Genomic DNA, 113,209 nt, shown 5'->3' with positions numbered 1-113,209 from the left:
CGAAGCGGACCGGGTCGGCGGGGAGCAGGGGCCGGTAGGCGTCCCAGAGCAGGAGCCGCGCCAGATGCGTCGTGGGGACCCCGGGCGGGAGGCGGGCCAGCTCGCCCCTCAGCCCGGCCGGGAACGCGTCCACGATCACCTCGTCGGGCCGCAGGGCCGCGAGGTCGGCGGTCTCCACGACGCGCCAGCCGCCCGCCACGCGCGGGTCGGCCGCGAACGGCGACCCGGTCACGACGGTGACCGGCCCTTCCCGGCGCAGGGTGTGCAGGACGGCCCGGAGCCGCGTCAGATGCCCCAGCCCGTCACCGGCCGCGTAGCAGACGATCACCGGGTCTCGTCGAGGACGGCCAGGTAGCCGGCGGTCTCGGCGGCCGGGGTGAAGTCGCGGCGGATCCGCTCCGCGCCCGCCGCGCCGAGCTTGGCCAGCTCCTCGGCGCCCGCCCGCGCGGCCCGGTCGATCGCCGCCCGGCACGCGTGCGGGTCGCCCGCGGGGAAGGCGAACCCGATCTCGTCGTCGGCCACGTCCGCCAGCCCGCCCGCGTCCGACGCGAGCAGCGGCACGCCGAGCGCCGCCGCCTCCAGCGCCACGTTCGGCATCCCGTCGTAGAACGAGGGGAGCGCGACCAGGTCGCAGCTCGCGTAGACGGCCGGAAGGTCGTAGCGCTCCAGGAAAGGCAGGAACGAGTGCGGGACGTCGCCGTCCGCGAGCCGCTCCCGCACGGACTCCTCGACCTCGCCGACGAGCAGCAGATGGAAGTCGTCGGCGCGGCGCGACGCCGCCAGCGCCTCCAGGAAGAAGCCGACGCCCTTCTTCACCTTGAGCTGGCCGATGAGACCGATCGTCCGGCGGCCGGGGGCGACGTTCTCCTCCCGCCACGCCCTGCCGCGCTCGCGTTCGGACGGCAGCACCCGCCACTGCGCGGTGTCGACGCTGTTGGCGACGAACGCGACCGCCGCGTCCGGGACGAGCGCCCGCACCAGCGGCGCGTGCGAGCGGGCGACGACGCACACGCGGGCCGAGGCGCGCAGCGCGTCGGCCAGCACGCCGCGCCGCCGCATCGAGAAGACGCCGACGTCGATGTCGTTGCCGCGCAGCAGCGTCACGAGCGGCGCGCCGAGCAGCGCGGACAGCACGGGCGCGGCGAGCATCGCGTGCACGCCGCCGAACGCCACCACATGGGTGTAGCCGGTGAGGTTCTCGGCGGTGACGGTCGTCCACAGGCGGCGCAGCGCGTGCTCGGAGTCGTCCCCGAGCGGCGCGGTGATGAGCCGCCCGCCGTTCTCGCGCGCCACGCCCCACGGCCGCGACCGCCGGGTCAGGTGGGCGACGTCGACCTCGGCCCCGGCGCCGCGCAGTCCCCGCACGATCCGGTCGCACGACTGCGCCATGCCGCCCTGGCTCGGCGGGTAGTGCTCGGTGATCCACAGGACGCGCGGCATCAGCTGTCCACGAACCCGGTGTCCTCGTCCGGCCCCCAGTCGCCGCCGTAGGAGTAGTCGTCGCCGGGGTTGAACGCGCCCCGGTCGTACTCGTCGAACGAGGAGTACCAGTAGCCGTCGTTGTAGGCCTGCGAGCTGCTCCGGTAGTACTGGCGCCGGTACCCGCCCGCCCAGGCCGGGTCGTGCGGGTCCTGCGTCCCGTACCCCTGCGCCGCCGCGCACTCGGGGCACAGCGCGTTCGGCCCGGCGTGCGCGCCGCAGACGGGCCTGCCGCACCGCGGGCAGGCCGCCACCGCCGCCTGGCCGCAGCGCCCGAGCACGAAGAAGCCGGTGGTCACGGTGCAGCGGTTCACTTGGTCCTCCTCGCGGCCGTGCCGGGGGGCGTCCACCGGAACGGCTCGGTCGACACCTGCAGGATCCGGTCCACGAGGCCCGTGTTCGTCTGCCCGGGGAACTTCGCGCTCGCGCGGATCACCGGCCGCTTGCCCTGCTTGACCTGCACCTTCACCCAGCCGGGCGGCGGGGAGGGCGGCTGCTGGACGACCGCGTCCTTCGCCAGCCGCCGGGTGACGCGCACGAACTGCACCGTCTTCGTCTTGTGCTTCATCTTGATCTTCCCACGCACGTTCCGCTTGTTGTAGCTGCGGTTGCGCACCCGGTCGGTGACCGTCACCTCGACGACGCTGCCGTCGCGCAGCTCGGCCCGCATCCGCAGCCACGGGTCGAGCGCGTACCACTGCTTGAGCATCGAGATCGGGGGCCGCGAGGGCAGGTCCTGCTTGGGGCCGTTCTTCTCCGGGACCCGCGACCCGCGCATGTCCGCGGCCACCGACAGCACCCCGTCGGGCGGCATGTCGGCCGCCAGCACCCGCAGCAGCGGCACGAGCACGCCGGCGACCCGCTCGTGCAGCCGCCACTTGTTCCGCCGCACGTGCGCGCCGTGCTGCGCGAGGCTCTGGATCACCGGCTCCCAGTCGTCCCGCCGCAGCGAGACGGTGCAGACCTGCTCCAAGGTCAGCGTCTGGTGAAGCGGATGGAACCGCCTGATGGCGGCCTTCTGCTTACGGTAGAACATGACGAACCACCTATCGGCCCGGTGTGAGCGTGCGGTAGACCTCGGCCAGCCGGGCGCGCGAGCGCGTCCAGGTCAGGCCCTCCTCGATGTGCGTCCGGCCCCTCCGCCCCATCGCGGCGGCCTCCTCCGGGTACTCCAGCAGGATCCGGACGGCCCGGGCCAGTTCGGCCGGGCGGTCCGCCGGCACCAGCCGCCCGTGCCGCCCGTCCGCCATCAGCTCGCGGACGGCGGGCAGGTCCGAGGCGACCACCGGGACGCCCGCCGCCATCGACTCGATCACCTTCAGCGGCGCGCAGCCCTGGTCGAGGTTGCGGGCGCAGCCGGTCAGCGGCGCCACCGACACCTCGGCGTGCGCCAGCCACGCGGCGACCTCGTGGTGCGGCAGCGCGAACCGCCAGTCGACCCGCTCGGCGACGCCCAGGCGCTCGGCCAGCCGCCGCACCGGCTTCGCCCGCCGCTCCGGGACGGACGCGCAGACCACCAGCCGCAGGCCCGGCAGGTCGGCGAGCCGCGCGAAGGCGCGCATCAGCACGTCCAGGCCCTGCCAGGGCTGGAGCGCGCCGACGTAGACGAGATACCGCTCGGGCGCGTCGGCGGGACGTTCCGGCCTGTCCACGACGTCGGCGCCGTTGGGGACGAGGTGGATCCGCTCCTCCGGCACCCCCAGGCCCCGGACGGCGTCGCCGATCACCCGCGACGGCACCACGACCGCGTCGCTGCGCTCCAGGCAGTACCGCTCCAGCTCGCGGATCTTGCCGAGCGTGGCGGGTGCGGCCCAGGGCCAGGTGTGGCTCATCTCGATCGACGGCAGCCCGTTGACCTCGTACACGACCTTGTGGCGCCGACCGTCCGCGACCGCGGGCAGCGCGCTCCACGGATCGCGCACGTGGCAGACCTCCAGCGTCTCCCAGTGCGGCCGCAGGTGCGCCGCGACCCAGCCGGAGAACGCCTCGGCCCGGTCGATCAGGTTCGGGACCGCCGCGTCGAACCGCGCGACCTCCCGCGTCCCCTCCCGCTGGTAGCGCGGCAGGTCGCCGCCGCCGATCGCGGCGAGCAGCCCGCCTCCGAACCGCGCGAACAGCTCGTCGGCCATCTGCGCGATGTGCACCGCCGATCCTTTGCTGGACGGGAAGCGGTCGAACGCGACATACGCCGCGCGGTGCCTCATCGGCCCGTGCTCAACAGGTGCGTGCTCAACAGGTGCGTGCTCAACTGGTGCGTGCTCTGCAGGAGCGTGCCTCGTCGGGCCGTCGCTCATCCGACCGCGGCCTCCTCCGGCACGGCCCGCAGCCCGCGGTGCCAGGCGATCTGGTCGGCGAGCCCGTCGGCCAGGCCGGTCGCGGCCGTCCAGCCGAGCAGCTCCCGGGCGCGGGACGTGTCGGCCCAGGTGCGCGCGGCGTCCCCGGCCACGGGCGTCTCGCGCCGGATCTCCGCCGGGACGCCCAGCGCGCCGGTGAGCATCGCGATCGCGTCGTGGACCGCCACGTGCTCGGTGTGCCCCACGTTGACGGCGATGCCGGGCGGCAGGTCCTCGGCCGCCGCCGCCAGCGTGGCCGCGACCACGTCCCGCACGTGCGTGAAGCTCCGGGAGCTGCGCCCGTCCCCGAACACCGGCAGCGGGCGCCCGTCGAGCGCGGCCTCGACGAACCGGTGGAACGCCATGTCGGGCCGCTGCCGGGGCCCGTAGACCGAGAAGTACCTGAGCAGGACCGTCCGCAGCCCGCTCCGGGCGGCCAGCCGGGCGAGCCGCTCGACCTCCGCCTTGCTGACCGCGTACGGGCTGGCCGGCCGCAGCGGATCGTCCTCCCGGTTCGGCCGCCGGCCCGCCGACCCGTACACCGACGAACTGGACGCGACGACCACCTTCGGCCGCAGCCGCGGGGGCCGCCGCGCGCAGGCCGCGAGAAGCCGGCGCGTCGCCGTGACGTTGTCCCGATCGACGACCGCCTTGCCAGGCCCCCACGAGTCGCGCACCCCGGGACGTCCCGCCAGATGCACGACGACGTCCGCGGCCGCGACGGCGTCGAGATCGTCCACCGCCAGGTCGAGTTCGGCGGCGACCACCCCCGGCCCGGCCGCGACCTTCGCCCACGTCCGCCGCGCGACCGCCGGGCTCAGGGAACGCTCGGGCGCGTCGACGGCCAGCACCTCGTGCCCCGCCCCCGAGAACGCGTCGACGGCATGGCTCCCGATGAACCCCGCCGCACCAGTGACCACCACTCGCACCCGGGCACCCTATCCGGCAGGCCCCGAACCGGGACAGGGCTCTCGTCCCTGCTCACACGGGACTTACCGCCGGGACATCCCGGGTTCGGGCGGAGCCGCGGGGCGCGACCGAACGGCATGGCCGATGGAACAACCCCGAGCCTCTCTTGTCACTACTTAGAGTTATCAATTGATTGCGGAGGGGCATGAGGGTGTTGTTCAGTTCGGAAGGCTTTGGGGGGAGACTTCGTGAAACAGTCCCACAGGTTCGCAACCGTGGCGCTCGCGGCCGTCGTCGGCACGGGCCTCGCCGGCGAAGGCGCCGCGATGGCGGCGGTTCCGCCGGAGCCGACGGTCGCGTCGGCGCCCGCCGCGCCCGCCGCCCAGCAGGTCGCCATCTACCAGTACGCCACCGGCGTGGTGATCAGCCGCCACCGGCTGGCGATCCGGACGAGGCCGACCATGCGCTCCAAGCGGGTCGGCTTCCTGAGGCCGGGGCAGCGGTTCAAGATCAAGTGCTGGACGCGCGGCCAGCGGGTCCGGCACACCCGGGTCTGGTACCGCCTGGGCTACAGCAGCCCCAAGAACTACGTCTCCGGCGCCTACGTGAGGGTCATCAAGGGCCGCGTCCGCCACTGCTAGTCGGGCGGGGGCTGGGGACCGCGCGCGGTCCCCAGCCCCCTCACCCTCCGGCCCGGCCCGGCCGGAGGAGCCTGGTAGGGCCTGGTCTCGAAGTGGCCTCGGCCACGCGCGCGAACGCGCGACCTGCCCGGTTCGGCGAAGCCGGAGGCGAGCGGCGCCGGGCAGATCGCGAAGCGATGCCGCGTTCGCCCAGGCCCGGTCACGTAGCGACCCGCCAGGCGAGCGAAGTGGGCCGGGACTTCGAAACACCTCCCGGCCCGCTCAGCGGGGCCGGGCCACCCGCGACTCGTCCCAGACCGGTTCCGCGGACTCGTAGACCGTGCCGTCGGCCCCGAAGACCAGGTGGCGGTCGAAGGCGCGGGCGAACCAGCGGTCGTGGGTCACCGAGACGACCGTCCCCTCGTAGGACTCCAGGCCCTCCTGGAGGGCCTCGGCACTGGCCAGGTCGAGGTTGTCGGTCGGCTCGTCCAGCAGGAGCAGCGTGGCGCCGCCGAGCTCCAGGAGCAGGATCTGGAGCCGGGCCTGCTGGCCCCCGGAGAGCGTCTCGAAGGGCTGCTCGGCGCACACGTTGAGCTCGTAGCGGGTGAGCGCGCTCATCGCGTCGTTGCGCAGCCGCGCGTGCTCGGTCATGACGATCTCGCACGGGGTGCGCCCGGCCAGATCCGGACGGGCGTGGGTCTGCGCGAACAGCCCCGGGACCACGCGCGCGCCCAGCCGGGCCACGCCGGTGTGCGCGACGGGCCGCACCGGCGTCGCGCCGCGCGGCAGCGTCTCGGCGACGGCCGCCAGGAGGCGCAGGAAGTGCGACTTCCCGGAGCCGTTCGAGCCCAGGACGGCGACGCGCTCGCCGTACCAGACCTCGGTGTCGAACGGCTTCATCAGGCCGGTCAGTTCGAGGTTCTCGCAGACCACCGCGCGCTTGCCGGTCCTGCCGCCGCGCAGCCGCATCTTCAGGTTCTGGTCGCGGGGCGGGATCTCGGGCGGCCCGGCCTCCTCGAACTTGCGCAGCCGGGTCTGCGCCGCGCGGTAGCGGGAGGCGAAGCCGTCGTTCACCGTGGCCTTCACCCGCAGGTTGTTGACCAGCTCCTTGAGCTTGGCGTGCTCCTCGTCCCAGCGGCGGCGCAGCTCCTCCAGGCGCTCGTTGCGGTCGCGGCGGGCGGCGGCGTAGGTGGCGAAGCGGCCGCCGTGGATCCACACGCGGGACGCCTCCATGGTGACGATCCGGTCGGCCGAGCGGTCGAGCAGCTCGCGGTCGTGCGACACCAGCAGGACGGTCTTCGGCGTCTCCCGAAGCCGCTCCTCAAGCCACCGCTTGCCCGGGACGTCGAGGTAGTTGTCGGGCTCGTCCAGCAGGAGGACCTCGTCGGGGCCGCGGAGCAGGGCCTCCAGCGCGAGCCGCTTCTGCTCACCGCCCGACAGGGTGCGCACCTCGCGCCACCGGCACGAGTCGTAGGGGACGCCGAGCGCCGCGACGCAGCACGCGTCCCAGAGCACCTCGGCCTCGTAGCCGCCGGCGTCGCCCCAGCCCGCGAGGGCCGTGGCGTAGCGGAGCTGGGTGGGCTCGTCGTCGCGCTCCATCATCGCCAGCTCGGCCGCCTCCACCGCGGCCGCCGCCTCCCGCACCCGGGGCGGGGCCAGCGACAGCAGGAGGTCGTGCACGTTCGAGTCGTCCCGCACGCTGCCGATGAACTGGCGCATGACGCCGACTCCGCCGCTGTGCGCGACCGTTCCGGACTGCGGCGCCAGATCGCCCGCGATCAGCCGCAGAAGCGTCGTCTTCCCCGCGCCGTTCGGGCCCACGAGGGCGGCCGTGACGCCGTCGCCGACCCGGAAGGAGACGTCGTCGAGCAGCATCCGCCCGTCCGGCAGCACATGGCCGACGTGGCCCACCTCGACGTGTCCCATGCCGCCGAGTGTCGAGAATCCCCCGCCGCACCGTCAATCGATTATCAGTGCGGGATACCGGAGATCAGGTCACGGGCGCCCTTACGGAGTAGGTCGCCCGCCACGTACGCGCCCAGATCTTCACCTTTGCCCGGTGCCGACCACTCCTGCGCGTGGACGAACTTCGACCCGTCCCGGGTGAAGACCATACCGCGCAGACTCAGTTGCCCGTCTCGCTCCAACCTCGCGTGCCCCGCGATCGGGCTGTTGCAGTGCCCCTGCAACCCGTGAAGCATCGCGCGTTCCGCGCTCACACACTGCCGCGTCACCTTGTCGTCCAGCAGCCGCACCAGTTCCACCACGTCGGAGTCAGCGCGGCGGCAGTCGACCGCCAGCACCCCCGCGCCGATCGCCGGAAGGATGTCCAGTTCCTCACCAGGCCGCTCGATCCCCAGCCGTGCCAGGCCCGCCCGAGCCAGCACGATGGCGTCGAAGTCCTCCCCGGCGTCCAACCGTCCGAGCCGGGAGTTGACGTTGCCGCGCAGGTACTCCACCCGCAGATCAGAACGGATCTTGCCGAGCTGCGCACGCCGTCGTACGGCGGAGGTTCCCACCCGAGCCCCCGGTCCCAGGTCCGCCAGGCACTGAACCTCGCCCGCCATCGGGAACAGCATCACATCGGCGGTGTCGTCACGCTCGACGTAGGCGGCGAAGACCAGCCCCTCAGGGCGCGGCACGTCCCCCGGAACGTCCTTGAGGCAGTGCACCGCGACATCGACCGCCCCCGTCAGCAGCGCCCGGTCGATCTCCCGCATGAACGCGCCCTTGCCGCCCAGCTCGCCCAGGTCGCCTCGATGGCGGTCCCCGGACGTCTGGATGCCCACCACTTCTACCCGCACATCGACCAGCCCTTCCAACCGGGCCGCGACGCCGCGCGCCTGCATCATCGCCAGCGGAGACGTCCGCGTGCCCAGCCGAAGCGCCCCGCCGCCCCCGCCGCTCCAGGAGAACGTCCGCGACGCCGCAGCCGGCCCGGCCGGGACCAGATCCCCCACGCCCCCACACCCCCGAACTTCGCCATCCTCACCGCCGTACCCCTTACTGGACGCGCCCTATGCCTACACCTGAGCGCGCCGTTCCTCGCGCACGTCCGGGAAGGTGTCCGGAAACATCAGGTGGTCCATCAGCGCGGCCACCTGATCGGCCGCCGTCACCGCGTCGCGGCACCAGGCGAACCGGAGCCATGGGTCGCGGGAGACGTCGAAGTACGCCCACTCGCCGCCGGGTACGGCTCGCGCCGTCGCCGGCATCCACACGTTCTCCCGCCGACCACGGACGAAGAACAGCAGCATGGGCACCGACAGGGCCGAAGACTGGTCCTGGTACAGCTTCAGGCCCCGATACCCCCGGCACTCCGCCGCCACCGCCAGCCGGTCCAGATGCCACACCGCCGTGTCGCATCCCCGTAGGGTCCGCCCCCACGCCCAGACCCGCGCCAGACCCGCGCTCTTCATCGTCATCCGTGCGACTCCGTCCCAGCCCTCCGACTTCCCGCGCGCTTTCAGCACGCGATCACCGACCACACCCACTTGCCCTTCGGAGGCGTCCGGTCGACCCCGCACCGCAGCGATAACGCTTGGACTATCGGCAGGCCCCACCCTCCTGTGCCGTCGTCGTGACCGGGGTTCAGCGCCTCGGCGTCCGGTGAGACGTCCACCGGCTCCAGCGGCCGCACCGTGGGCAGTTCGTCCGAGCAGTCCCACACTCCGAGCCACATCCCGTACGGCTGCAACGTGAACCGCACCCGCATCTCCCGGTAGGCCGCGTACTGCGCGGCGTTGGCGAGCAACTCACCGGCGATCAGGTCCACGTCATCGGCCCGATGTGACAGACCCCAGTCCGCCAGCCGTGACCGCAACAGCGTCCGCACCACGCCTGCCGAGACCGGAGCCGCCAACACCCGCGTGTCCAGTGGAAGGGCCGCCGGCCCCGGCCGAGCTGTCTGATTGACCATACGATCGTCCATCGGGTCCGACCTCCTACGTCGGATCAAGGCCCCGGAGCCGGTGCGCGACCACCGGCCCGGGGCCGTTCGCGTTTCGGCTGCACTACGTACTTGAGAGGTGACAGCCTGTGTCCGTCAGGATGCACCTCTTCCGCGTCTCGTGCAATATGCTCGCGACAAACAATTTGCTTTCTGGGAGCGGATCATGCCGGGATCTCCGACCATGCGACGGCGCCGCCTTGCATCTGAGCTGCGACGCTTGCGAACCGAGGTTGGAAAGATGTCGATCACCGACGCTGCGGCGCGGCTCGGTTGGCAACAGTCCAAGCTGTCCCGGATCGAAACCCGGCAGATCGGCGTGAGCACGACCGACGTTCGCAAGCTGTTGGATCTGTACGGCGTTGACGACCCGCAGCAGGTAGCCGGACTTCTCGACATCGCACGCAAGGCGAAAGAGCGGGGTTGGTGGGAGTCCTACGGCGCGACGCTCCCCACCGAGACGCGGACCATGATCGGTATCGAGACCGAGGCCTCACTCATCTCCACCTACGAACAGGCGCTCGTGCCGGGCCTCCTGCAGACGCCGGACTACGCCCGCGCAGTGATCCGCGCTGCTCGGCCTGGGGACTCGCAGGAGATCATCCAGCAGCGGGTCGAGGTCCGCATCGCCCGTCAGGCGCTGCTCAACGAGCAGCATGGACCGCAACTCTGGGCTGTGATCAACGAGGGAGTGGTCCGCCAGATCGTCGGAAGCCCAGGGATCATGAAGGCGCAACTGGAAAGCCTCACGGAGGAGCGCGACAGGCTGAACGTAGTCGTGCAGGTCCTCCCTTTCGCCGCCGGGGAGCACCCGGCCATGGTCGGATCCTTCTCCCTCTACAGCTTCCCTGCCGAGGGAGAGACCGGAGTGGCCTACATCGAGACGATGAACGGTGCTCTGATCTTGGAGCAGGCGCACGACTTGGAGACTTACGGCGATGCCTTCGACCGCATCCGCGCGATGGCCCTGTCGCCCAGGGATTCCCGAGACCTCATCCGCTCCATCGCGGCAGATACGATCTAGCCCGCGGAAAGGAGCACATATGCGAGCAAACCCTCCGCCGCTGGACTGGCGGAAGAGCAGCCACAGTGGCGGGACTGGAAACTGCGTGGAGCTTGCCGCCCAGCACGGTAGCGGTACCGCCGTCCGAGATTCCAAGGATGCGGAAGGCCCCGTGCTGTCCTTTCGCCCTGCAGAGTGGGCTGCATTCGCCCGCGCGGTCAGAGCGGGCCTATACGACAGTCCTCGTGCCGCATGGCGCAGGAGTTCACGAAGTGGCCAGAACGGCAACTGTGTTGAGGTGTCCCGAGACGCGACGTACGTCGCCTTTCGTGACAGCAAGGCCCCAGACGCAGGGTATCTAACGCTCTCCGCCGAAAGCTTCGCTCAACTCGTCCAGCGCGCGAAGTGCGGCGAGCTGGACATCTGAGACCGCCCACCAGGCGGACCGCTCGTGCTCAGCGCATAAGCCACGATCGCTGATCGCAACATGGCGCAGGGGCTCCCCGTTGCGGCGTCAGACTTCGCCGCCGACCCTGCCGACGTTCGTGGACACCGCTAGTCGGCGACGTGGGCGAGGTCGGGGATGTGCGCGGGGGCGATCCGGGGGCGGGCGGGCGGCTGGAGGAGGAAGAGCTTCTTGTCCAGTCGCTCCATCTCCCCTCCTCGCCCGCAGATGAGCCCAGCGCAGAAGTCCACCAGCTGCCTGGCCATGTCGTCGGTCAGCTGGGTGAGATCCATGAGCACGGGGTCACCCTTGCGGAAGAAGTGCCCGACGTGGAGAACCTCGTTGTAGTCCTTGGGGCGCAGCGTTTTGATCACACCTCAAGTCTGCCTGGGCTTCCGCGTGGCGCAAGGCCGATCCGCCATCTCGCCCGGCTCCGCAGCTGTCGGTTCAACCGGTGAGCAGCGAACGGACGTGCTCCACGACGGAGGCCAGGGCGATCTTGGACGTGTCGCCGGTGGCGCGGGTGGTGACCTCGGCGACGCCCTCGGCGAGGCCGCGGCGGCCCACGGTCACGCGGAAGGGGATGCCGGTCAGCTCGGCGTCGCGGAACTTCACGCCTGCCCGCTCGGCACGGTCGTCGATCACCGCCTCGACGCCCGCCGCGGACAGGCCCGCGTAGACCTCCTCCGCCGCCGCGGCCACGTCGGCGTCGTCGGACTGCGCGATCACGACGGCGGCCTGGAACGGCGCCACCGCCGCCGGCCAGACGATGCCGCGCTCGTCGTTGTGCGTCTCGACGATCGCGGCCATCGCGCGCTCGATCCCGATGCCGTAGCTGCCCATGACCACCGGGACGGACCGGCCCCCGGCGTCCAGCACCTCGACGCCGAGCGCGCGGGAGTAGCGGTCGCCCAGCTTGAAGATGTGCCCGACCTCGATCGCCCGCAGGACCTCCAGCGCCCCGCCGCAGCGGACGCAGGCCTCGCCCTCCGCGACCTCGCGCAGGTCCGCCCAGGCGCCGACCTCGATGTCGCGGCCGACGTCGACGCCGCGCAGGTGGACGTCGTCGGTGTTGGCGCCGGTGAACATGTCGCGGCGGCCCCGCAGCGCCTCGTCCGCGATCACCGGGAGCGTCGCGCCGACCGCGCCGAGGCTGCCGGGCAGCGCGCCGAGGGCCTCCTGGATCTCGCCGGGCTCGGCGGCGCGGATCTCCGTGGCGCCCGTCGCATCCACGAGCTTCTGCTCGTTGAGCGGGTGGTCGCCGCGCAGCAGGACGAGCGTCAGCGCGCCGTCCAGGACGTATACGAGCGTCTTGATCTGCCGGTCGGCGGGCGCGCCGTAGGTCAGGAGGTCCTCGATCGTGCGGACGCCGGGGGTGTCGAAGCGCTCCGGCGCGTCCGGTCCCGGCCCGTCCTGCGCGGTGGGCAGCGCCGACGTCGCCCGCTCGATGTTCGCCGCGTAGCCGCAGGCCGGGCAGCGGACGACGAGGTCCTCGCCGACGTCGGCCGGGCACATGAACTCGGTGGAGTCCGAGCCGCCCATGGTGCCGTTGGACGCCTCGCACGCCAGCGCCGGCAGGCCGAGCCGCTCGAAGATCCGCGTGTAGGCGCCGAGGTAGGCCTCGAACGAGGCGTCCAGCCCGGCCTGGTCGGCGTCGAAGCTGTAGGCGTCCTTCATCGTGAACTCGCGGGTCCGCAGCAGGCCGCCCTTGGGGCGCGGCTCGTCCCGGAACTTCGTCTGGAACTGGTACCACTGCTGCGGCAGCTGCCGGTAGGAGCTCAGCTCGCGGGCCACCGTCGCGAAGATCTCCTCGTGCGTGAGGCCGAGGGCGTGCTCGGCGCCGCGCCGGTCGCGCAGCCGGAACAGCTCCTGGCCTATGAGATCCCAGCGGCCCGACCGCTTCCACGGCTCGGCCGGGTGCATCGCCGGCAGCAGCATCTCCTGCGCGCCGACCGCCGCCATCTCCTCGCGGACGATCTGGATGATCTTCGCTCGCACGCGGACGGCCAGCGGCAGCAGGCAGTAGTGGCCCGCCGTCAGCTGCCGGACGAACCCCGCCCGCAACAGCAGCCGGTGGCTCGGCGCCTCGGCCTCGGCGGGGTCCTCGCGAAGGGTCGGCGCGAACATCTGGGACCAGCGCATCCCGCGAGCGTAACGAAAAGGCCTGGCCAGGCCGACACGATTAACAAGCCCCCTGTCAACGGCCGTGGCAGGCCCTCGGGCCCGGAGCCTGCGCCGCTTCGGCGTCGGTCACGCCTCTACCAGCTTCACAAGGGCTTCCCGCTTGCCTGACGGGGCTTCGCGCAGCACCCGTCGAGCACGTAGGAGCGCGTCCACGTCGGCGGTGGCGGCGGCGACCTCCGCGGCGACGTAGTCGATCCTCCCGAGTCCGGCATCGGCAAGCCAGCGCGACACCTGGGCCCAGGAGTACAGCTTGACGCGGCTGCCGCGATGGACGACCGGAGCGGGGAAGCCTCCTGGGCCGCGTTCACCGGTCGTCCAGTGCCCGACGGCCGGGGCCGACCTGCCGGTCTTTTCGGCTATGTCGTCGATGGTGACCAGGTCCTCCGTGACGCCGGTCACCGACAGTCCACTGCGCTCGCTGTCGTCGATGGCGGAGAGGACCGCCTCGATGGCGTTGCGCGCCTCGCGCGAGAACAGGACGGCGCCGCTCTGCTCGTCGCCGGAGAGCTGGCCGTCGCCGCAGCGCGAGTACAGCCGCTCCGCGGCCTCTTCAAGGTCGCTGATCGGCCCGACCTCGAGCTCGAACCAGTAGGTGCTCATCAGTCCTTCTCTTCCTGCCGTGCGGCCGCCTTGGCGTCGTGCTGCCGCATCCGCCTCCGGATCTTCTGTGCCTCGTGTTCGTCGACGTCGGGAGTTCCGTTGATCGAGAAGGGAGGAGTGCAGCAGCCGGGGCCGCCAGGGCAGGATGCCCTCGCATAAGCGTGAGCCCGTCCGCTGGTGTAGGTGACCTGCCACCCGGCTTCCTCTAACTCCTTGATAGCGGCCCGTGTGTGCTTACCTGGCATGTAGCGACTGTACTACCTGTGTAGGTCTAGAATAACATTCGTGCTGGCGGCCTCCAAGGCGATAGCCGAGCGGTAAGAGAGGCGATCTGGGACGGGCGGATCGCGCGAGCGTGGTTAAGGTGCCCTGACCAACGCGGATGGTCAGTACCCTTGGGGCCGTGAGTCGAGAAGGTGTGACGCCGCAGAGCGAGGATTTCTCCGCCTGGTACAACGAGCTGGTGGTGCAGGCCCAGCTCGTCGACCGCGGACCGGTTCGCGGCACGATGGTCATCCGCCCGTACGGTTACCGGGTGTGGGAGCTGCTCCAGGCCGACCTGGACCGGCGCATCAAGGAGGCCGGGCACGACAACGCCTGCTTCCCGATGCTCATCCCGGAGTCCTACCTCAAGCGCGAGGCCGAGCACGTCGAGGGCTTCTCCCCGGAGCTGGCCGTCGTCACGCACGCCGGCGGCAAGGAGCTGGAGGAGCCGCTGATCATGCGGCCGACCTCCGAGACGGTCATCGGCGAGTACATGGCCAAGTGGATCGACTCGCACCGCGACCTGCCGCTGCTGCTCAACCAGTGGGCGAACGTCGTCCGCTGGGAGATGCGCCCCCGGATGTTCCTGCGGACCACCGAGTTCCTCTGGCAGGAGGGCCACACCGCGCACATCGACGAGGACGACGCGATGCGCGAGACGATGTGGGCGCTCGACGCCTACGCGAGCGTGGCGCGCGAACTCGCGGCGATCCCGGTCGTGGCGGGGGAGAAGACGCCCGGCGAGCGGTTCGCCGGCGCCGTCCGCACCTACACGATCGAGGCCATGATGCGCGACGGCCGGGCCCTGCAGGCCGGCACGTCCCACTACCTCGGCACCAACTTCGCCAAGGCGTTCGAGATCCAGTACCAGGACGAGGAGGGCAAGCTCACCCTCGCCCACACCACGTCCTGGGGGATGAGCACCCGCATGATCGGCGGCGTGATCATGACGCACGGCGACGACAAGGGCCTCGTGCTTCCGCCGCGGCTCGCGCCCTACCAGGTCGTCATCGTGCCGATCGGGCGCAAGGAGCAGGGCGAGCAGGCCGCCGCCGAGGCCCGCCGGCTGGGTACGGCGATCAAGTCGATGGGCATCCGGGTGCACGTCGACGACAACCGGCCGCAGCTGTCGCCCGGCTTCAAGTTCAACGAGTGGGAGATGCGCGGCGTCCCGATCCGCATCGAGCTGGGCAAGCGCGACATCGAGGGCGGCGTCGCCACCGTCGTCCGGCGGCTCCCGACCGTGGAGGGGCAGGGCAAGGAGCAGATCCCGCTCGACAAGGTGCCCGAGGTGCTGCCCGGGATGCTCGCCGACTTCCAGGCGTTCCTGCTCGCCAGGGCCGAGGCGTTCCGCGACGACAACACCGCCGTGGTGGACGACTGGGACGCGTTCGTCGCGCAGGTCGCCACCGGCTGGGCCCGCGCGTTCCACTGCGGCGAGACCGCCTGCGAGGACGACATCAAGGCCGAGACCGCCGCGACGCCGCGCGTGATCCCGGCCGACGCGCCCGAGGAGACCGGCGTCTGCGTGAAGTGCGGCCGCCCGTCCGCCTACGGCAAGCGCGTCATCTTCGGCCGCGCCTACTGAGGACGCATCCGGCCGCCCCTGCCGCGGCCGCACCCGGGCGGGTCCGTCGTGGACGGGCCCGCCCGCGGTGGGTCAGGCGTCCTGCGATGCGCGGCGCTCCGCGCGCCGCCGGGTCAGGTACGGCTGGACGAACCACGCCCACCCGCACAAGATCACGGCGACCGCGACCGTGGCGGCGGTGGCGGCCGCCTTGTCCGACAGGGCCTGGACGACGAGCGTGGTCGCCGCGGTCATCGAGACGCCGAGCGCGAAGGCGCCGGCGATCCCGAACCGGTTGGCGCGCCGGATCAGCAGCGCCTTCTGCCCCAGTTGGAACAGGATCCGATGCTGGAAGACAGGGGCGATGAAGCAGACCGACGCGACCCCCGCCCCGAACAGCGCGACGTAGAACAGCGCCTTCCCCAGGTCGCCGACCTTCGTGTCGAAGGTCGCGGAGAACGGGACGGTCAGCAGGAACGCGAACAGCACCTGCACGCCGGTGGTCGCCACCCGGAAGCCCTGGAGGAGCTCCATCAGCTGCCGGTCCAGCCGCTCGTGCTCGGTCTCGTTGCGGGGCTTGTCTGAGGGGTCCACGCTCATGGAGGCCGTTTACCCCGGCAAAACGCCCATCAGTCGCGCGCCTTGAAACGTTCTAGTCGAGCGTGGGCGGTTCGACGCGCAGGGCGAGCATGGACACGTCGTCGCGCAGGTCGCTGTCGCAGTAGTCGAGCAGAGCCCGCTCCACACCCGCGAGCATCTCCTCCGGGGGCTTGCCCGCGTGCCCGGCGAGCGCCTCGAGCAGGCGCTCCTGCCCGAACTCCTGCCGCGCCATGTCGCACGCCTCGAGGACCCCGTCCGAATGCAGGATCAGCGTGTCTCCGACGGACAGGTCGATCGTGTCGAGCCCGGCCTCGAAGTCCTCGAACAGGCCGAGCGGGACGCCGCCGCGCGACGCCGACCTGATCACCCCGTCGGCGCGGACCACGATCGCCGGCGGATGGCCCGCGGTGCCGAGCGACACGATGATCCGCTCGGTCTCCAGCGTCAGGCTCGCCATCACGGCGGTGACGAACCGGTCCTCGTCCAGCAGGGCCTCGTTGACGATCCCGAGGACGTCGGCAGGCCGCGCCTTCCACCGCGACGCGAGCCGGACGCAGTGCCGGGCCGTCGCCGTCACTGCCGCCGCGTCCTCGCCCTTGCCGCACACGTCGCCGAGGACCAGCCCCCACCCGTTCTCGGTGCGGAAGACGTCGTAGAAGTCGCCGCCCACCTCCGAGCCGTGCGTGGACGTCAGGTACCGCGCGGCGACGCTCACCCCGGGGATGGACGGGAGCGACTTCGGCAGCAGCCCCGCCTGCAGCGTGTCCGCCACCTCCGCGCGGCGCCGGTAGAGCCGCGCGGCCCGGATCACCAGGGCCAGGTAGCGGCCGAGCCGCTGCACGACGCCGAGGTCCATGAGGTCGAACGGGCCGTACTCGCCGCTGGCCGCCAGCGTGATCGCGCCGATGGCGCGGTCCCCGTCCTCGATGGGGACGCTGAGGACCGAGGTGACCCCGATCTTGCCGCAGACGGGCAGCCCGTCGGGGCACATGCCGAGCACGTCGAGGTTCTCGACGTGCGGGCGGAGCGCGCTCTGCCGGGTGACGAACACGTTGTGGGGGAGGGTGTCCTCGGTGGGGTCGACCTCTTCGAGCATCCGCGCGGCCTCGACGGACCGCTCGTCCTCCGGCCCCATGACGACCTGCCGGCGCAGCGCCGGCGCCGCGCCGCCCTGCGCGGCCGCGGACGGGTTGCCGTTGGCCGGGGCGGTCAGGTCGATGAACGCCCAGTCCGCCAGTTCGGCGGCCAGCAGCCGGGCGCACCTCCGCACGGCCACCGTCTCGTTGAAGACCGGCTCGTCGAGCAGCAGCTCGCTGGCGGTGGCGAGGACGTCCATCCGGTGCACGATCGTGGCCACGGCCTCGTCGTCGCCCGGCCCACCCTCGGCGGCCCGCGCCCGCGGGGCGCCCGCGGCCTGGCCCTTGGACGGCTCGGTCGCGCCGTCGTCGGCGGGCGTGGTCGTCGGCCCGGCGGCCACCACGATCATCGGGTCGGGCTCGCCGCGGATCCACACCCGCGCGAAGGTCAGCACGGCGTCGATCGGGTGGTCGCGGCCGAGGAACCGGACGCCGACCCGTCGGCGCCGTCCCGTCCGGATCGCCGCCGCGAGCTGCGACCGGACGGCCGCCCGGGTCGCCATGTCGCAGAACGCCGTGAACTGCTTGCCCGACACGTATCCCGACGAGGTGCCGAGCAGTGCGGCCGCCTGCCGGTTGACGCGGCGGACGTTCGTCGTCCGGTCGAGCAGGAACAGCGGGACGGGGGCGTCCTGGAAGACCGTGCGCAGCACCCTGCGCTCGTTCTCGGCGGCGGCCGACCCGCCCTGCTCGCCGGTCTGCTCGCCGCCCATCGTGCGCAGCACGGTCAGCGCCAGCTCCAGCTCGACCAGCGCGGCGTCCAGCGTGGCGCGCAGGTCGGGCTCGGGCACGCCGGCGGCCTGGCGCAGCTCGCCGATGCGCCCTTCGAGGTCCGAGATCTCCCGCAGCAGGGACTCGGGCTCGAGCTGGTCGGGCTGATCGTGCATCTGGTCTCCTTTCGTCCGCGTCACCACGGTGGAACCAGGGCGGCTCCCGCCCTTGCCGGGCCGGACGCCGATCTACGGGGCCGCTCTGCGCAGCCTATGCTCCGCCCGCGCACCTAGGGCAGGCCCTGGTGACCGACGATACGCTGCGCGAGAGCGGTGAGCTTAACGTGGCGGGTCTGCGAGATCCGGCGCATCTCGGCGAACGCCTCGTCGGCGTCGCAGCCGAGCGCGTGCATGAGGATCCCCTTCGCCTGGTCGACCACGGCGCGGGCCTCGACGGCGGCCTGGAGCTGGACGGCGGTGCGGTGCACGTCGTCGTACTGCTGGCTGTTCGAGACGGCCGCGGTGCCCTGGGCGACCAGCAGCGACGCGATCGCGTGCCGCCCGTGCCCGAGGGCCTTCGGCGTCACCCCGTAAAGCGTGAGCGTGACCAGGACCCGCGGGCTCAGGTGCGGGGTCGTGGCGAAGCAGCGCACCCCGCGGCGCAGCATGTCCGACATGGCGTCGGGCCAGCGGGTCTCGGCGAGGATGTCGTCGGAGCTGAGCGGCCGCCGGCCGGCCACCACGTCGAAGAGCGGCCCGCGGCCGCGGGTCAGCTGCCGGTCGGTCACCTCGGCGAGGTCGGGATGGCTGGCCGCGGCGGCCAGCGGCTCGGGCCGGCTCTCCTCCGGCGCGTCGGGCGGGCCGGGCGTGGCGGAGCCCGCGTCGCCGCGGGTGCTCGGGAGCGCCCAGCGCACGCTCGCGGCGCCCGCGCACCCGGGCACGGCGCGCGACGCGAGCTCGGTCACCCGGTGCAGGGTGCCCACGTCGGAGGACTCCCCGACCATGCCCAGGCGAGCGATCTCCAGCGCGAGCTGGTCGGTCAGGACCGGTTCGGTGGCCGTCACCCCTCCGAGATTAGCCTGCCCAGAGGGATGCGCAGGCGGGGCCTGCACGGCCGCATGACCCTGGTGTTTCACGGGGGGAGTCCTAGTTGTTCGGCGGCGCCTTGCTGATCTCGGGGAGCGGACCGCCGTCTCCGTTCGCCAGGGCGAGGTCTCCCATGCACACGATGCCGACGGGGTGCTGCTCGGCGTCCACGACAGGGAGGCGCCGGACGGCGTGCTCGCTCATCAGCCGCGCGACCGTGTCGGTGTCGTCCTCGGGATGGACGGTGGTCAGCTCCGCCGTGCACACGTCGCCGAGCGGGGTGAGCGAGGTGTCGCGGCTCTCCGCCACCGCGCGGATCACGATGTCACGGTCGGTCACCAGGCCGCAGAGCCGTCCCGCGTACGTGACCAGCACGTCGCCGATCCCCTCGTCGCGCATGATGCGAGCCGCCTCATAGAGCGTCGCGTCGAGCGGCAACGACTGCGGAGCCGCAGTCATCACGTCGCTGACCCTTGATGGCATGGCACGCACATCCTCCCGATTCGCCAACGGCTCGCGTGGCCGTGTGTGCGCGCCTTACCCAAGGTCGGCAACCCTATTCGGGCGGTTCGCGAAACGGCCGCCCACCTGCGCCGATCAGAACGCGAAGACGGTACCCGTGCGCGACCACATGACGCAGTCGTTGCCGTACTCGGCCCGGAAGCGTGCGGGTCTGCCCTTCCACCGCCCCTCGGCGCGGACGACGACGGGCGAGTGGACGGCGGTGCACATCCGGCCGTCCGGCCGGTGCTCGAACTTCCCGCCGGACCCGTCCAGCTCCAGGCAGGCCCGCGCCGCCTCGGGATGCCCGCCCCCGGGCGGGTCGCAACGGAGCGTGACGGCCCTCGTTCCCGACGTGGCCTCACCCGGATGCGTGACGGAAAGCCGCAGCGACGTCCCGGGCTCGGCGAACGCGGCGGGCTCGGAATGCGCGGCGGGCATCAAGGCGATCACCGCCCCGAGGACGACCCCGGTGACAAGGTTCGACATACGCGACTCCCGACATTCCAAGGGACGTCGCACACGGTATCTGCCCAACGACAGAACGTGCATGAAAAGCGAACAACCTGTGTCCGTGGCGCCACCCGCACCGCCTTCAAGGGCACGGACCTCAGTCACGCCCAACCCCGCAACTACCTCAAGGGCTGCGATCGCGTCCGAAGGCAGGTTCGAGCGTGCGAGAACCTGATCGCGCAGCGAGCCGCCAAGGCGAGTCGGAGCGATGCCAGCGATCGCCGCAGTGCCCGACGATGGAGGGCCGCTAGGCCCGAAGGAGGAGAGCACTGCAATAAGCACAGCAGGGCCGCCAGGCCCGAAGGAGGAGAAAGGCGCCTACTACGCGGCGAGGACGTGCTCTGAGAGGGAGGCGCGGAGCTGCTTGCGGCCGCGGTGGAGGCGGGACATTACGGTGCCGATGGGGGTGCCCATCATGTCGGCGATCTCCTTGTAGGGGTAGCCCTCGACGTCAGCGAGGTAGACGGCGTCCCGGAAGTCCTTGGGGAGGGCGCGCAGGGCGGCGACCACCTCGGAGTCGGGGATGCGGTCGAGGGCCTCGGACTCGGCGGACCGGAAGCCGGACGCGTGCGCCTCGGCCTGCGCGAGCTGCCACTCCTCCAGCTCCTCGGAGCCGGCGCGCTGGGGCTCGCGCTGCTTCTTGCGGTAGGTGTTGATGAAGTTGTTGGTGAGGATGCGGTGCAGCCACGCCTTGAGGTTCGTGCCTTCCTGGAACTGGTGGAAGTTCACGTAGGCCTTGGCCAGGGTCTCCTGGACGAGGTCCTCGGCGTCGGCGCTGTTGCGGGTCATGCGGACGGCGCTCATGTAGAGCGGGTCGGCAAGCGGCAGGACGTCGCGCTCGTAGCGGCGCTCAGTGGCGGTGCCGTCGGCGTCGCGGCCGTTGTCGCCCTTGGCGTTGCGGTGGACGGGCGTGGTGACAGCGGTCATCGTCGCTCCCCGTGGTAGTGCCCCGGTGAAGGGCCGGTTGCATGGCGCGTGGTCGGGGGCACGCGCGGACCGGGCGGACTGACCGCCCCCCGTCAAGTGGTACGTGCCACCGTTCCCGGCGGGTTCGGTGATGCCTCGGCCTCGCATGGAGGGTGGACCGAGGGTTCGGCGCGCTTCGGCGATGCCAGAGCGACCCCGTTCCCGGGACGTCGCGGGCGTGCCCTTCGGGCGCTTCCCATCCGCCGGTGGGTCTTCCTGCCATGTAAGACGCATGGAACGGGCCAAAAGGTTGCCATGTCTGACGTGGCGTCCATCACACCGGGCGGCGAGTTGGACGAAGCGGTCTGATCACCCGGTATAGAGCCGGACCCGTCGGTCCTGGGCGCACCGCGCGGGGCGCGCAGCCGTCCGCTGGGTAAAAGCGGCCTCTAGGGCGATGGTTCGTCATGCCTGCTTCCGGTCAGGAGGCGGCGAGGTGGCCCGCCAGGACGGCCTCGACCAGCGCGGCGGCGAACTCCTCCGGAGCGGCCGGGAGCCCGGCGCCCGCCGCGACCGTCTCCGGGCCCGCCAGCCGGGTCAGGAAGGCGTGCTGCTGGCAGCCTCCCAGCAGCGCCGCGGCGATGAACGGGAGAGGCGCGCCGTCCGCCAGCCGCCCGGCCTTCCGCTCGGCCTCCAGGTACCCGATGAGGGCGGCGTGGCCCATCACCGGACCCGCCGTCGGCCCGCCGGGCGGCCCCGCCGGAGGACCGCCGGGCGCTCCGGGAGGCGGCGGCTCGCCGTTCCGGGGGGCCCTGGTCCGGGCCCGCGCCTTGGCGGCGGCCTCCTGCTGCGCCTTCACGGGGCCGTTGTCCCGCAGCCAGGCGATCAGCTCCGGATCGGCCAGGACGGGCCCGGTCATCGGCAGCAGCTCGCCGTAGAAGCGGACCATCTCGGTCGCCAGGCGGGTGAGGTTCTCCTCCACCGTGTCCTGCCCGACGGACCCGAGCAGCCCCGCCATCGCGGCGCGCGCCGTCCCGGTCACCTCGGCCAGGGCCGCCGCGAACAGCGCCGTCTTGTTCGCGAAGTGGTTGTAGAGGCTGCCCTCGGACACGCCCGCGGTCCGCGCGATCTCCTTGGTCGTCGCGGCCGTGATGCCGCGCGCCTGGATCACCGTGACCGCCGCCGCCAGGATCCGCTCCCGCATCGGCTCCGTCCGTGCCGCCAACCGCGTCCCACCTCGCCTTCCCGGTGGACGTTAGCACGCCGGCACCGAATGAGTGAGTGCTCACCCGGAGGTTTTCCGCCGTTCCCGAGCGAACCGCCCTCACACCATGTAGCTTCGCCCTTACCGCGTGTTGCCGGGCAGCTTCGAGCGGCGTCCGCTCGGGGGAGGGGGACCGCATGGTGATCGCGGATCTGCTGGGCGTCACGAGGATGACGGCCGTGATGGTGAACGACCGCGGCCGCATCAGCCACTGGGACGATATCGCCGCCGACCTGTTCGGCGCCGCGCGGCCGCAGGCCCTCGGCCGCCCGCCCGGCGATCTCCTCCGGCTGCCCCGCGAGCACCGCGGCGCCTTCGAGCCGGAGGCCTTCGGGCACGTCTGGTGCGGCGCCTGCACCCTGCCCCGCGCCGACAACGGGGAGCCGGCCGAGATCGGCTGGTGGGTCTACCCCATCGACGGGGCCCCGGGCGACCACGGCGTCAGGGTCCTCGCGCTCGCCGCCGACCTGCGCAGCCTGCGCCGCGACGGGATCGGCATCACCGTCGGCGACCTGCTGCTCGCCCCGCCCGCCGGGCCCGGCCCGTCCGACGGCGCCGCCCGCCGCCCGGCCACCGTCCGGCTGCTGCGGGTCGAGCCGACGCTCGCCGGCCCGTCCCCTGACGGGCCCGACCCGTTCGCGGCCCCGTTCGCCGACCGCCTCGCCGAACTGCTGCCCGCGCTCGACCCGGCCGAGTTCGGGACGATCGCCTCGCAGGTGCTCGCCCTCGGCTGCCCGGCGGTGTCGCTGGGCCTGACCCTCCGGCTGCCCCTCGTCCCGCAGACCAGGGCCGCCCCGGCCGCCGCGCCGACCGTCCCGCTGCCCCGGCCGGCGCCGCGCACGCCGGCGGCCCTCCCGCCGCGCGCCCGGCGGGGCTTCCCCCACGCGATGGAGCCGCTCGCCTTCCTCGGCGCGGCCGGCGAGCAGATCGGCAGCTCGCTCGACCACCTGCAGGCAGCCCGGACGCTCGCCGAGGTCCTCGTGCCGCGGCTCGCCGACTTCGCCGCCGTCGAACTGCTCGAAAGCGTCGTCGCCGACTCCGCGCCGCCCGCGGACGAGGTCGACGAGACCACGCCCATGCGGCGCGTCGCCGTCGCGCACAACGACGAGCCCGGACGCTGGGACGACGCCGTCCCCGAGGACGAGCCGCTCTCCCTGCCGTCCTGCACCCCGTTCGTCCAGGCCATGCGCACCGGGCGGCCCGTGCACATCCCGCGCGTCGACGAGGGGCAGGCCGCCCGGCTCGCCGCCGCGTTCGGCGCCGGCGACCCGCGGCCGCTGTTCGCCGGGCGCGCGCTGCTGGTCGTCCCGCTGATCGCGCGGGGCCGGGTGCTCGGCACGTTCATGCTGCTCCGCAAGAAGGACCGGCACGCGTTCGACCAGCTCGACCTCGCCATGGTCGACGAGCTCGCCCGGCGCGCCGCGCTCTGCGTCGACAACGGGCGGCTGTACCGGCGCGAGGTCCAGGTCGCCGAGGAGCTGCAGCGCAGCATGCTCCCCGACGACCCGCCCGACGTCGCCGGGGCGCGCGTCCGCTACCGCTACCGGCCCGCCGGGCAGGCCGCGCAGGTCGGCGGCGACTGGTTCGACGCCATCCCGCTGCCCGGCTGCCGGCTCGGCCTCGTCGTCGGCGACGTGATGGGGCACGGCCTCACCTCCGCCGCGATCATGGGCCAGCTGCGCACCGCCGTCCGCACCCTCGCCGCCGAGGACATGCGGCCCGACCGGGTGCTGCGCCAGCTCGACGGCCTCGCCCGCCGCCTCGGCGAGGACTACCTCGCCACCTGCCTGTTCGCCGTCTACGACCCGGTCGAGCGGCGGTGCACGGTCGCCAACGCCGGGCACGTCCCGCCCGTCCTCGTCGCGGCGGACGGGGAGAGCCGCGTGCTGCCCGTCCCGCCCGGCGTGCCCGTCGGCGTCGGCGGCGAGCCGTTCGAGACGACGGAGTTCAAGGTCGAGGACGGGTCCCAGCTCGTGCTGTGCACCGACGGCCTCCTGGAACGCCGCGACCGCGACATCGACGCGGGCCTGGAGGAGCTGCGCGCCCGGCTGGCCGAGGCGTCCGGAGACCTCGACCGCACCTGCGACGACCTGCTCGACGGCCTCGCCGCCCCCACCCCCGCCGACGACATCGCCATCGTCGCGGTCGGGTTCGACGGCATTCCCCTCGACGACGTCGTCACCTGGGAGCTCGAACCCGTGCCCGGGAGCGTCCCGTGGATCCGCGCGCAGGTCGGCGTCCGGCTCGCCGGCTGGGGCCTGGACGACCTCGCCGACACCGCCCGCCTGCTCGTCAGCGAACTCGTCACCAACGCCCTCGTCCACGGCGCCGGGTCGGTCGGCCTCCGGCTGATCAAGGGACGCACGCTGCTCTGCGAGGTCCACGACGACGGCGCCGACATGCCCCACCTGCGCCACACCGACGCCACCGACGAGTCCGGCCGCGGCCTCCAACTCGTCGGCCACCTCTCCACCCGCTGGGGCACCCACCGCACCGAGGGCGGCAAGGTCGTCTGGTTCGAACAACGAGTCCCACCCCGCTGAAGCCGCCACCCCAAGGGAGCGGGTCGCGGGTTTGGGAGGTAAGTGTCCCGTTCGCGCCAGATACTTTCCAACGTCCGCTTCGTTCTGATCGAAGGTGTCGCCGTTCGTCGAGGCCCACCGGGGGACGATTTGGGTGAGAAGCTGACGCTGCCGGTACCCGAGACGCTCTACGGCACCTATGCCGTGGCGCTCGCCGAGCCGATCCGCGACCCGGCGGCGCTCGCCCTGGAGGAGGTGGCGCGGCGCACCTCGCCGCCCCTGCGCGACCTCGTCCTCGGCATGCTCGGCAGCCCCATGCTCACCCTCGACCAGCGCCCGGCGGAAGACTTCCCGCCGCTGCCCGCCGACTTGCTCGCCGCGTACGGCGGCGCGCCGTCCGAGGTGGATACCGTCGCCGCCGCGGCGCACGTCCTCGCCGTCCGCGCCGCGTACCGGCCGGGGCACCCGCCCGCGCACGAGTGGGCCGCCCGCGCCGTCGCGGGCGCGGTCGGCGCCGCCGCGTCCGCCCCGGTGGTCGACGTCTTCACGCCGCAGGTCCTCACGCGGGACCGGCTGTTCCGCTCCCTTCCGGGGCCGGACGGCACCGTCCGGCTCACCGACTGGATGCTCCTCCCGCACACCACCGGCCGTGACGGCGCGTACATCACCACCAAGGGGCTCGCCAGGTTCGGCCTCCCCGAGCTCCAGACCGAGGACGTCCCGCCGAGCCTCCTCGAACCCTGGGGCCGCCTGCTGAACGGTCTCGCCCACCACGTGCTCGACCTCTGGCTGGACGAGCTCCCCGCCGGCGAGCAGCCCCTCGTCGTCGAGGTCCCCGAGGTCGTCTCCGTGGGCCTGCGGGACATCGCCGCCGCTCAGGGCGCCGACGAGCCCGCGCGGCGCGAGGTGGAGGTGCGGCTGCGCCACGACCCGTCCCCGGACCCCGTCCTCACCGTGCTGCCCGCCGAGGACGGCCCGGACCGCCTCCGATCCCTGTGCACCGCGCTGTTCGGTCCCGGATGAGCTTGCCGATGATCTTGATCTCGGCGCAGGATCGACATCGTGAGATTCGGCCCGCGCGACCGTCGCACCCCTCAGCCCGAAGACCCCGGACCCGAGGAGGCCGGCCCCGAGCCCGCACCCCGTCCAGGCCCCTACCCCGAAGACGTCCACGTGGCGGGCAAGCGGATCGCCCCGGAGCCCGCCCCGGACCCGGCCCCGGAGGAGCCGGCGGAGCCGCCGTCCGACTGGGTCCCCGTCCAGCCGCCGCCGGAACCCGCGAACGAGCCCTGGACCCCCCACGCGCCGGCGGTGCCGCCCCCGGCCCCGCCGCCCGCCGAGACACCGGCGCCCCATGACGACCCGCTGTGGACACCGCGCGACACGCCTCCCGGTTTCGGCCTGGGTGAGACCTCGCCGGGCGAGTCCTGGACGCCCCAGGAGCCCGGGCCCGCCCCCACGGGGCGGCACGCGCGAAGTGACGACGAGCCGTTCCTGCCGGGGAAGGGGCTCTCCGCCGAGCCGCCCTCGGTGACCGCGCCGGACATCCCCGTCCAGCAGTGGGAACCGCCGCAGCGGCCCGGGCCCATGGCCGACCCCGAGCGGCGCAGGGCCCTGGCGGACGCGTTCGTGGCGGAGTTCGCGGGCAGCCCCACGTGGCGGGCGACGCTGGCCGTGCTGGAGAGCGCGTTCCCCGGCCTCGGGATGGCGTCGACGCTCTCCCGCCGCACCGACGAGCTGTGGCAGACCATGGACGCCCTCGACCGGACGGCCGCGGCCAAGCTCGGAGTCCCGGCGTGGTTGGACGACGCCGGCATCGTGCTCGACCTCAGCGCCCGCCTGGGCGTGCGGGCGGTGTGGCCCCCGGCGCCCGGGCTGACGCGCCCGCCGCGCGCCTCCAGGCCGTACGCGGGGGCGTTCGTGATCGACACGCTGGACCCGCTGCGCTACCACCGCGCGGTCGGCGGCCCGCGGGCGCCGCGCGACCTGCCGGGGGAGGGCGCGCTGCCGTCCCCGTCCCCGTCCGAGGACGACGACAGCGGCGTCGTCATCGTCGCGAACCTGACGTCGGCGGGCGTGCGCGTGCTCGACTCGGTGGCGCTCTGGCGCTATGCGGGCCGGGTCGTCACGGGCACGGTGCGCGAGGCGGGCCGCCCCGAGACGCGGATCCGGGCGCGGCGCGCGCTGCGGGCCCTGCGGCGCGTGGTCGTCGTCGACCCGGACCTCGGGCTGGGGCTGTGCCTCCAGATCGACGCGGCGCGGGTCCCGCGGTGCCTGCTGGCGTTCAGGGTGGACCGGACGGACGGGGCGCCCCGGTTCGTCCGCCCCTGATCACTCGTCCGAACGCAGCCAGGTGAGGTCGCGCTGCCGGTCGGCGGGCAGTCCGCGGATGTGCTCGACGAGCCGCCACGGCTCGGTCGGCGGCTCGCCCTCGTCCGGCAGCACGCCGCAGAGCACCGCGCTCTGCGTGCTGACCACGGCGAACGACCCGAACCGCGCGACGCCGCCGCCGCGCAGCGAGGCCAGCTCGGTGAGCAGCACCGTCACCGCGGCGCCGTCCTTCGGGTCGAACAGGCCGCGCACGTAGGAGAACAGGTCCTCGGCCAGGACGTCGGGGCGCCGCCCGGACATCCGGTAGACGGTGCCCCAGTAGGTGCCGGTGGCCTGCGCCGACCGCTGGTCGCGCACCCGGATGCGCAGCCCGCACTCGGCGGCGCACTGCTCGTAGGCCTCCGCGAGCAGCGCCTCGCTCTCGCCCTCCTCGCTCAGCAGCACCCCGGTGACCACGCCCTCTTCCCGGTCGAGCCGGTCGAGCATCTCGCGGTGCAGTTCCTGGACGTCCTGCTCCACCGCGTCGAGCGTCCGCGCCAGCGCGCGGTGCGAGTCGCGGTCGAGGTCGACGCCCGCCAGCTCGTCGGACAGGTCGCCGAACTGCTTCTCCAGCCGCTCCACCCGCCCGTTGACGGACTCCAGCCGCTCCTCGATGTCGGAGGGCGCCTCGGCCTGCGGCGGCGGGATCGGAATGCCGACCGGCTCGGTCGCCTCGTCGACCACCCGTTTGAGCACGTCGTGGTCCCGCGCGAGCTCGGTCAGCTGTTTCCGCAGGTTCCGCAATTCCGCCTGGGCTTGCGGCAACCGCTTGTCGGACGCCAGGTAGAGCTCGCGCCCGGCGATCGCGAGGCAGAGCAGAACCAGGATCACGGTGGTCATGTGACTCCTCGGGAAGCAGGCTGCGCGCTCACGACGATAACCACCCCCGGCCGGATTGGCCGAGTGCGCAGCGGATCCCGTCCGAAACGCCCCTTTTTCCTTTACCCCACCGTCCCCCCGGCTACCCCCCAAGATCACCCGAACAACGCCCAGAACCAAAATCCCGGCCGCCCCCTAGCAAAAGCCGCCACCCCACCTTTCCTCACGCGTACCCACGGGCCGCCAGCGGCGGGAAGCCATCCAAGAAGCCCGGTCGCGCCCCCGCCGGAGGCCACCCCCGCCCACGCCCCGACACCCCCTCACCCCCAACCCGCCCGACCGTCCCCGAACGCGGGACCCGGCACGGCGAGCGACGGCCGGGTAATGCAGCCGCGTCCACCGCGTCGGCCGGGCCTGCTCCGCCGGGTCCGCCGAGCCGACCGGGGTCGGCCGAGTTCGCTGCGCCCGCCTGGTCTGCCGGGGTCCGCCGCGCACGACCTGGCGCTGCCTCACGCTCAAGCAGGCCGGCGGTCGCCGAACGCGGGGCCCGGTATGGCGAGCGGCGGCCGGGTCATGCCGCCGGGTCCGCCGGGTCCGCTGGGTCCATCGGGTCCGCCGGGTTGGGCGGGGGGTCAGCCGAGTTGCTCGGCCAAGGCGACGATGATTCCTTCGGGGCCGCGGAGGTAGCAGAGCCGGTAACTGTCCTCGAACCGTGCCACTTCGCCGAGGAGTTCGGCGCCGTGGGTGCGCAGCCGGGCGATGGTGTCGTCGATGTCGTCGACGGCGAACATGACACGGTGCAGGCCCAGCGTGTTGGGCGGCGGGTTCTGCGCCCCGCCGCCGACCGGCGCGGGGGCGTGGTACTTCGTCAGTTCCAGCTTGCCGTGGCCGTCCGGGATCCGCATCATCGCGATCTCGCTGCGGAGCCCGTCGAGCCCGACGGTGCGGTCCGCCCAAAGGCCTTCGATCGGCGCCTTGACCTCCACTTCCATGCCGAGTTCCACGAAGAACGCGATGGCGGCCTCCAGGTCATCGACGACGATGCCGACGTTGTCCATCCGCTGAATCGCCATAGTGGTTCTCCTTCACCGTCGCGCGGCCAATCCTGGCCGCTGGTGTACCTGGGACGGAGCCGACACCACATTCTCGACACCCGGACCATGGCGAGTTTTGGAGACCCGCCCCTGGCCCCCATCACGCGGGACCAGCCCACACCGCCGCGTCGGAATTGCTCGCGGTCAGCCGAAGAGGCCGCCTAGGAGGCCGCCTAGGATTTCGGCGGCGCCGCCGGCCAGTTCGCCTGCCACGTCGCCCGCGATGTCTCCGGCCACGCCGCCGGCCGCGTCCGCGATCATGTTGCCGGCGACGTTGCCCGCGTACCCGGCGAGGGCGTTGCCGAAGGCGTCCACGGGGGCGCCGGCGACGTAGCCCGCGACGTTCTGCGCGTAGCCGGCCGCGTCCACGGCGCCGAAGGCCATGCCGCCGGCGATCCCGGCCGCGGCGGCGCCGCCGACCAGGCCGGCCGCGGCGGCGCCGTGACCGAGGTGGCGATGCCCGTGGTAGCCGGGCGGAGCGTGATGGACGTGCACCGGCGGCGGCTGCCCGTGGGCCGGGTACGGCGCGGGGCCGGGCGGCGCGGGCGGCGGCGGCCCGCCGTGCGCCGGCGGCGGGTACGGCGCGGGCCCCGGCGGTGCCGGAGGCGGTGCCCCATGGGACGGCGTCCCGTGGGAAGGCATTCCGTGCGGCGGCGCCCCCTGTGACGGCATTCCGTGTGGTGGCGCGGGAGGCGGCGGCGCCCCGTGCGGCGGTGCCCCGTGTGCCGGTGCGCCGTGCGGCGGAGCTCCGGGGGGCGGTGCGCCATGGGGGACCGGAGGTGCGGCGTGGGATGGCATTCCGTGGCCGGGCATTGGGGAATGCGCGGGCGGGGGGAAGCCGTGTCCGGGTGCCGGGGGCATGGCAGACGGGCTCGGTGCGTAACCGGAACCGGCCATCGGTGCCGGTTGCTGCCCGGGCGCCGGTGCCGGAGGCGGGAACTGGGCGTTGCCGTGCGATCCGTATTCGCCTGGCCCGCCGTAGGACGCCGCGGGCTGTGCCGGGGACGGCGGGGGCGGCGGGAACGTCGAGGGCCCGCCGGGCGGCGGCAGCGGTGCCTGCTGCATGGCGCCGCCCTGGGCCGACGAGCCTGGCCGGGACGACCGCGGCAGCGCGGCCGCGGCCTCCAGCCACTGGCTGATCTTGGCGTTCCAGTCGGTCTCGGCCGCCTCGCCGTGCGCCACCTGGAAGACCCCGAACGACTCGTCCTGCGGGGTGTCGCGGTCCTCGGCGCGCAGCACGAAGGCCATGGCGCGCGGGCTGGCGACGAAGCTCAGCCCGACCTTGTCGATCCGTCCCTGGAAGGACTGCGGCGGGTTGAGGTGGATCTCCTGGTGGAACGGCAGCTGCTGGGAGACGCCCCGCAGCTTGGACGACTCGAACGTCACGTTCGTGATCTGGAAGCCGAGCCGGGCGATCGAGGCGAGCACCCACTGCTGGGACTCCAGCGGCTCCACCGAGATCGGGTCGATGTCGCCGGGGTCGGGCTGCCCCGCGACGTCGATCTCGGTGCACATCCCGATGGTGAAGCCGGGAAGCTCGTGGCCGAGGACGGTCGTGAACGGCAGCTCGTACGGCAGCGGGATGGAGAACGCCAGGTCGCGCTGCCCGCCCGCGTCCAGCCGGAACCCCCTGGTGAGGGCGCCCCGGTAGACCTCGGGCCCCGCCGTCTCGCCCCCGTGGTGCTGCATGCGCGGCATCAGCGCCAGCGTCACCTGCCGGATCTCCGCGGGTCCGGCCCCGCCGCGCAGATGCACCTTGCCCGCCACGACCCCGCCGGGCTTGCAGTTCGGCTCAGCCAGGATCGTGTCGACGGACGGCCCGCCGCCCGCCATCTGCCCGTAGGACACCGGCCGTTCCCCTCTCCCGCCCGCGAGGCGACATGCCCCGCGCACACCGCACGCGCGGCCCGGACCGCGCGCACAGCACCTTAGACACCCTCAACCATGCCACCGGTTCACCCGCTCCGGCGCCAACCCGGATTTTCCCGTCCCAACCGCCCATCGGCCCCGAGCGGTGCGCCCGGCGTCTCCGGTGAGGTCGCCGCGCACGTCCTCGCCCTTCGCGGCCCCGGCCCGGGCGCGCAGGGGCAGGCACCCAGCGCGGCCGTCGTGGCCGCCCTCACCACGTGCCGGGCGAGCAGAAAGCCTGGGGTGCCGACGACCTCCAGTACCTCTCCGTCGCCGACGTCCGGTTCCTCCTGGACGACTACGCCGCCAGGAACCTCCATCACCGGCTCCACCGGCCATCTCGGCAAAGTCGTCCTCGACCGCTACCTCACCGCCCGCGCCGACACCCCATCGGCGCGCGCGTGGGGTCAGTCCTCCTTGGGGGTGACGGTCACAGTGGCGTAGCCGAGCTTCTCCAGGGGTTCGCGGATCTGGGCGGCGTCGCCTACGGCGATGACGGTGAGGGCCTCGGGGTCGATGTGCTTGCGGTAGGCGCGGGCCACCCCGTCGGGGGTGGAGGCGCGCACCGCGGCCAGGTAGGCGCTCGGGTAGTCGGCGCCCAGGCCGTTGGCGGACACGTCGGCCAGCTCGGCGGCCACGGCGCGGGCCGTCTCGTACTCGGCCGGGGCGCGGTCGGCGAGGGCGCGGACGGACGAGCCGTGCTCCTCGGCGTCGATGCCGCGGGACACGACGCCGCGCAGCTCCGTCAGCGCGTCGGCGACGGCGTCGGCGGTGACCTCGGTGTGGACGGCGCCCTGGGCGATGAACAGGCCGCAGTGCCGCATCCGGAGCAGGCCGGCGCGCATGCCGTAGGTGTAGCCCTTCTCCTCGCGCAGGACCGCGTTGAGGCGGGACGTGAGCCCGCCGCCGAGGACGTGCGAGGCGACCATCAGGGACGGCCAGTCGTGGTGGGAGCGGTCGGGGACGCCGTGCCCGAAGCTGAGGTAGGTCTGCACGGAGCCGGGCCGGTCGACGACGACGATCCGGGCCGCGGACTCGGGCATGATCCGGTCGGCGGTCGGGAGCGGCCCGCCCGTCCCCGCCCAGCCCTCCAGGGCGGCGGTGAGGGCGCCTTCGGCGTCGGTGCCGGACAGGTCGCCGGCGACGACCGCGGTCGCCTCCGCGGGGACCACGGAACCGTAGAAGTCGCGGACGTGCGAGCCCTGCAGCGCGCCGACCGACTCGCGGCCGCCGCCCGTCGGGCGGGAGGCCCTGGCCTGCGCCGGGAAGATGACCGAGCGCAGTTCGCGCATGGCGCGGGTGCCGGGGTCGGCGTCGTCCTGGGCGATCTCTTCCAGGCGCTCGCGGACGAGGCGGCGCACGTCGGCGTCGTCGAGCGCCGGGCGCCGCACCACCGAGGAGAACAGCTCCAGGGCATCGCCGAGGCGGGAGGTCGGGACGTCGAGGGCGACGCGGAGCGCGGTCAGGTCGGCGTGCGCGTAGAGGCTGGCGCCGAGCCGCTCGAACGCGGCGGTCAGCGCGGTGCCGCCGCCGGGCTCGGTGCCCTCCAGCAGGGCGCGGGAGGCCAGCGTGGCGACGCCGTCCAGGCCGGCCGGCTCGCGGCCCGCTCCCGCGTGCAGGACGAGGCGGACCGCGGCGAGCCGGCGCCCGGGCAGGTCGCAGCGGAGCGTGGCCGGGCCCGCCGGGACGCGGCCCGCCGTGCCGGCCGGGAACGTCCAGGCCGGGACGGGCCCGGGGACGGGACGGGGCTGCAGTGCAAGGCCGCTGCTCACGAGGTGCCTCCGTAGGTCAGGGCGGTGCGGGCGCCCGGGGCCAGCCAGCGGCCGGCCATCTCCTTGATCGCGTCTCCGGTGACCGCGGCGGCGCGGCCGGGGGCGGTGAAGACCCGGGCCGGGTCGCCGAACTGCGTCGCGTTCTGCGACAGCGCGTTGGCGAGGCCCGTCACCGTCTCGGTCTGCTCCAGGAAGCCGCGCTCGGCCTGGGCGGTGGCGCGGGCGGTCTCGTCGTCGTCGGGGCCCTGCGCGGCGAAGCGTTCGAGCTCCTCGTCCAGCACGGCGGCGATCTTCTCGGGCTCGGGGCCGACGGCGTCCACGATCGCCAGGGACGGGCCGGACGCGAGCCGCGTGACCCCGGCCCACACCTCGGTGGCGATCTGGTCGCGCCGCACCATCCGGTCGTAGAGGCGGGAGCCGGAGCCGCCGCCGAGGATCTCGACCGCGAGCTCGGCGGCCTCGATGTCGTCGCCGCCGTCGGTGGGCAGCGTGAACATCGCGAAGTAGGCGGGGGAGGGGACCTCCTCGTCGAGCGACTCGCCGCGGACGCCGCTCAGCGGCCCGAGCTCGCCGGGGCGCGCGGCGGGCCTGGCCGGACCGGCCGGGATGCCGCCGAAGTAACGCTCGACGGCCTCCAGGGTCTTCGCGGGGTCGACGTCGCCCACGACGGACAGGACGGCGTTGCCCGGCGCGTACCAGGTGGCGAAGAAGTCGGTGCAGTCGTCGAGGGTGGTGGCGTCCAGGTCCTCCATGGAGCCGATCGGGGTGTGCGCGTAGGGGTGGCTCTCCGGGAACGTCAGCGCGCACAGCCGCTCGAAGGCCGTTCCGTAGGGCTGGTTGTCGTAGCGCTGGCGCCGCTCGTTCTTCACCACGTCGCGCTGGTTGTCGAGGTTGGCCTGGGTCAGCGCGGCGGGGAGCGTGCCCATGCGGTCGGCCTCCAGCCAGAGCGCGAGCTCCAGGTGGCTGACCGGCACCGTCTCGTAGTAGTTCGTGCGCTCGAAGGACGTGCTGGCGTTGAACGCGGCGCCGGCGCTCTCCAGCAGTGCGGCGTGCTCGCCCTCGGCCACGTTCGCCGAGCCCTGGAACATCAGGTGCTCGAAGAGGTGGGCGAGCCCGGTGCGGCCGGCCCGCTCGTGCCGCGAGCCCACCCCGTACCAGATGTTCACGGCGGCCAGAGGTACGACGTGGTCTTCGCAGACCACCACGCGCAGGCCATTGCCGAGCGTGTGCTCATGCAGCGGCTGTTCTGCCACGGAGGGCTCCCGTCCGTTCGATGGGCCGGACAGCACCGCGCGTCGGGGGGACCCCAGGCGGCGGGCTTGATCTCGGTCTCACCGTACCGGGTGCGCCCGACGCGGGGCGCGCCGACGGAAACTGTGGATAACCGTGCGGAGCTTCAGGACGACGCGGCGGCCTCGTGGGCCGCGATGGCGTCCTCCAGGGAGCGGTGCAGGACGAAGATCTTGGTGAGCTGGGTGACGTGGAAGACGCGCCGCACCCGGTCGTTGACGCCCATGAACGACATCGAGCCGTCCCGCGCGCGGAGCCGGTGGTAGATGCCGACGAGCACACCGAGCCCCGTGGAGTCCAGGAAGGTCACCTCGCCGAGGTCGATGACCAGGTGCGCGCCGCCGTTGTCGATGATGTCGAGCAGGGCCTCGCGCAGCCGGGGGCTGGTGAAGACGTCGATCTCACCGCTGATCTTCACGACCGTGAGGCCCTTCTCGACGCGATGCTCGACGGCGAAGTCCACCGGTGCTCCTCTCTGTCCCGCGTCTTGTCAAGCCCTAGAGAAGTTCTAGGCCCTCGCAGGGGGAACTCAATTGTTACCCCGGTCGCGAGCCGTTACGCCCGCCGATCCGGTCGCGCTCGTCAAGGGGACCGGAAGAGGGCCCAAACGACCTTCCCATGGGGGAGGGCCCGCCACCCCCACCGGACGCTGAACGACTCGACGAGATGCAGGCCGCGGCCGGTCTCGGCGATGTAGTCGGGTTCCTTGCGGCGGGGGGCCGACCGGCTCGCGTCCATGATCCCGCAGAGCAGCCACGGCGCCTCGTGCCCGAGCCGCAGCCGGATGGCGGACGGCGCGGAGCCGAGCGGGTCGGCCGGGTCGTCGTACACGCCCTCGCGGTGCACGTCGTCGCCCGGCCACCCGCCGGCCGTCCCGCCGCTGTGCCGCAGCGCGTTCGTGACGAGTTCGGAGACGACGAGGCCGACGTCGTCGGAGAGCTCGGACAGGCTCCACTCGGCCAGCCTGGAGATGGCGAAGTGCCGGGCCTCGGTGACCGATTCCGGATCAGGCTGCACGGTGAACGAGACCGTGGACCCCCGCAGTTCCGTCAGCGCCGTGACGGCCTTGTCCAGGCGGGGCGGCAGGTCGAAGGACTCCGGGACCTCCGTCGAGCGCCCAGCGTGGGCCTGTGGGTCGTCCGGCCCCGCGAGAGGGCCGAGCTCCCACCGCGTGTCGTCGTGCGCGTGGCGTGACGTCATTCCACCGGACCCCGCAGAGTGATCTCGTTGTGCAGCCGTGGCTCGGAAGTCTCGTGCGTTATCCTGCGCATCGTAGCGTGCGAATGCAAGGCCCAATGCACGTGCATCCGCGTTGTGAGGGTGCGGGGCGACGCGGATGCGCGCGGAAGATCGGAGGTAACCGCAGGACGCTGAGGCCAGTGGCACACTAGGTTCGCTGTCCGCCGAATAGCCGGGAGGTTGGGCGTGACTCCAGAGACGCCGGGAAGCGGGTCGACGGTCCGTCGGATCCTGCTCGGGTCGCAGCTTCGCCGTCTGCGCGAGCAGAAGGGCGTGACCCGTCAGGACGCCGGCTACGTCATCCGTGCGTCGGAGTCGAAGATCAGCCGCCTCGAGCTCGGCAGGGTCAGCTTCAAAGAGCGAGACGTGGACGACCTGCTCACGTTGTACGGCGTCAGCGACAAGACGGAACGCGAGGCGCTGCTACAGCTTGCGCGGGAGGCCAACACCCCCGGTTGGTGGCACCGGTACAACGACGTGTTGCCCGGCTGGTTCCAGACCTATGTGGGCCTGGAGGAGTCGGCGGCGCTGATCCGCACGTATGAACTGCAGTTCGTCCCGGGACTGCTGCAGTCGGAGGGGTACGCGCGTGCGGTGATCCGCCTGGGCAACGCCGGGGCCGCCGAACACGAGATCGACCAGCGAGTGGAACTGCGCCTGCAACGTCAGGAGCGCCTCACGGGCCCGGACGCGCCGCGCCTGTGGGCCGTGGTGGACGAGGGGGCGCTGCGGCGCCCCATCGGCGGACCTGAGGTGATGCGGGGCCAGTTCGAGCACCTCATCGAGATGTCGAAACTGCCCAACGTCACCATCCAGATCATGCCGTTCAGGTTCGGAGGCCACGCGGCCGAGGGGGGCGCCTTCACGATCCTGCGCTTTCCCGAGCAGGATCTGCCGGACGTGGTTTACGTCGAGAACCTCACCGGCGCGATGTACCTGGACAAGCGCGACGATGTCGACACCTATCTCCAGGCGATGGAACGCCTGTGTGTCGACAGTGCGACCCCGGAGCGCACCGTCGAGCTTCTCGGTGATCTTCTCAGAGAGACATGATGCTCCAGACCGATTACGACAACGGGATGCCGGCCGCCGAGCTCCTCGGAGCGCGATGGCTCAAGTCCCGGCGAAGCAACTCCCAGGGGAACTGTGTGGAAATCGCCGAACTGCCCGGTGGGCAGGTCGCGATGCGCAACTCCCGCCATCCCGAGGGCCCGGCCCTCATCTACACCCGCCCCGAGATAGAAGCGTTGATCCTTGGTGCCAAGGACGGCGACTTCGACCATCTCATCGCCTCCCACAACTGAACCGAGAGTGGCCGGGTCGGCACCGGCGCAGCCGACCGTCGACCCGACCGCCCGCACGCTACAGAGGCCACCCAGGCGCGAGGGTGGCCTTGTTCATCTCCGAGGCGAGGGGACCCTGCGGGCCTGAACGTCAGCCGCAGTTGCCGTAGGGAGCGGTACGGCCGTTCCCGCCGAAGCGGACGCAGGTCCCGGGCGCCTTCACGTACACCGGTCCCGCGTACCAGGCGAAGGAGCCGCTGTCGGCGATGACGCCGCCGCCCTTCTTCTGGATCCAGGCGGACACCGGCGACTTGGTGCCGACGTGCGTCGACTTGATGGTGACGGCGCAGTTGTAGGTGGACGAGTTGCTGTACAGCAGGTAGGCGACGCCGCCGGACACGCTCATGGAGCGCAGCACGTAGTACCCGCTTCCCTTGCCGCCGCTGTTGCACGCGGCCTGCGGGGTGTACTTGTTCGGCGGCTCCTTGGTGGGCGTCGAGCCGCCACCGCCGGTGCCCCTCGTGGGGGTCGCGCCACCGGGCTGCCTCGGCGAACCCGGTTTCGTGGACGCGTTCGGGTTCGCAGGGTTGCCGCTCTGGCCGGGCTTCGGCTGCCCGGGTTTCGTCTTCGTCGGGCTCTGGGCGTCACCACCGGCACCGTTCGCGGACCCGGAGTCGCCCTGTGCGCCCTGGTTCCGGTCGGACGCCGATACGGACTGCCCCTTGTCGCCGTCGGGCCTTGTCGTGGCCCATGCGGCGCCGCCCGCGATGACCGCCGCGACCGCCACCGCCGCGGCGATCGGCACGAGGAGCCGTCCGCGCCCCCTGCCGTTCGACCCGGGGCCGCCGGGCGGGCCGGGCGGAACCGGCGGCGGCGTTCCGGGAGCGCCGTGGCCGTTCGACGGCGGTGTCGCCTCGCCGAAGGGATGCGGCTGCGGAGCCGTCCTGTGCCGGACACCGGAGGGGTCCGTGACGTGGTCGGGCGGCAGCAGCGCACCGGCCATGACGGACGGGGCGGCGTGCGGGTCCGTCGAGTTGGGCGGCGCGGACGCGTACTGCGGGCTGGGGATCTCGGCGGGAAGCCCGGGGAAGGCCGGCAGCGGCGGCACGGCGGACCCGGCCGAGGACGTGCCGCTGGCCGCGCCGACCAGCCGCTCCTGGGCCTCGCGGGCGGTCGGCCGCTGCGCGGGCTCCTTGGCCAGGCACGCGAGGACGAGTTCGCGCATCGGGCTCGGCAGGTCGCCCAGATCCGGCTCGCCGGTGAGGATCCGGTGCATGACCGTGGCCATCTCGTCGTTGCCGAACGCGGGACGTCCCGTGGCGGCGAACGCCATCGTCGTTCCCCAGGCGAACATGTCGGCCGCGGGGCCCACCTCGCCGCCGGTGAAGTGCTCAGGGGCCATGTAGGCGGGAGTGCCGACGTTCTGCGTCTCGCCCGCGGCGCCCAGCGCGCGCGCCACGCCGAAGTCGATGACGCGGGGCCCGTCCGGGCCCATCATGACGTTGTGCGGCTTGAAGTCGCGGTGCACGATGCCGGCCTGGTGGATCGCCGTGAGCGCGGTCAGGGTGCTCACCGCGAGCCGCTCCAGGGCGCCGCCCGTCCGCGGGCCCTCCGTCCGCACGACGTGGTGCAGCGACAGGCCGGGCACGTACTCGCTGACGATGTAGGGCTGGTCGCCCGCGACGTCGGCGTCCAGGACCTGCGCGGTGCAGAAGCGCGCGACGCGCTTGGCGACCTCCAGCTCGCGGACGAAGCGCGCGCGGGCGGACTCGTCCCCGGCGAGCCCGCCGTGCAGCAGCTTGATCGCGACGTGGTCGGCGGCGCGGGGCGCGCCCTCCCCGCCCCGCGGACGCCCCAGGAAGACCGCGCCCTGCCCGCCCTCGCCGAGGCGGCCCACGATCTCGTATCCGCCCAGCTCGACCGGGTCTCCCGACCGCAGTGGATGGGCATCCGGCATCGTCCTGTCCGTCACACCACTCGCTCCCCGTTGTCACACCGCGCCCCAGGACCGTTCCGCAAGACTAGGGCCCAACGATGGTATGCGGTCGGCAAAGCGGATGATCTAGCGCCGGTGGTCGCGACCGTATAATTGGACTATAGTCCGGTTGTATTCACGGGGGAGGAGGCGATGATGGACCGTCGCCCGGCCGGTGCGAGGCGCGTCGACCTGGAACTGATGCGGACGCCGCCGCCCAAGGAGCGCGCCGACGCCGCGCGCAACCGCGCGAAGGTGCTGGACGCCGCCGCGGCGCTCTTCGCCCGGCACGGTGTCGAGGCGGTCTCGATGGACGCCGTCGCCGCCGAGGCGGGCGTCGGCAAGGGCACGCTCTTCCGCAGATTCGGCGACAAGGCGGGCCTCGCCGTGGCGCTCCTGAACGAACGCGAGCGCGAGCTCCAGGACGCGATCCTGTCCGGTCCCGCTCCTCTGGGGCCGGGTGAGGGCGGCACGGCCGTAGCGCCGTCCGAGCGTCTGCACGCCTTCGCCGACGCCTACCTGGACTACGCGCTCGACCATCTGGCGCTGGTGCGCATGTCCGAGACCGCTTCGCCGGGGGCCAGGTACCGGATCGGCGCCTACGGCTTCTGGCACCGCCACCTGACGATCCTGCTCGACCAGTGCGGTGACGCCGTCCCGGACGGCGAGGCCGCCGCGCACGCGCTGCTGGCCGTCCTCGGCGCGGAGCACCTGACCGCGATGGTGGAGAGCGTGGGGACGGAGCGCACCCGCGCCACCGTCCACAAGTTCTTCGACATGGCCCGCACCTAGCGGTCGGGCCGGAGAAAGCCGGCCCGACGAACGCGAAGGCCCCCGCGGGTGCGGGGGCCTTCTCATGCCGGACCGGAGGTGCGGCCGGGCGTTCGGGTGTGTCAGGCCGGGTCGGGCGTCCGCCGGCGGCGGGAGTCCACCCGGCCTTCCGCCTTGCCCGGTGGGCCCTCCGGGGCGTGGTTGCGTTCGAGTTGCGCTGCGACCGCGAGGGCGCGCAGAGACGTCGTCTTCACGTGTTTGCGTTCACCGGTGGAACGGGTGCGGGGAATGCTGCTCGGCACGGTTCACCTCCATGGGTCGTGGACATGGGTGCTACCCGGCTGGCGGGATCTCGCACGGTAGTTGCAACCGCAAGATCCTTCCGGCTATTCCGAGTGATCGTTCCGTTTAGCGGTGTCCGGATGCGGCCCCGGCACCCCGGACTCGTGTCACCTACCTAGGTTGTATTCCTAACTAGATTGCCATACGGTTTAGCTCACAGGACAAACCAGTCAGGGGAGACGACCTTGGAGATCCCGTCCGCGGCGGCTCGGCACGGCCGCCAGCCCGCCCGCTCCGGAGGGTGACCGGCGTGCCCGCCGATCGCCGCGCGAGCTGGCTCAAGGGCGTCCTCGACCTGCTGGTCCTCGCGAGCCTCACCGGCGGCGAGAGCTACGGCTACGAGATCGCCAAGACGCTCGCCGGCGCGGGCCTCGGGCAGATCAAGGGCGGCACTCTGTACCCGGTCCTCAACCGCCTGGAAGAGGCCGGGCTGGTGTCCGCGGAGTTCCGCGCCGCCGACCGCGGCCCCGGCCGCCGCTACTACCACCTCACAGACGAAGGCCGCGCGACGCTCGCCGAGCAGAGCGGCCTGTGGCTCGAGTTCGACGAGTCCGTGCGGAAGATGCTCACCCAGGGAGCCGGCCGATGAACAACCCATACTTCGACGAACTGGCGGAACGGCTGCGCGCCCGCGGCCTCCCCGAGGATGAGGTCTCCCGCACCGTCGACGACCTCGCCGCGTTCGTGGCCGAGGCCGGCACCGACCCGGTGCAGGAGTTCGGCACGCCCGAAGAGTTCGCCCCCCAGGTCGCCCCGGACGAGGCGCCGGTCGACGTCCGCGGCGGCCCCGTCCCGCCGGACGAGGGCGAAACGTGGAAGTGGAGGGCCGACGCCTTCCATGAGCGTGAGGTCCTCAACCGCTACGGCGACGAGGGCTGGGAGGTGGAAAGGGTCGACAGCACGGGCCGCTTCGTGAGCCACCGCGCCCCGGACGACCCGCAGCGCTGGGAGTACCACCGCGAGACCGTTCTGCCGGGGCGCCGCAAGGCCGTCGTCGACCGTCTCGCGCCTGACGGCTGGGAGCCCTGCGGCACCTGGATCTGCTTCGAGTACTTCAAGCGGCCCAAGGCGGCCATTCTCGGCCCGGAGGCGGAACTCCGCGAGGTCTCGGTGACGCCGTCCGGCCGCAACTTCTGGAGCAGGCGCTTCTATGTCTTCATCGCCTGCTACGGCGCCTTCCTGGCCGCCGTCTGCGTCGCCTGGATCGTCCTCGCCCCGGACGACTCGCACACCGGCTTCCTCACCGGCTTCCTCGTCGGCGCACTGATCGTCATGGCCCTGGTCGCGGCCCGCGTCTGGCTCGACCGCCGCCGTCGCGCCTCCTGAGGAAGGCCCGCGACGGGGTGCACGCGCCCCGGTGGGCGAAACTTTCCTCCCTTTTCACGAAGCGCATCATCCGTCACTTTGTTCTCCCGAGGCGGCCATCCGAACCGCTCAACTGGGTAGGTATCCCAGGATTCGGCTCGCCCGCGGGTCGCCCCCGCCATGAGCGGCTCAGCGTGGAGTCCAGGAGACCGCCGGGCGCGGCCGGACGCGCCCCGAGCCTCTCCTGGGAGACACACGTGATCAGAAAGCTGCTCGTCGCCAACCGTGGCGAGATCGCCGTCCGCGCCTTCCGCGCGGCCTACGAACTCGGCATCGCCAGCGTCGCCGTGTACGCGCACGAGGACCGCCTGTCCCTGCACCGGCAGAAGGCGGACGAGGCGTACGAGATCGGGGAGCACGGGCACCCCGTCCGCGCCTACCTGGACGTGGACGGGATCGTGGAGACGGCGCTGCGGGTGGGCGCCGACGCCGTCTACCCCGGCTACGGGTTCCTGTCGGAGAGCCCCGAGCTCGCGGCGGCCTGCGAGCGCAACGGGATCAAGTTCGTCGGCCCGCCGTCCCGGGTGCTGAGCCTGGCGGGCAACAAGATCGAGGCGGTCGCGGCGGCGCGGCGCGCGGGCCTGCCGGTGCTGCGCTCGGCGACGCCCGAGCCGGGACGGGAGCTGGAGGCGGCCGACGAGGTCGGGTTCCCGCTGTTCGTCAAGGCCGCGGCGGGCGGCGGCGGGCGCGGGCTGCGCCGCGTCGACCACCGCGAGGAGCTGGAGGCCGCCGTGGACACGGCGCGCCGCGAGGCCGAGAGCGCGTTCGGCGACCCCACGGTGTTCCTGGAGCAGGCGGTGGACCGGCCCCGCCACATCGAGGTGCAGGTCCTCGCGGACGGCGCCGGGCACATCGTCCACCTGCGCGAGCGCGACTGCTCGGTGCAGCGCCGCCACCAGAAGGTCGTCGAGATCGCGCCCGCGCCCAGGCTGGACCCAGAGGTGACGCAGCGGCTCTGCGAGGACGCCGTGAAGTTCGCCCAAGAGATCGGCTACGAGAACGCGGGAACGGTCGAGTTCCTCGTGGACGCCCGCGGCGAGCACGTCTTCATCGAGATGAACCCCCGCATCCAGGTGGAGCACACCGTCACCGAGGAGGTCACGGGCGTCGACCTGGTGCAGAGCCAGCTGCGCATCGCGGGCGGCGAGACGCTCGCCGACCTCGGCATCGCGCAGGACGAGGTCAGCGTGAGCGGGTTCGCCGTGCAGTGCCGCATCACCACCGAGGACCCGGCGAACGGCTTCCGCCCCGACACCGGCAAGATCTCGGCGTACCGGTCGCCGGGCGGCGCCGGGGTGCGGCTCGACACCGGGACGGCCTACGGCGGCGCGATCGTGTCCCCGCACTTCGACTCGCTGCTGGTGAAGCTGACGTGCCGCGGCCGGACGTTCGAGGACGCGGTGCGCCGGGCGCGCCGGGCCGTCGCCGAGTTCCGCATCCGGGGCGTCGCGTCCAACATCCCGTTCCTCCAGGCGCTGCTGGACGAGCCCGACTTCCGCGCGGGCGGCGTCACCACGTCCTACATCGCCGACCACCCCGAGCTGCTCACGGCCCGCTCCAGCGGCGACCGCGCGACGCGGCTCGTCCGGTACCTGGCGGACGTCACGGTCAACAGGCCGCACGGCGACGCGCCCACCGACCTCGACCCGGCGACGAAGCTGCCGCCGCTGGACCTCGACGGCCCGTTCCCGGAGGGTTCGCGCGACCGGCTGCTGGCGCTCGGCGCGCGCGCGTTCGCCGAGCGACTCCGCAACCAGAACGCCCTGGCCGTCACCGACACGACGTTCCGCGACGCGCACCAGTCGCTGCTCGCCACGCGAGTACGCACCTATGACCTGCTGGCGGCCGCGCCCTACCTGGCCCGGATGACGCCGCAGCTCCTCTCCATCGAGGCATGGGGCGGGGCCACGTACGACGTCGCGCTCCGGTTCTTGGGCGAGTCGCCCTGGGACAGGCTGGCCGCGATCCGCGAGGCCGCGCCCAACCTGTGCATCCAGATGCTCCTGCGCGGCCGCAACACGGTCGGCTACACGCCGTACCCCGACTCGGTGGCTCGGGCCTTCGTCAAGGAGGCGGCCAGTACGGGAGTCGACATCTTCCGCGTGTTCGACGCCCTGAACGACGTCGAGCGTATGCGCCCGGCCATCGACGCCGCCCTCCAGACCCACGCGCTGGTGGAGGGCACCCTCTGCTACACCGGCGACCTGTCCTCCCCGGACGAGCGGCTCTACACGCTCGACTACTACCTGCGCCTGGCGGAGGAACTCGTCCAGGCGGGGGTCCACATCCTCTGCATCAAGGACATGGCCGGCCTGCTCCGGGCGCCCGCCGCGCGCACGCTCGTCAAGGCGCTCCGCGAGCGGTTCGACCTGCCGGTCCACCTGCACACCCACGACACCGCCGGCGGGCAGATCGGCACCTACATCGCCGCCATCGAAGCGGGCGTCGACGCCGTGGACGGCGCCGCCGCGCCGCTGTCGGGCACCACGAGCCAGCCGCCGCTCCAGGCGATCGTGGCCGCGACCGACTTCACCGAGCACGCCACCGGGATCGACCTGGACGCGCTGACCGTCATGGAGCCGTACTGGGAGGCCGTCCGGAAGCTCTACGCGCCGTTCGAGATGGGGCTGCCGTCGCCGACCGGGCGCGTCTACCGGCACGAGATCCCGGGCGGGCAGCTGTCCAACCTGCGGCAGCAGGCCGTCGCTCTCGGCCTCGGCGACCGCTTCGAGGAGATCGAGCGCCTCTACGCGGCCGCGGACGCCATCCTCGGACGGCTCGTGAAGGTCACCCCGTCCAGCAAGGTCGTGGGCGACCTGGCCCTGCACCTCGTCGCGGCGGGCGCCGACCCGGACGACTTCGCCGAGAACCCGGACCGCTACGACATCCCCGACAGCGTCATCGGGTTCCTGAACGGCGAACTGGGCGACCCGCCCGGCGGCTGGCCCGAGCCCTTCCGCACCAAGGCCCTCGCAGGACGCCAGTACACGCCCGCACGGGCCGAACTGGACGGCGCCGAAGAGAAGGCATTGGCGGGCCCAGAGGTCCGCGACACGCTCGACCGCCTGCTCTTCCCCGGTCCGGCGAAGGACTACCGCGAAGCCCGCGCCGCCTACGGCGACCTCTCGGTCCTGCCGACCGGCCCGTTCCTCTACGGGCTCCGCGCGGGGCACGAGGTGTCGTTCGACCTCGAACCCGGCGTCCGCGTCCTGGCCGGCCTGGAGGCCGTCGGCGACGTCGACGAGGCGGGCGTCCGGCAGGTCATCTGCACGGTGAACGGCCAGCTCCGGACGCTCTCCGTCCGCGACAAGTCCGTCAAGTCGGACGCGCCGCCGGTCGAGCGCGCCGACCCCGGCGAGCCCGGCCACGTCGCCGCCCCGTTCGACGGCTCGGTGACGCTGCGGGTGGCCAAGGGGGACGAGGTCGCCGCGGGAGACGTGGTCGCCACGATCGAGGCCATGAAGATGGAGGCCGCGATCACCGCCCCGGTCGCGGGCACGGTCGCCCGCCTGGCCGTCCCGGAGGCGACGCCCGTCCAGGCCGGCGACCTCCTCCTGGTCATCCAGGACGGCGCCTAAGGCTCCGCTCGCCCCGGGCGGGTCGCGTAGGCGCCCAGGGACGGTTCCAGCAGGTCGAAGGCGGTCCTCGCGGACTCCGCGAGGGCCGCCTCGATCTCTTCGCGGGTCTCGCCCTCGACGCTGCGGCGCAGGACCTCCTGGAACAGCACGCGGTGGACGCCGATGAACTGCGCGGCGGCGAGGCGGGGGAGGACGTCGTCCGGGGCCGCGCCGGTCTCCTCGGCGAGGACGGCGGCGAGGGCGTCCTCGCGCTCCTCGTGGAACTCGCGGAGCCGCGCCACCAGCGCCGGGCTCTCGGTGATCATGCGGGCGAAGTCGGGGCCGGAGAAGCCGATCACGGCGTCGTGCCGCTCGACGGCCGCCAGGAAGGCGCGGCGCAGCGCGGCCAGCGCCGACTCGCCGGGGGCCCGCTCGGCGACCGTGCGCGCGGGCAGGGCCACGAACACCTCGTGCAGGTCGAGGGCCAGGTCCTCCTTGCGGGGGAAGTAGTTGGTGACCGTCATCTTCGCCACCTGCGCCGCCGCCGCGACGTCGGCGATCGTCACCCGGTCGAAGCCGTGCCGCAGGAACAGCCGGGTCGCCTGGTTCGAGATGTTCTGGCGCGTCTGCTGCTTCTTCATCTCCCGCAGTCCCATGCGGCCATCCTCTCATAGTCCGACCTAAGTTCGTGCTAGGCATATATTTAGGTCGGCTCTAAGTTTGGCCGACGGGCCGGACGGGTACCGAGACCGGGTGACCGTTCCCTCCCGGCCGCCGGACGTAAAGGACACAGCCCTGAACGCCAGCCACGCGCCGAGCGCATCCTCCCGCTCCACCGTGAACCTCGTCGACCCGATGAAGGACTACCTGTCCCGCATCGGGCGCACCGCGCTGCTCACCGCCGAGCAGGAGGTCGACCTGGCCAAGCGCATCGAGGCCGGCCTGTTCGCACGAGAGCGCCTCAGGACCCTGGGCGACGAGCTGAGCCTCCAGGACAAGCAGGACCTGGAGTGGATCGCCGCCGACGGGGCCCGCGCCAAGGAGCACATGGTCGAGGCGAACCTGCGCCTCGTCGTGTCGCTCGCCAAGCGCTACATGGGCCACGGCCTCCCGCTGAACGACCTCGTGCAGGAGGGCAACCTCGGGCTGATCCGCGCCGTGGAGAAGTTCGAGTACCGCCGCGGCCTGAAGTTCTCCACCTACGCCGTCTGGTGGATCAAGCAGGCGATCAGCCGCGCGCTGGCCGACCAGAGCCGCACCATCCGCATCCCCGTGCACGTCGTCGAGGTGCTCAACCGGATGACGCGGGTCCGGCGGCGGATGATGCAGGACCTCGGCCGCGAGCCGACCTCGCACGAGCTGGCCGTCGAGCTGGACGTGACCCCTGAGAAGGTCGAGTGGCTGCGGCGCCAGGCCCGCGAGCCGCTGTCCCTGCACACCCCGCTCGGCGAGGACGGCGACGGCGAGCTCGCCGACGTCATCGAGGACCCCGAGGGCGGAGACCCCGCCGACGTCGTCGCGTCCTCGATGCTGCGCGGGCGGCTCGACGCCGTCCTGGAGACGCTCACCGAGCGCGAGGCCGGGGTCATCTCGCTGCGGTTCGGACTGTCGGGCGGCGAGCCCAAGACCCTGGAGGAGGTCGGCAAGGTCTACGGGGTGACGCGCGAGCGCATCCGGCAGATCGAGTCCAAGGGCATGCACAAGCTGCGCCACCCGTCCCGCCGCGAGACCCTCGCCGACCTGCTGAGCTGACCGCCGGCGCTCTCACGGAGGCGCCGGCTCCGCCGGAGGAGGGCCGCGGCCCTCCTCCGGCGTGCCCGCCCGCGGGCGTCAGGTCGCGGGTCCCGAGCCTCCGGCCAGCCGCCGGGCGAGTTCGTCGCGCTCCCGGGTCAGCTCGGCCACCTCGTGCTGGAGTTCGAAGATGCGCCGGATTGCGGGCAGCGTCATGCCCTCGCCCATCATCGACACGACCTCCTGGATGCGGCCGATCTCGTGGCGGCTGTAGCGGCGCTGGCCGCCGGCGGAGCGCCGGGGGGAGACGACCCTGTGGTCGTCGATGCGGCGCAGGAACGCCTGCTGCACGTCCAGCATCTGCGCGACCTGTCCCACCGTGAACAGCGCGGCGTGCTCGTCGTCGATCGGCAGGTTCATGGGGGGCCTCCTTGTCGCCGATGCCGTCCCGGCGGACGGCCGGGCAGGACGGACGGCCCCGGCCCGCGCGGCGCCTCGATGGCCGCGCGGACCGGGGCCGTCCGGATGCCGCGGGTCAGCTCCTGATCGCCTTCTGGCCGTCGCCGGACTGCTGGACGGCGACCTTGCGCGGCCGCGCCCGCTCCAGAACCGGGATGCGGACGGCGAGGACGCCGTTGTCGTACGCGGCCTCGATCGCCTCCGCGTCCAGGTGCTCCGACAGGTAGACCCGGCGCGTGAAGGAGCCCATGGTGCGCTCGCGGACGAAGACGCGCTCGTCCTCGCCGAACTCCTCCTCGCGGCGCGCGGTCACCGAGAGCACGCCGCGGTCGACCGTGACCTCGATGGAGCCGGGGTCGACCCCCGGCAGGTCGAAGCGCAGAAGGACGTCGTCGGCGCGGCGGATGCCGTCCATCGGCATGCCGGCGCCGCCCTGGCCGGCGGCCTGGCGGACCGCCCGGTCGAACTGGCGCTCGAACTCCTGCACGAACGGGTCGATCGACGTCAGCAACATTGACCATCACCTCCGAAGACCCTCGGCGCCTGGATGCGCGCCGATTACCTGTTCCTCGTACAAGAGGAAATCTGCAACTCCAGGTATAGGTAACTTGGAAGCCGGTGTCAAGACGGTGGTCCGGCGACCGCCGCGCGCCTCCTTGCGCGGGCGGTCGGACGGGGGGGCAGGAGGAGGTGGCGGGACCGACCCGTTTTGGTGGCTCTGGCCCTGGTTTCCACCGTCGGGATGAGAGAGTGGATGATCTAGAAGGGGCCCCTGCGGGGGCGCGGCGGCGCGGAGAGACGGGGACGATGGCCAGAGGGCTGGGACGGCTGGCGGGACGCGGCGTCGCACGGGGCGCGGCCGCGGGCGCGGCACTCGTCCTGATGTTGACGACGGCCCAGGTCGCGGCGACGGCGGCCGGACCGGACGCGGGCCCGGCGGCGGTCGTCGCGGCGCCGCCGTCCACCGTGCCGTTCGATCCCGCCAAGCTGCGGGCCACCCTGGACGCCACGCGCGACGCCGGCATGTACGGGCTGTTCTCCGAGGCCCGCGACGGCCGCACGGAGTGGAAGGGCGCGGCCGGCGTCGCGGACGTCCGCACGGAGCGCCCGGTCACTCCGGACATGCGGCACCGGGTCGGCAGCGTCACCAAGTCGTTCGTCGCCACCGCGATCCTCCAGCAGGTCGAGCGGGGCCGCGTCGACCTCGACGCCCCGATCGCCCGCTACCTGCCCGGCGTCGTCCCGGGGCGCCTCGGCGACCAGACCACGGTGCGGATGCTGCTCGGCCACACCAGCGGGATCGGCGACCACGTCCCCGCGGCGTTCCCCTCCCTGCGTGACCTGTCGCCCGACAGCCTGGACGACGGAAGGTTCCGCCGCGTCAGGCCCGCGCAGCTCATCGCATGGGGGCTGAAGGCGCCGCGCACGGGCGAGCCCGGCGAGCGCTGGTCGTACTCCAACACCAACTACGTCATCGCCGGGGAGCTCCTGGAGAAGGTGACCGGCGCCAAGGCGGAGGAGTACATCACCCGCAACGTCATCCGGAAGGCCGGGCTGAAGCACACCTACTTCCCGTCCACGCCCTGGATCGCGGGGCCGCACTCGCGGATGTACGAGTCGCTGTACCAGCATGTGACGCCGCCGCGCGACTACAGCACCTACGACATGAGCTGGGCCGGGACGGCGGGGGCGCTGGTCTCCACCATGGACGACCTCAACCGCTTCTACCGCCGGCTCCTCACCGGCGGCCTCATCGGGCCCGGCGCCCTGGCGCAGATGCGGCGGACCGTCCCGGTGAAGGACGCGGACGGCAACGTCCTGATGAACTACGGCCTCGGGCTCTACTCGCTCGACCTCCCGTGCGGGACGTTCTGGGGCCACGACGGCGCTGTCTTCGGCGCCGGTACCCAGTCGCTGACGTCCGCCGGCGGCGAGCGGCAGATCTCGGTCGCCATCAACCTCATGAAGTACCAGCAGCTCAGCGCCGGCGGCGCGCCCGTCCCGCACCCGATCGACAACGCGCTGGCCGCGCACGTGGTGGAGGCCCTGTGCGGCAGCCGCCCCGCGACCGCCGCGGCCGGGCCCGCGGCGGAGGTGCGGCTGCTGCCGCTCCAGGCCCTCCGCGCCGCCGGGTGAGGGCGGCCCTCGGGGGAGGTCAGGCGAGGTCGGACGGGTCGGTGTTCGCGCCGCACAGGACGACCACGACGCGCTCCCCGGGCGCCGGGCGGTAGGCGCCGCTCCGGAGCGCGGCCACGGCGGTCGCCGTGCCGTGCTCGACGACCAGCCGGTACTCCTCCCAGACGAACCGGCGCGCCTCGATGATCGCCTCGTCGGTCACGAGGACGGGACGCACCCCGGTGCGGGACGCGACCGCGAACGCGATCTCACCGAGCCGGGTCGCGCCGAGGGAGTCGGCTGCGATCCCCGACACCTCCACGTCGACGGGGCGTCCCGCGTGCAGGGCGCGCTCCAGGGTCGGGATCGTCACGGGCTCGACGCCGATGACGCGCGCCCTGCCCTCGAGGGCGGTGGCGACGCCCGCCATGAGCCCTCCGCCGCCGATCGCGAGCAGGACGGTGTCGACCTCGCCGCCGGTCTGCTCCAGCACCTCCGCGCCGAGCGTGCCCTGGCCCGCGCACACCTCCGGCAGGTCGTAGGCGTGGCAGAACAGCGCGCCGGTGTCGGCGGCGCGCTTGGTCGCGGCCTCCTGCGCCTCGGCGTACCGGGTGCCGACCTGGACGACCGCGGCGCCGAGGGCCCGCAGCCGCGCGACCTTCACCGCGGGCGCCGTCTCCGGCACGTACACCTCGGCCGGGACGCCCGCCCGCGCCGCCGCGTACGCGAAGGCGAGCCCCGCGTTGCCGCCGGAGGCCGCGACGACGCCGGTCTCCGGCAGCCGCCCCTCCTCGCGCGCGGCCAGGATGTGGTTGAACGCGCCGCGCGCCTTGAACGACCCGGTGTGCTGGGTCAGTTCGAGCTTCAGCCACATCCGCCCGGCGGGCGCGAGCGGGTCCGGCTCGACCTCGATCATCGGCGTGCGGCGGACGCGGCCCGCGACACGCCTCGCCGCGGCCTGGACGTCTGAGTGATCGATCACCGGGTTTCCTCTCCGAGGCATCAGCAGCCAACACAAGTTTGGGACATGACAAGCGATCAGACCAGCCGGGCCTCCGACCATCATCCCGGCGAGGGCCCCTGACGGGCGTGCCGCACGCCGGTCAGCCTCCGGTGCGGGGTTGGTCAGCGCTCGCGGCGAGCCTCTTCACCGGCGCGGGAAACACGTCCCGCCGGACAGGGAGGTCCCCATGAAGAACGTCCTCATCTCGGGTGCGAGCATCGCCGGCCCTGCGCTGGCGTACTGGCTGAGGCGGTACGGGTTCGGCGTGACGGTCGTGGAGGTGGCGCCCGGACCGCGTCCTGGCGGGCAGGCGGTCGACGTGCGCGGACCGGCCCTGGAGGTCGCCGAGCGCATGGGCGTCCTCGACCGGATCCGCGAGCGGCGCGTCGAGATGCGCGGCATGTCCATGGTGGACGGGGACGGCGAGGAGCTGTACCGCAGCGAGGAGCACACGATCACCGGCGGCGACCTGGGCAGCCCCGACGTGGAGATCCTGCGCGACGACCTGTCCCGGATCCTGGTGGACGCGGCCGGCGACGGCGTCGAGAGTACCTGTACGGCGACTCGATCGCCGGGCTGGAGCAGGAGGACGGCGGCGTCCGGGTGATCTTCCAGAGCGGGACGATCCGCACGTTCGACCTGGTCGTCGGCGCGGACGGCGCGCACTCCACCACGCGGCGGCTCGTCTTCGGCCCGGAGCGGGACTACCTCACCCACCTCGGCACCTACCTGGCGGTGTGGACCGCCCCGAACTTCCTCGGCCTCGACCGCTGGCAGGTGTTCCACCAGATGCCGGGCAGCAGCTGGGGCGGCGGCGTGATGAGCGTCCGCGGCAACGAGGAGGTCCGCGTCTACCTGGGGTTCGAGTCCGAACGGCCGATCGAGTACGACCACCGCGACAGCGCCGCGCAGAAGAAGATCATGGCGGACGCGCTGGCCGGCGGCGGCTGGGTGCTGCCCGAGCTGCTGGAGGCGATGTGGGACGCCCCGGACTTCCACTTCGACTCGATGGCGCAGATCCGCATGGACTCCTGGTCGAAGGGGCGGGTCGTCCTGCTCGGGGACGCGGGCTACTGCGGGTCGCCGCTGTCGGGGCAGGGCACCAGCATGGCCATGGTCGGCGCGTACGTCCTGGCCGGGGAGCTGAAGGCGGCGGGCGGCGACCACCGCGCCGCGTTCGCGGGCTACGAGAAGGAGCTGCGCGGCTACGTCGCCGCCAACCAGGAGCTGGCGCTGACCAACAAGGCGCGGGTGGAGGCGCAGCGGAACGCCGAGACCGGCGCCGGGGCGGGTGCCGGAACCGAGGCGATCGACTTCCAGGACTTCGGCGAGATCGTCGGCTCGTTCACCGTGCGGGACTACTGAGCGAGGCGGCGCGGTCCAGCAGGACCCTGCGTTCGGGCGCGTTGCGGGTCAGCTCCGCGGCGCGCTCGAACTGGACCCGCGCCTCCTCCAGCCGGCCGAGGCGGGCGAGCAGGTCGCCGCGGACGCTCGGCAGCAGGTGGTAGCCGCGCAGGGCGGGCTCGTCCACGAGCGCGTCGGCGAGCTCCAGGCCCTTCTCGGGGCCGTGCGCCATGCCGACCGCCACGGCCCGGTTCAGCTCCACGACGGGGGACGGGGCGACGCGGGAGAGGATCTCGTAGAGGGAAGCGATCTGCGCCCAGTCCGTCTCCTCGGCGGTGAGGGCCTGCGCGTGGCAGGCGGCGATCGCGGCCTGCAGGACGTAGGGGCCGGGCGGTTCGCCGATCTTCTTCGCGCGCAGCAGCGCCGCGAACCCGCGGTGGATGAGGAGCCGGTCCCACCGGGCGCGGTCCTGCTCCAGCAGCGGGACGGGCTCCCCGGACGGTCCGGTGCGCGCCCGGGTCCGGGACGCCTGGATCTCCATGAGCGCGGCGAGCCCGTGCACCTCGGGCTCGCCGGGGGCCAGCTCCGCGAGGATCCGGCCGAGGCGCAGCGCCTCGCGGCACAGGTCCGTCCGCACCCACGCGTCGCCGGCGCTGGCGGCGTACCCCTCGTTGAAGACGAGGTAGACGACCTCCAGCACGGACGCCAGCCGGGCGGCGCGGTCGGGCCCCTCGGGGACCTCGAACGGGACGCCCGCCTCCGACAGCGTCCGCTTCGCCCGGACGATCCGCTGCGCCATGGTCGCCTCGGGGACGAGGAAGGCGTGCGCGATCTCCTCGGTGGTGAGGCCGCCGAGCATGCGCAGCGTCAGCGCGACCCGCGCCTGCGCGGACAGCACCGGGTGGCAGGCGGTGAAGACCAGCCGGAGGACGTCGTCCTCGATGCGGTCGTCGTCCGGGACGTCGAACTCCTCGGCCGGCCCGTGGGACCCCAGGTCGCGGCCCAGCTCCTCGATCTTGTCCTCGAGGCGCCGCAGCCGCCGGATCCGGTCGATGGCGCGGCGCTTGCCCACGGCCATGAGCCAGGCGCCCGGGTTGTCCGGGACGCCTGACTCCGGCCACTGTTCGAGCGCGGCGACCAGCGCGTCCTGCGCGAGTTCCTCGGCGAGCCCGATGTCGTGCACCATGCGGGCGAGACCGGCGATGATCCGCGCGGCCTCCAGCCGCCACACCGCGTCGATGGTCGCGTGCACGCCGGTGCCGCGCGCGGGCGCCTCCCGCGCCCCGGGCTCGTCCGATGCCGTCACGCTGCCGATGAGAGCACCCGCTCGGGCCGCCGCGCAAGCTCGGCGGGCGCTGACCGGCCTGACCGGACGCCCGCCGGACGCGACGGGCTCACGCGCTGGGGAGGTCCTCCGGTCCGAACACCTGCTGGATGACGCCCTCGCCGTCGCCGACGATCTGCCAGAACCGCTTGGACAGCTCGATCGCCTCCTCGCGGCTGCTCGCCTCGATGAGCGCGAAACCGACGACCGTCTCCTTCGCCTCGGCGAACGGGCCGTCGAGGACGGTGACCTTGCCGCCGGACGACTTGATGCGGGTGCCGCCGGGCTCCAGGCCGCCCGTCGCGAGCAGCACTCCGGCCCGGGCCATCTCCTCGATGAACTTGCCCATCTCCGTCTGCATCTTCTCGTCCGGCGGCGCGGCGTTCGCGGAGCCGTCGTCCGTCGTCATCATCAGGAACCGCATCTTCGTCTCCTCTGCTCACCGGCCGGTCCCTCCCGGCCTGTCACGAACGCGTCGAAGAAGGTGTGACCGGATCGACATCCCGGGCCAGGAATCTTCAGATTTTTTTCTGCCCCGTATCGTGCCAGGTCACAGCGCTCCGGTCGGGAAGATCTCGCGACTTGCCCGAGATGTCCATCAAGTAGGACATTCCGGACCAGTGGGCAAGTGAGTCTCCAACGAGTAGCTTCATCCGGTGGAAAGCTTCTTGCGCGTCGAGGAGGGCGTCCCATGGGAGTTCCGTCGCCGGTGACCGGCGGGCCGTCCGACCGGGGGCGAGGTGCGAGGCGTCATGAGCGCCACTGAGCCGCCCGCCGACCGGGCCCGCGTCGCCCAGGAGCACCGGGCGGTGGGCCCGACGGTGCTGCGGATACTGGTCGGCGCGCAGCTGCGCCGCTACCGGGAGGCCGCCGGCATCTCCACCGAGGCCGCCGGGTACGAGATCCGCGGCTCGCACTCCAAGATCAGCCGGATGGAGCACGGCCGGGTCGGCTTCAAGGAGCGCGACGTCGCCGACCTGCTGACCCTCTACGGCGTGACCGACCCGTCGCTGCGCGAGCCGCTGCTGGAACTGGCCGAGCAGGCCGGGGTGCCGGGCTGGTGGCAGGGGTTCGGCGACGTGGTCCCGTCCTGGTTCGAGCCCTACCTGGGCCTGGAGCAGGGCGCCGTGCTCCTGCGCGTGTACGAGGCCCAGGACGTCCCGGAGCTCCTGCAGACCGGCGACTACGCCCGCGCCGTCCTCGCGGCCCGCCACCCGGAGGCGGGGCCCGAGGAGATCGAACGGCGGGTCGAGCTGCGGATGCGCCGCCGCCGCGTGTTCGAGCGCCCGGACCCGCTGCGGCTGTGGGCGGTGCTGGACGAGGCGGTGCTGCTCCGCACGGCCGGCGGCCCCGCCACGATGCGCGCCCAGCTGAGGCACCTGATCGAGATGGCTGACCTGCCGAACATCACCGTGCAGATCCTCCCGTTCGCCTCGGGCGGGCACGCTGCCGAGGGCGGCCCGATGACGCTCCTGCGGTTCGCCGAGCCCGAGCTGCCCGACGTGGTGTACCTGGAGCACCTCACCTGCGCCCTCTACCCGGACCGTGCGTCCGACATCGCCCGGTACCGCGACGTCCTGAACCGCGTCAGCGTCCAGGCCGAGCCCCCGTCCTGCACCCCCGCGCTCCTCCGGGCCGCCCTGGCCCGGCTCGGCTAGCACCGGCCTCGCCGGGCCCTCCGGCGACCTGCCCCGCCCTGCGGCACTACCGCCCTACTGCGCGGTGGGGACGTAGGTGGCGACGATGACGCCGGTCTTGAAGACCTTGGTGTCGGACAGCTCGAACGTGGCCGAGAAGTCGGCGGCGTTGAGCAGCTCGTCGGTGCTCCCCGGCCCGACGAGCACCGGGTGGATCCACAGGCGCAGCTCGTCCAGCAGGCCGTTCTCGACGAGCGTCCGAGCGACCGGGCCGAAGCCGTACTGCAGGATGTCCTGGCCGTCCTGCTCCTTCAGCTTGGTGATCTCGGAGACCGCCGCCGCCCGCGGGATCGCCGTCGTGTCGCCCCAGCCCGGTTTGCGCAGGGAGTCGGACACGACGTAGTGGGGCAGCGTGTTCATCCGGACGCCGAAGTCGCCGGTGGCCTCCTCCATGGCCGGCCAGGCCTGCGAGAAGCCGTCGAACGTCTTGCGGCCCATCAGCAAGGCGCCGCAGGAGAACAGCAGCTCCCTGGCGTAGGCGGCGGCCTCGTCCTGGAAGTAGGCCGAGGTCCAGTTCTGCGGGTTCTCGATGACGCCGTCGAGCGACACGTACGTCGAGTTGATGATCTTTCGCATGGTCTCCTCCGTCGGTCCGATCGTTCGCCTTCCGGCGCGGTGGGACCACGATGCGGCAGACCGTTTACCGGATCCTTACGACGCCTTTCCGGCGGACTTCCGGACGCGTTCGAGCAGGGCGGGGTCGTCGGCCGTTCTCGACGACGTCATGGGCGTGCCCTCCGCTCACGGATTCACATTAGGGTCGGAAGATGCGTTTCGGGGTGCTCGGACCGCTCGCGGTCTGGACCGACGACGGCGGGCTCGTCCCCGTGCCGGGTCTGAAGGTGCGGGCGCTGCTGGCGGACCTGCTCGTGCACGAGGGCCGTCCGGTGCCCGCCGACCGGCTGATCGACGATCTGTGGGGCGACGCGCCGCCCGGGAACCCGATGGGCGCGCTGTCGGCGAAGGTGTCGCAGCTGCGCCGGGTCCTGGAGGACGCCGAGCCCGGCGCGCGGGCGCTGGTGGAGTCGCGGCCGGCCGGATACCTGCTGGGCGCGGCCGGCGAGCGGGTGGACGCCCGGTGCTTCCAGGCGCTGGTCGAGCGGGCGCGCGCGGCGGCGGAGCCGAAGGAGAAGGCGGCGCTGCTGGCCGACGCGCTCGGGCGGTGGCGGGGCCCCGCGCTCGCCGACTTCCGCGACGAGGAGTTCACCCGGGCGGCGGCGGCCAGGCTCGAGGAGCTCCGGCTGACCGCGCTGGAGGAGCACGCCGAGGTGCGGCTGGCGCTCGGGGAGCACGGGGCGCTGGCGGGCGAGCTCGGCGGCGCGGTCGAGGAGCATCCGCTGCGCGAGCGGCTGCGGGCCGCGCACATGCGGGCCCTCTACCGGGCCGGACGGCAGAACGAGGCGCTGGAGGCCTACGAGCGGTACCGGGTCCTGCTCGCCGACGAGCTGGGCCTCGACCCCGGCTCCGAGCTGGCCGACCTCCAGCGCGCGATCCTGCGGCAGGATCCCGGGCTCGACGCGCCCGTCGCCCCGCCGCCGGCCGGTCCGCGCTCGAACCTGCCCGTCCCGCCCACCGAGCTGATCGGGCGCGACGGCGCCGTCCGGGAGATCCGGACGAGGATCGGCACCGACCGGCTGGTCACGCTGACCGGCCCGGGCGGGGTGGGCAAGACGCGCCTGGCGATCGAGACGGCGGCCGGGCTCGCGGACGAGTTCGGCGACGGCGTGTGGATGGCGGAGCTGGCGGGCCTGGAGCGCTCGACCGTGCCCGACCTCGCGGAGGTCGTGACGGCGATCCTCGACATCCGGGACGCGCCGGGCGCGCCGGCCGCGGCGCTCGACCGGCTGGCGGCGGCGCTCGGCGCCCGCCGGCTGCTGCTCGTCCTGGACAACTGCGAGCACGTGGTCGAGCAGGCGGCCGAGCTGGCCGACCGGCTGCTGCGCAGGGTTCCCGGGGTGCGCGTGCTGGCGACGAGCCGGGAGCCGCTCGGCCTGCCCGGCGAGGTCGTGTGGGCCGTCCCGCCGCTGGACGTCCCAGGCCGCGGTGACGACCCGGCCGCCTCCAGCGCGGTCCGGCTGTTCGCGGCGCGGGCCGGGGCGGCCTCGCGGGGGTTCAAGCTGGACGCGGACACGGCCGGGCGGGTCGGGGAGCTGTGCCGCAGGCTGGACGGCATCCCGCTCGCCCTCGAACTGGCCGCGACCAGGGTGCGGGCGCTCGGGGTCGAGGGCCTCGTCGAACGGATCGACGACCGGTTCCGGCTGCTGTCGTCGGGGCACCGCGGCGCCCCGGCCCGGCAGCGCACGCTCACCGCCGTGATCGACTGGAGCTGGGACCTGCTGACCGGCCCCGAGCGGGCCGTGCTGCGCCGCCTGTCGGTGCACGCCGACGGCTGCACCGCCGACTCGGCCGAGGCGGTGTGCGCGGGCGGGGACGTCCCGGAGGCGGAGGTCCTCGACCTGCTGGTCCGTCTGGTCGACCGCTCGCTGGTCGTGATGACGGAGCGTCCGGGCGAGGGCCTCCGGTACCGGCTGCTGGAGTCCGTCGCCGCGTACGCGGCCGAGCGGCTCGCGGAGGCGGGGGAGGCGCGGCCCACCCGGGACGCGCACGGCCGTCACTACCTCGACTTCGCCGAACGCGCCGCGGCCCGGCTGACCGGGCCGGAGCAGTCGCGCTGGCTGGCGGCGCTCGACACCGAGTCGGCGAACCTGCGCGCCGCGCTGGACGCCGCCGGGACGGCCGACGAGGCGCTGCGGCTGGTCAACGCGCTCGCCTGGTACTGGTTCCTGCGCGGCAGGCTGACCGAGGCGCTGCGGTCGCTGGAGGCGGCCCTCGCGCGGGACGGCGGCTCGCCCGCCGTCCGGGCCCGGGCGCTGACGTGGCGGGCGGGGATGGCCGTGCTCAAGGGCGTCCCCGGCGACTGGAAGGCCCGCCGCGACGAGGCCCTTGAACTCGTGGACGACACGGACGACGACGGCCTGAAGGCGTGGGCGCGCTGGTTCCTGACGTTCGTGTGGGCCGAGCTGGACGACGCCGGCGCGGGCGCCGCGATGCTGGAGGAGGCGCTGGCGGGGTTCCGCGCGACCGGCGACCGGTGGGGCGAGGCGGCGGCGCTGGTCCAGCGCGCCATGCACGACCACGCCCGCGGCGACCCCGCCGCGCTGGAACGCGACGCCGAACGGGCCGCCGTGCTGTTCGGCGAGGCCGGCGACCGCTGGGGCCGCCTCCAGGCGATGCAGTGGCTCGCCGGTCTGGCGGAGCTGACCGGGGACTACGACCGTGCCGAGCGCCTCCAGCTCGACGGGCAGCGGATGGCCGAGGAGCTGCGGATGTGGCCGGACGTCGCCGTCCGGATGGCGTGGCGCGGCTGGATCGCCTACCTGCGCCGCGACCACGATGCCGCGCGGAGGCTGTTCGGGCGGGCGCACCGGGTCGCCGTGGAGCAGGGGTTCGCGCCCGCGGTCACGTTCGCCGACATCGGCCTCGGGCTGGTGGCGCAGCGCGAGGGGCGGCTCGACGACGCCGAGGACCGGCTGCGGCGCCTGTTGGCGGCGGCCCCGCCGGAGGAGGTCCCGCCGCTGTACCTGACGCTGGTCCAGACGGGGCTGGGGCGGGTGGCGGAGGCGCGCGGCGACGCGGTCTCGGCCATGCGGTACCAGCGGGACGCGCTGGCCGTCGCGATCAGGCTGGCGGCGCCGCGCGACCTGGCGGGCGCCCTGGAGGGGCTGGCCGGGGCGCTGACCCTCGCCGGACGGCACGCGGACGCGGCGCGGGCCCTCGGGAAGGCGGCGGCCGTCCGGGAGGCGGCCGGCCTGCCGCCCGGACCCGTCGAGCAGGACGACGTCGACCGGGCCGCCGCGCGGATCGGGGACGCGGCCGGGCCGGACGCGTTCGCCGCCGGCGCGGACCTCGACCCGGTGGAGATCATGCGCCGCGCGGAGACCGTCCCGCCCGAGGGCGCCTCCGTGTGGGCGGAGCGCTAGGCCGGGGCGGTGCGGTAGTGCCTCCAGGGGTAGGGGAGGCGCAAGCGACCGCCACTTATTGCAAGAGGGTTGCGAAAGGTCGCGGAAGTGTCACGGCCCCTTGTGGCGCCCCTCACACCCAATGATCATGACCCTTCGTGGGACGACGGGGGTTGGTGCTCAGCCGGATCATCGGCGATCGGACGCTGGTGCTGGCCGCCTGCGCGACCGCGCTGTTCGCCACGACCGTGCTCGCCGCCCTGGTCGGCTACACCGGGTCGGTGACCCGCGAGGGCCTGCGCCGCACGCTGGCCGACGCGACGTTCGAGTCCGTCGGGACGACGCTCGGCACGCACGTCCCGGCGAACGGCCTCCCCAAGGTCCAGGGCCAGGTCGACCGGGCGCTCAAGCAGATCTACCGGGACGTCCCGCTGACGGTCTCGATGAGCCTCCGCAGCGACTCCTACACGCTCCCGGGCCAGGAGAAGAGCGACCATCCCGACCTGACCGCGTTCGAGACTTACACCGGGATCGAGAAGCACGCGCGGCTCACCGAGGGGCGCTGGCCCGGCGCGGCCTCGGGCTCCGGCTCGGGGGAGGTCGAGGCGGCCCTGCCCGGCGCGGCCGCCCGCGCGATGCACGCCGGCGTGGACGACGTCCTCACGCTGCACGGGCGCGTCGACAAGAAGTCGGTCGTGAAGGTGCGCGTCGTCGGGGTGTTCGAGGTCCCCGACCCGCAGGACTACTTCTGGCAGGAGGACAAGCTCGTCACGACCGGCGTCGAACGGCTCGACTACACGACCTACGGGCCGTTCGTGGTGCCGCCGCAGGTGTTCGCCGCCCGCTTCACCGGCACCGGCTCCGAGGCCCGCTTCACCGTCATGCCCGACCTGCGCGGCGTCGAGGCCGGCGAGCTCGGGCCCCTCGGCGACCGGGTGGCCGCGAGCGGCGACGCGTTCAGGAAGGCGGGCGAGGGCGCGCAGTTCAGCGTCGCGACCGACCTGCCCGACCTGACCGCGCAGCTGCGGATCGCGCTCCAGGTGGCGCGGTCCACCATGCTCATCCCGGTGATCCAGCTCATCCTGCTGGCGGGCTGCGCGTGGCTGCTGGTGGCGCGGCTGCTCGCCGACCACCGGCGCGGCGAGGTCGCGCTGCTGCGCACCCGCGGCCTCGGCATGCGCCAGCTCGCCCGGCTCGGCCTCGTCGAGGGCCTGCTGATCGTGCTGCCCGCCGCGCTGTTCGGCCCGCTGCTGGCCGGGCCGCTGCTGCGCCTGGCCGGGCACGCCCCGGCGGTGCGGGACTCGGGGCTGCGGCTGGACGCCGGGCCGCTCGTGCCGCTGTGGACCGTCTCGGTGCTCACGGCGCTGGCCTGCGCCGTCGTGCTGACCGTCCCGACGCTGCGGGGCGCGAACCGGACGTTCGTGGAGGCCCAGGCCGGCATCGGGCGGCCTGGCCGCGGCGGCCTGCGCGGCTCGGGCACCGACATCGCCCTGCTGCTCGTCGCCGGGCTCGCGATCTGGCAGCTCACCCGGTACGGCGCGGACGGCGCCGGCGGAGGGGACGGCACGGGCGGCATCGACCCGTTCATCGTCTCCGGCCCCGCCCTGGCCCTGCTCGCCGGAGGGGTGCTGCTGCTGCGCCTCGTGCCCGCGGTCACCCGGGTGGCCGAACGGGCCACGACCCGCAGCCGCGGGCTCGTGGCCGTCCTCGGCACCCGGCAGGTCGGGCGGCGCCAGCTCCGCTACACCGGCCCGGTCCTCCTGCTGGTGATGGCGATGGCCGTCGGCGTGCTGTCGGTCACGACGATGGCGACCTGGCGGCGGTCGCAGACCGACCAGGCCGACTTCCAGAGCGGCGCCGACCTGCGGCTGGCCGTCTCGCCCCGGGAGGCGGCCCCGGAACCGCTCGGGCAGGCCGGGCGGTTCGCGGCGCTGCCGGGCGTCTCGGCCGCGAGCGGGGTCCTGCGCATGGACGCCGACCTCGGCACCGAACCCGCCACGCTGCTCGGCGTCGACGCGAGGAAGCTCGGCCCGCTGCTGCGCGTCGGCCCCGGGCTGCGGGACGACCTGCGGCTGGACGAGCTGGCGCGGGCGCGTCCCGCCGTCCCGGCGCTGACCGTCCCCGGCACGCCGAAGCGGCTGCTGTTCGACCTGCGCCTCAGCCGCTCCGGCCCGGAGCCCGAAGTGCCCCCCGACTACGTGCCGCCGCTCTGGAAGGGCTACAAGTTCGTGGTGAGCATCGTCGACGCCAACGGGCTCACCCGGCAGGTGACCCTGCCCGGCATCGACGCGGACGGCGACGAGCACACCGTCGCCCTGGACACCGCCCAGCTCGCGGGGCAGGACGGGGTGCCGTCCTTCCCCCTGTCGGTCCGCGGCGTCCACTTCAACTACGACGACAACAAGATCTCGGGCAGGCTCGACCTTGAGCTGCGGAGCATCGCCGGCGAGGGCACCGGCCGGGCGACCCTCCCCGCAGGGGCCCGCTGGGACGCGTTCGCCGGACCGCAGGACCTGGAGCATCCGATCAGGACGACCGCCAAGGAGACCGAGGACGCGCTGGCGACCCTCACGATCCCCTCGTCGCCCACCCTCGACCGCCAGGGCTTCTACGGCTACGCGACCGGAACGGCCGTCCACGCGATGCTCGGCACGGGCGCCCCGCCCTCGCACGACATCAAGAACACCGACCTGCTGCCGGTCGTGCCGGGCGTCGTCACCAAGGAGATGGCGAGCCGCGCCAAGGTCGGCGTCGGCGGCACCGTCACCGTGAACACCATCGACGGCGACCAGCCCGTCAAGGTCGCGGGCATCGCGCCCGCGCTGCCGAGCGTGCCGCCCGGCAGGCCGGGCGTCCTGGTCGACCTGCCGACCCTCACCCAGGCGCGGCTCGCCGTGGACGGTTCGGGCGGCGAGACCATCACACCGCGGGAGTGGTGGGCGTCGGCGCGCGGCGGCCGCACCGCCCCGGCCGTCCGGGAACTGGCCCGCCATCCCGCCTGGGGCGAGGTCGCGGCCGACCGCGTCGAGACGCGCTCCCGGCTCCGCGACGCCCCGCTGGGCGCGGCGCTCCAGGGCGCGCTCGTCCTCGGCTTCGCCGCGGCGCTGGCGTTCGCCGTCATCGCGTTCGTGGTGAACGCGGCGGTGACCGCCGGCGAGCGCTACCGGGAGTTCGCGGTGCTGCGGGCGCTCGGGGTGCCGCCCAGGCAGGTCGCCGGGATGCTCGCGATCGAGCAGGCGTACCTGGTCGGGCTCGGCCTGCTCGGCGGGACGGTCCTCGGCCTGGTCGTGGCGCGGCTCGTCGTCCCGCACGTCGTGCTCAGCGTGCAGGCCGCCGAGCCGTACCCGCCCGCCGCGCTGGTCGTCCAGTGGCCCGTGGTGCTGGCCGTGGCCGGCGGGGTGGCGGTGGCGCTCGGGCTCGTGCTCGCGCCGGTCATCCGGACGCTGCGGCGCCGGAACCTCGGCGCCGGGCTGCGCGTGGGGGAGGACCGATGAGGAGTGCCGGGATGCGGCTCGTCCGCGCGCAGTGGACGCCGATCACCGCGCTGGCCGTGCTGATGCTGGTGTCGGCGCTGCTCGCCGTCGCCGTCCCGTCCCGGACGACCGCCGGGTACGACCGCGCCGCGGCCGCCGCCGTCGGCGCCGACACCGGCGCCGACGTCCACGTGAAGGGGGAGGCGGGCGGCGCCGGCGCCTTCGCCGCCGTCCCCGGCGAGGCGGCCCTGAGCTCCAACGCCCTCGCCTGGCGGGACCGGCTGCCCCGCTCCCTCGCCGAGGTCACCGGCGAGCCCGAGTCGTCGGTCACCTCCCCGGGCGACCGCGTCGAAGGCGACTTCCGCCGCCCGAGGATCCTCTACCTCGGCTTCGAGCCGGGCGCCTGGCGGCGCATCCGCTTCGTCTCCGGCCGCTACCCCTTCAACAAGCCCGGGCAGACCGGCGGCGACATGAGCGTGGCGGTCGCCAAGAAGTACGCCGACCAGCTCGGCTACAAGCTCGGCGACCGGATCGATCTCGGCGGCATGAGCGTCCGCATCGTCGGTCTGTACGAGCCGGCGGACGCCACCGACCAGTTCTGGCGGCCGCGCGCCCGGATCCTGCACCCGACCATCGAGTACCTGCCCAACAGCACCATCGAGGCCGACGCGGGCACGGCGCTGATCGACGCCTTCGCGTACTCGCGCCTCACGCGCGACCCGCGCCTGAAGCTGACCTACGACTGGCGCTTCCCGGTCCGCACCGGCGCGGTCAGCGCGGAGCAGACCCGGGTCATGGTCCGCGACCTCGACGCCTTCCGCTCCGCCGTCGAAGGGCGCGCCGACCTCTTCCCCTGCGAGGTCTCCACCGCCCTGGACAACCGGCTGAAGGAGTTCATCGCCCGGCTCCACACCGCCCAGTCCGTCGTCGGACTCGCCTTCGGCGGTCTCGTCGCCGTGGCCGCCGGGCTGCTGCTGCTCGCCGCCGGGCTGCTCGGCGAGCGGCTCCGCCCGATCCTCGGCGTGATGCGGGCCCGCGGCGCGTCGCTGCGCCAGCTCGCCGCGCCCGCCTGCGGGCTGACCGCGCTCGCCGCCGTCCCGGCCGCCCTGCTCGGGTACGCGGCGGGACGGCTGCTGGACGCCGGTCCGCCGCAGCCGTCCTCGCTGGTCGCGATCGGACTGCTCGTCCTGGCCGTGCTCGGCGTCTCGGCGGTCATGGTCCTGCGGGAACGCGGCGGCGGGCTCGGCTCGGTCGCCGAACGCCGCGACGACCTCGTCGCGGCGCGGCTGTCCCGGCGGCGGCTCGTCATGGACGGCCTGCTGGTGGTGCTCGCGGTGATCGGCGTCGTGCTGCTGCGCGAGCGCGGCGCGTCCGCCGGCACCGACCCGCTGGTCGCCGCCGTCCCCGCCCTGCTCGGCGCGGCGCTCGGCGTGCTCGTGCTGCGCGCCTACCCGTACCTGCTGCGGGCGGCCGGGCCGCTGCTGCGGCGGCGGACCGGGGCCGTCGCGTTCATCGGCGTCGCCCGCGCCTCCCGGCAGAAGCTCGTCGGGGCGCTGCCGCTGGCCGTCCTGCTGCTGGCCGCGACCATCGCCGGCTTCACCTCCACCGTGGACACCGCACTGCGGATCGGGCAGGAGCGCGCCTCCTGGGCCGAGGTCGGCGCCGAGGCGCGGGTCGAGGCGGCGTCCCTGGACGAGGCCGGCCTCCGCCGCATCCGCGCGGTGCGCGGCGTCACCGGCGCCGTACGGGTCCGGGTCATCACCCGGGCCTCGTCCGCCACCGACCCGGCGCCGGTGACCGTGGTCGGCGTGGACCTCGACGCCTACCGGAGGCTCGCCCCAGAGGTGCCCGGCATCCCGGACACCGGCACGGGCGCGCTGGTGTCGCCCCTGGCCGCCCGCACCCTCGGCTCGGGCACCGTGACGCTCAGCCGCGCGGGCATGGACCCGGTGACCGTCAAGCCGTCCCGCCAGATCGAGCGCTTCCCCGGGCAGGAGAAGAACAGCGCCTTCGTCATCGTCCCTTACAAGACGGTCGCCAATGCGACGGGCTTCCCGTCCCACGTCTTCGTCACAGGCGACCACATCGACGTCAAGGCGCTGCGGGCCGCGGCCCCGGGGGACGACATCGTGCTGCGGCATCAGGTGCTGCGGGAGATGACGGGCCTGCCGCTGGTGTCGGTCGTCCACGACACCTTCCTGGAAGGCGCCCTGGCGGGCGGCGTGTACGGGCTGCTCGCCGTCCTGCTCGTGCTCATCGTGGGCGCCCGGGCCCGCGGCCGGATGGTCGCCCACCTGCGCGCGCTCGGGCTGAGCCGCCGGCAGAGCCGGGGCCTCGCCCTCGTGGAGCTCGCGCCCGTCCTGCTGTGCGCGGTCGGCGCCGGCTGGGTGCTCGGCCTGATGCTCCCGGAGATCACCGGGCCGGTCGTGGACCTGCGCCCCTACACCGGCGGCTTCGCCGTCACCGCGCACGTCCCGGGGATCCCGGCGCTGCTCGGGCTGCTCGGCGCGCTCCTGCTGGCCGCGGCCGCCGCCATCGCCGTCGACCGCGCCTTCGACACCGACCCTGGCAACGCCCTGAGAACGGTGGAGTGATGACCGAAACGACCGATCTCGCCGAACTGGAGCGCCGCGCCGCCGAGCGCGGGCCCGTCTACGGCGAGGGCGCCCACATCGTCTGCGACAACCTGGTGCGCATCTACAAGACCGACGGCATCGAGGTCGTCGCCCTGCAGGGACTGGACCTGCTGATCGATCCCGGCGAGCTCGTGGCCATCGTGGGCGCGTCCGGCTCGGGGAAGTCGACGCTGCTGAACATCCTGTCCGGCCTGGACGTGCCGACCGCCGGCGTCGCCCGCGTCGCCGGCTCGGACCTGCTCACCATGGCGTCCAAGGAGCGGCTGGAGTTCCGGCGCGAGAAGGTCGGGTTCATCTGGCAGCAGACGTCCCGCAACCTCCTGCCGTACCTGACCGCCGCGCAGAACGTCGAGCTGCCCATGCGGTTCGCGGGGCGGTCGCGCCGCGAGCGCGCCACCCGCGCCGCCGAGCTGCTCGGCATGCTCGACGTCGGCGACTGCGCGAGCCGCCGCCCGGCGGAGCTGTCCGGCGGCGAGCAGCAGCGCATCGCGATCGCCGTCGCCGTGGCCAACGAACCCCAGGTCGTGCTGGCGGACGAGCCGACCGGCGAGCTCGACACCGCCACCGCCGCCGGGGTGTTCGCCGCGCTCCGCCGCGTCAACGAGGAGCTCGGCACCACCACCGTGGTCGTCACCCACGACGCGCAGGTGTCCGAGCGCGTCGACCGGACCATCGGCATCCGCGACGGCCGCACCAGCGTCGAGGTGCGCCGCCGCTCCGAGGACGACGGGACCCGCGTCGTGGAGGAGTACGCCCTCCTCGACCGCGTCGGCCGCGTCCAGCTGCCCAAGGGGTTCACCGAGGCGCTGGACCTGCGCGACCGCGTCCGCCTCGCCCTGGAAAGCGACCACGTCGGCGTCTGGCCGGACCGGGAGGAGAGCTGATGACCACGCCGATGGTGGCCGTGGAGGACCTGGTCCGGACCTACCGGACGGGCAAGATCGAGGTGCCGGCGCTGCGCGGCGCGTCCTTCACCATCGCGCCCGGCGAGATCGTCGCCATGAAGGGCCGCTCGGGCTCCGGCAAGACGACCCTCCTCAACCTGATCGGCGGGCTCGACAGCCCGGACGGCGGCACCGTCCGCGTCGACGGGCGCGACGTCGGCGCGCTCTCCGAGGACGACCTCCTCGCCCTGCGCCGCGACGACATCGGCTACGTGTTCCAGTCGCACGGCCTGATCCCCGTCCTGTCGGCCGCCGAGAACGTCGAGGTCCCGCTGCGCCTCGCCCGCACGCCCGCCGCCGAGCGCGACGAGCGGGTCCGCGTCCTGCTCGCCCTCGTAGGCCTGGCCGACCACGCGCTGCAGCGCCCGAACGAGCTCTCCGGCGGCCAGCGCCAGCGCGTGGCGATCGCCCGCGCCCTCGCCAACCGCCCCCGCCTCCTCCTCGCCGACGAGCCCACGGGCCAGCTCGACTCCGAGACCGCCGCCGCGATCATGCCGCTGTTCCGCGCGGTCGCCGCCAGCGAAGGCGTGACCGTCCTGGTGGCGACGCACGACCAGTCCCTGCTCGCGGAAGCCGACCGCGTCCTGACCCTGGAGGACGGCGCCGTCACCGAGACCCCCGTCCCCGCCTGACCGCCGCCGCCGGGGCCGGGGCCTTCCTCCCGCTCCGCTGATCGCGGGCCGCCTGGAGAGACAGGCTTGCCAAGTGATCGGCGGGGGAATCGGTATCGGGGATGGGAGGCTTGATGGCGACCGTTGTGCTGCTGGGGACGCTCGACACGAAGGGCGCGGAGTACGTGTGGCTCCGCGAGCGGGTGCGGAGACTGGGCTGCGACACCGTCCTTGTGGACGTGGGTGTCGGGCCCTCCGACGTGGAGGCCGACGTCTCCGCCGAGGAGGTCGCGGAGGCCGGGGGCACGTCGCTCCAGGCCCTGCGGGACGCGGGCGACCGGGGCGCGGCCGTCACGGCGATGGGAGAGGGCGCGGCGATCGTCCTCGCCGCGCTGGGGCGGGTGGACGCCGTGCTTGCGGTCGGCGGCAGCGGCGGATCGTCGATCGCGGCGCGCGCCGTCCGCGACCTGCCCATCGGGCTGCCCAAGCTGATCGTGTCGACGATGGCGTCCGGGGACGTCTCGCCCTACGTGGGCGCCAAGGACGTCACGCTCACCTACAGCGTCGTCGACATCGCGGGCGTGAACCGGGTGTCGCGGCTGATCCTCGGGAACGCCGCCGCGGCGGCGGCCGGGATGGCGAAGGCGCACGCGGCCCCGGAGCCCGCGGCGGAGGAGCGGCCCCTCGTCGGGGCGTCCATGTTCGGGGTGACGACCCCGGCGGTGGACGCGGCGCGGGAGCGGCTGGACGAGCTGGGCTACGAGGTCCTCGTCTTCCACGCGACGGGCGCCGGAGGGCGCGCGCTGGAGGGGCTCGTGGACAGCGGGCTGCTGGCCGGGGTCCTCGACCTCACCACGACCGAACTGGCGGACGACCTGGTGGGCGGCGTCCTGTCGGCCGGGCCCGACCGGCTCACGGCGGCGGGGCGGCACGGGGTGCCGCAGGTCGTGGCGCCCGGAGCCCTGGACATGGTCAACTTCGGGCCGCGCGGCACCGTCCCCGAGCGGTTCGCGGACCGGAACCTGTACGTCCACAACCCGACTGTGACGCTCATGCGGACGACGCCGGAGGAGATGGCCGAGCTCGGCCGGAGGGTGGCGGCCAAGCTGGCGGCCGCGACCGGGCCGACCGTCCTGTTCGTCCCGCTCGGAGGCGTCTCGGCGCTGGACGCGCCCGGCATGCCCTTCCACGACCCGGAGGCCGACGAGGCGTGCTTCGCGGCCATGGAGGGGGCCGTGGAGACGGAGAGGCTCGACTTGAACATCAACGACCCGGAGTTCGGCCGTGCGATGGCCGACCGGCTGCACCGGCTGATCTCGGAGGGCGCGCAGTGAACCGCGAGACCGTCCTGTTCCGGCTGCGGAACACCGTCGAGGAGGGCAGGCCCGTCATCGGCGCGGGGGCGGGCACCGGCCTGTCCGCCAAGTGCGCCGAGGCGGGCGGCGTCGACCTGATCATCATCTACAACTCGGGCCGCTACCGGATGGCCGGACGCGGGTCGCTGGCCGGCCTGCTGCCCTACGGCGACGCCAACCAGATCGTGGTGGAGATGGCGTCGGAGGTGCTGCCCGTCGTCCGGGACACGCCCGTGCTGGCGGGGGTGTGCGGCACCGACCCGTTCCGGGTGATGCCGGTCTTCCTCGACCGGCTCAAGGCCATGGGCTTCGCGGGCGTGCAGAACTTCCCGACGGTCGGGCTCTACGACGGCGTCTTCCGGCAGAACCTCGAAGAGACCGGCATGGGGTACGAGCTGGAGGTCGAGATGGTGCGGCTCGCGCACGAGCGCGGCCTGGTCACCGCCCCGTACGTGTTCGACGAGGACCAGGCGCGGGCGATGGCCGAGGCCGGCGCCGACGTGCTCGTCCCGCACGTCGGCCTCACCACCAAGGGCAGCATCGGCGCCGGGACGGCCCTGACGCTGGATGAGGCGGTCGAGCGCGTGCAGGCCATGCGGGACGCGGCGGCCGCCGTCCGTCCCGACGTCCTCGTGCTGTGCCACGGCGGCCCCATCGCCGAGCCCGACGACGCCGCTTACGTGCTGTCCCGGACGGAGGGCGTCGTCGGCTTCTTCGGCGCCTCCTCCGTCGAGCGCCTGCCGACCGAGAAGGCGATCACCGCACAGGTGGCGTCCTTCAAGAACCTGGAGATCTGATGCTGAGGAACCCCGGTGACGTGACGACCATGACCTTCGACTGGGGGTCGATCAAGTGGTTCGTCACCCCGTCCGCGGTGCCCGGGGCGGGCAGCACGCTGGGCGAGGTGATCGTCAACCCCGGCAAGGGGCACGCGCGCCACAACCACCCGAACGCCGAGGAGGTCATCTACGTGATCTCCGGCGAGGCCGCGCAGATGGTGGACGACGGCGAGCCGTTCGTGATCCGCGAGGGCGACGCGGTCCACATCCCCAAGGGCGTCTGGCACTCCACCTACAACATGACGTGGCGCCCCCTGCGCCTCATCGTCACCTACACGCCGGGCGGCGAGGAGAAGGCCCTCGAAGGCGCGCCCGACTTCTGCCTCCACGAGGCCGGCGCCATCCCGGAGTGGCGCCAGGCCTAAGGCGTTTTGCGAAGTGACCAGGCGCGCGACCAGGCGTCGAGGCCGTCCTCGGTGAGGAGGGCGTCGAAGGCGGCGTCGGCGGCTCCGGTGAGGGGCCCCTGCCGGCCGAGCGTCGAGGACAGGACGGGCGGCGGCGCCGGCCGGCGGTAGCGCATCAGGGCGGAGGCGTAGCCGGCCTCCAGGGCGGCGGGCGCCGTCCCGGCCAGCTCGGTGGCCAGGCCGGAGAGCGTGACCACGCCGGGGTCCAGGGCGTTGGCGAGGGCGCCGACGCCCCGCCCCAGCGCGTGCGCGGCGGTCTCGACGGCCGCGCGGGCGGCGGGGTCGGACGCCGCGGCGGCGATCACCTGTCCGGCCGCCGTGCGCGGGTCACGCGGTTCGGGGCGGCCGAGCGCGCGGGCCATGGCGCGCCCGTCGACCTCCAGGTCCCAGCAGCCGTCGGCGCCGCAGGGGCAGCGGAGCGACGGGTCGCCGAACGGCATGTGGCCGAACTCGCCGCCCGCGCCCGTGGCGCCGTCCACCGGCCGTCCGTCCACGACGAGGATGCCCCCGACCCCGACCTCGACCGTCAGGTGCAGGACGACCCGCGTCCCCGCGCCCGCGCCTCGCCTCGCCTCGGCCAGCCCGGCGAGCGAGGCGTCGTTGCCGACGAGCAGGGGGATCCCGGGCGGCCGGAGCGGTTCGAGGTCCACGTCCCGCCAGCCCATCCCGGACGCCTGGACGACCGTCGTACCGCTGACCGTGCCCGCGACGCAGGCGGAGACGGCGCGGAGCCGGCGGCCGTAACGGGCGTGCAGGGCCGACACGCGGTCGCCGAGCGTCCCGAGGACGTCCGGGGTGCCGGAGTGGCCGCCGGCCTCCTCCGCGACGACGCGCCCGCCCAGCTCGACGCAGCCCGCCCGCCAGCGCTCGTGGCTGATGTCGACGACGCACACGAGCGGGCCGTCCCGGTGGGCGACGAGCGCCGGGGAGGGGCGGCCGCGCCCGCCGGTCGGCGCGTGGACCTCGTCCACCAGGCGGGCCGCCTTCAACCGTCCGATGATCTCGGTCGCGGACCCGCTGCTCAGCCCCAGCGCCCGCGCCGCCTCCGCGCGCTTCGCGGACGGGTGCGCGTGCACGTACCGGAGCACGGCCAGGACCCCCTGGCTGCGCAGCGCGCGCGCCGAGTGCGCGGTCATCCGCTCCATGGGTGACATCCTGGCCCGTGCGACTTATCCTCGTACCACGAGTTTAATAGAGGAGGCGCGATGAAGCCTGCCGGTGCGGGTCCGCTCGCCGGTCGGACGGCCGGGACGCTCGGGCTGTACGCCGCCTTCGGATGCCTCGGGTACCTGCTCACCGCGCTCGGCGCGATCCTTCCCGAACTGCGGGAGGAACGCGGCCTGCCGCGCACCGAGGCCGCCCTCTACCCCTCCGCCTTCGCCCTCGGGCTGGTGGTCGTGGGGCTGACCGGGCACCGCGCGGCGGAGCGGCTCGGGCGCGCCGGGATCCCCGTCGCCCTGGCCGCGCTCGTCGGCGGCGCCGCGCTGCTGGCCGCCTCCGGCGGACGCCTCGGCACGGCCGCCGGAGCCCTGGTCCTCGGCCTCGGCGGCGCGGGGCTCGTCCAACTCGTCCCGACCGCGCTGCGCGCCGCGCACCGCGGCGATGGAACGATCCAGATCGGGGAGGCCAACGCGGTCTCCAGCGCCGCGTCCGTGCTCTCCCCGATCCTCATCGGCGCCGCCCTGGCCCACGGCCTCGGCTGGCGCACCGCCTTCGCCGCCCCGCCCCTCCTCGCGGCCGCCGCCCTCCTCGTGCTCGTCCGCCCGCACCGCATCCCCGCCGGGGTTGACCTGGCACCCGCCCTGCCCCCGCGCAGCGCGCCCGTCGGCGCCGCCGCCGGTGCCCAGCCGACCGATGCCCGGCCTGCGGAAGTCGGGCCCACCGGCGCCGGGCCTGCCGACGCCGAGTCCGCAGGTGCCGGACGAGGCGGGACGGGGTTCTGGGGGCGGTGGGTCGATCTCGTCCTGGCCGTGGGGGTCGAGTTCTGCATGGTGTTCTGGGCGGCGGACTTCCTCGGGAGCGCCAAGGGGCTGGGCTCGGGGGCCGCGGCCACGTTGTCGGCGGGGTTCGTGCTCGGGATGGCCGCCGGGCGGGCGGTCGCGGGCCCGGTCGTCCGCCGCGGGGGACGGCCCGACCGGCTGCTCGCGCTCGCGGCGGCCGTCGGGATCGGAGGCTTCGCGGTGCTGTGGACGTCGCCCGCGCCGGTCGCGGTCGCCGGGCTGGTGGTGACGGGGCTCGGGGTGGCGCTGCTCTACCCGGTGATCCTGGGGCAGGCCCTCGCCGCGCGCCCGTCCGAGCCTGCGCGGGCCGCGGCGCGGTGCGCGCTCGCGTCCGGGGTGGCGATCGGCGTAGCCCCGCTCGTGCTCGGAGCCCTCGCCGACCTCACCACCCTGCGCGCCGCCGTGTTCGTCGCGCCCGTCCTGCTGCTGGCGCTGCTGGCCCGCTGCGGGCGGCGGCTCAGAACGGGACCGGTGTCGTGACCACGCCCGCGCGGCGGAATGTCAGGTCACTTTGCCGCGGACGTAGACCCACGCGCCGTCATGGCGCACGAACCGGCTGACCTCATGCAATTCCCCGGGCTCCGTGCCCGCCAGGTAATGGGCGCGGAATTCCACGACGCCCTTGTCGTCGTCGGGGCCGCCGCCCTCGGTGCGGACGATCTCCAGTTCCGTCCAGCGCATGCCGTCCTCGAAACCGATCCGCTCCGGACGGGTCGCCGGATGCCAGGTCGCCAGCAGGTACGCCTCGTCCTCCACCGCGAACGCGCTGAACCGCGACCGCATCAGCCGCTCCGCCGTCGCCGCCGTCTCCTCGCCCCGGTGCAACGGCCCGCAGCAGTCCCGATACCGGGGGCCGACACCGCAGGGACATCTCTTCGCCACCCCCCGATTCTGCCTTGCGGAACGGCACCCGCGCGGCCACCCTGATCGCCGTGCCCGTCTGAGCCCAGATCCTCGTGGAGGTGTCGTATCGAGCCGTCTGCCGATCGTCTAGGAGGTGAAGAGAGCCGTTCCAACGACACGGAGGAGCACGTCGTGGACCTGACGATGAACACGATCGACATCGTGGTGTCCGACATGGACGCCGCCATCGCCTTCTACCGCCGGCTCGGCCTGGAGTTCAAGGTCGACTCCGCCTACCCCGACCACGCGGGCTGCGACCTGCCCGGCGGGCTGCACATCATGCTCGACACCGAGGCGTTCCGGGTCCCCACCCTGCCTGGCTGGACGAGGCCGTCCGGCGGCGCACGGAACTTCCTCGCGTTCCAGGCCGCGGCCCCCGAGGAGGTGGACGCCAAGTACGCCGAGCTGACCGAGGCGGGGTACACCGGGGTCAAGGAGCCGTGGGACGCGTTCTGGGGGATGCGGTACGCCACCGTCCTCGACCCGGACGGCAACGGGATCGACCTGTACGCGACCCTGCCCGCCGGCTGACCGGCCGACCCCGACGGAGGGGAAGACGCAAGTGAAGTACGTTCTCATGTTCGTCGAGACCGAGGAGTACGCCCAGGAGCTGGCCGCCATGAGCGAGGGCGACCGCCAGGCGGCGTACGAGCGGGTCGCGGAGTGGTTCGCCCGGCATTCGGCCCAGATCACTCATCACGCGCATCTGGAGCCCGCGCACACGGCCACCACCCTGCGCCTGGACGGGCCGGACCCGCTGCTCACCGACGGCCCCTTCGTCGAGGGCAAGGAGGTCGTGAGCGGCTACGCGGAGGTCGAGGCCGCCGACCTCGACGAGGTCCTCGCCATCGCCCGCGGCTGGCCCGCCTGCCCGGTCGTCGAGATCCGTCCGATCACCTGAGGGACCGCATCCCGTGACCGACGAGGCGCACGCCGAGCTGGCCCGCGTGGTGCGCGAGCACGCGGGCCGGCTGACGGCGTGCCTCATCCGGACGCTCGGGGACTTCGCCGCCGCCGAGGACGTCATGCAGGACGCCGTCGAGACGGCCCTGAGGCGCTGGCCCGAGGAGGGCGTCCCCGACCATCCGGACGCCTGGCTCCTCACCACCGCCCGGCGCCGCGGCATCGACCTCCTGCGCCGCCAGGCCAACTACCGCGACAAGCTCGCCCGGCTCCAGTGGCCGGTGCCGGGCGAGCCCGACGACCGGCTCAAGCTGGTCTTCGTCTGCTGCCACCCCGCGCTGCCCGTGGCCGCGCAGGTCGCGCTCACGCTGCGCACCGTGTGCGGGCTGACGACCGGGCAGATCGCCGCCGCGTTCCTGGTCCCGGAGACGACCGTCGCGCGGCGGATCACCCGCGCCAAGCGCAAGATCACCGACGCGCGGATCCCGTACCGGATCCCGTCGGACGACGAGCTCGACGCGCGGGTGAACCAGGTCCTCGCCGTCGTGTACCTGCTGTTCAACGAGGGCTACCTGACCAGCGGCGGCGACCGCCCGCACGCCCGCGACCTCGCGGAGGACGCCGAGTGGCTGGCCGGAAGCCTCGCCTGGCTCATGCCGCGCGAGCCCGAGGTCCTCGGCCTGCTCGCCCTCATCCGGCTCCACCAGGCCCGCACCGCCGCCCGCTTCGACGGCGGCCACCTCGTCCCGCTGCGCGACCAGGACCGCGGCGCCTGGGACCACGAGGCCGTCGCCGAGGCCTCCCGGCTCATCGCCCGCGCCGCCGCGATGAGACGGCCCGGCCCGTACCAGCTCCAAGCCGCCATCGTCGCCTGCCATGCCGAGGCCCCCACGTGGGACGACACCGACTGGACGCAGATCCTCGTCCTGTACGACATGCTCCTGCGCATGACGGACACGCCGATCGTCCGGCTGCACCGCGCCGTCGCCGTCCGCTACGTCCAGGGGCCGGCCGCCGCCCTGGACGCGCTCGCGCCCCTCGCCGAGGCCCTCGACGGCCACCACCTGTTCCACGCCGTCCGCGCCGAACTGCTGCGCGACCTGGGCCGCCGCCTCGAGGCCCATACAGCCGACCGCCGGGCCCTCGCCCTGGCGGGGAACCCGGCCCAGCAGGCCCTCCTCGCCGAACGCCTCAGCTGGACGTGACGTCCTGCCCCGCCGCCGCGCGCGGGGCCGCCCGACAAGATCGTTTTGTGAGGCTTGGCCGGCATCCCGGGCGGGCACGTAAATGATCAAGTTCGGATCGCCCCGGGGCCGGAGCGCCGCGGAGGCGATCGTCCGACCTCGACGGAGAGGGACTCGATGGCGACTCTCAGATCCGCCCGCCGGCTTCCGCTGGCGGTCGCGGCGGCCGGCGCCGCCGCGCTCGGGCTGTTCGCGCCCGCCGCGGGCGCCGACGTCCGGTACGAGCCGGGCGCCCCAGGTATCGGCGACCCCTACTTCCCCTACCTCGGCAACGGCGGGTACGACGTCACGCACTACCACCTGAAGACGGCCTACGACCCCGGCACCGACGAGCTCACCGGCACGACCACCATCAAGGCGACCGCCACCCAGAACCTCTCCAGGTTCAACCTCGACTTCTACAAGATGAACGTGCGGTCGGTGAGCGTGAACGGCCGCAGGGCGTCCTACGACCGCACCGGCGAGCGCGAGCTGGAGATCACCCCGCCGAAGGGGCTGCGGAAGCGGAGCGCGTTCACCGTGACCGTCCGGTACGACGGGGTGCCGGAGGTCCTGAGCGGCCCGATCATCTTCGACCTCCCGTACGGGTTCGTCCCCACCAGGGACGGCGCGACGGTCATGGGCGAGCCCAACGGCGCGTCCACCTGGTTCCCGGCCAACGACCATCCGCGCGACAAGGCGCTGGTCACGCTGGAGACGACCGTCCCCCGGGGCCTCAAGGCGATCGGCAACGGACGCCTCGTGAAGCAGTGGACCGCCCACGGCAAGGACACCTTCCTGTGGCGGGAGGACCGGCCGATGGCGACGTACCTGGTGACCAACTCGATCGGACGGTTCAACGTCTCCACGACGACCACCCCCAAGGGCGTCCCGCAGCTCGACGCGGTCGACCCGGACATCGCCTCCGACCCCGACGCGCTGAGCACGCCGCGCCACACCACGCGGGTCACCGACGAGCTGGCCGGCTACTTCGGCGACTACCCGTTCACCAGCACCGGCTCCATCGTCGAGAACGACAACGTGCCGCCGCTCAATCTCGAGTACGCGCTGGAGACCCAGACGCGTCCCACCTACCAGAGCCCGCCCGTCGAGCGGGGCGTGGCGCACGAGATGGGCCACCAGTGGTTCGGCGACAGCGTCTCGGTCCGCGACTGGAAGGACGTCTGGTTGAACGAGGGCTTCGCGAAGTGGGTCGAGTGGTACTGGGCGGAGAAGCACGGCGGCCAGTCCGCGCAGCTGTCGTTCGAGCAGTCCTACGAGAACCCGCCGCCCATCCAGCCGGACCGGCCCCCGTTCTGGGACGTCGTGCTCGCCGACCCGACCCGCGACCAGCTGTTCCACCGCGCGATCTACTTCCGCGGCGCGATGACCCTCCAGGCCCTGCGGCACAAGATCGGTGACGGGCCGTTCCTGCGGCTCGTGCGCACCTGGGTGGCCGAGAAGCGGTACGGCAACGGCAGCACCGGGGAGTTCGAGGCCCTGGCCGAAAGGATCTCCGGTCGGGACCTGGACGCCTTCTTCAAGGTCTGGCTCCACAGCCCCGGGAAACCCGCGGACTGGTGATCCCGCCCTGGGGCCGGCAACCCGCCTGCCGGTCCCTCGGCCCTCCCGGCACGCGGGCGGATCCCGCGGTACCGCTCCGGGCTCAGTCCAGCAGCAGGCCCATGTAGTACTCGTTGACCCGGTGCCCCTGGACGTCCAGCGCCGCCCGCCGGAGCCCCTCTACCTGAAAGCCGCAATTCAGGTAAAGCGCCAGGGCGTGGCGATTCTGCTCCATGACGGTGAGTTCCAGGCGTCGCATTCCGCGCGTCCGCGCCTCCTGGACCGCCGTCCGCATCAGCGCTCCGCCCAGACCCCGGCCGCGATGGCCCGAGCGCACTCCGGCGATCACGCGGCCGGTGCGCTTGGCCCTGGCGTAGGGGAGCACCACCACGTCGACGTAGCCCACCGCCGCGGGCCCGTCCAGCGCCACGACCAGGTACGACAGGTTGCGTCCCTCGGCGCAGGCGGCCAGGCGCAGCTTCAGCGGCTCCAGGTCGGGCTCCCGCTCGCCGGGCTCCAGGAGCATGAACTCCGTCTCGTTATCCAGAATGTGCTGCAACTCCGCCAGAGCCGACGCGTCTCCCGGACGCGCCAGCCGGATCAACGGATCATTAACCGTCACGCCCTCAGTGTGCCAGATGCAAATAGACCCCATTTTCAACCAAACGCCACAACTGCGTCCCAAATCCGCAAGAAACGAGCCGTCAACCGGTAACGGCGCCGCCCACCGCCATTACCTTCCGCGTGGCGCGTCCGCGTCCGCCGGGGGCCGCCCTCCGCCTCCGGCACGACCGCGGGCCCGGAATCGGGGTGGGTTCCGGGCCCGTTCTCGTCGTGGCGCCTCTCGCCCTCGGGGCGGGGCGCGACCGTCGGCCCGCGCGGCGGACCGGACGATCCCGATCAGTAGTTCGGGTTGTTCGCGGTGGGGATCTGGATGCTGATCGGAAGGTCGCCTCCGGACAGGAAGAGCAGGGTGCCCAGGCGGATGATCTCGTCGAACGCCCAGTAGATCTCCAGCAGCCCGGGGGGAGCGTCCGTGATCTTGAGCAGGCCCTCCTTGATGGCGACGAAGGTCGGCCAGAACGCGGCGAAGGCCGGGTCCCACACCGGTTCCCGCGGGATCTTCAGCCAGCCGGCGATCTCGTCGCCGAGCATGTAGCGCGTGAGCGCGCCGAGGATGTGCGTGGTCAGGATCCCGCCGTCGATGGTCGCGCCGAGGTGGAGCAGGACGTCGGCCAGCTTGATGCCCTCGGGGGTGGGGGCGAGGACCGGGTCGAGGACCTGCGCGGCCTGGGCGTCGGCCTCGTCCCAGGAGTTGGGGATGTACTCGTCCAGGATGCCGAGCATGTGCGCGGTCAGCTGCCAGGAGTGCAGGAACGCCGCGGACTCGTCGGCCGGGATCGGCACCTTCCACCTGGCGAGCTGCTTCATCACCGTCGTGGGCAGGCTGTGCCAGGTGACCATCATGTCCGCCTGGCTGATCGGGATCTGCTCGTCGGCGACCTGGTCCCAGTACGTCGACTGGGGCAGCAGGTGGCGCACGCCCGCGTGGGCCAGCCGCGTCTTGACGCAGGTGACGATCATCTCGCCGTCGGGCTGGAAGGCGTTCCGGGTGCCGATGTCGTAGCCGAGCTTGGCGGTCTTGGTGATGCGGTCCTTCATGTCCGCGCCGCCCTTGGAGTAGTAGACCGCGCGCGCCTCGTGCGGGATGGCCGTGCTCATCATCCCGCTGGCGAAGCCGTAGGTGACGCCGAGGTAGGTGCCGCGCTTCTGGTTGAACTTGAACGCGGTCGCGAGCTTCGTCTGGTCGGCCCAGGAGGGCGGCTGGCGGGCCTTCTCGATGAACTGCCGCAGGTCGTTCGGCAGCCCGCTCGGCAGCGCCTGGCCGTTCTTGGTCCAGGTCTTCAGCAGCTTGTTGACCTCGGGGACGGCCCCGTCGTCGATCAGCGAGGCGACGAGCGGGTCGGCCTCCTCGTCCCACACCCACCGGGGGTCGACCCCCTTGCCGGCGCCCACGACCGATCCCTTGGGGGACCACGTCCACAGCGGCCTGGCCTGCGCGGGCGTCGCGACGCTCAGCGCGCCGAGCGCGCCGAGCACCCCGCCCGTCATCAGCACGTTGCGTCTGCTGGGTTGTTCCATGCCTTTCCCTCCTCGGGAGCCGAGAGCGGCAGGCTGATACAATGAAACGCATTGCGCTTCTGCGTATCAGCGTCGACATCATGAGAGCACACTGTGGGCTTCGTCACAAGACCCTTCGTGACGAAGGTGAACGATTCGGGCAGAATCAATGGCCTCGGGAGGGGATCGTGGAACCTGTGCTGTCGTTCCTCATGACGTCCGCGGACTCGGAGTCGATGCTGGAGAGCGTCTACGTCGAGGCCGTCGAGCAGGTCGACGACGTGGACGAGACCCGGTCGCGCGTCCTCGACGCGGCCTACGCGCAGTTCTGCCGGATGGGCATCCAGCGGTCCACGATGGACGACGTGGCCCGGCGCGCCGGCGTCTCGCGGATCACGGTCTACCGGCGCTTCGCCACCAAGGACGCCCTGGTGGAGCAGGTGGTGCGGCGGGAGTTCCGCCGGTACTTCGACCGGTTCCTGGTCGAGATCGAGCAGGCCGAGACCGCCGCCGACCGGGTGGTGCTGGGCTTCGTGAGCTCGCTGCGCGCCATCCGGGGCAACCCCCTGATCGGCGGCCTGATCGCCACGGAACCGGACCTGCTGCTGCCCTCCCTGATCGGGGACGGCCGGACCCTCGCCACCGTCCGGCGGTTCGTCGCCGACCAGCTCCGCCGCGAGCAGCGCGCCGGCAACGTCTCAGCCGACCTCGACACCGAGTACGTGGCCGAGATGATGGTCCGGATCTCCGGCTCCCTCCTGGCGATCCCCAGCCACATCATCGACCTCGACGACGAAGACCAGCTGGCCGCCCTGGCCCGCCGCTTCCTGGTCCCCATGCTGGAACCGGGAACCCCCCGCCTCGACCACCCCTGACCCCGAGGAGCCGGGGGCGGCCCGCCACCGTCAGCCGGGACGCTTGACGGCCGTCTGAAGGCCGATCCCGGTGCCGGTGAGGACGGCCGGTGCGGCCGGCGCCAGACCGGCGTCCCGCTGCCACTGGGCGATCTCGTCGGGCGACCATGTGCCCGCGCGGCTCGTCAGCCCGAAGTAGAAGTCGGTGAGCGCGCCGAACTGACTGACCTCGCCGGCGGGGTCGAGGCGGAAGGGCTCGATGACGGCGTGGACGCCGCCGGGCCGCAGCGCCCGGGCGGCGCGTCCGGCCAGGATCCGGTTCTGCTCGGCGGTGAGATGGTGCGCGACGCTCGCCAGCAGCACGACGTCGTAGTCCTCGGTACCGAGATCGTCGTGCAGAGCGTCGCCCTCGCGATGCACGACGCGGTCGCCCATCCCCTCGGCGGCGAGCAGCGGCGCCGCGTGTTCGACCGCCTCGGGCAGGTCGAGGACCACGGCGGACAGCCCGGGATGTTCCCGGCACAGGGCCACCGAGTGGTACCCGTGCGAGCCGCCGATGTCCAGCAGGGCCCGGGCGCCCGCGGGAACGGGGATCAGCCGTGCCGCCTCCTGCGCGGGGACGGTCGCCAGCGCCCGCATACCGCGCTGGTAGGCCGCCCACCCCAGGTCGTCCAAGTGCTCGTGGACGTCCACCGGACGGCCGGTGCGCACGTACTCCACGGCGTGCGCCATCACGTCCCACTCGTAGAACTGGAACTCCAGCTTGTCGGCCAGGGAGCGCGGACCGCGGCGCGGGAGCCAGGTCCCTGCCTGCGGAGTCAGCGAGTAGGTGTCGTGGTCGGCCCGCAGGTATCCGGCCCCGACGAGCGCGAGGAGGAGCTTTCCGGTGGCCCGCGGGTGGGTCCGGCAGCGTTCGGCGACCTCGTCGAGCGTGGCGGGGCCGCCCGCGAGAGCGTCGAAGACGCCCAGGTGCGTCGCGGTCATCACCACCCGTGCCAGGGTGAACGCGAACTGCGTCTCGAACAGCGGCGTCGGGGCCAGCCCCGCCTCCAGCGCTCGGCGCTCCTGAGGACTGTCCGGGATCACTCCGATTCTCATGCTCTCCCCCTGACGGCGGTCGACTGAACGGCCTCGGTACGTCGAGTCTCGCCGAGTCGGCCCGGCGCGCCCTTGGACACGAGTGCACATCCATTGGCCGCCAATGCGGCCGGACTTCCGGATGCCTGGGTGAGCGGACGAGATGGCCGTGGCCACCGCGTCTTCGGCGAGTGCGCGGATCGCCAAGGACCGCGCACCGTCCTCCATGGCGGCAACGCGCCCGCGGACCCGACGCTTGGCTGCGGTACCGGCGGACGCGGCTCCGCGGACGGGAGGAAGCATGACCAGGCACTGGACGGCGGTCGTGCTCGGCTGCGCTCTCGCCGCGGGGACGGCGGCGTGCCAGGCGCCCGGACAGGCGGGAGGCGGTCCAGGCTCCAGCGGCTTTTCCCTCCTGGACCCGGTCGGCCGCAGGCTCTACCACCCGCTGCGTCAGGACAATGAGAGCGGGGAGGCGTTCGGCAGCTTCTACAGCGCGCCACTGGCACCGTGGGTGCGCTACGAGGCGCACGTGTACTTCCCCGCGCTGCCGCCCGGTGCCCGCCGGGTCACCGTGCTCACGCCGGGGACGACGGCCGAGATGCCCGGGGTACCGGTGGTCAGCGGCGCCGCGCGGCCGTCCGTCCCCATACCGACGGCCGGGGAGCGCCCTCCTACAACCAGTCCCTGTCGGAGCGACGCGCCGCCGCCGTGCGCGACGCGCTGCGACAGGCGACCGGCGGGCGGCACCACCGCTTCCAGGTCGCCGGGAAGGCGGCCGACGAGCCGATCGCCGAGGAGACGACCGCCGGCGGAGCCGACAACCCCGCGGGCCGCGCGCGCAACCGGCGCGTCGAGATCTCCTACTCGCTCCGCACGGCGGCGGGCGCCGACCGCCCCACCGGGACGCCTGGCGTCGCCAAGCGCGGAGAGACAGGGCCGCCGTCCCCGTTCCGCGGCGGAGACGGGCCGGTGGTGGCCGAGCGCACCGCGACCGAGGGCGTCACCGGCGCCTTCCTCAGCGGAACCCTCCTCCTGGACGAGTCCGACCTGCCGCAGCGCACCTACATGTACGTCCCCGCCCCGCCCCGCGGCACCACCAGGGCCACCCTCGACGCCGGCCCCTTCGGAAAGATCCCCAACGTGCCTCTCCAAGGACGATGAAATGAGCACGAATTACGTTTTCGCAGGCAGCGATCTCATCGAACGCCAGCTGCGGTGCATCTCCGAGACCTTCGACGAGGCCACCGCTCGGACACTGGGCAAGACCGGGATCGGACCGGGATGGCGGTGCCTGGAGGTCGGCGCCGGGAACGGATCGGTCGCCGGGGCGATGGCCGCCATGAGCGGGCCCCGCGGCCACGTGATGGCGACCGATATCGACATCGGCCACCTGCGCGCCGCCGACGGAGTGCAGGTGCGGCGCCACGACATCGTCCAGGATCCGCTGCCCGAGGGGCACTACGACCTGATCCACGCACGGCTTCTGCTGATGCATCTGCCGCAGCGGCGTGCGGTCGTCGAGCGGCTGACGCGGGCGCTGCGTCCCGGCGGCTGGCTGGTGACCGAGGACTACGACCTTTCGGGACGGCTCAGTCTCGTGGCCGCGCCCTATCGGGAGGCCTCCGGGCTCGTGGCCAAGGCATGGAACGGCCTGCGGACCGTGTTGAGCGAGGCCGGCGTCGACCTGGCGTGGGGCGGCCAGGCGCGCCATGCGTTCACCGAGGCCGGGCTCACCGACGTGTGCGCCGAGGCGATCGGCTTCTCGGGCGGACCCGGCTCGCCGGGACGCGAGCTGGTTCCGATCGCGATCGAGCAACTGGGGCCGCGCCTCATCTCCGCCGGACTCCTCACGGCGGACGAACTGGGCTCCTGCCTCGCGGCGCTCAGGGCCCCGCACGCCATCGTCTTCACCCCGCCGTACGTCGTCACGCTTGGCTGTCGCAAAGGCGGTTGACCGCGTCCTCCGCATTCGTTCATATGGGCCATAGAGCCTCTGCGAGGTGCGAGGCGCTGATCGAAGCTCTGCCGGGGGAGGGGGCGGTGGTCGTGAGAACGCTGTTCAGCACCGATGACGTGCCGGACGCCGAGCGGTACGGCTACTGGCAGCACATGCACCGCGAGGCGCTGGCCGCCGAGTACGTCTTCCCGAACGGCCGGCACGACTGGTTCCGCGGTCACTGCGCCGTCACGCAGGTCGGAGCGATGAGAGCGGCCGTGCTGACCTGCGCCGGCGGCCCGGCTCCCGGGGTGGGGGAAGGCCGCCGCACCCCCGGATTCACCGACCAGCTCGACGGCTACGAGCTCAAACTGGCGATCGCCTGCGAAGAGTTCGCCGTGACCCAGGACGGCCGCCGGGCCGACCTGCGGGCAGGGGACTTCACCCTCACCGACCTCGCCCGGCCGTCCTCGGCGACGGTCGTGGGCCGCCACCGCAAGAAGGTCGTCTCCATCACCATGCCCCGGGCACTGCTGCCGTTGCCACCTGCCCAAGTCGCGCGGCTCACCGCCGTCCCGCTGCCCGGGCAGGACGGAGCCGCCGCCCTGGCATCGACCTTGCTTCGGCGCGTCACCGCGGACGCCGGGGCCTACCGGCCCGCCGAAGCCGCCCACATCTCCAACGCCCTGCTCGACCTGGTCGCCGCCGCCCTCGCCGGACGCATCGCCACGCCCGCCGCGGTACCGCCCGAAGTCGAGCGCACCGCCCTGCTGCACCGCATCTACGCCTACCTGCACCAGCGCCTGGGCGACCCCGCCCTGACCCCGCGGCAGATCGCCGCCGCCCACAACATCTCGCTCCGCCAACTCCACAAGCTGTTCGAGAGCGAGGACTGCACGGTCGCCGAGTGGATACGCCGCCGGCGCTTGGACCGCTGCCGCCGCGACCTCACCGACCCCGCCCTGTCCAACCGTCCGGTCGGCGCCATCGCGGCCCGCTGGGGCGTCCGCGACCCCGGCCACTTCAGCCGCCTCTTCCGCGCCGCGTACGGCGTCCCGCCCGGCGAGTACCGGACCCTGTACACGCCGCGCCACGCCCCACCGCGCGCCTAGGCGCGGGCCGGCCCGGGGGTGTCAGACGGCCCGGTGGACGGCGTTGTGGAAGCCGTCGAGAAGGTGCTCGGCGAAGAGGCGGGCCACGAGCTCACCGCGGGTGGTGGTGCCGGTCTTGCCGAAGACGGCCTTGATGTGGTCGCGCACCGTGTGGGCGGAGAGGGTGAGCGCGGCGGCGATCTCTCTCGTGGTGAGCCCCCGCGCGAGCAGCATGACGATCTCGGTCTCCCGTTCCGTGAGGCGGTAGGACTCCAGCAGGATCGGGGTGAGGTCCGCGGCCCTCGCCGGTTCGATCACCATGGCGACGTCGCCGGCGCCGTCCTGCATGGGGCCGGCGGTGACCCGGAACCAGCGGCCCGAGCGGCCCCGCACCCGCGTGACGAGCCGGCTCGCGGTACGGGTCGACCGGGCTCGCGTCGCGACGGTGCCGAGGATCGTGGGCAGACCGGGTTCGTCGACGCCGGTGGTGCGAAGGTCGTCGAGGAGTTCGCCGGCCTCGACGGTGAGGTCCCGGATCCCGTTGGCGCCGTCGACGACGACCATCGCCGTGGGGGAGCCCGCGTCGGCTTCGAGCCTGCACGCGCTGCTCTTGACGGAGCGGGTGATCAACGGCAGGAGAGCCTGGACGTGCTCGACCTCGCGGCGGGGGAACGGGCCGTCCGCGGAGGCCCGGAGGAGGGCGGCGACACCCCAGCAGCGGCCCCCGACGACAAAGGCGGCGCGGAGTTCGTCGGCGACGCCCAGGGGGGCGTACAGGTCGGTGTAGATCGGCGCCCGCGCGAGGTCGCCGTCCGTGGCCTCGAACAGCGTGGCGACCGGGTCGGTGCTGCGGGCCAGGGTGTTGAACTTGTTGAAGCCGGGGGCGAGGAGCTCGTTGTCCCAGAAGGGGCCGCAGGCGTCCGGCGAGAAGCCTTCGACCACCCCGCCGGTCGGCAGCAGCGTGCGGGGATCCGCCGTCATCACCGCGCACCAGGAGAAGCGCGTGACCGCGTGCAGCGCCGCCACGGTCTCGTTGAGCACGGTGACCATGGGAGTCTCCGCCGTCACCTCCCGAAGGAGGCGGTCACGGGCGCGGGCGAACTGCTCGGTGCGCACGCAAGCAGGCTACGAGGCGTGCGCCCGCGCCGCCATCCCGCGATTGAGGGGGCCGACCGTCCGGACGGGGGGCGCCCTCCACCAGGTCAGGGGATTCTCGCCGGACGAGCACGCTCCGTACGTTGCGTTCATCGACTCACTCGAAGGGATCGCGATGACCACAACGGAGGCGGCCTCCGCGGCGCAGCCCGTACGGGCCGCCCTGGTCGGCATTCAGCACGTCGGGCTCACCGTCACCGACGTCGAGGCGAGCGCGGCCTGGTACCAGAGAGTCCTGGGGCTCCGGCGCCAGTTCGACGAACCGCACCATCGGAGCGACAAGGGCGGCTATTCGATCGTGCTGGGCACGGACGACATGGCGTTCAACCTCGGGCTCGACCACCACCCCGGGAACGGAGGGGAGGGATTCGACCCCGTCAGGACCGGCCTGGACCATCTCTGCCTCCAGGTGGCGTCGCTGGACCGGTTGCACGCGTGGACGGCGCGGCTCGACGCCGAGGGCGTCGCGCACTCCGGCGTCTACCCGATGGAGGGCATGCCGATCTCGCTCCTCACCTTCCGCGACCCCGACGGGATCCAGCTCGAGCTGATCGCCTTCCACTCCTGACCGCCGCACGAGAACGACTGGAGAACCCATGGACACGACGCATTCTCAGGGGACCACGCCGCGCGAGGTCATGGACGAGGTGCTCGCCCGCCACTTCGCCGCGGAGGAGGCCCACGACCGGCCGGGGATCCTCGCCACGCTCACCGACGACGCCGAGCACGAGCCGGTGGGGTTCCCCGGCGCCCCGTTCCACGGACACGACGAGCTGATGGGCTTCTACGAGGCGCTCTTCACCGAGCTCGAGCAGGTCGCCGTCGAACCCGTCCGCCGGCTCCACGGCCCTGGCTTCCTCGTCGACGAGGTGCAGTACCGCGGCAGGGCGTACCGGAACTTCATGGGCTTCGACTTCGGGCCGGACGGCAGGCCGGTCGACTTCCGGCTCCTCCACGTCTGCGAGTTCACCGGCGACCGGATCAGCCGCGAGCAGGTGTGGCTCGACGTGAACGCGATCCGAGCCCAGGCGCGCTGACGGATCCGTCCCCGGGCCGAGCGGGACCCGAGGCCGTCCGCGGAGGGGGGCGTGACAGGATGTGACCTGTCGTGACCCCCATGCCTCCGCTCAGGTCAGTGCGCGCGTCGATCTTCGCGACGGTGTGCGTGATCCTGACGTGCCTCGGGCACTTCACGGCGTCGGGCCGTCCGATCGCCGTCTGGGCGGTCGGCGCGGCGTTCGCGGGCACGCTGGGGTTCGCGTACGTCCTGGCAGGGCACGAGCGGTCCCTGGCCACGATCATGGGCGGGCTGCTGGGCGGCCAGTTCGTGCTGCACACGCTGTTCACCGCCGGTCACGCGCACCATGCGGCCGGTCGGCCGGTCGTGCACGATGATGACGCCTCCGGCGGTCTCGGCATGACGCTGGCGCACTTGCTGGCCGCGGTCGTCTCGGCCTGGTGGCTGCGGCGAGGTGAGCGCGGCGCCTGGCGGCTGGCACGCCTGGCGGCCGGGGCCCTGCTACGCCCGCTGCTGCTGTCCTTGCAGGTCGCGGAGGTCCTCGACGGACCTGCCGTGGTCCCCGGCGAAGCCTTCCTGCCGCGCCCGCGAAGCCCGGTGCTGCGGCACGTCCTGGTCCTGCGCGGCCCTCCGGCCGGTGCTCTGGCGCGTTGACGCGCCTGACGTGACGACCCCTGCCGCGGGTTGTCTTCACCGTGCGCTCACGCACGGTCCGTTCCAGCACCAGCCGAAGGACTTCACATGCTCAGCAAGAACGACGTGCGCCTGCCTGCCCTCATTGCGGGCCTGGTCGCCTCTTCCCTGCTCCTCGCCGCCTGCGGCGGTGAGGCATCCGACACCGCCCCTCCGGCCGCGCCGACGGCCCCCGCCGCCGGGAGGGCGGCGGCGCTGACGGTGACCGATCCCTGGGTGAAGACCGCGGACAAGGGCATGTCGGCGGCGTTCGGCAGCCTGGTCAACCCGACCGGCGCCGACGTCACCGTCGTCTCGGTCACCACCCCGGTCTCGCCGAAGGCCGAACTGCACGAGGTCGCCGGCACGGGCGGAATGACGAAGATGCGGCCGGTCAAGGGCGGTTTCGTCGTCCCCGCCGGCGGCCGCCTCGAACTCAAGCCGGGCGGGTTCCACATCATGCTCATGGACGTGAAGACCCCGATCAGGCCGGGTGACCGGGTCGCGTTCACCCTCACCTTGAAGGACGGCGCCACGGTCCCGTTCAGCGCCCTCGGCAAGGCCTTCGAGGGCGGCAACGAGTCGTACGCGCCGGAGGGCTGATGTCCGCGCGGAACCTCAGCCGGCGGGCCCTGTTCACCGGTGGGGCGGTGGTGGCGGCCGGACTGGCCGCCGCCTCGTCCTGCGGCCCCGACCGGCCCGCCGGGACGCGACCGCACGACCAGCCGCCGCCCGGGATCGAGCCCTTCCACGGACCCCACCAGGCCGGCATCGCGACGGCCCCGCAGACCCACGCGGCGTTCGTCGGTCTCGACCTCAGACCCGGCGTCGACCGCGCCGGACTCGGCCGGTTGATGCGGCTCCTCACCGACGACGCCCACCGCCTCACCCAGGGGCGGCCGGGCCTGGCCGACGCGCAGCCCGAACTCGCCGATCTCCCGGCCCGACTCACCGTCACCTTCGGGTTCGGCCCAGGCCTGTTCGCGGCCGCCGGACTGGAACACCAACGACCGTCCGCACGGCTGCCCCGGTTCGACGTCGACCGCCTGGAGGACCGCTGGAGCGACGGCGACCTGCTCGTCCAGGTGTGCGCCGACGACGCCGTCACACTCGCGCACGCCGTGCGCTTCATCGTCAAGGACGCCCGGGACTTCGCCGCCGTCCGCTGGACCCAGCGCGGCTTCCGCCGCACCGCCCAGCCGCCAGGCCAGACCCAGCGCAACCTGATGGGGCAGCTCGACGGCACCGTCCAGCCCGCCGACCTGGCCAGATCCGTCTGGATCTCCGATGGGCCCGCCTGGCTGCGCGGCGGGACGACGATGGTCCTGCGCCGGATCCGGATGGACCTCGAGAAATGGGATCGGGCCGACGACGCCGCCAAGCAGTTCGCGATGGGGCGCGACATCAGGACCGGAGCCCCGCTCACCGGTGAGCGCGAGCACGACGAGCCCGATCTCGCCGCCAAGAACGGCAACGGCTTCCCGGTCATCCCCGAGGAGGCCCACATCCGCCTCGCCCGCGCCGACGACCCGTCCCTGCGGATCCTCCGCCGCGGCTACAACTACGACGAAGGGATCACTCGGGAAGGCGTCGTGGATTCCGGTCTCCTGTTCGCCTGCTACCAGGCCGACCTCGACCGTCAGTTCACACCCGTCCAGAAGCGCCTCGCCGCCTCCGACATGCTCAACCTGTGGACGACGCCCATCGGCTCCGCCGTCTTCGCCGTCCCACCCGGCTGCCGACCCGGCGGTTGGATCGGCGAGACCCTGCTGGCCTGACCCTGTGAACACCTGGTGTTCCGCCGCACGACGGTCAGCGCGTCGTGCGGCGGAACACCGCCTGGCCGCAGCCGTCAGGAAGGGAGCCTTCCCGACCTTCGGGCTTCGGCGAAGGGACTTTCGTCCCTGGGGCGGGCACGGCCGAGTCGAGAGCCTTGGTCGGTCCGCTGGACCGGTCCGGCCGCGACAGGCCGGATCGACGTCGTTCCCGTCCCGAAAGGTCTGTGCCATGCCCGCCACGCCCGACGCCGACTCCGCCGGTTCCCGTCCCGCAGACTGCTTTCCGGCGTCCGAGACCGCGTTGCTGCGCGACCTCGAGCCGGTCGTCGCAGCCGAGGTGGACCGGCATCTGTCGGCGGCCACGGACTGGTCCCCTCACCAGTACGTGCCGTGGAGCCGGGGACGCGACTTCGAGTTCCTGGGCGGCGAGGGCTGGGAGCCGGGCGATTCCACCGTGTCCCCGCAGTCGCGGGAGGCGCTGCTGGTGAACCTGCTGACCGAGGACAACCTGCCCTACTACCACTCCGCCATCTCCCACATCATGGGCGGTGACGGCGCCTGGGGCTTCTGGGTGAACCGGTGGACCGCCGAAGAGGCCCGGCACAGCATCGTGATCCGCGACTACCTGACCGTCACCCGTGCCGTCGACCCCGAGGAGCTCGAACGGTACCGGATGGCCCACATGCAGGGCGGATACCAGCCCGACCATGGAGAAAGCCTCCTGCGCGGCCTCGCGTACGTGTCGTTCCAGGAGCTGGCCACCAGGGTGTCGCACCGCAACACCGGCCAGGTGTCGGGCGATCCGGTCTGCGAGCAGCTCATGGCGCGAGTGGCGTCCGACGAGAACCTCCACATGGTCTTCTACCGCAACGTCATCGCGGCGGCCTTCGAGGCGGCGCCGGACGAGACGATGCGGGCGGTCGCCGACGTGGTCACCGGGTTCCAGATGCCCGGCCACGCCATCGACGGGTTCTGGCGCAAGTCGGTCGCCATCGCGAACGCGGGGATCTACGACCTGCGGCTGCACCACGACACCGTCCTCAAGCCGGTCCTGCGGTACTGGCGGGTCCACGACCGCACCGACCTCGGACCGGCCGGAGAGGCGGCCCGCGAGCGACTCGCGGCGCATCTGGAAAGCCTTAACACCGCGGCCACCCGATTCGAGGAGCGCCGCGCCGAACGCCGCGCCCGCCAGGCAGCCCGCAGACAACAGTAAGAACGCGGCCCGCTACCAGTGACCCACGGAAATGTATGGCGTTCGAGGTGTCACCCGCTTCACTGGCGAAAGCAGTTGCGAAGAATGGTCTTGCAGGCGGGCTGCCGCCGCCGCACGCGGGCCCGCACGCGACATGAGAACAAATGCCCGATGAGCCAGGCGACGGAGGGAGCCGGGCCTCACGCAGGAACCGGGCACGCGCCTCGCTCCCGTGGCCTCCACCCCGCCGAGCAACGAGATCACCTTGACGCGGCCCGCCGGTCCAGAGCCGATGGCCCCCAGGGGCTCGAGGCAGAAAGATGAACGCCGGTCACGGCGTCGAGGCCACCAGGGGACCGCATCGGGACGATCAAGCCCTCAGATCGTCTATGACGAGATCGCTATGTCGCCCTTCCCACCCGTCGTGAGAGTCGACGAACGTCCGTCCCGTCGACCTCGCGAGGGTGACGATGTTGGACAAGAGAAGTATCACCTTGACCTCAAGGCTCCGATAGGTAGATCGACCTGCGCGCCGGCGCTCAACAGACTGGTTACCTCAAGTTCCGTCCGCGCTCACGAGAACCGTGGTACTAGTGAGGGCATGACTGAAGATTCTACCGATTACCCACAACTCGGCCTGCTGGACCTAGCGGCGGACCTATCAGTTCCAGATGTTTATTCGGGAAGCGATTTTACGCTCTACCTTCATATTAAGAATCCATTCCAAAAACAAATCTGGATCCGCTCGGTCGAACTGAGTCTGCCAACGCAGTTGCATTGGCGCGCGCCCAGCAAGGCTCCAGTGAGGAATAAAGTCGATCCAGAAATAATCAACAACATCGAAAGACGGATCAACCAAAGAGAAGAAAGGATGGCGGCAATCAGAAAACGGTTGCAGAATCGGGATGTCGAGAGTGAAGTCATCCAAAAACTGGATAGTGAACTAGATGATCTGGAGAAAAAGAATGAAAGCGACTGGTACGTCATCGCCTCCTTGCGGGCCCATATGGTCGTCACTGCAGATAAAGGTGGCCAGATAAATCTAGGAGATGTGGCGACGGAGTCACTTGCTATAAATGCACAGCGCGATTCCCAGATCTACATAGGTGATGTGAGGGCTCTAAGTAGCGCAGAGCAAGAGCGGATTCCACTCATTGGCTCTCTGCCCAGGAATGTCGCGCTAGAACCTGGATGCACCGACGTCTGGACAATCCGCCTCGGCAGTAGTCGGAACCCGTTTTTTATTCCAGCTCAATATCGCCTTCAACTCACCGTCATCTACGGCCTTGAGCCAATGAAGGGCGGCAAGCCGACCGCGGGCGAAGATCGGGTCGTGGGCGAGGGGCGAACGTTTTCGAACACTACAGCACTTATTGTGTCAGTAAAAGCTGCGCTGTGGAATGTGATATCTGGCGGACTTGTGGGAGGTGCAATTGGGAGTGTCGGGAGATCTTTGCAAGGTGCCAGGTCATTGGATCTTTTGTTTGATCAGCAGCTCTCTGGTGCAATTGGCGCACTGTTGCTCGCCTTGATACTCAGTGGTGCGGGTATAGTTTTTGCTGCCAGAAAATCCAATACCCAGGCGTTCATTTCAGTTGAAGATTTTTGGGGAGGGCTGCTGGTTGGCTTTTTGATTGGATATTCTGGTACGGCGGCGTTTAGTAATATTACTGGCGTGCCGACCGAATGAGATCGGAAATCGAGCAAACGCCGAGTTGGACGGTTCCGGACTTGCATGGGGGCAGGGCCCATAGCCTGGGTCGGTGGACGGGCGGCACCTGCCTGCCCGCAGTGGCCCGTCATGAGGCGCCCGCACGAGGTCTCCGGCGCACGTCGGGAAGCGGGCCCAGCGGCACGGTGCGGGCCCGGGTTCCCTAACGCTTTTCGCGCCTGCCGACCGGGCATCGGACTGGTCCTGTCGCGGGCTCCCAGTAGAGGCGTCGCGGCCAGGCGTAGAGTCGGCGGTGCGTGCGGCCCGGATTCCAGGACCGCCTTGAAGATGTACAGACCCCATGGACCGCATAGGGGCCGAGCAACCGCAGTAGGCTGCACGCGGCCGCGTCCAACCGGACACCGCAAGAAGTCCCTGGCCGGTGTTTGTGCCGGTCAGGGGTTCTTTGTTGCTGTGGGTGTGGCGCCCCCGGCAGGATTCGAACCTGCGGCACCCGCTTTAGGAGAGCGGTGCTCTATCCCCTGAGCTACGGAGGCATGTCGTCGCTCGCGGGTAGAGCGTAGCGGACGGCACCTACAGGGTAGAGGAAGGTGAGTGGTGTGCGCTCCCCGTTATGCCGCCGCGCACTAGGCCGCGCGGGGGCGGTGTGGGTACGCTTCCGTCCCGTGACGGGACGGCATCGTGGGCAGCCGAAGGACCAGGGCGCCGAGGAGCCGGCGGGCGAGGACCCGCCGCGCGGGAGGCGGGTCGCGGTCGTCGCGGCGGCGTTCGCGGTGCCCGTGCTCGTCGCGTCCGTGATCGCGTTCGGGCTGCGGGACGAGCCCGTCCGGGAGCGGCCCGAGTCGGCGGGACGGTCCGCCGAGAGCACGTCGCCGGCGCCGGAGGGCGAGCCGACGTTCGGGAGGTACGTGCCTCCGGAGGCGGAGCCGCAGGTGGCGACCAAGCCGCCGAAGCGGGCGCCCAGGCCGGCGGTGACGCCGCCGCGCAAGGCGAGGCCCGCGCCGTCGCCGTCCACCTCCGTACCAGGGCGTCCGTGCCCTGCGGGGTGGGAGGACGTGTGGTGGATGCGCCGGTGGTGTGAACATCACCGAGGTCGCTGAACCGGTTACGGACAGGTCATCGTAGAACCTGTAGTAGCGTTCTCGCGCTGATCCGATTCTGGGCATCAGGAGGAAAACCACCGTGCCGTACCCCAGGTCGGCGGCGCTGACCGCGGTCTTCCTGGTGATGGTGACGCTCTCACCGTCCGGCGCCGCGAACGCGGCCGCGGGGGCCGACCCGCTCGAGTCGCTGCGCCGCGAGGCGGCGAAGGCGCGCACCGAGCTCGAGAAGGCCACGAAGCAGATGGAAGGCCGGAAGAAGACTCTGGCCGCCTCGCAGGTGAAGCTGCGCACCACCCTGAAGGACCTCGCCGGCGCCGAGGCGGAGCTGAACCGGATCCGCGAGCCGCTGTCCAGGCTCGCGAACACCTCCTACCAGCAGAGCGGCGCGGCCGGCTCGATGGCGATCTTCGGGGGCGGCGACCCGAGCACGGCGCTGCGGTCGACGGCGGACGTGACGCTGATGGCGAGGTCGCAGCAGGCGCTCGTGGACCGTGCCGACGAGCTGCAGGACCGCCGGAAGCGGCTGGCCTCCGCGGCGCAGGAGCTGCAGTCGCGCAACGCGGTCGACCAGACCCGCCTCCAGCAGGAGGTGGACGGGTTGAAGAACCGGTCGGCGCAGCTGACGAAGCAGCTCAACGCGATGCTCGACAAGCTGGCGACGACGCGGCAGAAGCGGCTCGAACTCGGGTGCGACAAGTCGCTGGCGAAGGACGCGAAGAAGTTCCCCAACGGGCTCATCCCGTCGAAGTACCTGTGCCCGCTGCCGCAGAAGGGCGGGCACATGCTGCGGGCGGACGCCGCCCTCTCCTTCTACAAGTTGAACGAGGCGTACAAGCGCAGCTTCGGCCGCGACATGTGCGTGACGGACGCCTACCGGAGCCTGTCCGAGCAGCACCGCGTGTACGCGCAGCGGCCAGGCTTCGCCGCCGTGCCCGGGACGAGCAACCACGGCAAGGGGCAGGCCCTCGACCTGTGCGGCGGTGTGCAGAACTCGGGTTCCGCCCAGTTCAACTGGATGGAGGCCCACGCCGGGAAGTACGGGTGGATCCACCCGGCATGGGCCTACAGCAACCCGTTCGAGCCCTGGCACTGGGAGTTCGGGACCGAGGAAGGGTGAGCCTCGCGGCCCGCCGTCAGGGGGAGGTCGGGACCTCGTTGGCGGGGACGACCTCCGCGGTGCAGTAGCGGCAGCGGCGGGCCTTCACCGGGATGTCGCTGAGGCACTGCGGGCACTCGCGCTCGGTGGCCTCCTTGCCGCGGTCCATCCGCTCGATGAGCTTGGCCGTCGGGAGCACGACCAGGAAGTAGACGATCACGGCCGTGATGAAGAACGCGATGGCCGAGGTCACGAACACGCCGTAGGGGAACGTGGTGCCGTCGACGGTGACGGCCAGCCGGGTGTAGTCGGGCTTGCCGCCGAGGAGCGCGATCAGCGGGGTGATGAAGGAGCTCGCGAAGTCCTTCACGAGGCCGGCGAACGCCGCTCCGACGACGAACGCCACGGCGAGGTCGACCAGGTTCCCGCGGAAGAGGAACTTCTTGAATCCGCTCATAACGGCTCCAGGGGGTGTCGGGGGTGGCGCCCCTGGCTGAGAGGGCGCCGGAAACGGCTACGGATCGTATTGAAGTCGTCCACGATTCGCCAAGTCGCCTTCCGGACCGCTGACCTGCGCTCTCAGGTCAGGGGCCGGTGATCGTCAGGGCGAGTGGGGCGCCGGCCCCGGCGAGGGCCGCCGCCTGGGGGCGGTCGGTCGCCAGGACGACCAGTGCGCCGTTCTGGGGCCCGTCCTCCGCCGGGGGCGGGACCGCTATGACCGGTACGTCCGACACCACCATGCGGGACGCCTCCCAGCGGCGCCCCGTGCCGGGTGGTTCGCCCGTGGCGGGCTCGGAAGGGGCGGTCAGGACGTCGACGCGGTCGCCGGGGCGGACGAGGCGGACGGCGCCCGCGTCGGCCAGGCGGACCGGCGCGGCGACCGTGCCCGGGCCCTGGCCGCGCAGGAGGCCCGCGCCGACGACGCGGGCGTCGGTGAGGGGCTCGCCCCGGCGCATGGGGCCGGCGAGGACGCGGCCGGCGCCGCCCGAGCGGAGCGCGCCCGCCGGGACGGCGGCCGCCGGCAGGTCGAGGCCCCGCAGGTCGGATGGGGCGAGTGACGTTCCGGCGGGCAGGTCGCGGGCGGCGGCGAGGACGCGGACGGACGGCGGCGCCCCGGGCCGGAGCGCCAGGAGCGCGAGGCCCGCGGCGGCCGCGGCGAAGAGCGCCGCCAGCGGCCGCCGCAGGCGGGCTAAGCGGACGCTCACGGCAGTTCCAGGGGGAGCTTGATGCCGTCCAGGACGTTGGGGCAGGGGCAGGAGCGCTCGGCGGGCAGCGCCTTGACGACGTCGGCGACGACCCCGCGGAGCCGGTCGATGTTGTCGCCGAAGACGCGCAGGACCTCCTCCATCGTGACGCCCTCGCCCTCCTCGATGCCCGCGTCGAGGTCGGTGACGAGGCAGAGCGAGGTGTAGCAGAGCGCCAGCTCGCGGGCGAGGACGGCCTCCGGGTGGCCGGTCATCCCGATCAGCGTCCACCCCTGCGAGGCGAACCACTGGGACTCGGCCCGGGTGGAGAAGCGGGGGCCCTCGATGACGACGAGGGTGCCGCTGTCGACCGGCTCCCACCCCGAGGCGCGCGCGGACTCGGCGACGGCGCGGCGGCCCGTCGGGCAGTAGGGGTCGGAGAAGGAGACGTGGACGGCGGCGCCGTGCTCGTAGTAGGTCTGGTCGCGCCCGGACGTCCGGTCGGCGAGCTGGTCGGGGACGGCCAGCGTGCCGGGCCCGTGGTCGGGGGTGAGGGAGCCGACCGCGCACGGCCCGAGCACCTGGCGGACGCCGAGGGACCGCAGCGCCCACATGTTGGCCCGGTAGGGGATCTTGTGCGGGGGGAAGCGGTGGTCGCGGCCGTGCCGGGGGACGAACGCGACGCGGCGGCCCGCCAGCTCGCCGATCGCGATGGGGTCGCTCGGCGGGCCGTAGGGGGTGTCGACCCGCACCTCCTCGACGTCGTCGAGGAACGAGTAGAACCCGGAGCCGCCGATGACGCCGATCTCGGCGGCGGGTTGGGACGCGGAAGCCGAAGTGGACATGTCGCCGACCCTAGCCACCCGGGCGCCGTCCCCGGCAGGCCGTCCACCGATTGTGGATAACTCCGCGGCGGAGCGGGCGAGGGGCCCGGCCGGAGCCGGGCCCCTCTCCGCGTCCGACGACGTCAGCCGACCGGGTCCAGCACCTTGGCCGGTTCCGTCGGCGCCTCCTTGGCGAGGCGTCCCGGCGTCCAGATCCGCCGCCCGATGTCGTAGGACAGGGCGGGCAGCAGCAGCGACCGGACGACGAGGGTGTCGAGCAGGACGCCGAACGCGACCGCGAAGCCCATCTCGACCATGAACACCAGCGGCAGCGTGACCATGGACGCGAAGGTGGCCGCGAGGACGAGGCCGGCCGAGGTGATGACACCGCCGGTGACGGTGAGGCCCCGCTGGATGCCGCGCCGCGTGCCGAGCGTCTGCGACTCCTCCCGGACGCGGTGCATCAGGAAGATGTTGTAGTCGACCCCCAGCGCGACCAGGAAGATGAAGGCCAGCAGCGGGAACCCGGAGTCGGTGCCCTCGAATCCGAAGGCGTGCTCGAAGATCACCGCGCAGGCGCCGAGCGAGGCGAGGAACGACAGCACCACGGTGCCCATCATCAGCAGCGGCGCGACGAGGGCGCGCAGCAGCGCGATGAGGATGAGGAGCACCACGCCCAGCACGATCGGGATGATCACCTTGTTGTCGCGGGCCGAGGCGCGCTTGATGTCCAGGGACGTCGCCGTCATGCCGCCGACCTTGGCGTCCGCGGACGGGACGGCGTGCACCGCGGACCGCAGGCGGTCGATGGTCTCGCGTGCGGCCTGGCTGTCGGCGGCGTCCTTCAGCGTCGCCTCGAACTTGACGTCGCCGTTCGCCGTGACCGGGGCGCTCACCTCGGCGACGCCCGCTGTTCCCCGCACGGCTTGGGCGATCTGTTCGGAGGCCGGCGCCTTGCCGATGACGACGGCCGGCGCGCCCGAACCGGCGGCGTAGTGCCGGGCGACGACCTCCGAGCCCTTCACCGAGTCGGGCTTGCCGGTGAACTGGCCCGCGTCCGACAGGCCGTCCGCCTTGAGCGAGCCCAGGCCGAGGGTGAGGACGATCAGCCCGAGCATGGTCGCGGCCCAGAGCGCGCGCGGGCGCTTCCCGACCATCCCGGCCACGCGGCTCCAGATGCCGTGCTCGGCCTCGTAGGCCTCGGGCTCCAGGTACTTGGCGTCGTAGCGGGGGATCAGGGGCCAGAACAGCCAGCGGCCGCAGATGACCAGGAGTGCGGGCAGGAGGGTCGTCATGGCGGCGAGCGCGGTGAGGACGCCCGCGGCGGCGACGGGGCCCATGCCGGCGGTGGAGTTCATCTCGGCGAGCATCAGGCACAGCAGCCCGACGGCCACGGTGGCGGCGGAGGCGATGATGGCGGGCGCGGCGCGGTGCAGCGCGTACGCCATGGCCTCGTGCCGGTCCTCATGCCGGTGGAGTTCTTCCCTGTAGCGGGCGACGAGCAGGAGCGCGTAGTCGGTGGCGACACCGAAGACGAGGACGGTCAGGATGCCGGCGCTCTGGCCGTTGACGGTGAGGTCCGCGTACTTGGCGAGCAGATACACCGTCGACTGGGCCAGCCCCAAGGCGAAGACGGCGCTGAGCACGGGGACGAACCACAGGACGGGGCTGCGGTAGATGAACAGCAGCAGGACGATGACGACGAGGCCGGCGGCGATGAGCAGGAAGCCGTCCAGGCTCTGGAAGACCTCGAACTGGTCGGCGCCGCCGCCGGCGGGACCGGTGACGTGCGAGGCCAGCCCGGGAGGCCCGCGCTCGGCGAGGTCGCGTGCCTGGTCGACGGCGGCGATGAGGTCCTCGTCCGTCAGCGGCACGAGGGTCTGCAGGGCCTTGCCGTCCTTGGACGGGAACGGCCCCTGCGCCTTCTGCGCTCCAGGCAGCTTCTGGAAGGCCGCCAGGTCGGACTCGGCCTTGGCCCTGTCCGCCGCGGTGATCCCGCCGGACCGCTCGTAGACGACGACGGCGAGCATCGTCTCGTCCTTGCGGAACTGCTTCTCCAACTCGACGACCCGCGTGGACTCGGCCCCGGCGGGCAGCCAGGAGGCCGCGTCGTTCTTCTCGACGTCGCCGAGCTTGCCGGCGAGGGGGCCGAGGGCGGCCAGCAGGACGATCCAGAGGGCCAGGACGGCCCATTTGGTACGCCGTCCGGCGATCAGTCCGGCCAGGCGGTACGACCGCGGCCTGGGGGGAGCCGGGCTAGGTGCGCTCATGGTTCCTCTCCTGTGTGCAACCGGGCGAAATCGAGATATGTCGCGTTGGACCAAAGAGTCTCTCGTCTGGCGAGACATGTCAAGTACTATCGCGAATCCTCGAAAGGCTCACTCCGGGTGAGCATCTCGTTAAGAGAGTCTCTCTAAAGTAGAGCTAAGTCAAGTCGCATGAGAGGAGGAGTCCTGCCGGACTGGGGTCGCCCCCTCGTCTCATCCATGGTCGCGAAACGCATGCGGTGCCGCGTCAGGCGTGGGGACGGACCCGCACTACCTCTTCCGGGGCAAACGAAAGCCGCCGCCTACGCCGGGAGACGTAGGCGGCGGCTCGGAGGAACGGCGAAAGCCGGGGGACCCGGACGGGCCCCCCGGTGCGTGCGGAGAGGTCTTACGAGGTCAGGCGACCTTCTCGGTCGAGGACGACGTCTTGCCGGACGACGAGGACGACGACGAGTCGGCGGACGACGAGGACGAGTCCGACTTGGCGGAGTCGCTCGAAGAGCCGTTGGACGACCCGTTCGACGAGCCGTTGGACGAGGCCCCCACGGTGGAGGACGACTTGCCGGAGCCGCGGCTGTCGGTGCGGTAGAAGCCCGAGCCCTTGAAGATGATCCCCGCGGCGGAGAAGACCTTGCGGAGCCTGCCGCTGCACGCCGGGCACTCGGTCAGCGCGTCGTCGCTGAACTTCTGCACGACCTCCAGAGGCTCGCCGCACTCGGTGCAAACGTACTGATACGTCGGCACGGTTCCTCCTCGCTGCCTCAGCCCGGCGGCGGGCCGGACTGGCACTCACTCTAGACGACTGCTAATGGTACCCATGCGGAGAACAGGATTCGCCCCCGGGATGTTCCCAGGCCGGGCATGGCCCGGGTCAGGTCCCCTTCTCCCCGAACCAGCCCGCCAGCCTGCCCTTGCGGCTGACCGCGCGCAGCCTGCGCTCGGTGGCCTCGCGCACCTCGGCGGTGGTCACGACCAGCAGCGTGTCGCCCGCCTGCAGGGGCGTCGTGGGCTCGGGCACGAAGCTCGCCCCGTCCCGCACGACCAGGGTGATGGACGCGCCGGGCGGCAGCCGCAGCTCGAAGATCTCCACACCGCTCATCATCGAGTCGGTGGGGATCCGCACCTCCAGCAGGTCGGCGTGCAGCTCCTCCAGTGGCGCCGCCTCGACGTCCAGCTCGCGGGTCTGCTCGTCGCTCCGCAGCCGGCACAGCCGCGCCGCGAGCGGCAGCGTCGGCCCCTGGAGCAGGGTGAACACCACGACGATGTTGAACACGATCGCGAAGAGCCGGTCGGCGTTCCCGACGTCCGCGACCATCGGGATGGTGGCGAGGACGATCGGGACGGCCCCCCGCAGCCCCGCCCAGGACGCGAACATCTTCTCGCCCCACGACAGCCCGAAGCCCAGCGTGGACAGCACCACCGAAAGCGGGCGGGCCACCAGCAGCAGGACGAAGCCGACGACGAGCGCGGGAAGGATGTGGCCGGGCAGGTCGCCGGGGTCGGCCAGCAGGCCCAGCATCACGAACAGCCCGATCTGCGCGAGCCATCCGACGCCCTCGGCGAAGCCCCGTGTGGCGGGGCGGTGCGGGAGCCGCGAGTTCCCGAGGACGAGGGCGCTGACGAAGACGGCGAGGAACCCGCTGGCGTGCATCAGGGAGGCGGCCCCGTAGGAGCCGATCGACAGCGACAGCACGGCGATGGGGTAGAGGCCGGAGGCGGGCAGCGCGACGCGGCGCAGCGCCTGCGCGCCCAGCCAGCCGATCGCGACGCCGACGATCCCGCCCGCGACCAGCTCGTACACCATGATGCCGAGCAGCTCCGCCAGGTTGGGGGCGCCGGTATGGGTGCTGAGCGTGACCACGATGATCACGACGGGGGCGTCGTTGAAGCCGGACTCGGCCTCCAGCAGCCCGGTCAGCCGGGACGGCAGGGGCAGCCGCCGCAGCACCGAGAACACCGCGGCCGCGTCGGTGGGGGCGAGCACGGCGGCGAGCAGGAATGCCGAGCGCCATTCCATGCCGACGAGCCACATGGCGGCGAGCGCGACGACGACGATGCTGATCAGGGTGCCGAGGGTGGACACGCTGAGGGCGGCGGGGACCGAGGGCCGCATGCGCCGCCAGCTGGTGGTGACGCCGCCCTCGGCGAGGATGAGCACGAGGGCCGCGAGGCCGAGCGTCTCGGCCAGTTCCGCGTTGTCGAACCGGATGTGGAGGGGGCCCGACTCGCCGATGAGGAGTCCGAGGCCCATGTACGCCAGCAGCGTGGGGAGGCCCGCCTGGTGCGACAGCCGGACGGCGACGATCGCGCTGAGTACCAGCGTGGCCCCGAGGAGTAGCCAGATGTCGAGGTGCACATCCCACCCTTCGAGGTCGTCAAACTTGATCGTTTAGGAATCCTACAGATTCACGGGCCGATCGCATATTTACAGTTGAGGGACGGCGTGTCCGGGATGCCGCTTATCGCCGAATGACCTGTGGTTTTACCCCGTTCACCACGTTCGCTACGTCCCGTCCCTGAACGGCCGCGGTGACGTTGTCGCGCACCATCCCGAGCAGGTTCAGCTGCGACTGCACGGATCCCCCCGCCGTGTGCGGCGACAGAAGGACGTCCTCACGGGAGCGCAGCGGATGGTCCTCCGGAAGGGGCTCCTGCTCGAACACGTCCAGCGCGGCCCCCGCCAGACGTCCCGAATCCAGTGCGGCCAGTACGGCGTCGTCAGGCGCGATGCCCCCGCGCGCCACGTTCACCAGCAGCGCCCTGTCCGGCAGCAGGGCCAGCCGCTCCGGGCCGATCAGCCCCCTCGTCTCCTCTGTGAGCGGCAGGGCGAGGACGAGGATGTCGGACGTCGCCAGGAGGTCGTCCAGCTCCCGGTACGTCGCCGCCGCCTCCGGGCGCCTCCGCCTCGTCCAGTACGAGACGGTGCAGCCCAGGGCCGCGAACAGCCGCGCGGCCTCGGCGCCGATCGCGCCGAACCCGACGATGCCGACCCGCTGCGTGTGGATCTCGCGCGGGTTGCGTCCCGTCATCTCCATCTGCGGCCAGCCGCCCGCGCGGACGGCGCGGTCGCCCCACGCGAGGTTGCGGCACAGCGCGAACGCCGCGCCGACCGCCCACTCGGCGACCCCGCGCGCGTTGAACCCCGCCGCGTTCGCCACGGGCACGCCCGCGGCGGCCCACGCGGCGAGGTCTGTGCTGTCGGTCCCGACCGCGGGCACCTGGACGAACGAGACCCGCGGCGCGGCGGCCGCGGCCTCGGCGTCCAGCGCCAGCCGACCGGTGAAGTCGCCGATCACCAGGTCGGCGCCGGGCAGCGCGGCGAGCAGGCCCGCCCGGTCCCTGGTCCGCGGGAACGTCACCTCGACGGCGTCTCCCAGCGGGGCGAGCAACCCCTGGACGATCTCGTCCGCGATCGGGGGCAGGGAAAGGATCCGCCACGGCGCCGTCATCTCGAACCTCCCGTCGGGCGTACTCGACCGCGTCCCCCAGCCGCGATCTTGGCCCTCTCACTCTACGAGCAGGCCGGCCGTCGCGAGCAGGTCAGCCCAGGCGGACCAGCCCCCGGGACGGCGTCACCGCGGCCCGGACGCGCTGGTCGTGCGGCTCGGCCGGGACGCTGTCGACCAGTTCCCCGTCGTACAGCAGCGCCACGGTCAGGATGGCCGGGCCCACGCGCGCGAGCGCCCGGTCGTAGGACCCGCCGCCGCGGCCGAGGCGCACGCCCCGCCGGTCGACCGCCACCGCGGGCACGAGCACGACGTCCGCGCTGGCCACGGCGCCGGGGCCGCGCGGCGGCTCGGACGACTCCAGGCACCCGCGCGCCCCGGGCACGAGCGAGTCGGGGCCCTCGTAGGAGGCCCAGTCGAGATCGCCGTCCGGGAGCAGGCGGGGGACCAGCACGTACGTGCCGCGCTTCCACAACGCGAACAGCAGGCTTCGGGTGTCCGGCTCGTCGCCTATCGACACGTACGCCGCGATGGTCCCGGCCATCTCCACCTCCGGGAGCGACAGCAGCGCGTCCCGGATCGGACGCGCCGCGCCGAGGCGCTCCTCTGGCGGCATCGCCGCACGTCGTCCCAGCAGTTCGGCCCGGAGGCCGGTCTTCGTAGCGATGTCGTGCACGCTTGGTCCTCGCGGATGACTAGGGTCATTACATGGCCGACATTGCACCAGTGCTCAAAGCGGTCGTCCCGGCGGCCGGCCTCGGTACCCGATTCCTGCCCGCGACCAAGGCGACTCCCAAAGAGATGCTGCCCATCGTCGACAAACCGGCGATCCAGTATGTCGTGGAGGAGGCCGTCGACGCGGGGCTGTCCGACGTCCTGATGATCACCGGGCGCAGCAAGCGGTCCATCGAGGACCACTTCGACCGAGCCTACGAGCTGGAGGAGGCGCTGCGCGCGAAGGGCGACGACGAGCGCCTCGACGCCGTGCACGAGTCCAGCGACCTGGCGATCATGCACTACGTCCGGCAGGGCGAGCCGCGCGGCCTCGGGCACGCGGTGCACTGCGCCCGCCAGCACGTCGGGCGCGAGCCGTTCGCGGTGCTGCTCGGCGACGACATGATCGACGCCCGCGACAAGCTGCTGCAGCGCATGATCGAGGTGCGCGGCCAGCACGGCGGCAGCGTCATCGCGCTGATGGAGGTCGAGCCCGACCAGGTCTCGGCGTACGGGTGCGCGGCCATCGAGGCGACGGACGAGGAGGACGTCGTCCGCATCTCCGACCTCGTCGAGAAGCCCGCCGCCGAGGAGGCCCCCAGCAACTGGATCATCATCGGCCGCTACGTCTGCGACCCGGCGGTGTTCGACGTCCTGGAGAAGACCCCGCCCGGCCGCGGCGGCGAGATCCAGCTGACCGACGCCCTGCGCACCCTCGCCGACATGCCCGCCGACCAGGGCGGCGGCGTCTACGGGGTCAAGTTCCGCGGCCGCCGCTACGACACCGGCAACAAGCTGGAGTACCTGCGGACGGTCGTCCAGTTCGCGGCGGAACGGCCCGATCTGGCGCCGGAGTTCCTCCCGTGGCTGCGCGAGTTCGTCCGCACCCAGGACGGCGTGGGCGACGCCGCGGATTCGTGACGGCACGTCAGACTGGGGCCGTGGGAATGCGAACGGTCGACGAGCATCTGACGGAGATCCTCGGCAGCGTCTCGGCGCTGCCGCCGCTTGACCTGGCGCTGCTGGAGGCGCAGGGCACGGTGCTCGCCGAGCCGGTGACCGCGCCGGTGCCGCTGCCGCCGTTCGACAACTCCGCGATGGACGGCTACGCCGTCGTCGCGGCCGACATCGCCGCGGCCACCGAGGCCGAACCCGTCGTGCTGCCCGTCGTCGGCGACATCGTCGCGGGCGACTCCGGCGTGGCGGCGATCCGGCCCGGCCTGACCGCCCGGATCATGACGGGCGCGCCCCTGCCGGCGGGCGCGGACGCCGTCATCCCCGTCGAGTGGACGGACGGCGGCAACGCCACCGTCCGTATCTCGCGCGCGGCCCCGCCGGGCAACTACATCCGCCGGGCGGGCGAGGACGTCCTCGCAGGCCAGGTCGTCGCCGAGGCCGGCACCCGGCTCTCGGCCCCGCAGATCGGCATGCTCGCGGCGGTCGGACGGTCCCGGGTGACGGTCCGCCCGAAGCCGCGCATCGTGGTCGTCTCCACGGGCGACGAGCTGCGCGAGCCCGGCACGTCCCTGGCGCCCGGCCAGATCTGGGAGTCCAACAGCTTCATGCTCACCGCCGCCGTGGTCGAGGCGGGCGGGGTGGGCTTCCGGCAGACCACCGTGCAGGACGAACCCGCCAAGGTCCTTGAGATGCTCCACGACCAGCTCGTCCGGGCCGACGCCATCGTCACCACCGGGGGCGTCTCCATGGGCACCAAGGACGTCGTCAAGGAAGTGCTCACCGGCACCGGGACGGTGGGCTTCCACAAGGTGCGGATGCGTCCCGGCAAGCCGCAGGGGTTCGGCCTCCTGGAAGGCACTCCCGTCTTCACTCTCCCTGGCAACCCTGTAAGCGCGTACGTGTCGTTCCAGGTTTTCGTGCGTCCCGCCCTACGCGCCATGCAGGGGCTGCCGCCCGAACCGCTTCCCACCGTGAGCGCCGTCCTCGCCGAGGACGTCAAGTCGCCCGCGGGGCTCCGCCACTTCCTCCGGGGCAGGCTGTCGTCCACCCGGGGCTTCCACACCGTCACGGCGGCCGACGTGCAGGGCTCGCACCAGCTCGGCTCCCTGTCGTCCGCGAACGCCCTCATCGAGATCCCCGAGGACGTCGAAGCCCTGCCCGCCGGTTCGCACGTCGAGGTCATGAGGTTGCCGTCATGAGCGCCACGGGTCCGGAGTTCACCCACCTGGACGACAAGGGATCGGCCCGCATGGTCGACGTGTCGTCCAAGGACGTCTCGACCCGGACGGCTACCGCGACGGGGTTCGTCCGGCTGTCGCCCGAATGCGTCGCCCTCCTGCGCTCCGGCGACATCCCCAAGGGCGACGCCGTGTCCGTCGCCCGCATCGCCGGGATCATGGGCGCGAAGCGGGTGCCCGACCTGATCCCGCTGTGCCACCCGATCGCGCTGCACGGCGTCACCGTCGACCTCGACGTCCGCGACGAGGGCGTCGCGATCACCGCGGTCACCCGCACCGCCGACCGCACCGGCGTCGAGATGGAGGCGCTCACCTCCGTCACCGTCGCCGCGCTCGCGCTGGTCGACATGGTGAAGGCCGTCGACCCCGCCGCCGTCATCACCGACGTCCGCGTCGAGGAGAAGACCGGCGGCAAGACCGGGGTGTGGCGCCGATGATCAGGGCGATGGCGGTCACCGTCTCGAACCGCGCCGCGGCGGGCGTATACGAGGACAGGTCCGGCCCGGTGCTGGTCGAGATGCTGGAGGACCTCGGCTGCCAGGTGGACGGCCCCGTCGTCGTCCCGGACGGCGAACCGGTCACCGGCGTCCTGCGCGACGCGGTCGCCGCGGGCTACGACGTCGTCGTCACGTCCGGCGGGACGGGCCTCACCCCGACCGACCAGACCCCCGAGATGACCCGGACGGTCATCGAGCGGGAGGTCCCGGGCATCGCCGAGGCCATCCGCCTGGAGGGCCGCGACAAGGTCCCCGCCGCGATCCTGTCGCGCGGCCTGGCCGGAATCGCGGGCCGCACCCTCATCGTCAACCTCCCCGGCTCGACCGGCGGCGTCCGCGACGGCATGACCGTCCTGGCCCGGGTCCTACCCCACGCGGTCGACCAGATCAACGGCGGCGACCACCCCCGCCCGCCGAGCTAGGCGCGGATGACGCGGACGCCGGCCTCGGCGAAGGCGGCCACCTCCGGCTCGGGAGCCGCCGCGTCCGTCACCAGGACGTCGATCTCCTCCGGTTCGCGGATGCGGGCGAACGCGCGGTGGCCGACCTTGGAGCCGTCCTCACACCGGGCCCCTTTCCCGCGGGCGGACGGGGATGCCGGCCGTGCTTACCTGAGCGTTGCGGCCGTGGAACAATCAGTATCGATCATATGTGCGCATTGGGGGGCCCATGGCGAAGCCGGACGACGACCGCGCCGTCACCTTGACCAACGCGCGGATCGTCCTGCCGGACGGCGTCCGCGACGGCGCCCTCCACATCTCCGGCGGCACCGTCTCCGGCGCCCCCGTCGCCGGTGAGGTGATCGACCTCGACGGGCGGTACGTCGTGCCCGGCTTCGTGGACATGCACGTCCACGGCGGCGCGGGCGCCTCCTACCAGCTCGGAGACCCGGACGACGCCCACCGGGCCGCCTCCTTCCACCTCGCGCACGGCACCACCACCACGATGGCGAGCCTCGTCACCGGCGACCAGGAGGAACTGGCCCGCGCCGTCGCGGGCCTGGCCGACCTCGCCGCCGACGGCGTGCTCGCGGGCGTCCACCTGGAGGGCCCCTACCTGGCCCGCTCGCGCTGCGGCGCGCACGACCCGGCCCTGCTGCGCGACCCGGACCCGGCCGAGTTCCGCCGGCTCGTCCGCCTCGGCCGCGGGCACGTCCGCATGATCACCCTCGCGCCCGAGCTGCCGGGCGCCCTCGACCTCGTCCGGGAGGCGGTGGACGCGGGCGTGATCGCGGCCGTCGGCCACACCGACGGCACCGGCCAGGCCGCCAGGGCCGCCTTCGACGCGGGCGCCCGCGTGGCGACGCACCTGTTCAACGCGATGCGCCCGCTGCACCACCGCGAGGGCGGCCCGGTCGCCGCCGCCCTGAACGACCCCCGGGTCACCGTCGAGCTGATCAACGACGGCGTCCACGTGGAGCCCGCCGTGGCCCGCCTCGCCTTCGCCGCCACGCCCCGCGTCGCGCTCATCACCGACGCGATGGCGGCCGCCGGGATGGGCGACGGCGACTACCGCCTCGGCGTGATGGACGTCGAGGTCCGCGACGGCCGCGCCACCCTCGCGGGCGGGACGTCCATCGCGGGCAGCACGATCACCATGGCGGACGCGTTCCGCCGCGCCGTCACCGACGTCGGCCTGCCGATCGAACGCGCCGCGGGGGCCGCGTCCCTCACCCCGGCGCGCGCGCTCGGCATCGACTCCCGCGTCGGCTCCCTGGAGCCCGGCAAGGACGCGGACCTGGCCGTCCTGGACGACGACCTGAAGATCGCCTGGGTGATGAAACAGGGCCGACGCGTGTGACGGCCGTGCCCGAACGCCCCGCGTGCCCGATTTCTCGGCGACAATTGATGGCGTTCAGACATCCGACCAGGGAATCATGGAACCGTGGAACGTTTGCGGGGATGGCCGGTCACCCTGACCGAGGGCCCTGTCGGGCTGCGCCCGCTGCGGCACCGCGACGCCGCCGTCTGGCGTGAGCTGCGGGTCCGCAACGCCGACTGGCTCCGCCCGTGGGAGCCCACCAACCCCGAGACGCCGCTGTTCCGCAGCGGCCTCGGCCCGTACATCAGCATGGTCCACACCATGCGCCGCGAGGCCCGCCACGGCCTCGCCCTCCCGTGGGTCGTCACCCACGAGGACGAGTTCGCCGGCCAGCTCACCGTCGGCGCGATCGTCTGGGGCTCGGCGCGGTCCGCGCAGATCGGCTACTGGGTCGACAAGCGCGTCGCCGGACGCGGCGTCATTCCCACCGCCGTGGCCCTCGCCGTCGACCACTGTTTCTTCACCGTCGGCCTGCACCGCCTCGAGGCGAATATCCGTCCGGAGAACACCGCCAGCCGCCGGGTCGTCGAAAAACTCGGTTTCCGCGAAGAGGGAATTCGTCGCCGCCATCTGCACATCGACGGCGCCTGGCGCGATCACATCTGCTACGCCCTCACCGTCGAGGACGTGCCCGGTGGCCTGCGCGCCCGCTGGCTGGCGGACCGGAAACAGGCATTTCCCCGGCGCACCTGAGCCGCCCATGACTTTCCCGCCGTAAGAATCCTCCGTTCGAGAAGTCCCGGCAAACGGAGAGTAACGGCGAGATCGATCTCGCGACACACCGCCCCTTATGCTCGTCAACCTCTGACAGCCCCTCGTACCGTGCGGGGCGTGACCCTGCTCCCATTGCACGTTCGCGCGCCGAAAGTCGGCCCGCCTGCCGAGCGTGCCCTGGGGCGGTGGGGCCGATGAGCAGCGCCGTCCTCTACCTCGCGATCGTCGCCGTCTGGGCCGTCGTCCTGGTCCCCATGTGGCTGCGCCGCGACACCGAGACGACGGGGATCTCCCGCCTTCTTCACAAGCGCCCCGACGAGCCCGTCGCCGACGACGAGGAGGAGACCCTCCCGGACGAGGAGACCCCGGCGCCGCGCCGCCCGGTGCGCCGGGCCACCGTCATCGCCCGGCGCCGCCGCCGCACCGCCGGCCTCGCCGCGCTCCTGTTCACCTCCGTCGCGATCACCGCCGCCGGCGTCGCGCCCTGGTGGATCATCGCGCCCCCGGTCCTGCTCCTGGCCGGCCACCTGGCGCTCCTCCGCGTCGCCGTCGGCATGGACGCCGCCCGCCGCCGCGCCGCCGCCCAGGCCCGCGCCGCGGCCCGCGCCCGCGCCCTGCAGGCCCGCCGCGCCGCCGAGACCGCCGAACCCGCCGAGGTCATCGAACTCGTCACCCCCGACGAGGTCTTCGACCAGTACGCCGACGACCGCCGAGCCGTCGGCGAATAACCGGTGCGCGAGCACCCCCCGATGTTTGCTAACCTTACGGAGTCCTCGGGGCTGTGGCGCAGTCCGGTAGCGCACCTCGTTCGCATCGAGGGGGTCAGGGGTTCAAATCCCCTCAGCTCCACCGAGACATCCAAGGTCAGAGGCCGGTTCAGGAGAAATCCAGACCGGCCTCTAATCATTTGGCACCCCATCGCCACCAATACCGAGCAACACCAGCCGGCACGATACGGCGCCAACGTCAGCCCCACCCCACATCGACGCGCTCACAATGCCCTGCCGCGGGGCGCGCCCGACGAGAAGGCGATTGTCAGGCGGGCGTCCTACTGCAGTCACGCACGGCACCAGCCGCCAGGTCGAGAACGGATCGGGCGCCGAACCCATGTGCGTCCATACCGAGAAGGCGGCGCGCAAAGAGCGCGCGAGGCACACGTGGCTGTCGGGGCTCAGGACGTGCGCGGAGTGACACTCCGGCCGATGAGTGCTCCGCTGAACAGCGCCGCCGCCTCCAGGACTGGCTGTCCGCGCATCCGGCCGGACTGTGAGAGCGTGCGCATCGCCGGCGTGACCCGCCTCAACCTCTGACCTCCTCGCCTGCGAACGGCGACGGCTTGTTGGTCCAGAAGGCCTCGCCGGCGTGACCGCTGGGGCGCCTGGTGAGTCCCCGACGAACTGCGTCCGTCGTCCGCGGCGATGAGCGATGCCTTTCGGGCCGGTCGCGGGTCTTCATTGGTGAGGGCCTTAGGGGCTTGCAGGAGGAGACAGCGGGGTGAGCCGGACGATGGTTCAGGTCACGAGCGGAAGAGTTGATGCGCAGGGGGAGGGAGTGCGGAGAACGGATCAGGACGAGTTCGCCGCGCTCGCGGAGCCATTTCGCCGCGAGCTTCTGGCCCACTGCTACCGCATGACGGGCTCCGCTGACGACGCCGCGGATCTGGTGCAGGAGACCTACTTGCGCGCTTGGCGGGCCTACGGCGGGTTCGAGGGCCGGTCGTCCTTCCGTGCCTGGATGTACAAGATCGCAACCAATGTGTGCCTCAGAGCCCGCGAGCGACGCGGCCGCCGCCCTCTGCCGTCGGGACTGGGCCCTGCGAGTGAGGACCCCCACATCGCGCCGGTGGAGAGAGCCGACGTCATGTGGCTTGAGCCCCTTCCGGACGCGGCGGTGACGGCGGGACCGGCCGATCCCGCCGCCATCGTGACCGCGCGGGAGACGCTCAGGCTGGCCCTCGTCGCGGGCCTGCAGCATCTGCCGCCGCGGCAGCGAGCGGTGTTCATCCTGACGGAGGCGTTGGACTTCCCCGCCGCGGACGTGGCCGCCATGCTGGGCACCTCGGTGGCGGCTGTGAAGAGCCTGCTTCAGCGTGCTCGCTCCGGCATGGCCCAAGTGACAGCGCAGGAAGGCGTCGCTGAGCCGACCGAGCCGGAGGCGCGCGCTCTGCTCGATCAATACATGGCGGCCTTCGAGAACGGCGACCTGACCGCTCTCGAGCAGGCGCTGCGGAAGGACGCCGCCCTGGAGATGACCGGCTACAGCACATGGTTCTCCGGTCTGGAGACGTGTCTGCGTTATATCGGGGACGTCATGGGGCCACCCGGTACCTGGCGCATGTTTCCCACGAGCGCGAACGGGCAACCCGCCGCCGCCGCTTATCTGCGAACCGACGACGGGACCTACGCCGCGTTCGGCATCGCAGTGCTCACGGTCGCCTCTGACGGCATAGAACGCATCACGCTTTTCGGTGAACCCGCACTGCTGCCGAAGTTCGGCTTCCCGCCGGTATTCCCCTGCAACTGAGCGTGGACTTGGCTCGGCCTGGACGCTTTCCGCGGCGATATCACGCTCCTTTCCCGCCAGAAGTGACGACTCGACCGGCACCCCCCACCTGCTCACACGATCAGGTGGGGGGTGCCCGGGAACGCGGCGGTTCTGACGGTCGCGACACCTACAAGCCGCAGGCGCGTGCGGGAACGATGACCAGGAACTCCAGCCGGCCGCTCGGGGCCGGGCATCGGAACACGTGAGTGTGCGCTAGGAGGCCCTGCCCGCGTCCTTCCCGACGGTGTAGTTCAGTACGACGACACCGGACTCACGGGAATGCGTACCGACCAAGGTCAGCGGCGTCTTGGGGTTCTCACGGACCGCTCCCAGCGGCCGGCCGACGACGACGGGGTGAACCGCGAAGCGGAGCCGATCGAGGAGGCCGTGCTCGAGGAGGGTGTGCGAGAGCTGTCCATGGCCGAAGACGACCAGGTCGCCGCCGCCCTCCTCTTTCAGCTTCCGCACCTCGGAGACCACGTCGCCCCGCACGATCACGGAGTTGTTCCAGTCCGCTCGTTCGAGCTTCGAGGAGAACACGTACTTTCGGATCCCGTTGATCGCGTCGGCGAAGTCTCCGGTCTGCCCCGGCCACCGCCAGGACAGGTCCTCGTAGATGCCGCGTCCCATGAGCATGGCGTCGCATCCCTGCAGGAGCTCGAAGGCCTCCTTGAGGAACTGGTCGTCGAAGTAGTCCAGAGCCCAGGATCCGGGGTCGTCCACGACCCCGTCGAGGCTCATCAGCGTCGACTCGACGATCTTGCGCATATGTCGTCCTTTCCAATTGTGCGGAACCGATGGTGGTGCGGCTCGGGTGTCAGTTCTGCTGACTGACGGGTTCGGGAGGCCACACGTGGATCCGGTCGGCGGTGATGCGCACCGCCACTCGCTCGGCCTCGGGTTCGGGCGGCGGTGCCGCGCCGTCCATGTAGCGGTCGTACATCTCGTGAAGGAGCGCCTTGTCGGGGTCGTCGGTGATCGTCACCGTTCCGCGGATCTCCACGTAGCCGGACGCGTGTGCCAGCACGAGCAGGCTTATGCGGGGATCGCGCTCCATGTTGCGGGTCTTCTGCCGCCCCCTGATCGTGCTGAAGACGACCGTGTCGCCCTCGCGCTTGACGAAGATCACTGAGGACTGCGGCCGGCCGTCGGGGTTCGTGGTGGCCAGGATCGCGGCATGCGGCCCGTCGAGCAGCTCACGGGCGGTGGCGGGCAGGTTGACGGTCAAGGGCCTTCTCCGCTGACGAGTGGTTGATGCGGGGCGTGGCGGGTCGCCCCGCCTCTGCCGCCCCGACCGACTCGGATGAGTCGGATCAGCAATGAAGATCCAGCAGCGGGGCCAGAGGAATCGCAAGGCGGAAAACGCGCCTCAGGCAGCCGTTCGGTTGAACAAGCGGTTTCCCAATCGTGCTAACCGCCATCGGCTTCGTCAGCTTCTTCAGGAAGCTGCGGGGCGGCCCGACATGGGGAAGGCGGTCGAGGTCGAGGAGCGTCTGGCGCGTCGGCGTCCGAAGGCATGGCGCAAGGAGCCCGGGCTGCCGTTGGGGGATTGGGTCGAGAGCAGATTGCAGCGGCGTCTCCGGCTGGAGGACGACGGACGGGCCGATGAGCGACGTCTTGCCCGAGTTCGGCGGCGTGGCCGGCGGGCCAAACTCCGCACCCTCCCCAAGGCGCGAGTCGCGACCGAGGGCACCGTCGAGAGGCGGTGGTAGCGCGCGTTGCTCCCGGCAATGCTTGGCTCCATGGCGCCGGGAAAATCAGGTGTTCGCTTGGAGGCGTCGTGTCAGAGTGGCGCCGTGGCTGGTCCTGAGATGAGCGAGTCCGAGTATCTGCGAGAGATCGAAGCTCGTAGTCGCGCCGTGGTCAACGAGGCTTTCGCCGAAGAGTCATCATGCTCCGGCCGGCGGCCATGCCGTTCGGGATGGACGACGACTACGAGACGGCATGTCAGCGGCTCAACGTGGACCCTGTCCCGAGGGGTGGGCGATCTGGAACACCTGGAGTGAGCAGGGGTTGCCGGTAGCGCTTGTCATAACCGACATCGACGGGACGGAAGGGCTGCTCATCAACTGGGCGAATGGATCGGATGGCTGACAAGAGCTGTGCAGCCATGGGTGAGGCGCGTTGGCCGCTCCTGGTTGATTGCGTCTGGGTTCGGATTCGCGGGCGTTGAGTCGCGTGGTCGGGGGCGGCGATCGTTTCTAGGGGGCTGGTGTGGGGACGTTGCTCAAGCGAGTGAGATCGGTGCCCTGGGGTGAGCTTCGAGATTCCTCGGGGTCAGCGGTCGGAGTTCCGTCGCTGTTGGCGAAGGTCGCGTGGGGCGGTCCGGCTGAGTCGGCCCTGGCGTTGGACGACCTGCGCTTCCGACTGTGCCGGGACGGCATCGCGGTCGAGGAGGCGACCGCTGCGGCCGTTCCGCTGTTGTGGGAGTTGGCACAGGCGCCGCAGGTGGCATGTCGGTCCGAGATCCTGCGGTTTCTGCACGAGATTTGGTGTAGTCGCGCCTGGAGCCGGGCCGCAGCGGAGTCGCCAGGCTCGCCGGATTATGTGCTGAAGGCGAATTGGGAACGTTCGGCTCATCGGGCGGTCAGGGCCGGAGTTCTCACTGCGCGTCGGTTGGTGCTGGATCCCGATATCGAAGTGGCCTGGGCGGCGCAGCAGCTCGTCACCGCTCTCGGCGAGGGCTGAGGAGAGCGGGGCAGGGGCCCACGGCGGCCGTTGTTTCGATGACCTGCGTCTAGTCATGGGTCTGTTGCTCCGCCGTACGGATCAGGTGGAGTGGGGGGCGGTCCAGCTTGTGAGGAGGCTTAGGGCCTCGGCGGTGGGGGAGGCGGGTTCGACGTTGTAGACGCACAGGGTCTGCTCGGTGTCGCCGGGGACCTGGAAGGACTCGTAGGCGAACTCCAGGTCGCCTACGACGGGGTGGTGGTAGCGCTTGGTGCCGTGGGTTCGGCGCAGGACGCGGTGGTCGTTCCACCAGGTGGAGAACTCGGGTGATTTGACGGTGAGTTCGCCGATCAGGTCGGCGAGCTGCCTGTCGTGGGGGTGGCGGCCCGCTTCGAGGCGGAGGACGGCGACGGTCTCGGCGGCGATGCGTTCCCAGTCGCCGACCTGCTCGCGGGCGGCGGGGTCGAGGAGGTAGTAGCGGGCGAGGTTGCGCTGCGGGACGGGCAGGGCGTCGAAGTCGGTGAGGACCTCGCGGGCGAGCCGGTTGGTGGCCAGTACGTCGGTGCGGCGGCCGAGGATGAAGGCGGGGACGTGCTCCAGGGTGTGGAGCATCAGGTGCAGGCCGGGACGGACCCGCTGCGGAGGCGCGGGGGTGCGGCGGGCGGGGGCGGGCCTGGCCAGGAGGTCGCGCAGGTGCTCGCATTCGGCGGGATCCATGCGCAGGGCCCGGCACAAGGCGTCGACGACCTCGGCGGAGGGGTTGGTGGCGCGGCCCTGTTCCAGGCGGGTGTAGTACTCGGTGCTGACGCCCGCGAGCCGGGCGATCTCGTCGCGGCGCAGTCCGGGCACCCGCCGTACCCGCCCGTCGGAGGGCAGGCCGGTCTCGTCCGGGTTGATCCGTGCGCGGCGGGTGCGCAGAAAGTCCGCGAGCTCCCTGTTGGCGGCCATACCCCCAGTGTGTGCCGGGACGGCCCGTGGGTGACCACCGAGGGTGGTCCTGCCGGTACCTGTTTTGCCGGTGCCTGCCCTAGCAAGGTCGTCTTAGGCGATTTCAGGCGGTGTTCTGGCTGATGTTCTGAAGGTGACGGTCGGTGACCGCCGGCCGGGAACGTCACCTGAAGGGTTGGACCATGACTCAGACCTCCGCCACCCCGCTGTCGGGCCGCGTCGCAGTGATCAGCGGTGCGTCCAGCGGTATCGGCGAGGCCACCGCCGAGCAGCTCGCCGCCCAGGGCGCGACCGTCGTGCTGCTGGCCCGCCGCGAGGACCGGCTCGCCGATCTCGTCGCGCGGATCGAGAAGGACGGCGGCTCCGCCGTGGCGATCGGCGTGGACGTGACCGACGCCGCCGCGGTCCAGGCCGCCGCCGACCGGGTCGCCGCCGAGCTGGGCGGCGCGGACCTGCTGTTCAACAACGCCGGGGTGATGCTTCCGGCGCCGGTCGAGGAGCTGGCCGCCGACCAGTGGAAGCACCAGATCGACCTGAACGTCACCGGCCTGATGAACACGATCGGCGCGTTCGTCCCGCAGCTGGTCGCGGCCGGAACCGAGCGCGGCGTCGCCGACCTGATCAACACCTCGTCGATCGCCGCGCAGAACATCTTCCCCAACTTCGCGGTGTACTCGGCCACCAAGGCGTACGTCACGCACCTGTCGCGGCACCTGCGCGTCGAACTCGGCGCCAAGAACGTGCGGGTGGCGGCGATCGAGCCCGGAATCGTCGGCACCGAGCTGCAGAGCCACGTCACCGACCCCGGCGCCCAGGAGTGGCTTGAGGGCTCCAAGGAGACGATGGAGTGGCTCACTCCGCAGGACGTCGCCGCCACCATCGGCTTCCTTGCCGCGCTGCCGCCGCGCGTCAACCTCCAGCAGGTCACCATCATGCCCACCGGCCAGCCCTCCTGACCCCCGGCGCGGCCCGGGCTCCGCATGGCGGCGGGGCCCGGGCTCGCCGCCTCGCGCGCGACTTATGGAGTCGGATCGGCTCCGTTCGCGAACGGGTTCCCCGGATCGGTACGGCTGTGATCGCTTAGCCTCCAGACCGGGTCCGGCTCTGACGGGTTTTCGACCCTCACCCGATGAGCGGCGGCCTCCAGCACCGGCCGTGAACCCGGACCGTGCCGTCGGCCAAGGAGAGGTGACCCCGGTGCCCGCAACGGGCCCTGACGAAGGGACACCGCTCTATGGCCGAAGCGCCGCCAGGCTCGAAGGCCGCGTTCTCGACCGACGTCGACGACGCGAGCCTCATCGAGCGGTCGCGGAGAGAACCCGAACTCTTCGCAGCGATCTTCGATCGCCACGCCGACCGGCTGCGCGGGTACGCCGCGCGCCGTCTCGGCCCCGACGCCGCCGACGACGTCGTCGCCGACACGTTCCTGATCGCCTTCCGCCGCCGGGACCGCTACGACCTCTCGCGTACGGACGCGGCGCCGTGGCTGTACGGCATCGCCACCAACCTGATCGGCGAGCGGCGGCGGGCCGAGGTGCGGATGTACCGCGCGTACGCCCGCTCCGGCGCCGACCCCCTCGCCGCCGAGGGCCACGCGCAGCGGGTGGCCGACGCCGTCTCCGCGCAGGCGGAGGGCTCGCGGCTGGCCGCCGCCCTCGCGTCGCTGAAGAAGCGCGACCGCGACGCGCTGCTCCTCTACACCTGGGGCGACCTCTCGTACGAAGAGGTCGCCCGCGCCCTGGACGTGCCGGTCGG

107 protein-coding genes, 2 tRNA genes and 1 pseudogene (2 of these 110 running past the window's edge) are annotated in these 113,209 nt (G+C 72.5%); 56 read left to right on the top strand and 54 right to left on the bottom strand.

Features of this window, described 5'->3' with window-relative positions; genetic code table 11:
* The 6 genes from ABWI07_RS08940 to ABWI07_RS08915 all read right to left on the bottom strand — a co-directional run.
* On the bottom strand, positions 1-328 hold the 5' portion of the coding sequence (locus ABWI07_RS08940; RefSeq protein WP_353818160.1) for a hypothetical protein. Its footprint begins 452 nt before the window's first position; 328 of the gene's 780 nt are visible here — the first part of the coding sequence; it begins with the start codon at positions 326-328; its stop codon lies off the left edge, out of view.
* Positions 325-1,440, bottom strand: a complete 1,116-nt coding sequence (locus ABWI07_RS08935; protein WP_149261151.1) for a glycosyltransferase family 4 protein — start codon at positions 1,438-1,440, stop codon at positions 325-327. Before ABWI07_RS08935 ends, ABWI07_RS08940 begins: the two co-directional genes overlap by 4 nt.
* The gene (locus ABWI07_RS08930; protein WP_149261150.1) at positions 1,440-1,793 is read right to left on the bottom strand and encodes a hypothetical protein; all 354 of its coding nucleotides are present in this window, start codon (positions 1,791-1,793) and stop codon (positions 1,440-1,442) included. The genes ABWI07_RS08935 and ABWI07_RS08930 overlap by 1 nt, the downstream gene beginning before the upstream one ends.
* Positions 1,790-2,515, bottom strand: a complete 726-nt coding sequence (locus ABWI07_RS08925; protein WP_149261149.1) for a hypothetical protein — start codon at positions 2,513-2,515, stop codon at positions 1,790-1,792. Before ABWI07_RS08925 ends, ABWI07_RS08930 begins: the two co-directional genes overlap by 4 nt.
* 10 nt (positions 2,516-2,525) lie before the next feature.
* Entirely contained in the window at positions 2,526-3,623 is a 1,098-nt protein-coding gene (locus tag ABWI07_RS08920) for a glycosyltransferase family 4 protein (RefSeq protein ID WP_353818159.1), read from the bottom strand.
* A 146-nt stretch (positions 3,624-3,769) separates the two neighbouring features.
* The gene (locus ABWI07_RS08915) at positions 3,770-4,741 is read right to left on the bottom strand and encodes an NAD-dependent epimerase/dehydratase family protein (RefSeq protein ID WP_353818158.1); all 972 of its coding nucleotides are present in this window, start codon (positions 4,739-4,741) and stop codon (positions 3,770-3,772) included.
* A 228-nt stretch (positions 4,742-4,969) separates the two neighbouring features.
* Between ABWI07_RS08915 and ABWI07_RS08910 the strand changes: the two genes are divergently transcribed.
* Positions 4,970-5,362, top strand: a complete 393-nt coding sequence (locus tag ABWI07_RS08910) for a hypothetical protein (protein WP_149261147.1) — start codon at positions 4,970-4,972, stop codon at positions 5,360-5,362.
* A gap of 261 nt (positions 5,363-5,623) precedes the next feature.
* Here ABWI07_RS08910 and ABWI07_RS08905 read toward each other — a convergent pair whose 3' ends face one another.
* The 4 genes from ABWI07_RS08905 to ABWI07_RS08890 form a co-directional block, all read right to left on the bottom strand.
* Positions 5,624-7,267: an ABC-F family ATP-binding cassette domain-containing protein gene (locus ABWI07_RS08905; protein WP_353818157.1), complete on the bottom strand. Its 1,644-nt coding sequence runs from the start codon at positions 7,265-7,267 to the stop codon at positions 5,624-5,626.
* Between the two features lie 44 nt (positions 7,268-7,311).
* The gene (hemC, locus tag ABWI07_RS08900) at positions 7,312-8,301 is read right to left on the bottom strand and encodes a hydroxymethylbilane synthase (protein ID WP_353818156.1); all 990 of its coding nucleotides are present in this window, start codon (positions 8,299-8,301) and stop codon (positions 7,312-7,314) included.
* A 63-nt stretch (positions 8,302-8,364) separates the two neighbouring features.
* Entirely contained in the window at positions 8,365-8,766 is a 402-nt protein-coding gene (locus ABWI07_RS08895) for a hypothetical protein (protein ID WP_353818155.1), read from the bottom strand.
* 41 nt (positions 8,767-8,807) lie between these two features.
* Positions 8,808-9,260 (bottom strand): ATP-binding protein, encoded by a 453-nt coding sequence (locus ABWI07_RS08890; protein ID WP_353818154.1) that lies wholly within the window; start codon positions 9,258-9,260, stop codon positions 8,808-8,810.
* 196 nt (positions 9,261-9,456) lie between these two features.
* On the opposite strand from ABWI07_RS08890, the gene ABWI07_RS08885 reads away from it, so the two are divergent.
* Both ABWI07_RS08885 and ABWI07_RS08880 read left to right on the top strand, forming a co-directional pair.
* A complete protein-coding gene (locus ABWI07_RS08885) occupies positions 9,457-10,314 on the top strand; it encodes a helix-turn-helix domain-containing protein (protein ID WP_149261143.1) in 858 nt (285 codons plus the stop codon).
* On the top strand, positions 10,229-10,720 hold the full coding sequence (locus ABWI07_RS08880; RefSeq protein ID WP_353818153.1) for a DUF397 domain-containing protein: 492 nt from the start codon (positions 10,229-10,231) through the stop codon (positions 10,718-10,720). Before ABWI07_RS08885 ends, ABWI07_RS08880 begins: the two co-directional genes overlap by 86 nt.
* 128 nt (positions 10,721-10,848) lie before the next feature.
* Here the strand turns inward: ABWI07_RS08880 and sepF are convergent, their stop codons facing one another.
* The 3 genes from sepF to ABWI07_RS08865 form a co-directional block, all read right to left on the bottom strand.
* Positions 10,849-11,112, bottom strand: coding sequence for a cell division protein SepF (gene sepF / locus ABWI07_RS08875; RefSeq protein WP_149261141.1), 264 nt, complete (start codon positions 11,110-11,112; stop codon positions 10,849-10,851).
* Between the two features lie 73 nt (positions 11,113-11,185).
* Positions 11,186-12,880, bottom strand: coding sequence for a proline--tRNA ligase (locus ABWI07_RS08870; protein ID WP_353818152.1), 1,695 nt, complete (start codon positions 12,878-12,880; stop codon positions 11,186-11,188).
* A gap of 108 nt (positions 12,881-12,988) precedes the next feature.
* A complete protein-coding gene (locus ABWI07_RS08865) occupies positions 12,989-13,522 on the bottom strand; it encodes a hypothetical protein (RefSeq protein WP_149261139.1) in 534 nt (177 codons plus the stop codon).
* A gap of 403 nt (positions 13,523-13,925) precedes the next feature.
* Between ABWI07_RS08865 and proS the strand changes: the two genes are divergently transcribed.
* Positions 13,926-15,374, top strand: coding sequence for a proline--tRNA ligase (gene proS, locus ABWI07_RS08860; RefSeq protein WP_353818151.1), 1,449 nt, complete (start codon positions 13,926-13,928; stop codon positions 15,372-15,374).
* Between the two features lie 72 nt (positions 15,375-15,446).
* Here proS and ABWI07_RS08855 read toward each other — a convergent pair whose 3' ends face one another.
* From ABWI07_RS08855 to ABWI07_RS08825, 7 genes are all read right to left on the bottom strand, one after another.
* On the bottom strand, positions 15,447-15,953 hold the full coding sequence (locus ABWI07_RS08855) for a DUF6328 family protein (protein ID WP_149261137.1): 507 nt from the start codon (positions 15,951-15,953) through the stop codon (positions 15,447-15,449).
* A 52-nt stretch (positions 15,954-16,005) separates the two neighbouring features.
* Positions 16,006-17,976, bottom strand: a complete 1,971-nt coding sequence (locus ABWI07_RS08850; RefSeq protein WP_149261136.1) for a SpoIIE family protein phosphatase — start codon at positions 17,974-17,976, stop codon at positions 16,006-16,008.
* A gap of 113 nt (positions 17,977-18,089) precedes the next feature.
* The gene (locus ABWI07_RS08845; protein ID WP_235037005.1) at positions 18,090-18,863 is read right to left on the bottom strand and encodes an ANTAR domain-containing response regulator; all 774 of its coding nucleotides are present in this window, start codon (positions 18,861-18,863) and stop codon (positions 18,090-18,092) included.
* Positions 18,864-18,945: 82 nt separating this feature from the next.
* Complete coding sequence (locus tag ABWI07_RS08840; RefSeq protein ID WP_235037034.1) at positions 18,946-19,344, bottom strand: CBS domain-containing protein; 399 nt, start codon at positions 19,342-19,344, stop codon at positions 18,946-18,948.
* Between the two features lie 138 nt (positions 19,345-19,482).
* Positions 19,483-19,875 (bottom strand): SSI family serine proteinase inhibitor, encoded by a 393-nt coding sequence (locus ABWI07_RS08835; protein ID WP_160161006.1) that lies wholly within the window; start codon positions 19,873-19,875, stop codon positions 19,483-19,485.
* 345 nt (positions 19,876-20,220) lie between these two features.
* Positions 20,221-20,826: a sigma-70 family RNA polymerase sigma factor gene (locus tag ABWI07_RS08830; protein ID WP_149261133.1), complete on the bottom strand. Its 606-nt coding sequence runs from the start codon at positions 20,824-20,826 to the stop codon at positions 20,221-20,223.
* Positions 20,827-21,286: 460 nt separating this feature from the next.
* Complete coding sequence (locus tag ABWI07_RS08825) at positions 21,287-22,030, bottom strand: TetR/AcrR family transcriptional regulator (protein WP_235037004.1); 744 nt, start codon at positions 22,028-22,030, stop codon at positions 21,287-21,289.
* A 176-nt stretch (positions 22,031-22,206) separates the two neighbouring features.
* On the opposite strand from ABWI07_RS08825, the gene ABWI07_RS08820 reads away from it, so the two are divergent.
* From ABWI07_RS08820 to ABWI07_RS08810, 3 genes are all read left to right on the top strand, one after another.
* Positions 22,207-24,612 (top strand): SpoIIE family protein phosphatase, encoded by a 2,406-nt coding sequence (locus ABWI07_RS08820; protein WP_353818150.1) that lies wholly within the window; start codon positions 22,207-22,209, stop codon positions 24,610-24,612.
* A 129-nt stretch (positions 24,613-24,741) separates the two neighbouring features.
* A complete protein-coding gene (locus tag ABWI07_RS08815) occupies positions 24,742-25,614 on the top strand; it encodes a hypothetical protein (protein WP_353818149.1) in 873 nt (290 codons plus the stop codon).
* Positions 25,615-25,653: 39 nt separating this feature from the next.
* Positions 25,654-26,922, top strand: a complete 1,269-nt coding sequence (locus ABWI07_RS08810) for a hypothetical protein (protein WP_160161005.1) — start codon at positions 25,654-25,656, stop codon at positions 26,920-26,922.
* Here the strand turns inward: ABWI07_RS08810 and ABWI07_RS08805 are convergent, their stop codons facing one another.
* The 7 genes from ABWI07_RS08805 to ABWI07_RS08775 all read right to left on the bottom strand — a co-directional run bounded on the left by ABWI07_RS08805 (position 26,923) and on the right by ABWI07_RS08775 (position 35,044).
* Positions 26,923-27,801, bottom strand: a complete 879-nt coding sequence (locus ABWI07_RS08805) for a hypothetical protein (protein ID WP_353818148.1) — start codon at positions 27,799-27,801, stop codon at positions 26,923-26,925.
* A 611-nt stretch (positions 27,802-28,412) separates the two neighbouring features.
* Positions 28,413-28,838, bottom strand: a complete 426-nt coding sequence (locus tag ABWI07_RS08800; RefSeq protein WP_200842068.1) for a VOC family protein — start codon at positions 28,836-28,838, stop codon at positions 28,413-28,415.
* 180 nt (positions 28,839-29,018) lie between these two features.
* Positions 29,019-30,722: a sporulation protein gene (locus ABWI07_RS08795; protein ID WP_149261126.1), complete on the bottom strand. Its 1,704-nt coding sequence runs from the start codon at positions 30,720-30,722 to the stop codon at positions 29,019-29,021.
* Positions 30,723-31,189: 467 nt separating this feature from the next.
* On the bottom strand, positions 31,190-32,554 hold the full coding sequence (locus ABWI07_RS08790) for a M16 family metallopeptidase (RefSeq protein ID WP_149261125.1): 1,365 nt from the start codon (positions 32,552-32,554) through the stop codon (positions 31,190-31,192).
* Complete coding sequence (locus ABWI07_RS08785; RefSeq protein WP_149261124.1) at positions 32,551-33,807, bottom strand: M16 family metallopeptidase; 1,257 nt, start codon at positions 33,805-33,807, stop codon at positions 32,551-32,553. The genes ABWI07_RS08790 and ABWI07_RS08785 overlap by 4 nt, the downstream gene beginning before the upstream one ends.
* 143 nt (positions 33,808-33,950) lie before the next feature.
* Positions 33,951-34,307 (bottom strand): STAS domain-containing protein, encoded by a 357-nt coding sequence (locus ABWI07_RS08780; RefSeq protein WP_149261123.1) that lies wholly within the window; start codon positions 34,305-34,307, stop codon positions 33,951-33,953.
* 119 nt (positions 34,308-34,426) lie between these two features.
* On the bottom strand, positions 34,427-35,044 hold the full coding sequence (locus ABWI07_RS08775) for an ATP-binding protein (RefSeq protein WP_235037003.1): 618 nt from the start codon (positions 35,042-35,044) through the stop codon (positions 34,427-34,429).
* Between the two features lie 225 nt (positions 35,045-35,269).
* On the opposite strand from ABWI07_RS08775, the gene ABWI07_RS08770 reads away from it, so the two are divergent.
* Together ABWI07_RS08770 and ABWI07_RS08765 are read left to right on the top strand one after the other, a co-directional pair.
* Positions 35,270-36,136 (top strand): Sco1979 family transcriptional regulator, encoded by an 867-nt coding sequence (locus tag ABWI07_RS08770; RefSeq protein WP_171069264.1) that lies wholly within the window; start codon positions 35,270-35,272, stop codon positions 36,134-36,136.
* Positions 36,133-36,387 (top strand): DUF397 domain-containing protein, encoded by a 255-nt coding sequence (locus ABWI07_RS08765; protein ID WP_375708342.1) that lies wholly within the window; start codon positions 36,133-36,135, stop codon positions 36,385-36,387. The genes ABWI07_RS08770 and ABWI07_RS08765 overlap by 4 nt, the downstream gene beginning before the upstream one ends.
* Before the next feature lie 130 nt (positions 36,388-36,517).
* Here the strand turns inward: ABWI07_RS08765 and ABWI07_RS08760 are convergent, their stop codons facing one another.
* Positions 36,518-38,338 (bottom strand): serine/threonine protein kinase, encoded by a 1,821-nt coding sequence (locus ABWI07_RS08760; protein ID WP_353818147.1) that lies wholly within the window; start codon positions 38,336-38,338, stop codon positions 36,518-36,520.
* Positions 38,339-38,494: 156 nt separating this feature from the next.
* Between ABWI07_RS08760 and ABWI07_RS08755 the strand changes: the two genes are divergently transcribed.
* Positions 38,495-39,133, top strand: coding sequence for a TetR/AcrR family transcriptional regulator (locus ABWI07_RS08755; RefSeq protein WP_235037001.1), 639 nt, complete (start codon positions 38,495-38,497; stop codon positions 39,131-39,133).
* A 101-nt stretch (positions 39,134-39,234) separates the two neighbouring features.
* Here ABWI07_RS08755 and ABWI07_RS08750 read toward each other — a convergent pair whose 3' ends face one another.
* Positions 39,235-39,366, bottom strand: a complete 132-nt coding sequence (locus tag ABWI07_RS08750) for a hypothetical protein (protein WP_268843268.1) — start codon at positions 39,364-39,366, stop codon at positions 39,235-39,237.
* Between the two features lie 338 nt (positions 39,367-39,704).
* Between ABWI07_RS08750 and ABWI07_RS08745 the strand changes: the two genes are divergently transcribed.
* The 3 genes from ABWI07_RS08745 to ABWI07_RS08735 all read left to right on the top strand — a co-directional run bounded on the left by ABWI07_RS08745 (position 39,705) and on the right by ABWI07_RS08735 (position 44,397).
* A complete protein-coding gene (locus ABWI07_RS08745; protein WP_149261121.1) occupies positions 39,705-40,043 on the top strand; it encodes a PadR family transcriptional regulator in 339 nt (112 codons plus the stop codon).
* Positions 40,040-40,780, top strand: coding sequence for a hypothetical protein (locus ABWI07_RS08740; RefSeq protein WP_353818146.1), 741 nt, complete (start codon positions 40,040-40,042; stop codon positions 40,778-40,780). The genes ABWI07_RS08745 and ABWI07_RS08740 overlap by 4 nt, the downstream gene beginning before the upstream one ends.
* A gap of 236 nt (positions 40,781-41,016) precedes the next feature.
* The gene (locus ABWI07_RS08735; RefSeq protein ID WP_353818145.1) at positions 41,017-44,397 is read left to right on the top strand and encodes a pyruvate carboxylase; all 3,381 of its coding nucleotides are present in this window, start codon (positions 41,017-41,019) and stop codon (positions 44,395-44,397) included.
* On the opposite strand, the gene ABWI07_RS08730 is transcribed toward ABWI07_RS08735, so the two are convergent.
* A complete protein-coding gene (locus tag ABWI07_RS08730; RefSeq protein ID WP_353818144.1) occupies positions 44,394-45,032 on the bottom strand; it encodes a TetR/AcrR family transcriptional regulator in 639 nt (212 codons plus the stop codon). The two genes, ABWI07_RS08735 and ABWI07_RS08730, sit on opposite strands and share 4 nt — an antisense overlap.
* Before the next feature lie 154 nt (positions 45,033-45,186).
* On the opposite strand from ABWI07_RS08730, the pseudogene ABWI07_RS08725 reads away from it, so the two are divergent.
* Positions 45,187-46,128: pseudogene (locus ABWI07_RS08725) on the top strand (RNA polymerase sigma factor); the annotation flags it as partial.
* 78 nt (positions 46,129-46,206) lie between these two features.
* Here the strand turns inward: ABWI07_RS08725 and ABWI07_RS08720 are convergent.
* The gene (locus ABWI07_RS08720) at positions 46,207-46,527 is read right to left on the bottom strand and encodes a MerR family transcriptional regulator (protein ID WP_149261118.1); all 321 of its coding nucleotides are present in this window, start codon (positions 46,525-46,527) and stop codon (positions 46,207-46,209) included.
* A gap of 115 nt (positions 46,528-46,642) precedes the next feature.
* The gene (locus ABWI07_RS08715) at positions 46,643-47,080 is read right to left on the bottom strand and encodes an Hsp20/alpha crystallin family protein (protein ID WP_353818143.1); all 438 of its coding nucleotides are present in this window, start codon (positions 47,078-47,080) and stop codon (positions 46,643-46,645) included.
* A 293-nt stretch (positions 47,081-47,373) separates the two neighbouring features.
* Between ABWI07_RS08715 and ABWI07_RS08710 the strand changes: the two genes are divergently transcribed.
* Positions 47,374-48,702, top strand: a complete 1,329-nt coding sequence (locus tag ABWI07_RS08710; RefSeq protein ID WP_149261116.1) for a serine hydrolase domain-containing protein — start codon at positions 47,374-47,376, stop codon at positions 48,700-48,702.
* Between the two features lie 19 nt (positions 48,703-48,721).
* Here ABWI07_RS08710 and ABWI07_RS08705 read toward each other — a convergent pair whose 3' ends face one another.
* Positions 48,722-49,663 carry a threonine/serine dehydratase gene (locus tag ABWI07_RS08705; RefSeq protein ID WP_353818142.1) on the bottom strand — a complete coding sequence of 314 codons (942 nt, stop codon included), beginning with the start codon at positions 49,661-49,663 and terminating at the stop codon, positions 48,722-48,724.
* A 208-nt stretch (positions 49,664-49,871) separates the two neighbouring features.
* Here ABWI07_RS08705 and ABWI07_RS08700 point away from each other — a divergent pair, with 208 nt between their 5' ends.
* Positions 49,872-50,291 carry an FAD-dependent monooxygenase gene (locus ABWI07_RS08700; RefSeq protein WP_353818141.1) on the top strand — a complete coding sequence of 140 codons (420 nt, stop codon included), beginning with the start codon at positions 49,872-49,874 and terminating at the stop codon, positions 50,289-50,291.
* A complete protein-coding gene (locus ABWI07_RS08695; RefSeq protein ID WP_353818140.1) occupies positions 50,288-51,049 on the top strand; it encodes an FAD-dependent monooxygenase in 762 nt (253 codons plus the stop codon). Before ABWI07_RS08700 ends, ABWI07_RS08695 begins: the two co-directional genes overlap by 4 nt.
* On the opposite strand, the gene ABWI07_RS08690 is transcribed toward ABWI07_RS08695, so the two are convergent.
* Complete coding sequence (locus tag ABWI07_RS08690) at positions 51,030-52,334, bottom strand: RNA polymerase sigma factor (RefSeq protein WP_502912808.1); 1,305 nt, start codon at positions 52,332-52,334, stop codon at positions 51,030-51,032. The genes ABWI07_RS08695 and ABWI07_RS08690 overlap by 20 nt on opposite strands.
* Before the next feature lie 88 nt (positions 52,335-52,422).
* Positions 52,423-52,776 carry a YciI family protein gene (locus tag ABWI07_RS08685; protein ID WP_149261113.1) on the bottom strand — a complete coding sequence of 118 codons (354 nt, stop codon included), beginning with the start codon at positions 52,774-52,776 and terminating at the stop codon, positions 52,423-52,425.
* A gap of 328 nt (positions 52,777-53,104) precedes the next feature.
* Between ABWI07_RS08685 and ABWI07_RS08680 the strand changes: the two genes are divergently transcribed.
* A complete protein-coding gene (locus ABWI07_RS08680) occupies positions 53,105-54,010 on the top strand; it encodes a Sco1979 family transcriptional regulator (protein WP_149261112.1) in 906 nt (301 codons plus the stop codon).
* Positions 54,011-54,064: 54 nt separating this feature from the next.
* On the opposite strand, the gene ABWI07_RS08675 is transcribed toward ABWI07_RS08680, so the two are convergent.
* Positions 54,065-54,625 carry a dihydrofolate reductase family protein gene (locus ABWI07_RS08675; protein ID WP_149261111.1) on the bottom strand — a complete coding sequence of 187 codons (561 nt, stop codon included), beginning with the start codon at positions 54,623-54,625 and terminating at the stop codon, positions 54,065-54,067.
* A 191-nt stretch (positions 54,626-54,816) separates the two neighbouring features.
* Between ABWI07_RS08675 and ABWI07_RS08670 the strand changes: the two genes are divergently transcribed.
* From ABWI07_RS08670 to ABWI07_RS08635, 8 genes are all read left to right on the top strand, one after another.
* Entirely contained in the window at positions 54,817-58,029 is a 3,213-nt protein-coding gene (locus ABWI07_RS08670; RefSeq protein ID WP_353818139.1) for an AfsR/SARP family transcriptional regulator, read from the top strand.
* A 137-nt stretch (positions 58,030-58,166) separates the two neighbouring features.
* On the top strand, positions 58,167-61,502 hold the full coding sequence (locus tag ABWI07_RS08665; protein WP_353818138.1) for an FtsX-like permease family protein: 3,336 nt from the start codon (positions 58,167-58,169) through the stop codon (positions 61,500-61,502).
* Positions 61,499-64,075, top strand: coding sequence for a CRISPR-associated protein Cas5 (gene cas5, locus ABWI07_RS08660; RefSeq protein WP_353818137.1), 2,577 nt, complete (start codon positions 61,499-61,501; stop codon positions 64,073-64,075). The genes ABWI07_RS08665 and cas5 overlap by 4 nt, the downstream gene beginning before the upstream one ends.
* A complete protein-coding gene (locus ABWI07_RS08655; protein WP_149261107.1) occupies positions 64,075-65,001 on the top strand; it encodes an ABC transporter ATP-binding protein in 927 nt (308 codons plus the stop codon). The genes cas5 and ABWI07_RS08655 overlap by 1 nt, the downstream gene beginning before the upstream one ends.
* Positions 65,001-65,693 (top strand): ABC transporter ATP-binding protein, encoded by a 693-nt coding sequence (locus ABWI07_RS08650; RefSeq protein WP_149261106.1) that lies wholly within the window; start codon positions 65,001-65,003, stop codon positions 65,691-65,693. The genes ABWI07_RS08655 and ABWI07_RS08650 overlap by 1 nt, the downstream gene beginning before the upstream one ends.
* Positions 65,694-65,806: 113 nt before the next feature.
* Positions 65,807-67,006, top strand: a complete 1,200-nt coding sequence (locus tag ABWI07_RS08645) for a Tm-1-like ATP-binding domain-containing protein (protein ID WP_353818136.1) — start codon at positions 65,807-65,809, stop codon at positions 67,004-67,006.
* Positions 67,003-67,824, top strand: coding sequence for a phosphoenolpyruvate hydrolase family protein (locus ABWI07_RS08640; RefSeq protein ID WP_149261104.1), 822 nt, complete (start codon positions 67,003-67,005; stop codon positions 67,822-67,824). Before ABWI07_RS08645 ends, ABWI07_RS08640 begins: the two co-directional genes overlap by 4 nt.
* Positions 67,824-68,231 carry a cupin domain-containing protein gene (locus ABWI07_RS08635; RefSeq protein ID WP_149261103.1) on the top strand — a complete coding sequence of 136 codons (408 nt, stop codon included), beginning with the start codon at positions 67,824-67,826 and terminating at the stop codon, positions 68,229-68,231. The genes ABWI07_RS08640 and ABWI07_RS08635 overlap by 1 nt, the downstream gene beginning before the upstream one ends.
* On the opposite strand, the gene ABWI07_RS08630 is transcribed toward ABWI07_RS08635, so the two are convergent.
* The gene (locus ABWI07_RS08630) at positions 68,228-69,415 is read right to left on the bottom strand and encodes an ROK family transcriptional regulator (RefSeq protein WP_353818135.1); all 1,188 of its coding nucleotides are present in this window, start codon (positions 69,413-69,415) and stop codon (positions 68,228-68,230) included. The genes ABWI07_RS08635 and ABWI07_RS08630 overlap by 4 nt on opposite strands.
* Positions 69,416-69,475: 60 nt before the next feature.
* On the opposite strand from ABWI07_RS08630, the gene ABWI07_RS08625 reads away from it, so the two are divergent.
* Positions 69,476-70,750, top strand: a complete 1,275-nt coding sequence (locus tag ABWI07_RS08625) for an MFS transporter (protein WP_353818134.1) — start codon at positions 69,476-69,478, stop codon at positions 70,748-70,750.
* A gap of 21 nt (positions 70,751-70,771) precedes the next feature.
* Here ABWI07_RS08625 and ABWI07_RS08620 read toward each other — a convergent pair whose 3' ends face one another.
* A complete protein-coding gene (locus tag ABWI07_RS08620; protein ID WP_149261101.1) occupies positions 70,772-71,152 on the bottom strand; it encodes a YchJ family protein in 381 nt (126 codons plus the stop codon).
* Positions 71,153-71,305: 153 nt separating this feature from the next.
* On the opposite strand from ABWI07_RS08620, the gene ABWI07_RS08615 reads away from it, so the two are divergent.
* From ABWI07_RS08615 to ABWI07_RS08600, 4 genes are all read left to right on the top strand, one after another.
* The gene (locus ABWI07_RS08615) at positions 71,306-71,704 is read left to right on the top strand and encodes a VOC family protein (protein ID WP_353818133.1); all 399 of its coding nucleotides are present in this window, start codon (positions 71,306-71,308) and stop codon (positions 71,702-71,704) included.
* Between the two features lie 31 nt (positions 71,705-71,735).
* The gene (locus ABWI07_RS08610; RefSeq protein WP_235036999.1) at positions 71,736-72,074 is read left to right on the top strand and encodes a YciI family protein; all 339 of its coding nucleotides are present in this window, start codon (positions 71,736-71,738) and stop codon (positions 72,072-72,074) included.
* Between the two features lie 13 nt (positions 72,075-72,087).
* Positions 72,088-73,281, top strand: a complete 1,194-nt coding sequence (locus ABWI07_RS08605; protein WP_353818132.1) for an RNA polymerase sigma factor — start codon at positions 72,088-72,090, stop codon at positions 73,279-73,281.
* A gap of 156 nt (positions 73,282-73,437) precedes the next feature.
* Complete coding sequence (locus tag ABWI07_RS08600; RefSeq protein ID WP_353818131.1) at positions 73,438-74,883, top strand: M1 family metallopeptidase; 1,446 nt, start codon at positions 73,438-73,440, stop codon at positions 74,881-74,883.
* An 82-nt stretch (positions 74,884-74,965) separates the two neighbouring features.
* Here the strand turns inward: ABWI07_RS08600 and ABWI07_RS08595 are convergent, their stop codons facing one another.
* Both ABWI07_RS08595 and ABWI07_RS08590 read right to left on the bottom strand, forming a co-directional pair.
* Positions 74,966-75,484, bottom strand: a complete 519-nt coding sequence (locus ABWI07_RS08595; RefSeq protein WP_353818130.1) for a GNAT family N-acetyltransferase — start codon at positions 75,482-75,484, stop codon at positions 74,966-74,968.
* A 278-nt stretch (positions 75,485-75,762) separates the two neighbouring features.
* Entirely contained in the window at positions 75,763-77,004 is a 1,242-nt protein-coding gene (locus ABWI07_RS08590) for an oxygenase MpaB family protein (protein WP_149261097.1), read from the bottom strand.
* A gap of 191 nt (positions 77,005-77,195) precedes the next feature.
* Here ABWI07_RS08590 and ABWI07_RS08585 point away from each other — a divergent pair, with 191 nt between their 5' ends.
* A complete protein-coding gene (locus ABWI07_RS08585) occupies positions 77,196-77,858 on the top strand; it encodes a TetR/AcrR family transcriptional regulator (RefSeq protein WP_149261259.1) in 663 nt (220 codons plus the stop codon).
* A gap of 30 nt (positions 77,859-77,888) precedes the next feature.
* Here the strand turns inward: ABWI07_RS08585 and ABWI07_RS08580 are convergent, their stop codons facing one another.
* Positions 77,889-78,935 (bottom strand): class I SAM-dependent methyltransferase, encoded by a 1,047-nt coding sequence (locus ABWI07_RS08580; RefSeq protein WP_353818129.1) that lies wholly within the window; start codon positions 78,933-78,935, stop codon positions 77,889-77,891.
* A 489-nt stretch (positions 78,936-79,424) separates the two neighbouring features.
* Between ABWI07_RS08580 and ABWI07_RS08575 the strand changes: the two genes are divergently transcribed.
* The 3 genes from ABWI07_RS08575 (at position 79,425) to ABWI07_RS08565 (ending at position 81,965) form a co-directional block, all read left to right on the top strand.
* Positions 79,425-80,078 (top strand): OmpA family protein, encoded by a 654-nt coding sequence (locus ABWI07_RS08575; RefSeq protein ID WP_353818128.1) that lies wholly within the window; start codon positions 79,425-79,427, stop codon positions 80,076-80,078.
* Between the two features lies 1 nt (position 80,079).
* Positions 80,080-80,871, top strand: a complete 792-nt coding sequence (locus ABWI07_RS08570) for a methyltransferase domain-containing protein (RefSeq protein ID WP_353818127.1) — start codon at positions 80,080-80,082, stop codon at positions 80,869-80,871.
* Positions 80,872-80,957: 86 nt separating this feature from the next.
* Positions 80,958-81,965, top strand: a complete 1,008-nt coding sequence (locus ABWI07_RS08565; protein WP_353818126.1) for a helix-turn-helix domain-containing protein — start codon at positions 80,958-80,960, stop codon at positions 81,963-81,965.
* A gap of 21 nt (positions 81,966-81,986) precedes the next feature.
* Here the strand turns inward: ABWI07_RS08565 and ABWI07_RS08560 are convergent, their stop codons facing one another.
* Entirely contained in the window at positions 81,987-83,060 is a 1,074-nt protein-coding gene (locus ABWI07_RS08560; RefSeq protein ID WP_353818125.1) for a helix-turn-helix transcriptional regulator, read from the bottom strand.
* A gap of 154 nt (positions 83,061-83,214) precedes the next feature.
* On the opposite strand from ABWI07_RS08560, the gene ABWI07_RS08555 reads away from it, so the two are divergent.
* The 7 genes from ABWI07_RS08555 to ABWI07_RS08525 all read left to right on the top strand — a co-directional run bounded on the left by ABWI07_RS08555 (position 83,215) and on the right by ABWI07_RS08525 (position 89,452).
* Entirely contained in the window at positions 83,215-83,667 is a 453-nt protein-coding gene (locus tag ABWI07_RS08555; protein WP_353818124.1) for a VOC family protein, read from the top strand.
* Between the two features lie 28 nt (positions 83,668-83,695).
* A complete protein-coding gene (locus ABWI07_RS08550; protein WP_353818123.1) occupies positions 83,696-84,136 on the top strand; it encodes a nuclear transport factor 2 family protein in 441 nt (146 codons plus the stop codon).
* Between the two features lie 98 nt (positions 84,137-84,234).
* A complete protein-coding gene (locus tag ABWI07_RS08545) occupies positions 84,235-84,771 on the top strand; it encodes a hypothetical protein (RefSeq protein ID WP_353818122.1) in 537 nt (178 codons plus the stop codon).
* A gap of 87 nt (positions 84,772-84,858) precedes the next feature.
* Complete coding sequence (locus tag ABWI07_RS08540) at positions 84,859-85,392, top strand: copper chaperone PCu(A)C (protein ID WP_353818121.1); 534 nt, start codon at positions 84,859-84,861, stop codon at positions 85,390-85,392.
* Positions 85,392-86,567 carry a Dyp-type peroxidase gene (locus ABWI07_RS08535; RefSeq protein WP_353818120.1) on the top strand — a complete coding sequence of 392 codons (1,176 nt, stop codon included), beginning with the start codon at positions 85,392-85,394 and terminating at the stop codon, positions 86,565-86,567. Before ABWI07_RS08540 ends, ABWI07_RS08535 begins: the two co-directional genes overlap by 1 nt.
* Positions 86,568-86,796: 229 nt before the next feature.
* Complete coding sequence (locus tag ABWI07_RS08530) at positions 86,797-87,783, top strand: acyl-ACP desaturase (RefSeq protein ID WP_353818119.1); 987 nt, start codon at positions 86,797-86,799, stop codon at positions 87,781-87,783.
* A gap of 580 nt (positions 87,784-88,363) precedes the next feature.
* Entirely contained in the window at positions 88,364-89,452 is a 1,089-nt protein-coding gene (locus ABWI07_RS08525; RefSeq protein WP_353818118.1) for a hypothetical protein, read from the top strand.
* 442 nt (positions 89,453-89,894) lie between these two features.
* Here the strand turns inward: ABWI07_RS08525 and ABWI07_RS08520 are convergent.
* Positions 89,895-89,970 (bottom strand) — tRNA-Arg (locus ABWI07_RS08520).
* Between the two features lie 129 nt (positions 89,971-90,099).
* Between ABWI07_RS08520 and ABWI07_RS08515 the strand changes: the two genes are divergently transcribed.
* The gene (locus ABWI07_RS08515; protein WP_149261082.1) at positions 90,100-90,534 is read left to right on the top strand and encodes a hypothetical protein; all 435 of its coding nucleotides are present in this window, start codon (positions 90,100-90,102) and stop codon (positions 90,532-90,534) included.
* Between the two features lie 82 nt (positions 90,535-90,616).
* Entirely contained in the window at positions 90,617-91,654 is a 1,038-nt protein-coding gene (locus ABWI07_RS08510) for a D-alanyl-D-alanine carboxypeptidase family protein (protein WP_149261081.1), read from the top strand.
* Between the two features lie 16 nt (positions 91,655-91,670).
* Here ABWI07_RS08510 and mscL read toward each other — a convergent pair whose 3' ends face one another.
* The 8 genes from mscL to ABWI07_RS08470 all read right to left on the bottom strand — a co-directional run bounded on the left by mscL (position 91,671) and on the right by ABWI07_RS08470 (position 100,030).
* Positions 91,671-92,090 (bottom strand): large conductance mechanosensitive channel protein MscL, encoded by a 420-nt coding sequence (gene mscL, locus ABWI07_RS08505; RefSeq protein WP_149261080.1) that lies wholly within the window; start codon positions 92,088-92,090, stop codon positions 91,671-91,673.
* A 127-nt stretch (positions 92,091-92,217) separates the two neighbouring features.
* Positions 92,218-92,838: a Flp pilus assembly protein CpaB gene (gene cpaB / locus ABWI07_RS08500; protein WP_353818117.1), complete on the bottom strand. Its 621-nt coding sequence runs from the start codon at positions 92,836-92,838 to the stop codon at positions 92,218-92,220.
* On the bottom strand, positions 92,835-93,662 hold the full coding sequence (locus ABWI07_RS08495; protein ID WP_149261078.1) for an S-methyl-5'-thioadenosine phosphorylase: 828 nt from the start codon (positions 93,660-93,662) through the stop codon (positions 92,835-92,837). The genes cpaB and ABWI07_RS08495 overlap by 4 nt, the downstream gene beginning before the upstream one ends.
* A 122-nt stretch (positions 93,663-93,784) precedes the next feature.
* Entirely contained in the window at positions 93,785-95,911 is a 2,127-nt protein-coding gene (locus ABWI07_RS08490) for an MMPL family transporter (RefSeq protein ID WP_353818116.1), read from the bottom strand.
* A gap of 393 nt (positions 95,912-96,304) precedes the next feature.
* Entirely contained in the window at positions 96,305-96,652 is a 348-nt protein-coding gene (locus ABWI07_RS08485; RefSeq protein WP_353818115.1) for an FmdB family zinc ribbon protein, read from the bottom strand.
* Between the two features lie 127 nt (positions 96,653-96,779).
* Positions 96,780-98,264, bottom strand: a complete 1,485-nt coding sequence (locus ABWI07_RS08480) for a potassium/proton antiporter (RefSeq protein WP_149261075.1) — start codon at positions 98,262-98,264, stop codon at positions 96,780-96,782.
* Positions 98,265-98,367: 103 nt separating this feature from the next.
* Positions 98,368-99,357, bottom strand: a complete 990-nt coding sequence (locus ABWI07_RS08475) for an NAD(P)-dependent oxidoreductase (protein WP_353818114.1) — start codon at positions 99,355-99,357, stop codon at positions 98,368-98,370.
* A 91-nt stretch (positions 99,358-99,448) separates the two neighbouring features.
* The gene (locus ABWI07_RS08470; RefSeq protein ID WP_353818113.1) at positions 99,449-100,030 is read right to left on the bottom strand and encodes a 5-formyltetrahydrofolate cyclo-ligase; all 582 of its coding nucleotides are present in this window, start codon (positions 100,028-100,030) and stop codon (positions 99,449-99,451) included.
* Positions 100,031-100,062: 32 nt separating this feature from the next.
* Here ABWI07_RS08470 and galU point away from each other — a divergent pair, with 32 nt between their 5' ends.
* The 9 genes from galU (at position 100,063) to ABWI07_RS08425 (ending at position 107,818) form a co-directional block, all read left to right on the top strand.
* Positions 100,063-100,989 carry a UTP--glucose-1-phosphate uridylyltransferase GalU gene (gene galU, locus ABWI07_RS08465; RefSeq protein WP_149261072.1) on the top strand — a complete coding sequence of 309 codons (927 nt, stop codon included), beginning with the start codon at positions 100,063-100,065 and terminating at the stop codon, positions 100,987-100,989.
* A gap of 26 nt (positions 100,990-101,015) precedes the next feature.
* Positions 101,016-102,224 carry a molybdotransferase-like divisome protein Glp gene (gene glp, locus ABWI07_RS08460; protein ID WP_149261258.1) on the top strand — a complete coding sequence of 403 codons (1,209 nt, stop codon included), beginning with the start codon at positions 101,016-101,018 and terminating at the stop codon, positions 102,222-102,224.
* Positions 102,221-102,700: a cyclic pyranopterin monophosphate synthase MoaC gene (gene moaC / locus ABWI07_RS08455; RefSeq protein WP_353818112.1), complete on the top strand. Its 480-nt coding sequence runs from the start codon at positions 102,221-102,223 to the stop codon at positions 102,698-102,700. Before glp ends, moaC begins: the two co-directional genes overlap by 4 nt.
* A complete protein-coding gene (locus tag ABWI07_RS08450) occupies positions 102,697-103,182 on the top strand; it encodes a MogA/MoaB family molybdenum cofactor biosynthesis protein (RefSeq protein WP_502912807.1) in 486 nt (161 codons plus the stop codon). Before moaC ends, ABWI07_RS08450 begins: the two co-directional genes overlap by 4 nt.
* Before the next feature lie 247 nt (positions 103,183-103,429).
* Positions 103,430-104,560, top strand: a complete 1,131-nt coding sequence (gene nagA / locus ABWI07_RS08445; RefSeq protein WP_353818110.1) for an N-acetylglucosamine-6-phosphate deacetylase — start codon at positions 103,430-103,432, stop codon at positions 104,558-104,560.
* Positions 104,561-104,653: 93 nt separating this feature from the next.
* The gene (locus tag ABWI07_RS08440) at positions 104,654-105,274 is read left to right on the top strand and encodes a GNAT family N-acetyltransferase (protein WP_149261257.1); all 621 of its coding nucleotides are present in this window, start codon (positions 104,654-104,656) and stop codon (positions 105,272-105,274) included.
* A gap of 215 nt (positions 105,275-105,489) precedes the next feature.
* Positions 105,490-106,023, top strand: a complete 534-nt coding sequence (gene sepX, locus ABWI07_RS08435) for a divisome protein SepX/GlpR (RefSeq protein WP_353818109.1) — start codon at positions 105,490-105,492, stop codon at positions 106,021-106,023.
* A 47-nt stretch (positions 106,024-106,070) separates the two neighbouring features.
* Positions 106,071-106,144 (top strand) — tRNA-Ala (locus ABWI07_RS08430).
* Between the two features lie 645 nt (positions 106,145-106,789).
* Entirely contained in the window at positions 106,790-107,818 is a 1,029-nt protein-coding gene (locus tag ABWI07_RS08425) for a sigma-70 family RNA polymerase sigma factor (protein WP_235036996.1), read from the top strand.
* 234 nt (positions 107,819-108,052) lie between these two features.
* Here ABWI07_RS08425 and ABWI07_RS08420 read toward each other — a convergent pair whose 3' ends face one another.
* Entirely contained in the window at positions 108,053-108,607 is a 555-nt protein-coding gene (locus tag ABWI07_RS08420) for a dihydrofolate reductase family protein (protein ID WP_353818108.1), read from the bottom strand.
* Positions 108,608-108,656: 49 nt separating this feature from the next.
* Positions 108,657-109,067, bottom strand: a complete 411-nt coding sequence (locus ABWI07_RS08415) for a PPOX class F420-dependent oxidoreductase (protein WP_149261065.1) — start codon at positions 109,065-109,067, stop codon at positions 108,657-108,659.
* Between the two features lie 1,073 nt (positions 109,068-110,140).
* On the opposite strand from ABWI07_RS08415, the gene ABWI07_RS08410 reads away from it, so the two are divergent.
* The gene (locus ABWI07_RS08410) at positions 110,141-110,527 is read left to right on the top strand and encodes a hypothetical protein (RefSeq protein ID WP_149261063.1); all 387 of its coding nucleotides are present in this window, start codon (positions 110,141-110,143) and stop codon (positions 110,525-110,527) included.
* Positions 110,528-110,608: 81 nt separating this feature from the next.
* Here the strand turns inward: ABWI07_RS08410 and ABWI07_RS08405 are convergent, their stop codons facing one another.
* A complete protein-coding gene (locus tag ABWI07_RS08405; protein WP_353818107.1) occupies positions 110,609-111,454 on the bottom strand; it encodes a helix-turn-helix transcriptional regulator in 846 nt (281 codons plus the stop codon).
* Positions 111,455-111,636: 182 nt separating this feature from the next.
* Here ABWI07_RS08405 and ABWI07_RS08400 point away from each other — a divergent pair, with 182 nt between their 5' ends.
* A complete protein-coding gene (locus ABWI07_RS08400; protein WP_149261061.1) occupies positions 111,637-112,410 on the top strand; it encodes an SDR family oxidoreductase in 774 nt (257 codons plus the stop codon).
* A gap of 278 nt (positions 112,411-112,688) precedes the next feature.
* On the top strand, positions 112,689-113,209 hold the 5' portion of the coding sequence (locus tag ABWI07_RS08395; protein WP_149261060.1) for an RNA polymerase sigma factor. It continues 79 nt past the right edge of the window; 521 of the gene's 600 nt are visible here — the first part of the coding sequence; it begins with the start codon at positions 112,689-112,691; its stop codon lies beyond the right edge, outside the window.

This window comes from Actinomadura sp. NPDC000600 (genome assembly GCF_040492135.1).
Taxonomy (GTDB): Bacteria; Actinomycetota; Actinomycetes; order Streptosporangiales; family Streptosporangiaceae; genus Spirillospora.
The sequence above is the reverse complement of the archived record's forward strand: the minus strand, read 5'-3'. Positions and strand labels throughout refer to the sequence as shown.

Excerpts from the sequence above, each read along its gene's own strand:
- ABWI07_RS08935 (WP_149261151.1), bottom strand. The coding sequence starts at position 1,440 with ATGCCGCGCGTCCTGTGGATCACCGAGCACTACCCGCCGAGCCAGGGC.
- ABWI07_RS08925 (WP_149261149.1), bottom strand. The coding sequence starts at position 2,515 with ATGTTCTACCGTAAGCAGAAGGCCGCCATCAGGCGGTTCCATCCGCTT.
- ABWI07_RS08905 (WP_353818157.1), bottom strand. The coding sequence starts at position 7,267 with ATGGGACACGTCGAGGTGGGCCACGTCGGCCATGTGCTGCCGGACGGG.
- ABWI07_RS08895 (WP_353818155.1), bottom strand. The coding sequence starts at position 8,766 with ATGACGATGAAGAGCGCGGGTCTGGCGCGGGTCTGGGCGTGGGGGCGG.
- ABWI07_RS08890 (WP_353818154.1), bottom strand. The coding sequence starts at position 9,260 with ATGGTCAATCAGACAGCTCGGCCGGGGCCGGCGGCCCTTCCACTGGAC.
- ABWI07_RS08885 (WP_149261143.1), top strand. The coding sequence starts at position 9,457 with ATGCCGGGATCTCCGACCATGCGACGGCGCCGCCTTGCATCTGAGCTG.
- ABWI07_RS08880 (WP_353818153.1), top strand. The coding sequence starts at position 10,229 with ATGCCTTCGACCGCATCCGCGCGATGGCCCTGTCGCCCAGGGATTCCC.
- ABWI07_RS08870 (WP_353818152.1), bottom strand. The coding sequence starts at position 12,880 with ATGCGCTGGTCCCAGATGTTCGCGCCGACCCTTCGCGAGGACCCCGCC.
- ABWI07_RS08865 (WP_149261139.1), bottom strand. The coding sequence starts at position 13,522 with ATGAGCACCTACTGGTTCGAGCTCGAGGTCGGGCCGATCAGCGACCTT.
- ABWI07_RS08855 (WP_149261137.1), bottom strand. The coding sequence starts at position 15,953 with ATGAGCGTGGACCCCTCAGACAAGCCCCGCAACGAGACCGAGCACGAG.
- ABWI07_RS08850 (WP_149261136.1), bottom strand. The coding sequence starts at position 17,976 with ATGCACGATCAGCCCGACCAGCTCGAGCCCGAGTCCCTGCTGCGGGAG.
- ABWI07_RS08840 (WP_235037034.1), bottom strand. The coding sequence starts at position 19,344 with ATGACTGCGGCTCCGCAGTCGTTGCCGCTCGACGCGACGCTCTATGAG.
- ABWI07_RS08835 (WP_160161006.1), bottom strand. The coding sequence starts at position 19,875 with ATGTCGAACCTTGTCACCGGGGTCGTCCTCGGGGCGGTGATCGCCTTG.
- ABWI07_RS08830 (WP_149261133.1), bottom strand. The coding sequence starts at position 20,826 with ATGACCGCTGTCACCACGCCCGTCCACCGCAACGCCAAGGGCGACAAC.
- ABWI07_RS08820 (WP_353818150.1), top strand. The coding sequence starts at position 22,207 with ATGGTGATCGCGGATCTGCTGGGCGTCACGAGGATGACGGCCGTGATG.
- ABWI07_RS08805 (WP_353818148.1), bottom strand. The coding sequence starts at position 27,801 with ATGACCACCGTGATCCTGGTTCTGCTCTGCCTCGCGATCGCCGGGCGC.
- ABWI07_RS08800 (WP_200842068.1), bottom strand. The coding sequence starts at position 28,838 with ATGGACAACGTCGGCATCGTCGTCGATGACCTGGAGGCCGCCATCGCG.
- ABWI07_RS08775 (WP_235037003.1), bottom strand. The coding sequence starts at position 35,044 with ATGACGTCACGCCACGCGCACGACGACACGCGGTGGGAGCTCGGCCCT.
- ABWI07_RS08765 (WP_375708342.1), top strand. The coding sequence starts at position 36,133 with ATGATGCTCCAGACCGATTACGACAACGGGATGCCGGCCGCCGAGCTC.
- ABWI07_RS08755 (WP_235037001.1), top strand. The coding sequence starts at position 38,495 with ATGATGGACCGTCGCCCGGCCGGTGCGAGGCGCGTCGACCTGGAACTG.
- ABWI07_RS08740 (WP_353818146.1), top strand. The coding sequence starts at position 40,040 with ATGAACAACCCATACTTCGACGAACTGGCGGAACGGCTGCGCGCCCGC.
- ABWI07_RS08730 (WP_353818144.1), bottom strand. The coding sequence starts at position 45,032 with ATGGGACTGCGGGAGATGAAGAAGCAGCAGACGCGCCAGAACATCTCG.
- ABWI07_RS08720 (WP_149261118.1), bottom strand. The coding sequence starts at position 46,527 with ATGAACCTGCCGATCGACGACGAGCACGCCGCGCTGTTCACGGTGGGA.
- ABWI07_RS08715 (WP_353818143.1), bottom strand. The coding sequence starts at position 47,080 with ATGTTGCTGACGTCGATCGACCCGTTCGTGCAGGAGTTCGAGCGCCAG.
- ABWI07_RS08710 (WP_149261116.1), top strand. The coding sequence starts at position 47,374 with ATGGCCAGAGGGCTGGGACGGCTGGCGGGACGCGGCGTCGCACGGGGC.
- ABWI07_RS08700 (WP_353818141.1), top strand. The coding sequence starts at position 49,872 with ATGAAGAACGTCCTCATCTCGGGTGCGAGCATCGCCGGCCCTGCGCTG.
- ABWI07_RS08685 (WP_149261113.1), bottom strand. The coding sequence starts at position 52,776 with ATGCGGTTCCTGATGATGACGACGGACGACGGCTCCGCGAACGCCGCG.
- ABWI07_RS08680 (WP_149261112.1), top strand. The coding sequence starts at position 53,105 with ATGAGCGCCACTGAGCCGCCCGCCGACCGGGCCCGCGTCGCCCAGGAG.
- ABWI07_RS08675 (WP_149261111.1), bottom strand. The coding sequence starts at position 54,625 with ATGCGAAAGATCATCAACTCGACGTACGTGTCGCTCGACGGCGTCATC.
- ABWI07_RS08670 (WP_353818139.1), top strand. The coding sequence starts at position 54,817 with ATGCGTTTCGGGGTGCTCGGACCGCTCGCGGTCTGGACCGACGACGGC.
- cas5 (WP_353818137.1), top strand. The coding sequence starts at position 61,499 with ATGAGGAGTGCCGGGATGCGGCTCGTCCGCGCGCAGTGGACGCCGATC.
- ABWI07_RS08655 (WP_149261107.1), top strand. The coding sequence starts at position 64,075 with ATGACCGAAACGACCGATCTCGCCGAACTGGAGCGCCGCGCCGCCGAG.
- ABWI07_RS08650 (WP_149261106.1), top strand. The coding sequence starts at position 65,001 with ATGACCACGCCGATGGTGGCCGTGGAGGACCTGGTCCGGACCTACCGG.
- ABWI07_RS08645 (WP_353818136.1), top strand. The coding sequence starts at position 65,807 with ATGGCGACCGTTGTGCTGCTGGGGACGCTCGACACGAAGGGCGCGGAG.
- ABWI07_RS08635 (WP_149261103.1), top strand. The coding sequence starts at position 67,824 with ATGCTGAGGAACCCCGGTGACGTGACGACCATGACCTTCGACTGGGGG.
- ABWI07_RS08630 (WP_353818135.1), bottom strand. The coding sequence starts at position 69,415 with ATGGAGCGGATGACCGCGCACTCGGCGCGCGCGCTGCGCAGCCAGGGG.
- ABWI07_RS08625 (WP_353818134.1), top strand. The coding sequence starts at position 69,476 with ATGAAGCCTGCCGGTGCGGGTCCGCTCGCCGGTCGGACGGCCGGGACG.
- ABWI07_RS08600 (WP_353818131.1), top strand. The coding sequence starts at position 73,438 with ATGGCGACTCTCAGATCCGCCCGCCGGCTTCCGCTGGCGGTCGCGGCG.
- ABWI07_RS08590 (WP_149261097.1), bottom strand. The coding sequence starts at position 77,004 with ATGGAACAACCCAGCAGACGCAACGTGCTGATGACGGGCGGGGTGCTC.
- ABWI07_RS08585 (WP_149261259.1), top strand. The coding sequence starts at position 77,196 with ATGACGTCCGCGGACTCGGAGTCGATGCTGGAGAGCGTCTACGTCGAG.
- ABWI07_RS08580 (WP_353818129.1), bottom strand. The coding sequence starts at position 78,935 with ATGAGAATCGGAGTGATCCCGGACAGTCCTCAGGAGCGCCGAGCGCTG.
- ABWI07_RS08570 (WP_353818127.1), top strand. The coding sequence starts at position 80,080 with ATGAGCACGAATTACGTTTTCGCAGGCAGCGATCTCATCGAACGCCAG.
- ABWI07_RS08555 (WP_353818124.1), top strand. The coding sequence starts at position 83,215 with ATGACCACAACGGAGGCGGCCTCCGCGGCGCAGCCCGTACGGGCCGCC.
- ABWI07_RS08550 (WP_353818123.1), top strand. The coding sequence starts at position 83,696 with ATGGACACGACGCATTCTCAGGGGACCACGCCGCGCGAGGTCATGGAC.
- ABWI07_RS08540 (WP_353818121.1), top strand. The coding sequence starts at position 84,859 with ATGCTCAGCAAGAACGACGTGCGCCTGCCTGCCCTCATTGCGGGCCTG.
- ABWI07_RS08535 (WP_353818120.1), top strand. The coding sequence starts at position 85,392 with ATGTCCGCGCGGAACCTCAGCCGGCGGGCCCTGTTCACCGGTGGGGCG.
- ABWI07_RS08530 (WP_353818119.1), top strand. The coding sequence starts at position 86,797 with ATGCCCGCCACGCCCGACGCCGACTCCGCCGGTTCCCGTCCCGCAGAC.
- ABWI07_RS08525 (WP_353818118.1), top strand. The coding sequence starts at position 88,364 with ATGACTGAAGATTCTACCGATTACCCACAACTCGGCCTGCTGGACCTA.
- mscL (WP_149261080.1), bottom strand. The coding sequence starts at position 92,090 with ATGAGCGGATTCAAGAAGTTCCTCTTCCGCGGGAACCTGGTCGACCTC.
- ABWI07_RS08495 (WP_149261078.1), bottom strand. The coding sequence starts at position 93,662 with ATGTCCACTTCGGCTTCCGCGTCCCAACCCGCCGCCGAGATCGGCGTC.
- ABWI07_RS08490 (WP_353818116.1), bottom strand. The coding sequence starts at position 95,911 with ATGAGCGCACCTAGCCCGGCTCCCCCCAGGCCGCGGTCGTACCGCCTG.
- ABWI07_RS08475 (WP_353818114.1), bottom strand. The coding sequence starts at position 99,357 with ATGACGGCGCCGTGGCGGATCCTTTCCCTGCCCCCGATCGCGGACGAG.
- galU (WP_149261072.1), top strand. The coding sequence starts at position 100,063 with ATGGCCGACATTGCACCAGTGCTCAAAGCGGTCGTCCCGGCGGCCGGC.
- glp (WP_149261258.1), top strand. The coding sequence starts at position 101,016 with ATGCGAACGGTCGACGAGCATCTGACGGAGATCCTCGGCAGCGTCTCG.
- moaC (WP_353818112.1), top strand. The coding sequence starts at position 102,221 with ATGAGCGCCACGGGTCCGGAGTTCACCCACCTGGACGACAAGGGATCG.
- ABWI07_RS08450 (WP_502912807.1), top strand. The coding sequence starts at position 102,697 with ATGATCAGGGCGATGGCGGTCACCGTCTCGAACCGCGCCGCGGCGGGC.
- nagA (WP_353818110.1), top strand. The coding sequence starts at position 103,430 with ATGGCGAAGCCGGACGACGACCGCGCCGTCACCTTGACCAACGCGCGG.
- sepX (WP_353818109.1), top strand. The coding sequence starts at position 105,490 with ATGAGCAGCGCCGTCCTCTACCTCGCGATCGTCGCCGTCTGGGCCGTC.
- ABWI07_RS08420 (WP_353818108.1), bottom strand. The coding sequence starts at position 108,607 with ATGCGCAAGATCGTCGAGTCGACGCTGATGAGCCTCGACGGGGTCGTG.
- ABWI07_RS08405 (WP_353818107.1), bottom strand. The coding sequence starts at position 111,454 with ATGGCCGCCAACAGGGAGCTCGCGGACTTTCTGCGCACCCGCCGCGCA.
- ABWI07_RS08400 (WP_149261061.1), top strand. The coding sequence starts at position 111,637 with ATGACTCAGACCTCCGCCACCCCGCTGTCGGGCCGCGTCGCAGTGATC.